This window comes from Anaerosinus sp., assembly GCF_965318445.1.
The window spans coordinates 57,672-169,635 of record NZ_CBDNNH010000023.1; the positions used below are offsets into that span (position 1 = coordinate 57,672).

Here is a 111,964-nt window from a genome sequence, read left to right on the forward strand (position 1 = left end):
TTTGTCATAACATTAATAATACATTAATTTAATTATTTTTTAGTAGGTTATCCGTATTACCAAGACTTTTTTTTAGTATTTATTAACTATAATTTTAAATTTTAAGTTATTAAATATTAAAAAATGATTAAATATCCTACTGTAAATTCGGAATTTATCTGATATTCGTAACAGGTAAAATTTTCCTATAATATTCTTGTAGAACAATGTAACATTTTGTCGAAATTTAAATAGCAAAGTTTATGACACGAGAATAGACATGTCGTAGAAATAATATTCTCTTACTTAAAAGAGAATCTAAAAGGAGCTGTATTTATTAGTCATTTCCTCTAAAAAAATTGCAAAATTCCGCGGATAAATGTATTTATCCGCGGAATTTTGCAATTTTATATCATGTGTTATAACGAAATTCAACTTTAAAATTTATATTTAATTTAATAATAAATAACAAATCAAAATGAAATGCCAATAAAGAATTTAAAATATTACTCATTATAAAAAGAAAAGAAGTGATAAAAAAATTTATACATATATGCCTCTATGCCTCTGAAATTAAATTGAGAATTGCTTATTAAAATAAAATGCATCAGAAATAATTCTTCTAATGCATGTTTTCGCTCTTAAAAGATTCTTATTAGTTTTCTTCAGCTAATATTTTACTTCTAAAACTAAATAATTTTTCTGCTTTACTCTTATTTATTTTTAAAAGCTTCTTTTTAATGAAAAATAGTCCTGCTATAAAATATAGATATTATTCAACTTTTTAATTCTTATATTTTTCTTGATCGTCTATATCTAACATCTAAATCACAAAAACAAAATGATTATATTTCAGATAGCTTTTATGAATAAGAATTTTCTAGGATAACCTCTATAAATAACATTTGAAGCAAAAGCGTATTCTCAATATGATATAAATTTTACAACGGATAAAGAAGGGCTGGTAAATTAAGATGAAAAAAAATAGGAAGTTTAAAAAGTGTTGCAGCTTAGCATTAGCTGGACTAATTGCGCTTGAATTATCTGGAACAGCTTTGGCGGCCGAAAGTATAACAACAGTACCAACATTAGAAGAAGAACTAGCAACCTTAGAACGTCAACTGGCTGAACTAGAAAACTCTTTACAAATGGAACAGGATAAAACGGTTGAGCAAAAAAAAGAGGCTGATAACAAGTTAGACAAATGGAATATCTCTGGAGATATTCGTGTAAAATGGGAAAACAGTGAAGCTGGCGGTAAATGGAAAGAACGTGCCCGCTTATCAGTCAATAATGATATCAATGAAAAAATGAGTTTTTATACGCGATGGTCGATGATGGAAGACAATGAATTTGGCTTATCCGACCATTTTGCTCATAAAATCAATACAAACAATACAAACCACTCTGTCGCAAAAACGGTTTATCCAGATTTAGGTGCAACGGATAGCGGCTGGGTATCTGATGCGTATTTAAAAGTAAAAGATAGTTTTGGCGCTAATGAAATTGTTGTGGGTCGCTTCGGACAAACCTTTGGAGCAACTGGTTTTTGGGCTGACGAAGATGCGTATGGTGGTATTGATGGAATAAAAATGACTTTTGGTAATAAAGCAAAAGTTACAATTGGTTATGCCGATTTCGGTGCTAATCTTGATTACCCCGATTTTACAAGTAAAAATGTACAAACCAACGACTACCTTGGCGATGCTTATCTAGTCAAGCCACTTGAAGAAGCTTATTTTCTAAATGCAACAATTCCAATAGGTAATGCTGTAACGTTACATGGGATGATGCTAAAAGAAAAAGAGGGAGATTCTACACGCCATACCACTGGTGATGCTTATATCCCTTATTACGATGAAATGCCTAGCGATTACGATCTAAGAGGCGTCGGAGTTACAGCTAAACTAGACAAAAACTTCACTTTTGTTGGGGATTATATGGTGAATGCTGCAAACCACAGCATCTATATGGCAAACGGTACTTGGGGAGGAAATAAAGTAGGAAGTGCTGAGGAAGGCCGATATGTACGCCAAGAGTATGATGACCAAAAAGCATTATATCTCAGTCTACGCTATAAAGGCGCAAAATGGGGTGACCAAGGTTCTTTTGGTATGAATCTTGACTATCGTGATATCGATGCTGCAACGCGTTCTAATATGACCGCTGGAGCGTATTATTCTTTAAATTCCATGCTATACAACCCTTATTCATCTAGCGATAATACTTTAGTTAGCGATGGTATTAAAGGACCTGTCATCGGATTCCAATATATGATAACCAAAGATATTATGCTACAAGGTATGCATGCATTTAACAATAAACAAAGCTTCTATGACTACGATTATGGAAAAGTTAACGGAAATTATACCGCACATTCAGATTTAAAAACAGAAGATGCCTCTAATTACACATTTGTCTCATTATCTGCACGTTTCTAATGTACAGCGTTGAGAATAAAGAGACCTTAATTAAAACGATTCTTTTAATTATGTAGTATATACGCGTTAGATTATGGGAGGAAATATAAAATGAAAAAAAGCAATAAATGCTTCATTATGGCTCTAACTGCGGCTATTTCTTTGAATTTTGCAAATTCAGCTTTTGCTGCACCGACACAAGAAGAAATTAACGCATTAAAAACAGAAATTGCCGAATTAAGTAAATTACTTAAAGTAGAGCAAAATAAGGATAAATTCCAAGAGAAAAAAGAAAAAAGAGACAAACTTTGGGAGTTTAAAGGCGATGCGAGATTTAAATACTCTAATTTAGGTTCCAGTTCTAAAACAACGGAACGATTCAGAATCACGATGGATCATCCTGTTGGTGATGATATGAATTTTCATATGCGTTGGAACGTGATGGACGACAATGAATTTGGTTTAACTTCAAATCGTGCAGACAATTTATACAGCGCTAATGGATCTTATCGCTATGCAGATTTCTCCGGCTCGGACAACAACTGGATTTCAGATGCTTACATAGAAATGTATGATGCCTTAGGAGCAAAAGCTATTACTGCTGGTCGTTTTGGACAAACCTTTGGAGCAACTGGGTTCTGGTCAGATGCTGAGGCATCTGGCGGAATTGATGGGATAAAATTTGATTTTACCGATGATAAACGGATCACTGTTGGTTTTGCTAATTTTGGTGCAGCAATGGAATATCCAGAGTATGTTACGGGTGGGACATCCGCGACTTATCCTAATGGAGACTCTGCAACACCATATTATTTCACTAAAGGAATTGAAGATGCTTTCTTCTTAAATGCCAAATTTCCAATCAGTGATAAAACCGACTTCTACACAATGTATTTAAAAGAAGTCGGCAGTGCGAGAGCCAATGCATTGATGACATCAAATTCCACTAAACCTACAGAAGCAGAGTGGAGCGGTGGTCATGAGCTCTGGGGACTTGGTGTTAAAACAGAGATTACTGATAATGTAAACTTACTCGGAGACTTTATGCAAAACCGAGCTTTTGATGATCATCAAAATGCTTACTATTTAAGTTTACGCTATAAAGGTGCTGACATCGAAAAACCTGGCTCCTTTGGAGTAAACTTAGACTATAGACACATTGATGCAGCTTACACAAGAGAAAATAATAAAGGAACAGAGTACTACTCTATCCTTGCAGGAAACAAACTTTCCAGTGATATGACATTAGCCGAAGACGGCATTAAAGGTCCGGTTATTGGATTCCAATGGGCACCTGGATATGATTTATTGGTAGAAGCGAAGAGATCATTTGCAACAAAATATACAGAAACTGGTGAAAAAGCTGATGATTATACTTCAATCTCCCTTTCAACGAAATTTTAATTAAGATAAATATAGTTTTGGAGTGAAATAAATGAAAAAATATCTAGCAGCTACATTGTCAGTAACGTTAAGTTTAGGTTTTGCTGGTACAGTATTTGCAGCAGAACCCGATACGAGCGATGCTGAGTACCAACAGCTAAAAAATCGCGTTGCATATTTACGTGAGGAACTATCCAATTTAAAGCAAGATAAAGAAGAAATTCGCAAAGAAGAAACAAAAGATGATAAAGCTTTAAAAGTCAGCGGTGATATGCGCATAAAGTTAATTGACCAACATATTGGCAAGCATAGTACAATCACTGAAAGTGTTGGCTTCAAAGTCAGATATAATATTAGTGATGATCTGGTAGTACAAGCAAAATATGACGCAATGTCAGATAACGGATTTGGATTAACGAGCCGAAATACAGCTGGACTGCCTGATTTTAGCGCTGGTGATGAACGTTATGATGATTTTAGTGGATCTGATAACCATGCACTATCAAATTTATTCCTAAAAAAGAGAAATTTTTTAGGCGACAATAGCTTGACGGTCGGACGCATGGGGCACAATATAGGTGCTACTAAATATTGGGCCGATAGTAATAGTTCTGGTTACTTTGATGGAGTAAAAGTAAGCTTTGGGAACGAAGAAAATTTAAGCATTGCTTATGGTAATTGGGATGCAGTTGATACTTACGATAAATATTGGAATAACTTAAATGCTTCTTGGTCAGAGAAACATAAAGGCTTGGAAAGATGTTACTTGATTTACGGTAAACAAGCCTTAGGCGATGGTACTACCTTATACGGTTGGATGCTTGATGAGGTTGAAGCCAAAGAGCGCAATGATTTTAAAATGCGCGGTATCGGATTTAAACGAGCCCTAGCAAAAGATCTTTCTATCGCCGCTGACTATTCAAAGAATTTAGCACAAGATGCAGAAGGCATCTTTGTTCGTTTAAAATACAAAGGCGCTGACCGCGCAGTTCCTGGCAGCTATACAATTGGGTTAGATTACGAAAGAATTGAACCAGGAAACATATACGCGACTGCATTAAATGGTGTAAATACAGTAAGCCTAGGACTTCGTGACCAGCTTGGTACGAACACATTTATTCTATGGGGCGAGTATATATTGCGCCGCGATATGAAAATTGCACTATATCAGTCTATAGGTAGAAAGGCAATGAAAGATTATAGTAGTGATGATTATGGCAGTTGGAAAACCGGCGATAGCGCACCTGCCTATTCGAGAATTAATCTTATCTGGTATTTCTAATCTTAAATCACAATTGCTTTAAATGCATTATTAATAGGGGGATTTTCGGATGGATAAAAAAATCTGGCAAAATGATATCAGCCGTCGAAAGTTTTTAGGCATATCAGCTGGCGTAGTGTCCAGTTTTATGTTTAGTAATATTTTTAAACCTACACACGTTGGTGCTGCTGCGGGAGAAGATTATAAAAGAATTGTAGTATTAACAGACGTACATGTTCCAAGTTCAAAAGATAAATTAAAAATTGCCGCTCTTCAAGATATTAATTCTTGGAATGACGTTGACCATGTAGTGGTAACAGGCGATCTTTGTCATGAAGTTGGCGACGAAAAGGAATTAAAAGCAGCCGTTGAGCTGATGAGCCATTGTAAAAAGAAACGCTATGTACTTACTGGCAATCATGATTATCTCTACTCTGACGGAACAAACGAGGGCGGAAAATATCAAGCAGGGCCAAAAGAAAGGGCATTTAAATTAGAACGTTTCCGCAGATATTTTAATATGAACGCTTTGTATTTCTCAAAGGATGTAGGAGATTATCATTTAGTATATCTTTCCCCAGATTCTTTGGATACAATTCATCTGACCGAAATGTCCGTAGAACAGCTAGCATGGTTGGCCGCAGATTTAGAAATGAATCGCGACAAACCAACAATTATATTTTTCCACGGTTCATTAGAGGGTACATGGGATAATAATGGCAAAAACTGGCCTAAAAATCCAAAATTTATGGCGCAGCCAATAGATGATGTCAGAGATATCTTAAAAGCTAATCCGCAAGTTATGATTTGGGTATCTGGACATTTACATCTTGGTGTATATAATCAAAGCTCTTGCAATGAAAAAATCTATACTTACGATGTTAATAAAGTCCAAAATATGCATAATCCCGCACTACTCGGCACAGGATATCAACGTAGTGATAGTGATGATGGTGGTGCATACCCTGCACTTTGGACAAGATCATTATATTTATATTCTGACAGAGTAGAATTTAGGACTTATGATCATACCAATCAAAAATTCTTAACCGACTTAGATAGAGCAATCAAAGTTACAAGAAGATAATCTCTGAATTGCAATTATTACTACTTTTACTTTAACACAAAGCGATAATTGGCAAGATGAATCATCGTTATGAGTAAATATTGATATAAGTTTTTTTATTTATAATATTTTCCATCTCCATTATAAATAAAAAATAATGAAAAGAGACTGTTAAATAACGGTCTCTTTTCTATTTAATAAAAATTTAATCGTAAAGCATTCATAAATAAAAATTTTCTGCATATATCAATAAGATAAACTTTAAGTAACCTCTCCTGCACTACCTCCATATATTGTTTGTAAGAACACCACTATGGAGGTTACTTCTATGGATTTGTCATACCTTATTCTAATTGGTATTACCGTAAGTATTGATGGTTTTTTTGCTGGTATGGCATATGGAATAAAGAAAATTACAATTCCCTATGCATCCTTACTTACTATTGGTTTAGTCAATTTATTTTGTACAACTATTGCAATTTGTTCTTCACTTTACCTCGGTCACTTTATTAACCCTATTTTTGCAGCTTCAATCAGCGCTTTATTGTTAATCCTGCTTGGAACAATTAACCTGCTTAAAGAATATATTTCCGATTTAACTGATAAAACTTCAGATAAATTTAAAATTACAATTCCGATTGGCTGCTTAGTTATCAATATTATGAAAAAACCTGAGCGTGCAGATGTTGACCATTCATTAATTTTAAATACGCGTGAAGCTATACTGCTTGGTTTTGCTCTAGGTATTGATAATATGACAGCTGCTTTTGCAATTGGATTAATGACGGCTTCACCTTGCTATGTTCCTATCACTTTAAGTGTAATTCAAATTAGCCTTGTTTGGTTTGGTATTATTTTCGCTGGCAAAATTGCTAAAGACACTTGGCAAAAAAGGACAGCTTACATTCCAGGAATTGTTTTAATTTTAATGGGCCTTTTACGAATTTTATAGATAAGGCTGATTCAAAGGGGATTTTTACTCCATTTGGATTTTAAACACTTCTCACTACGTCTCTCTTCCAATAAAAAAGAGATAGCATACTAACTTCTTTTGTTAGATGCCATCTCTTTTTTATTTTGCAATTTTAGCATAAATATACCCTTCACGTACACCAGATGAACTTATATATAAATGGTCACTTTCAAAAAAATCTGCTAATGTTATCAAAATAATTACACCTGGCATAATCGTCCGAATACGCTCCGGAACAATTTTTAGAATTAAATCAAGATTATCATTCGTTGGCATTCCAACTTCATTTCTTCCAAAAGTAAGGGATTCAACCATTTCTTTAAGTTTATCAATACTCAACTCGACATTATCAACTTCTAAATCAAAAATTTCATTATACAATTTTACCGTAGCGCGCATCGTTCCGCCTACACCGCAGATATATTCTTGCCTTCCATACACCTGCGCTTTTATTTGTTCCAATTCATCTAATACTGCTTGTCTTATATTACTTTCATCCTCTTCAATTGGAAAAATATTTTGTACATAGTTTTTGTACATATTCAAGGAACCGATAGGCAAGCTTACCATTGATTTAATCTCATCTCCCTGATAAATAACGAGTTCCGTACTTCCTCCACCAATATCAATTAAGATACCATCTTGAATTACCGTCGCTTGCGTTGCTCCAACGAAATCTAGAAAAGCTTCTTCTTCTCCTGAGATTAAATCAACAGTAATTCCTGTTATCCTCTCTATCTCAGCAACAGCTTCTTTGCTATTTTTCACATTTCTTAAGGCGGCAGTAGCAAAAGCAGCTATATTGTCAATATTAAAATTTTTCAATAAACGCTTAAAATCATGAATAGCTTCACATGCTGCAACAATTCCCTCTTCTATCATTACGTCATCTTTAATGTAACCAGCAAGCCCTGTCATAAATTTCTTTTTTAACAGCATCTCAATCTGCTTACCTTTAATATCATAAATAGCCAACCTAATCGTATTAGAGCCAATATCAATAATCCCATACACCACTGCCGCCACCACCTCTTTTATCTTCACTTAATATAAGTAAACAAGTTTACACTCATCATATCATAGGTCGACATAATTAAACAAATATATCTTTTATTTATTATTTATCTATCTTTCTATTATTTTAAAATATCAAACAGTTGTTTTCCAATTAAAATAACCGTCATAAAAATGAATAAAGGGCGGACATAAGATGCCCCTTTTACTATTGCCATTTTTGTTCCTGCAATTGCTCCAAAAATCATTCCTATTCCCATTGGTAAAGCATAAGCATAATTCACTAGACCTAAAGATGTAAACACAACCATTGCCGAAATATTACTGCCAAAATTTAAAGCTCTGGCATTTCCCGCTGCCATAATAAAATCAAAACCAATACACAAAAAAGCAAACAATAAAAAAGAACCTGCGCCCGGGCCAAAAAAACCATCATAAAACCCTAATACAAAAGCTACACCACCACTAAGTATTGCTGTTTTTTTATTCATCCCATGATAAGTAGAGTTTTCCCCCCAGTCCTTTTTCATCAAGCTATAAATTGTAACGATGACTAACATTCCCACGACAATAGGTTTTAAAAAATCTGGTGGAATCATTCGCACTGTAAATACACCTAAAGCTGAACCAATAACAGATAATGGGAATAAGTATTTTATTAATTTCAAATCAACTTTCCCTGATCGCATAAAAGCCACTGTACTCGTAATACTGCCCATAAATGCCGCCATTTTATTCGTCCCTAATACAACGACTGGCGACAGCCCCGTCATCATCAATGATGGTACAGAAATAAGGCCGCCTCCACCAACAACAGAATCAATAAATGATGCGATAAAACCTGCTCCAATTAAAAAGATAAGCATTTCAATACTAAGTTCTTCAAACATAAATTCACCTTCTAACAAAAATAGAGATGTTGCAATATTGCAACACCTCTAAGATTCGGATAGAAATAAAATAGTTGCTAACTAACTAGATGTGCATAGTCGTTAAGCACGCTAGATTTTTTATTCTTCAACTACAGTAACATTTTGCATTACTGCACCTTGACGAATATGATCAACAACATCCATTCCTTTTATCACTTGACCAAATACAGTATGAACACCATCTAAATGTGGTTGTGCTTCATATACGATAAAAAATTGACTTCCGCCTGTGTCTTTTCCACGATGCGCCATAGACAAAGCACCACGATCATGAATATGCGGATTACCCTCTGTTTCACATGGAATTGTGTAGCCTGGACCGCCTGTTCCATTACCATTAGGACATCCACCTTGTGCTACGAATTCAGGAATTACGCGATGGAATGTTAATCCATTGTAAAAACCTTCATTGATTAATTTTACAAAATTTGCAACTGTACCAGGTGCCTCTTTTTCAAATAATTCAATTTCAATATTACCATCTGCCATTTCAATAATCGCTTTTTTCATTCGTAAACCTCTCTTTTTCGTAATTATACAAGGATATTATAACAAGGCTTACTGCTCTTAGGCAATACTCTTCATTAAGACGACACCTGTCACCATACATAAAACACCGGCAATTCCAACAGCATTCAGCCTAACACCATAGAGTGTAATATCAAGCCCTGTTGTTAACAATAATCCCAATGCCCCCCATAGAGCATAAGCAATACTCAAATCCATTGTCTTTACAGCCTGCGCTAGAGCAATAAATGCAATAATAATTAATAGTACTGCACCAGTACCCCACAATTTATACTTAAATCCTTGTGATTTTTTCAAACAAATATTTGCAACAACGTCACACAAAATTGAGCCAATTAAGAATAAGAATCCCTCATTCATTTAAATCACCACATTTCTTTGTGTCTGACATACCATATTTCAGCAATATAATACCAACAAGAATTGCCCCTATTCCAGCAATTTTTTTCATTGACATAACTTCATTAAATAAAAGACAACCAATACCGGTAACCGCGACAAGTCCTAGCCCCTCCCATGTCGCATAAGCAACACTAAGCGGAATTTTAGTAACAGCTTTCGCTAAGAAAAAATAAGAAAGGCCTACCATGAATAATAATACACCGTAATTCAATACGGATACATTTTCCCCAACGAATTTTAACATCGTTGTGCCTGCTACTTCAGTAATGATTGCTATAAAAAGCGCGCACCACTGCAGCATAATATCTAACCCCTTACTATATAAACAGCTATAAAATATAAGCTGTTTTTTATTTGTAAAGCACTAACTTTACGCTATTATTGTAACATTAATCCCCTTGTCTTAGCGAATGTCCCTATCCATGCCAATCCGTGATTAAACCAAATGGCTAATGAGTTCCTTGCATCTCCATCAATCTCCACAGAGTTTCTACCTAGTTTGACTGACAAAAAGCTATCCAGAAATACTTCTGGATAGCTTTTTTTAAAAGTGCGCGCCGCCGCCCTCTTGTGCCGTTTCACCTAAATCGGTAATTTCATGAATAGAAATTTCAATAATATCAAGCATTTTATTAATTTCTTCTATCGTAGAACAAAGCGGTGGCATAAATACAACTACATCCCCAACTGGACGAATGAATAAACCATGTTCACGCGCTTTCATACAAACGACAGCACCCATACAATCTTCCCATGCATAAGGCACTCCATTTTCTTTATCTTTCATCAATTCAATACCAATAATCATTCCCCGTTGCCGTGCTTCACCAACATGTACCATCTCACCGATTTTATCTAATCTTTCACGAATCAGATAAATCTTTTCCTGCATTTTTTCTATCGTCTTTTCTTCTTTAAATATTTCAAGACTGGCAATACCTGCTGCACATGCTAATTGATTTGCCGTATAAGAATGTCCATGATAGAACGTCTTTTTATCTTTCATATCGCCTAAAAATGCGTGATAAATTTCATCCGTCGTTAGCGTCGCCGCAAGTGGCATATATCCCCCGGTAATTCCTTTAGATATACACATTAAATCAGGGCTTACACATTCATTGTCACAAGCAAACATTCGCCCTGTACGACCAAAACCTGTTGCAACTTCATCTGCAATTAAAAGCACATCATATTTTTTTGTCAATTCGCGTACGCGTTTTAAGTATCCCGCTGGTGCCATAAGCATCCCTGCCGCCGCTTGTACAAGCGGCTCAATCACAAGTCCGGCAATTTTATCATGATGCTCTTTTAATACCTTTTCTAAAACTTCCACGCATTGCATATGGCATTCTTCTTTTTGCGTTAATGAACAATGATAACAAGACGGCGATGGAATATGATAAGGCTCAAATAATAAAGGCTTAAACACGCGATGAAATAAATCTATTCCACCCACACTTACCGAACCTACCGTATCCCCATGATACGATTGGTTAAGCGCGATAAATTTATTTTTATTTGGTTTGCCTTTATGCTGCCAATATTGAAATGCCATTTTTAGTGCGACTTCTACCGCCGTTGAACCATCGTCAGAATAGAAAACTTTATTTAACCCTTCCGGCGAAACTTCTACTAGCATTTGGGCAAATTCACTTGCTGGCACATTTGCTAGACCAAGCGCCGTAGAATGCGCAACTTTTCCCAATTGGTCGATGATTGCCTGATCAATTTTGGGATGACGATGACCATGAATATTTACCCAAAGTGAGGATACACCATCATAATATTCTTTTCCTTCCGTATCAATCAGCTTGATACCTTTTGCTTCAGTAATAACCGTTTGATCGCTTTCCAGCCAGCCTTTCATTTGCGTAAACGGATGCCATATGTATGCTTTATCTTTCTTTAAAAATTCATTCATTATAACTCTCTCCAATCGCTATAATCTTATCAATATTGAGCGTCAATTCTGCAAGTCCTGCTAAATCTTCTACATTAAGAGAATTTGCCTGTTTTAACAACGGAAATCTACCTACGACAGGAAGATTCGTTAGCTTCTCTATATAATGAATATTACTTTCTTCTAAAACGCCTGCCTGACTCGCTTCAAAACGATTAATAACGACACCATCTAAACGAATCTTATGCTGCATTGCATATGCATAACTAAGCACCGTATGATTGATTGCCCCAAGACGAGGTTTTGAAACTAATAAAGCCGGAAAATTCAATTCTTTCATCATATCCGCAAGTAAATAATCTTCCCATAACGGTGAAATAAGTCCACCAACCCCTTCAACTAAAACAAACTCATATTTTTTCATTGCTTGTTTTAAATCTGTTAAAATTTTAGGGATATCAATACAAACGTTACTGATCTTAGCAGCTACTGCTGGTGTTAAGGCAGGTTCTAGTGCTACTGCATTCACTTCCTGTCTTAGCTCTTCTCCTATTCCTGCAGCTTTCATCAAAAAAGTAGCATCTTCCGCTAATAAAATTCCAGCTTCATTGCGTATGGCACCAGATGCCAACGGTTTAAACACGCCAACATGAATGCCTCGCACTTTCATTGCAGCTGCAATCGCTCCTGTAATCATTGTCTTACCAATATCTGTATCTGTCGCAGTAATAAATAAACCTCTCATCTTTTTCATCCCTTTATTTCTTTAATTGTCTCAGAAATCATAACGGCTGCCTGTTTTAAATCACTTTGACTATGTTTTGCATTCACGGTAAGTCTAAGCCTACTCTCACCAACTGGTACAGTAGGCGGCCGAATTGCTGATAAAATAATACCTTTTTCTTTAAGATGATTTGCAGCTTTGACGGCAAGGTCTGCCGCGCCGATTGGAATTGGAAGAATGGGCGTAATCTCACCGCCAACTTCAATTCCCTGCATTTTTAACTCTCTACGCATAAAATCTGCATTCGCCAAAACTTTTTCTGGCAAACGAATACTTTGCCTTAAAATTTTTACTGCTGCATTTGCCGCCCCAATATCCGCCGGTGATAAAGCAGTAGAAAAAATGTAACTACGCGCTTTATTAATTAAATAATCAATTAAATCTTTCTTTCCCGCGACATAGGCTCCCTCTGAACCTAAAGCCTTACTTAGCGTCCCCATCTGTATATCTACTTGATCTGTTAAAGCAAAATGCGCGACTGTACCATGTCCATTTCCAAGTATCCCCGTCCCATGAGCATCATCTATCATAAGTAAACAATCATACAGTTTCGCCAATTCTACTAACTGAGACAATGGTGCAATATCACCATCCATGCTAAAGACACCATCGACAACGATTAACCGCTTTCCTGCACACTTTGTCGACTCCAATAAACCCTTCAATACTTGCATATCCGAATGAGGAAAAATTACGCGTTTTGCCCCGGATAACCGACATCCATCAATAATGCTGGCATGATTTAGTGCATCGCTAAAAATCACATCGTTTTTGTTCATTATTGCACTAATTGTCCCTATATTCGCCATATAGCCTGTATTAAAAGTAATTGCCGCTTCCGTTCCTTTAAATTGAGCTAAATTAGCTTCCAACTCTTCATAAAGCGGGTGACTTCCCGTCGTTAATCTCGCGCCCCCCGCTCCCGTTCCATACGCTTCAATTGCTTTTATCGCTGCCTGCCTTACTTCACTTTCATGCGTCATGCCCAAATAATTATTCGAAGCAAGCATTAAGCACTTTTTGCCCGCAGCGAATACATAAGCTCCATCGATCGGTACATAAGTCTGATTTTCACGAAATAAACCTTTTTCTTTTAATACTGCTAACTCCATTTTAAAATTCATTCTATTCCCCTCGGCCTATTGCTAATACCGGCTGATTTTGTAAATAATCTATCACTTCTTCAATAGCTGCATCAGGCTTTACAAAGAAAACTCTACCGCCGATGAAACTTCCATATTCCTTTAGTTTTGTTATCCGATGATAGCCCGTTTTATTTGCAACATAACCTGTTACATATTCAGGATCATCAGACCAACATAGTTCGGCGGTAACATCTTGATGGGAGACTACTTTTGTCGCTAAAACAACAGCTTCACGCACATGAATATCAGTTAATTTTTGACGATTGAGCCACAATAAAAAATCTTCTTCATCCTCAATGTCCATCTTAGACACACGAACTCCGCGCATCGTCAGCTGATCTAATCTTTTTCCACTTACTGCATCAACAATCATTGCGCCCCGCATACTCATCTTTAATTCTTCTAATAAATGCAGCCCAGCCAAAATAGCTTGCGTAGAAACTCCACTTTCTTTTAGTATCTGTATTGCGCTTTTTCGTCCTTCTTGAATCGTATCTACTTCATGTGTAAATATAGGCAGCAATTTTATTCGCTCAATATCCTGATACCTTATCGCTTCAATTTTTAAGTTAATAAAATCTGCTTTACCACGACTATGCAATAACGCACGTTCAATCATTGCTTCAGCGATTTTTTTTAAATTTTCTTCTGCTAAAATTCGTTCTGCACCTGAAATATGTTGCCCACCTAATTTATGATCGCCACCTTGTGCTGCGCGCATTTTTATACTATATAACATGAACAGTCCTCTTTTCCTTACTTGGATATACTCTTTCTAAAAGCTTCACCAGTGGCATTGCAAAAATTGCCGTAAATACCATGCCCGGCACCGCTGCAATGAGTAATGCTGTTGCAGCTTTTCCAATAATCAAGCTCAAACTAAGTCTCGCAATCGTCGTACCAATAGGCCCGGCAATGGCAATCGTCCAAAAATTTCTGCCACCCAAAGATAAAACTGCACCAACAACCAAGCGAAAAACACAAGCAACTGCAACATTGAATACATTTTGTGTACCAAGCATCAAACCGATGAGACTTGATAAAACACCTGCGATAATATATTTTTTAAAACCAAAAACAACGCAAATAGCTACTGCAATTGGCGCAGATAATTGAAATTCTGTCCCGGGAAATAAACTTGGAATCTTAAATGCACCACTAAGTGTAATGAGTCCCGTTAATAGTGCAATTTCAGTCATCTCTCTTGCCCGCATATTATTTAGCTGCCTTTCTCCCCAAGTCTGCAATCATTTTTAAATCATCTTGATACTTTCTTCCCCCCGTTGTTAAATATCCACCGACAAGCATTCCACTAATTCCACTCAGCAATGCGGTCCCTTGCAAATCCCTTAAATTGACTTCACGTCCTCCAGCAGTCCGAATTCCGCATTTAGGTAAAATAAACCGAAAAATCGCAAAAGATTTTAAAATTTCTAATGGCGGTAATGGTGGTTGATGCTCAAAGGCAGTTCCTTTAATTGGGTTTAAAATATTTAACGGTACAGAATGCACACCAGCTTTTCTTAAATCAAAAGCCATAGAAATTCGATCTGATAAAGTTTCATTCATGCCAAGAATTCCACCTGAACATACTTCAAGTCCAGCTTGATGGGCAATTTCAATCGTTTTTAATCGATCTTCATAGGTATGTGTTGTACAAATATTTTTATAATTGTTTTTACTCGTTTCAATATTATGATGATATCTAGATACACCCGCATCTTTTAATGCTCTTGCTGTTTCTATTGTCAACGCCCCTAAAGAACAGCAAACTTTCAAATTGGTTTCTGCTAAAATACGACGAAGTGCTGCAAGTATTTTAGGAAATTCTTTATCTTCTTCCATTCCTTTACCACTTGTCACAATTGCAAAACGATTTGCACCACCCATTTCAGCTTCTTTTGCTTTTGCTAAAATCTCCTCAACCGATAAAAACGGATATACAGCTACATTTGTATCGTGATATTTTGATTGTGCACAATATTTACAATTTTCACTGCACCGTCCTGATCGCCCATTAACAATTGCACATAAATCTACTTCTTCACCAATAAATTTACTGCGTATTTTATCTGCCATTGATAATAAAAAAACAACATCTTCCTCCCCAATTTTCCCTAGAGATTCAGCTTCCTCCCTTGAAATATCTTTACCATTTAAAACTTTTTCGCCTAATTTTACAATTAAACTAATGCCATTCATCTATACAACGCTCCCAAACTTAAACTTTAAAATTATTTGTCAACCGTAAACCAAATATAAATATATAGTTAACAATAGCAGTATAACGCAATTAAATGGCAAAGTCTATATAAAAAAGAAATTATTTAATAAATAAGTACATAAAAATTCCATAGAAGAAAATGCTATACATGAGAAAGCTGATGATTTAAATCTACTATTTTTTATTCGATGACTAAATCGCTTTAAGACTCCCAGCTTCTCTGACTGAAAGCTGTAACCAAAGGGCACAAGAACGCCTAATTTATAAATCATAAGGAGGCAATTCATGCAAAATAAATATATACTTGCTATTGACCAAGGAACAACTAGCTCGAGAGCAATTATTTTTGACCAACAATCTAACATTATTGCTATAGCCCAAAAGGAAATTCCACAAATTTTTCCACGTCCTGGTTGGGTAGAGCAAGATGCTGAAATAATTTGGAGTACACAAATTGGTATCGTTGTTGAAGCAATATTAAAAGCTGGTTTAACCGCGGAGGACATTTCAGCAATTGGTATAACAAATCAACGGGAAACTACAGTTATTTGGGATAAAAATACCGGAAAACCTGTTTATAATGCAATTGTTTGGCAATCTAGACAAACAGAATCTATTTGTGAAGAACTGCGTCAAAAAAAATTAGCCGATACAATTAAACATAAAACAGGACTCGTTATTGATCCTTACTTCTCAGCAACAAAAATTAAATGGATTTTAGATAATATTCCACATGCACGTAGTAGAGCAGAAAATGGTGATCTTTTATTTGGCACAATAGATACATGGCTTATCTGGAATTTGACAGGTGGAAAAGTCCATGTTACCGATTATTCTAATGCATCACGCACTTTACTTTATAATATTCGTACATTAGGTTGGGATGAGGAATTACTTAAAGAATTCAATATTTCACGTTCTATACTTCCGAAAGTGTATCCTTCCAGTCATATTTATGGCTATACTTCATTGCCCGCATTATCAAATGCAAAAATTCCAATTAGTGGGGCGGCAGGAGATCAACAAGCAGCCATGTTCGGACAAGCTTGTTTTAAACCAGCTATGGCAAAGAATACCTATGGCACAGGCTGCTTTCTATTAATGAATACGGGGAGTGAAGTTTATCATTCAAAATGTGGATTACTTACAACAATTGCTTGGGGTCTTAATGGTAAAGTAACCTACGCTCTTGAAGGTAGTGTTTTTTCCGCTGGCGCAGCCATTCAATGGCTTAGGGACAGTATGCATCTTATTGATTCTGCCAGTGATTCAGCATATTTTGCAAAAAAAGTGAAAAATTCTGAAGGCGTTTATATGGTTCCAGCCTTTGTCGGTTTAGGCGCGCCATATTGGAATAGCAAAGCCCGCGGAGCAATTTTGGGCCTAACCAGAGGATCAACAAACGCGCATATCATTCGTGCTACACTTGAATCCATCGCTTACCAAACAAAAGACATATTAAATGCAATGGAGCAAGATTCTGGTATGAAATTAAAATCTTTAAATGTGGATGGTGGAGCATCAGCAAACGATATTTTAATGCAGTTTCAAGCTGATATTCTTGGCGTTCCTATTGATAGGACCAAAATTATTGAGACGACCGCTCTTGGAGCTGCTTATCTTGCAGGTCTTGCTATTGGAATCTGGAACAATACTGATGATTTAGAAAGTAAATGGCTCTTAGATCGTCGTTTTACCCCACAGATGGATCAAGAAATAGTCGAAAAATACTGTGCTGGCTGGCATAAAGCAGTCAAAAGAAGTTTAGATTGGGATGATTAAAAAAAGTATTGACATTATATAATATATTTTATATAATATACTTTGTTGACACAGAAGATAACTTCTGCAAAGGCAACGGGGCATGGCTCAGTTTGGTAGAGCACCTGGCTTGGGACCAGGGGGTCGCAGGTTCGAATCCTGCTGCTCCGACCATTTAAATCTTACATTTCTTTTAGAAATGAATACGATAAAAACTCGTCGAATGACGAGTTTTTTTGTTTTTAAATTTAATCATAAAATACTTGCAAATTAAGCTTAAATGTTGTATTCTAAATTACGGGGAAACTACTACTTTTTGTAGTAGATGGCAAAGGGTATAGAGGCGGCAAAAGCGAGGGCTGATCGGAAAAAGCTCTCGCTTTTGTATTTATCAAAAAATAATCTCAAGATTGCTATTTATCTTGAGATTATTTTCATTTTTTCCGATACTCTATCTCTTAAGAAGTAAATACTCTCTCGGATTGATTTATATTGGAAGGTTGCGATGTACTTGAGGTCTGAGGTACACTTGATAAGAAACTTAATTTTTTAACTAAGATATAATTTACTAATAATTCTCTAACATCTCTAGGAAAATTTAAATCTCGAATATTATCTACAGTCTCTATTGTGATAAAATCTTGAAGTCCTAGAGGAACAACTACGTTTTCTTGAAAATTAGCTATTTTTGAAAAATTTGCTATAATAAATACATCTAAAATATCACGGGTATCCCGCGCAATTGCCATTTGTATCACCTGCCATTTTTCATTATCTTATGAATGTTTTAATTTATTTGTGATTATTTTATTTTAGGAGTTTTTTATGAACGATTATTTAATTATTGCCATTGGTGGAGCAGCTGGAGCTGTTACTCGCTATCTTATTGGAACTTTAGCATTAAATAAATTTGGTCTTCATTTTCCGTATGGAACACTTTTTGCAAATGTTATTGGCTGCCTAATTATCGGTCTTTTTATGACGTTTTTTACAGAGCGCTTTGTAATGAATCCAGCTTGGAAATTTTTTATTACTATTGGATTTTTAGGAAGCCTAACGACATTTTCTTCTTTTAGTTATGAATCTATAAAACTTTTATTATCTGAACAATACCTTTATGGATTTGTAAATATTATGGCGAATATGTTAATTGGATTTGGTGCTACACTTTGTGGTATTATTATTGCCCGTTTATTCTAAATTTTTCTATATTATTACAAAATAATAGTATAGACCTATTGAAAAATTTATTATTTTGTAATACAGTAAAATAGAATATAGCTTTAATTGCGAATGGAGGTATGAGCTATGACGAAAATCTACGCAATACTTGGTCCTCATGCAGCTGGAAAGTCAACGTTATTAAAGATACTTAGAAATCGTGGCTTTTCTTCCATTGTAAGTCATACTACACGAAAAATTACAGATAATGAGACAGACAATATCGGATATAAATTCGTGAGTAAAGAAAATTTTTTGAAACTAGATTTAGTAGAAAAATCCACTTACCAAGGCAATTATTACGGAATTGAAAAAAATGAACTCTTAAATAAAATGCAAGAAAACAAAATAAATTTTGTTCTCGTTGATAAAAATGGTCTTAAACAATTAAAAAAACTTCTAAGCCATAGAGTTGAGTCTATTTATATTATGGTAGATTACGTAACTATGGTAGAAAGAATGTTAAAGCGCGGCGAAACTAATGCAAATATAAAAAAACAATTAGAATATGCAGAAGCCAATGGAGAATTTGATAACTGGAAAATTTGCGATCATATCGTAAAAAATGTACTTGATGTAGATATATCAATTCGACAAATTTTAGCGATTATAAATCGTTACTGATAAATTTTTTTATTGCAAAAATATCTTCAACTATCATTCAAAAATTTTTATTTTATCTTATAGATGAAATAATTAAGGCGAAGTTCGAGTGAATTCACTTGAACTTCGCCTTATATTTTTATTTTAGACTAAAATTTAAAACTATCTTCTTGCCTGCGCTTGTAGTTTTGCAATACGATCAGCTGTAGCAGGATGTGTACTGAATAAATTCATGATACTCTTTCCTGCACCACTAAGCGGATTAATAATAAACATATGAGAAGTAGCTGGTGTCGCCTGCTCCATTGTTCCAAATTTAGCATAATGTTCAATTTTTGTTAATGCACTCGCTAATGCAAGTGGATTTCCACAAATATTACCACCAGATTCATCAGCTTGATATTCGCGAGAACGTGAAATTCCCATTTGAATAATCGTAGCTGCTAAAGGAGCAATAATAATCGTAAAAATCAAACCTCCAATTCCACCGCCTTCTTCTTCGTCACTGCGTCCGCCAAAAATGGCTGCCCATTGTGCCATTGTACCAATCCAGGAAATAACACCGGCAATAGATGCGACTACTGTACTAATTAAAGTATCGCGATTTTTAATATGTGCCAACTCATGTGCAATTACACCTTCAAGTTCTTCATACTTTAGCGCTTGCATAATCCCTGTAGTAACAGCAACTACACCATTTTCAGGATTACGACCCGTAGCAAAAGCATTCGGGACATTTGAATTAATGACATATACTCTTGGCATTGGAATATTTGCATTACGGGATAATTTTCTTACCATTTGATACAAATCAGGGGCATTTGCCTCATCTACGGGACGAGCATCGTACATTTTTAAAACAATTTTATCACTAAACCAAAAACTTCCCAAATTCATTACCAGGGAAATAATCAACATAATCGAAGCTCCTGACTGTCCGCCAACAGCACCACCAACAGCAACTAATACCCCCATTAAAGCTGCCATCAAGACAGTAGTCTTTAAAGTATTCATTTACATTAGACCTCCTAAAATTCACAATTTAAATCTTATATTCGAATAATTTTTCACATGATAGCTTTTTCTTAGATTACTTGTGTTCCCCTTAAAGAAAAAGACCAAGTCTCATTCCATTGATTGAGACAAGGTCTGGCTTGCAAATTTTTTTTGCCAATAGCACCGGAGCAAATGCTCGTAATGACGACACTATTGTACAGCTACTCCCCTTGTAGGAAAGATATTAAATTACTTTTATAATATCATCAAATAAATAAAATGTCAAATTCGCCTCATGATTCCTCATATTTTTTTTATTATAAAATTACTTCTAGGATTTTCCTTGCATAACCTTTTTATTTTTCCACTTTTTATGTAATTTTATTACTATCCGAACTAAAATTTTACAATTATAAATATATTATTCTTATTTTTATAAGAACATTTTTTAATCTGTTCTCATGAAAATTTCATTAAATTTTTGTTAAATATACATAAAAAACCCGATATCCTAAAAATTAGATTTTTAAATTCTAACTTTTTGTGGCTAGTTCAGATGATAGCTGTTTTTCTTATCAATTCATTCTTCAATACCATTTAATAAATTGATAGAACTATCATTTAAATTCTCTTTATTATCCTCTTGCAGCGCATTCTCTTTGGTACCTGTAAAATCATCCGTTTCTTTACCTACAGCTTCGTTATCTTTCTCTTTATCGTCATCCTTTATTGATTCTTCTGCTTTTTCTTTTTCTACTTCTTTTTGTTTTGCAATCAATAAATCCCCCAAATCTTTGCCTTCATTTTTAGCTTCATCAGGTTTTGTCATTAAATCTTCTTTTATTTTAGCCGCAAGTTGATCAGATTCTTCTTGTCTAGCAGCTATACTTAAATTATGGGCTTCATCATATGAATCAGTGATTTGTTGCTCATAGTCAGAAATTTTTTTATCAAGATAGCTCATTTTATTCTTCATATTATTTATTGATCCAAACTCTTGTTCCTGCGAAATTTTCTCTTCTAATTCATTCTTTTGTTTCTTTAAAAGATTAATATTATCTCGCATCTTTTCCTGCGGCGTTTTGGCATCCTCTTTCATTTCCTCAATTTCTTTTTTTAGCGATTCTGCTTCTTTATCAGTAAAATCACCTTTTTTAAATTTATCTTCTAACTCGCTAATTTTATTTAATTTGTCCATTCTATCTTGTGCCGCACGTTGCAAAGAATCTGCTTCTTTTGTCTTCTCGCCCTTATTATTTTCTCTAGTTGTATTTTCATGTAATTTTTTTCCTATATCACTAATTTCAACTTTAGTCACCATTGTTTTATTTATCTTACTTGCAATTTTTTGCATCGTGGGAGAAATATTATTTGGGTTTTGTAAAGAATTTTCTACCAAAAAATTTTTCGTAGAGGATTGAATCATCATATAATCGCTTCCTTTGCTCTTTTTTACATCCTTGTTATTAACCGTATTTAATTATTATATCGTCATTTTATACCAAAATAATAAATATTATTTTCCATATAAAAAGAACTGCTTTCGCTTATAGCACGAAAGCAGTTCTTTTTATATTTTATTAAACATCTAAATTTCTTACGTGTTTTGCATGGTCTTCGATAAATTTACGACGTGGTTCTACTTTATCGCCCATCAATACGGAGAAGATTCCATCTGCTTCTATTGCATCCTCTAAATGCACTTGCAATACAGTTCTGCCTTCTGGATTCATTGTTGTTTCCCATAATTGTTCAGGATTCATTTCCCCAAGACCTTTATAACGTTGTACACTAATACCATCACGACCAATGCGATCTAATAGATTATTCTGCTCTTCGTCACTATAAGTATACCAATGCTCACGACCTTTTTTCACTAAATATAATGGAGGTTGTGCAATATATACACGGCCATTTTCAATTAACGGCTTCATATAACGGTAGAAGAACGTTAATAAGAGCGTTCTAATATGCGCACCATCGACGTCGGCATCGGTCATGATGATAATTTTTCCATAACGACTTTTTTCTATATCAAATTCTTCAGCGATTCCACTACCAAAGGCAGTAATCATCGTTCTGATTTCTTCATTATTTAAAATTCTATCAAGACGTGCTTTTTCTACATTTAAAATTTTACCGCGCAACGGCAAAATTGCTTGAAAACGTCGATCGCGACCTTGTTTTGCTGAGCCACCTGCAGAATCCCCTTCAACTAAATAAATCTCAGTCTGCATTGGATCTTTAATTGAGCAATCAGCTAATTTCCCTGGTAAAGAACTTACTTCCAATGCACTTTTACGACGCGTAAGTTCACGCGCTTTACGAGCAGCTTCTCTTGCTCTCGATGCCATTAAAGATTTTTCAAGAATTTTTTTCGTAATTGCAGGATTTTCTTCAAAGAATTCAGTCAAGCCTTCACTTACGATAGAATCCACAATTCCTCTAACTTCACTATTACCAAGCTTTGTTTTTGTTTGCCCTTCAAATTGAGGTTCACGAATTTTTAAACTAATTACACAAGTAAGACCTTCACGAATATCTTCACCAGTTAAATTTTCTTCAGAAGATTTTAATACATTATTCTTTCGAGCAAAATCATTTGCAGCACGTGTTAATGCAATTTTAAAACCAGCTAAATGCGTTCCGCCTTCTTCGGTATTAATATTATTAACAAAGCTATAAATATTTTCGGAATAACTTGTATTATACTGCATTGCAATTTCTACAATTGTTGTATCTTTTGTACCTGTAAAATAAATCGGTTCTGGATGCAATATTTCTTTATTATCATTTAAGTGAGCGACAAAAGAACTTATTCCACCTTCAAAATGAAATACTTCGGAATGTTCACTGCGTTCATCAGTTAATGTAATCGTAATGCCACGATTTAAAAAAGATAGCTCTCTTAACCGGTGCTTTAATACATCAAAACTATAAACCGTTTCTTCGAAAATTTTAGTGTCTGGCTTAAAATGTACTTTTGTTCCTGTAATATCGCTTGTACCAACAACGGTTAATTCCTTAGCTGTAATTCCACGTTCAAACGCTATACTATGTACTTTTCCATCACGACAAACTTCAACTTCTAAAGAGCTGCTCAATGCATTTACAACCGAAACACCAACACCATGTAAACCACCAGAGACTTTATATCCTTCTCCGCCAAATTTACCACCTGCATGAAGTACGGTAAGTACAACTTCAATTGCAGGTCTTCCACTAGCATGCATATCTACTGGTATTCCACGCCCATTGTCAATTACAGTAATACTATTATCTTGATGAATTGTCACTTCAATATGCGTACAATATCCTGCTAATGCTTCGTCTATACTATTGTCAACAACTTCATATACCAGATGGTGCAGTCCTTTCGATGATGTACTTCCAATATACATTCCAGGACGTTTACGAACGGCTTCCAAACCTTCTAAAACTTGAATTTGGCTGGCACCATAATCACCATTTACCACGGTTTCCTCGTTATTATTCATGTTTACCTCCCTAGAGTGCTATTTTACTGTTAATCTTCATTATAAAATAAATTATCAGCGCGTTTTCTTAACGTCATCGACGAAATCGCTGACAAGTAGACTTTATATTTTGTCACAATAAAACTTTTAGGCTGATTTCCTGAGATATCAATAATCGAATTTGTATCTTTCATTTGCTGGATAAAATCGCGATTAATTACTGAACGAGACAATTTATAATCATTAATGGATATCACGTCTTCGAGTGCAACAACAGTATCAGATCCCAGATGTAGAAACATATTGATTCCCCCTGACCTTCTTCTTCCCATTCCTTTTTTCGCTAAATTTTTTATCCCAACTACGAAATTTATACATAGTTTTCTCAATGATTTTTTCATTGACTTCATCATATTTTGCACCGGTAAATAGCATTACCAATGTCAAAACATCCATTCGATCTCTTACCTCATCTTCTATTCTTTGCGCAATTACGTTAAGTAAAGTAACTTTTGCATCGATATATTCTGCATTACTGCAAGGAACATGTTTATATACTTCACCATACGTCGCCCAAGGAACTTCTAATAATATTGATCGAATAGCTGAATATCTTTGTTTTTTTTCCTGCAAATTACAAACATGACACAGCCTGTCCTTTTCATCACATAAAGAATTACATTTTTCGCATTTATGCCAATTATTTGTAAGTTTCAGCTTTTTGCTTGCAAGATGTCGGCTTACCAACCGTTTTAATTTGGACTTAAGTTCATCATTTTCTACATCACGTACCATAATATCAGCCTGATTTACTTCATTCTCAGTTAAGTAAATCCTTTTCAATGCTCTACCAAAATCAGGTTTATTTTTATCTGCAGATATAGGTCTATTTATTGCAGTATATCGCTGATTAAATCGAATATCACGCACAATTGGCTCTCCAATAAATTCATTAATCTTATGCAGCAGTTCCATTTTCATCATCATTAAATGATGCGCCCATACTGAATTTTTAACAGCAATGCTTAAAATGCCAAAATCCATCATTTGAGGATTAGTTTGCGCAGCTATATCTTTACCAACAATCTCCTCCCAATGAGCAATCGCCATTTGTGCTTTAAATTTTTTATTTATACTAAGATTTTGTATTGTTTTATAAAGTATATCCTTTATTATATCCAAAAAATCACTCCATAACGCTTCCTGCACTTACCTTGTAGTATTTTCCCACATTTTCTTTCGGAAAGTAACTGCGATCCGTCGCTGTAATAAAAGTCTGGATTCTTTCACGAATAAAGAGTAATAATTGATTTCGCCTATTTACATCTAGTTCACTCATCACATCATCTAATAATAAAACAGGGTATTCACCAGTTTCCGACTTTATAAACTCTAACTCAGCCAATTTTAATGCCAATACCCCTGTACGTTGTTGTCCTTGTGAACCAAAAGAGCGTAAATTAATTCCATTTACCTTTAAAATAATATCATCTCGATGAGGTCCAACGCTAGTAAAGCCACGTCTAATATCAATAGCCTGTACCTCTGCTAATTTATTATTATACCATGTATTTAAATCTGACGGTAAAAAATTTTCCTCGCCATTAAAAATATAACCTATTTCTAAATTTTCTTTATTCGTTGAAATCCTTCTATGCATAAGATTTGCCAACATATTAAGTTTTTTTAACGAATAAATTCTCTGCTTTACAATTTTTGTTGCGAGTTCTGATAATTGCTGATTCCACAATTCTAATAAATCAACTTTTGCTTGATTTTCTTTTATCTTTTTTAATAAAACATTTCTTTGAGTAGTAACACGATTATATTGACTAAGTAAAGAATAATAAGATGGATTTGCTTGAGAAATTTCTGTATCAAGAAACTTTCTCCGAGCCGCTGGTGCACCTTTAATCAAATATAAATCTTCTGGCGAAAATAAAACAACATTGATTGTTCCTATCAATTCCTTTGGCTTTATCTTATGTCCATTATAAGAAATTTCCCGTCTTTTACCGACGGGAAAATTAAATTCTAATTCATTTTCTACAGACATTCTTTCAAAACATAGATAAATTTTTGCACTTTCTTTTTCCCAACAGATCAATTCACTATCATTTGATGTCCGATGTGATGAACCTATTGCAGCGTAATAAATCGCTTCGATGATATTCGTTTTTCCTTGTGCATTTTCACCTAAAAAGATATTGAGATTATGTGACAAATCCAGTGATAAGTGCGAATAATTTCTATAGTTATGCAAACTAATTTTTTTTATTCGCATTTTTTATTCACCTTTAATTTTGATCACACTTAACTTACCAACCCCATCAACTTCAACAATGTCTCCTGGTCTAATTTTTCTTCTTCTTTCAGTTACAATGTTTCCGTTTAATTTAATTAGTTCATCAGCAATCATATATTTAACTTGTCCGCCAGATTCTACAATGGAAGCTAACTTTAATAATTGATCTAATTGTATATCATCAGTTTTTATTTGAATATTTTCCATTTTTATTCCTCTTTTCAGAACTAAAAATTAAGCTGTTGTTCTCACCGGAGTAATGATATAAGTATACGTTTCATCATCACAAGGCTTTATACTCGCTGGACTTAGAGGTGTATTAAGTGAAAAATAAATTTTTTCACTATCAATATTTTTTAAAATATCAGTTACGTATTTTGCATTAAAAGATATATCTAAATCATTTCCTTCTATAATTGCAGGAACGGATTCTTCTGCTTTCCCAATATCGGGATTATTAGAGGAAATAACAACTGAATTTTCCTTAAATGTCAAGCGGATGATATTATAATCACTCACTCTTGAAATCAATGAAACACGTTCTACTGCAGCTGAAAATTCATCAGTATTTAAAGTAATATTCGTCGCAAAATCAGGCGGTATAACACGTTCATAGTCAGGGAATTGTCCCTCGATTAATCTTGATATTATGTAAACATTATCAAAGGTAAAGCTAATCTGTCCATATGCGCAATCAATTCTAATATCCGAAGGAACTTCTGCCACCATAATCCTTGCCAATTCATTTAAAATTTTTGAAGGAATAATTATTTTTACATTTCCCGTAAAATCATCAAGATATTCTTTTTTTACCGATAATCTATGCGTATTTGTTGCTGCCATAACTACATCACTATTATTTACATTTAGTAAACAACCTGTAAATATTGGACGGGCTTCATCGGTCGAACAAGCAAATACTGTCTTTTTTATTAATTCACGAAAAATATTATCACGAATTTTAAAGCTTGTCGTTGCATTTAATGGTTTTAATACAGGAAATTCTGAAGCTGGTAAACTTAATAAATTAAATTGTGCCGAATTTGAAGTAATTTTCATTGTATGTTCTTCTTTATTTGATACAATCTCTACTGTTTCGCCAGGTAGTTTTTTTACTACATCTTGAAAATATCTCCCCGAAAGTACTATAGCTCCCGCTTTTTCAACGTTTGCTTCAATTTTACAGATGATTCCTAATTCATAATCTGTAGCTTGTAATTCTATCATATTATTTTCAGCATTTAAATAAATCCCTGATAATATAGGCATTTGTGGTTTATTTGATACAGCTTTTTGGACAATATTTACAGCATGAACAAGTTGTTCCTTTGTACATGAGAATTTCATTGATAGACCTCCTTGGTATTATATGACTGATAAAAGTATTTTTTATAAAAGATAGTCGTAATAGTAGTAGGGAGTGTTGATATGTGTATAACTATGTGGAAGGTATAAAGTTATTAAGATTTGAATGTGAATAATATGTCGATAAATAAATACATAGTTATCCACATAATCACAGAAAAAATTGTGGATTTAGTTACCCACAATTCATCTACAGTTTTTCTATTAGTTATACACAGACTTATACACTACATACTTTCTATTCTCTTAATAAGATCTTTGATCGTATTATTCAGCTTCATATCTTCGTTACGTTCACGCGCAATTTTATCATGTGCGTGGATAACTGTCGTATGATCACGCCCGCCAAACATTTCGCCAATTCTAGGTAGTGAAGTATCCGTAAGCTCACGACAAAGATACATAGCAATTTGACGCGGAAAAGCTAAATTTCGCGTCCTTTTTTTTGCAAATAAATCATCCAATTTAATTTTGAAGTAAGAGGCCACAATTTCTTGAATTAATTCGAGCGTAATTTCTTTAGTTTTTGTCGTTGAAAAGATATCTTTTAATGCTTCAGTTGCCAATTCATTATTAATTGGTTGATTCATTAGGGACGCATAAGCAACAACTCTTGTCAAAGCACCTTCTAATTCACGAATATTATTGTCAATACGACTTGCAATATAAACAATAACATCATTTGGCACATTTAAATTTTCGATCTGTGCTTTTTTTCTTAAAATTGCAATACGTGTTTCTAAATCTGGTGCTTGAATATCTGTAATTAGTCCCCATTCAAAACGGGATCGAAGACGATCTTCAAGTGTCTGAATTTCGCGAGGTGGGCGATCGCTTGAAATAATAATTTGCTTATTTGCATCATGTAATGTATTAAACGTGTGGAAAAATTCTTCTTGAGTTCGTTCTTTATTAGATAAAAATTGTATATCATCGACAAGTAGAACATCTATATTTCGATATTTACGGCGAAAGGATTCTGGATTTGAAGCCATAATAGAATTAATTAATTCATTTGTGAATTTTTCACTTGAAATATATAGGACACGTAGGTTTGGTTGGGTTTTTAAAATTCGGTTGCCAATTGCATGCATTAAATGTGTTTTACCAAGCCCAACACCACCATACATGAAAAATGGGTTGTAAACTTTTGCCGGAGATTCAGCTACAGCTAAAGCAGCTGCATGAGCAAAACGATTTGAGTTTCCAGTAACGAAGTTTTCAAAAACATACTTCGGATTTAAAGTCAAAGATTCATCAAAAGTAGGTGAACCTTGTATTTCTAATTGATCTTGGGGAATAATAACTTGTGCAGTACTATCTAATAATGTAGTTTGAGCAGCTGCAGATGGTGATGTTTTTTTATTTTTTGAAATTGTTACTTCTTCATTTTTAGCAGGAGTTATTTTTTCTTGCATTTGTGGAATTGACTTCGGTTCAAATTCTTTTGCACTTGATTCAAGGCTTACGATTACGATATCTAATTTTTTTCCTGTTACTTCAAGTGCAGCATCTGTAATAAAAGGAATATATCGGCCTTCAATAATTTCTTTCATCAGATCAACTTGCGTACCAAGCGTTAAAGTAGAGTCTTCTAGTGATATTGGAATAATTGGTTTTAGCCAATTATCACAAATAACTTTTGCAAGAGAAAGTTCTAATTTGTTTAAAATTTGCTCCCATATTGCTTGTAATTGTATTGGTTCCATTGAGAAAATCCTTTCTAAATAAAGAAGATATAAACAATATTTATAAACATCTGAATAAGTTATCCACAAAGTTATACACAGCTGTTGATAACTTATTAGGCAAAGTAGGAAAATAGACGAAAAAAAATACAAATGCGGATAATGAAAATTTAATCGCAACTTTGTATTTCGTATATTTTAAAAGATTCTCCAAATTGTTAATAAATATGTGAATAATTTTATTGTTTTGTGGGTAAAATAGTGATTTATTCACACAAAATAATAAAACATGTCTATTTTGTGGATAATTTGATACCAATATATTATCAAAAGGTGAGAGAGTTATCAACATATTTTTGTGAAATAAATAAACAAATAGCAATAAATATCCACAGGCTTATCTTCTAAAAGTGTGTAAAAATCTTGACACTATAGCGTTGCTAGTCTATAATTTTTATAGTTAAAATTGATTTTCGAGTAAACTATATTTTTGACTATTATTTGGACTTAAACGGATTTTAATTTTGACCAAGATAGTTTTTGTATAATAGCAAGGAGGTGTTAAAGTATGAAACGTACCTACCAACCAAATACATTATGGAAAAAAAGAACGCATGGCTTCCGTGAACGCATGAAGACCAAAGGTGGTCGTCTTGTATTAAAAAGAAGACGTGCTAGAGGCAGACATAAATTATCTGCATAATAGTAGGCCGCTTATGTGGCCTATTTTTTCCATATAAAAAGAATGGATATTTATTATGATGTATAAATTATCAAAGCAGAATATTCTGCGAAAAAACAAAGAATTTCAGTGTATTTATCAGCATGGCAAGTCTTATGCGAATCATTTCATTGTACTGTATATTTTTTCTCAAAATAGAACTAAATCGCGTAAAGTAGGTTTTGCTGCAGGTAAAAAACTGGGGAATGCAGTTACGCGAAATCGTGTAAAGCGGCTCTTAAGAGAAGCTTACCGATTAAATCAACATAAAATCGTGAATGATGGATTAAATATTCTTTTAGTAGGACGCAAGCCAATGACAAATGTAAAATACAATGTTGTTGAGAAGGCGTTGATTAATTTGTGCGCGAAAGCAAAATTAATAAAATAAGGCGGTGTTAAATAGATTGAAGCGAATTATTGTTTTACTTATTAAGTTTTATCGTAATTTTCTTTCACCGTTAAAGCCGCCAAGTTGTCGCTTTATACCGACTTGTTCGGAATATGCATTAATAGCTTTTGAAAAATATGGGGTTATACGCGGGGGATATTTAACAATTCGGAGGCTTTTAAAGTGCCATCCATTTCATTCCGGCGGATATGACCCTGTTAAATAAAAAATTATAAATATATCGAGGATGTGAGATTTTGGGAGATATTTTTGATCTTTTGATTGGTTTTTTACAAAGTTTTTTGACGGTTTTTTATCAGTTTAGTTCTTCAATAGGAATTCCAAACTATGGTGTAGCAATTATTTTAATGACGATTGTAATTAAAGTTTTGTTATATCCACTTACGGTGAAACAAGTAAAATCAATGAAGGCTATGCAGGATTTGCAGCCTAAAATGAAAAAAATACAAGACAAATATGGCAAAAAGGATCCACAAAGAATGCAACAAGAAATGGCTGCGTTATATAAAGATGCAGGCGTAAATCCACTTGCTGGATGCTTGCCATTACTTGCCCAAATGCCTCTTTTAATCGGTATATTTTATGCGATTCGGGATTATACTTATCTAGGGACTCCTAGTTTTCTTTGGATTCACAATTTATCTGAAGCAGATCCATTATATATATTGCCAATCATTTCGGCAGTGACGATTTATATCCAACAGAAACAGACGATGACAACAAATAGCGATATGAATCAACAGGCAAAAATTATGTTGTATATGATGCCGTTATTTATTGGTTATATCAGTCTTTCATTCCCAGCCGGACTTGTTCTTTATTGGGCAATGAGTAATGTTATGCAGATCGTCCAACAATGGTGGATGTATCGTTCAGATGAAGGAAAGAAAAAGGAGGCTTAATAAAGAATGCTTACTGTTGTTGAAAAGACGGGAAAAACAGTTGAGGATGCTTTAAGAGCAGCATTAGTAGAGTTAAACACAGCTGAAGATTGTGTGAACTATGAAGTCTTGGAAACTCCTAGCAAAGGATTTTTAGGATTGATTGGTTCAAAACCAGCAAAAATTAGAGTCACCTTGAAAGAAGTAGAAGCTGATAGCGAAGTGATTTCTATAAAACAAACGAGTAAACCACTAGATACAGCAATTCTTTTTTTAGAAGACATTTTTCGCGGCATGAATATGAGAGTCGACATTGAAGTTAAAGAAGCTTTAGATGGAATTGTATTAGATTTGCATGGTGAAGACTTAGGCATCTTGATAGGAAAACATGGCCAAACTTTAGATGCTTTACAATATCTAACCAATTTAGCGGCAAATCGTGATATGAGCGAAGAAAAAGTTCGTATTAGTATTGATGTCGAAAATTATCGTAAAAGACGTGAAGAAACATTATATCGTTTAGCGATGCGTTTAGCTGATAAAGTAAAAAGAACCGGTGATAAAATTACATTAGAGCCAATGAGTCGTCATGAAAGAAAAGTGATTCATATGGCATTGCAAGACGAACGGCGGATACTTACATATAGTGATGGTGAAGAACCATTCCGTAAAGTCGTTATTGCATTAAAACGGTAATATTTTAAAGATATAAAACCCAGTAATGATATTACTGGGTTTTGTTGATCTTCTGGAGGGTTAAAATGACACAAGATGATACGATTAGTGCAATAGCTACTGCTGTTGGCGAAGGTGGTATTGGAATTATCCGATTGAGCGGAGAAAATTCTTTAACAATTGCAAGTCAAATTTTTGAACCGAAAAACGGTAGTAATGTGATAGATATTCCTTCACATCGGGTGACTTATGGACAAATTGTTGATCATGAAAAAGATTGTGTAATTGATGAAGGTCTATTATTAACAATGCATGGGCCGCATTCGTATACTAGAGAAGATGTTGTAGAATTTCATTGTCATGGTGGAGCTATGGCGATGCAAAATGTTTTGGCGCTGACGTTAAAATGTGGAGCACGTTTAGCTGAGCCGGGCGAATTTACGAAACGGGCATTTTTAAATGGGCGACTTGACTTATCTCAAGCACAAGCGGTTATTGACATTATTCGTTCTAAAACGGATGCGTCGCTTCGTATGGCCGTTGGGCATTTATCGGGAGAATTTTCTGATAAAGTTCGTGGTTTTAGGCATGATATTTTACAGATGATTGCGCATTTAGAAGCCGCAATTGATTTTCCTGAAGATGATATTGATGAAGTTGCCACTGATTCTGCAAGGGAACAGGTTGTTCATATAAAAGAGGAAATAGAAGCGCTATTATCTACGGCAAAGACGGGAAAAGTATTGCGTGACGGTCTTGAAACAGCAATTATAGGTAAGCCGAATGTTGGAAAATCAAGTTTACTAAATGCGATGTTAAGAGAGACGAGAGCAATTGTTACAGATATTCCGGGAACGACACGGGATATTATTGAAGAGTTTGCTAATATTGGTGGCGTACCATTAAAAATTATTGATACGGCAGGAATTCGCGCAACTGATGATACGGTTGAAAAGATAGGGGTAGAGAAAGCAAGGTCTTATGTGGATCGTGCAGATTTAATTTTGGCTTTGTTTGATGGTTCGAGTAATTTAGATCATGAGGATGAGGAAATTTTATCATTAATAAAAGGGCGTAAAGCATTAATCGTGATTAATAAAAGTGATTTAAATGCAGGAAGTACAGTAAAAGAATCTATTAATAAAGAATTGCCAAATCATGAGATCATTCACTTGTCAACGGTAAATGGAGCTGGAATGGATGCACTGGAAGAATATATTGTGGATTTAGTTTATAGTGGAACTGTAGAGCAAAAAGAGGGCGTATTTGTAAATAGCGTTCGTCAGGCGGAGCTACTAAGAAAAGCATGTACGCATTTAGACGAAGTTTTAAATACAATTGATCAGGAAATGTCACCGGATTTTATTGTGATCGATTTACGTTCAGCATGGGAAAAACTTGGTGAAATTACTGGCGATACAGTTGGAGAAGATATTATAGATCAAATCTTTAGTCAGTTTTGTATTGGCAAATAGGGGAGTTGACAGTTTTGTTTGTTGCAGAAAATTATGATGTAATAGTAATTGGCGCAGGGCATGCAGGGGTAGAGGCCGGCCTTGCTGCAGCTCGCATGGGTTGTAAAACCATGCTTGCAACGTTAAATATGGATAATATTGCAATGATGCCTTGTAATCCTTCCGTCGGTGGGCCTGCCAAAGGGCATTTAGTACGTGAACTTGATGCACTTGGTGGCGAAATGGGTGTCAATAGTGATAAAACTTGCATTCAGTTTCGTATGTTAAATACGGGCAAAGGCCCAGCAGTTCATGCATTAAGAGCACAAGCAGATAAAAGATTGTATCAAAATACAATGAAAGAAACTTGTGAAAATCAAAAAAATCTTGATGTAAAACAATTGCTTATTGATAAAATCATTGTTGAGAATGGGAAAATTGTTGGGGTAGAAATTGAAACAGGTGAAGTTTATCATTGTAAAGCGGCAGTTTTAGCTTCGGGAACTTATTTAAGTGGAAAAATTATTATTGGTGAAAATACTTATACTGGTGGGCCTAATGGACAACGTGCCGCAATAAAATTATCTGAATCGTTACAAGAAGCCGGCGTAAAATTAATGCGTTTTAAGACAGGAACACCAGCACGCGTGGATTCGAGAACGTTGGATTACTCAAAAATGCAGATTCAACCAGGCGATGAGAAAGTGTATAATTTTTCTTTTATGAGCGATATCAAGACTCGTGAGCAAGTACCGTGTTGGCTAACGTATACAAATGAAAAAACACATAGGATTATTTTAGATAACTTGCATCGTGCCCCTATGTATACAGGATTGATAGAGGGTACGGGCCCTAGATATTGTCCAGCAATTGAAACTAAATTGGTGCGTTTTCCAGATAAGGAATCTCATCAATTATTCGTTGAACCTGAAGGATTGAATACGCAGGAAATGTATGTACAAGGAATGTCAACGAGCTTGCCGATTGATGTACAGTATGCATTTTTAAGAACTATTCCAGGTCTTGAAAATGTAAAAATTATGCGTCCGGGGTATGCGATAGAATATGATTGTGTAGATCCGTTACAATTAAAATCGACACTTGAGATGAAACATATTCATGGCTTCTTTTCCGCAGGACAATCAAATGGAACCTCGGGATATGAGGAAGCGGCAGCGCAAGGTCTAATTGCAGGAATTAACGCAGCTTTGCTCGTACAGGAAAAAGAGCCGCTTATTTTATCACGTTCTGATGCTTATATTGGTGTTTTAATTGATGATCTTGTAACAAAAGGGACGAATGAGCCTTATAGGATAATGACTTCAAGAGCGGAATACCGTTTAATTTTACGCCAGGATAATGCGGATTTAAGGCTTACAGAAAAAGGCTGGCAAATTGGTTTAGTGAGTCAAGAGCGTTATGAAAGATTTTCTAAAAAGCGCGATTGTATTGAAAAAACAATGGAAATCTTAAAAAATACGCTGGTTACGCCTACACCTGAAACTCAAGCAAAGCTTGCAGCTATCGGTTCCAGTGATATTAGAACTGGGACAACTTTATGTGATTTATTAAGGCGGACAGAAATGACTTATGAGTTATTGCGCAGTCAATTTGAAGTGTTGCCTGAAGTTTCGGAAGAAGTATGGAATCAGATTGAAATTCAGGTGAAGTACGAAGGCTATATTAAAAAGCAATTTGAGCAAGTGGAACGGGCTCAAAAATTAGAGGAAAAATTAATTCCCGAAGGTATTGATTATGAAGAAGTGCCAAGTTTACCGGGAGAAGCTAGACAAAAATTAGCAGAAGTAAAACCACGCTCCATTGGACAAGCAAGTCGAATTTCTGGTGTATCACCAGCAGATATTTCTATTTTGATTGTATATATTGAACAGATGCGGCGGAAAGAGGATAGTAAATAATGTTTAGCGATTATTTGATGAAAGCGGCAAAAGAGTATAAAATACCTATTTCAGCTGAGCAAATCGAAGAATATAATATATATTATCATTTACTTGTCGAGTGGAATGAGAAAATGAATCTTACTGCGATTACAGAACCTAATGCAGTTGCAATCAAGCATATGATTGATTCAATTAGTTGCTGGGATAAGGCTATATTTAAGACAGGGGTTAAGCTGATTGATGTAGGTACGGGTGCTGGTTTTCCTGGTTTACCTCTGAAAATTTGGCAAAAAGATTTAAATGTGACATTACTGGATTCATTAAATAAACGGGTAAAATTTTTAGCTACAGTTGTAGAAAATTTGCATTTAAAAAATATAGAGGTTATTCATAGTAGAGCAGAGGAAGGTGCAAGACAGAAAAGGTATCGTGAGTGCTACGATATAGCAGTCTCAAGAGCTGTTGCACGGTTGAGTGTATTAAGTGAATACTGCTTGCCATTTGTAAAAGTCGGAGGTTATTTTGTTGCGCTAAAAGGTGCACAATACTTGGAAGAGATTGAAGAAGCTAAATGTGCAATTCAAACTCTAGGCGGGGAAATAGAAAAGGTTATTCCGATAAAACTACCTGAATTAGAAGATCGTCGTGCTGTAGTATATATTAAAAAAATAAAAACTACTCCCAAGGTTTATCCTCGCAAAGCGGGTACCCCAGAAAAGAATCCCCTATAAATTACCAAAAAAATAGAGGGATTTAAGAAGTAGTGACGAATAATAGAGCTATTAAGTAAGTAGGCGGTGGATTGATGAAAAGTTTCGCCAGATTTTTTGGTATCAGAGCTGGGGAAAAAGAGAACCCCAAGGAAAATATAACAGAGAGTATTAGCGAAAGCAGTATAAGCGAAATTTCAGCAGGAGAGAAAGAAGAGGTTGCAAGTAGTGCGGCTCAATTGGAACCAGTTACTAATACGCGTGATGTGAAACAATTAAATGTTCACGATATTGTGACCAATCCATTTCAACCACGTAAAACTTTTAATGAAGAAGCATTACATGATTTATCGGCATCGATAAAAGAATTTGGTGTAATCCAACCATTATTAGTTAGACAAGTGGATAATAAATATGAATTGGTTGCTGGAGAACGGCGTCTTAGGGCTTCAAAGCTTGCTGGACTGGAAGAAGTACCGGCAATCATCAAACAATTAACAGATAAAGAAATGGCTGAATTGGCCATGATTGAAAATTTGCAGCGCGAGGACCTCCATTTTTTGGAAGAGGCAGAAGGGTTTCAGCAATTATTAATAAATTTTGGCTTTACGCAGGAAGTTTTAGCGAAGCGCATGGGAAAAAGTCAATCGACGATTGCAAATAAATTGAGACTTTTGAAATTAAGTGCAGAAGTTAGACAAGTGATTTGTGATGCGCAATTAACGGAACGTCACGCCAGAGCATTACTTAAACTCACCGAGGAAAACAAACAAACAGAAGCTTTGCAAATTATTGTTGAACGTGGATTAAATGTGCGCGAAAGTGAAATTCTCATCAAAGAGATGGAATCTGAAGATAAAAATAATATAGAAAAGAAAACTCAAAAACAAAATGTAGTACGCGTAATTCGAGATGTAAGAATATTTATGAACACAATTAATAGCGTTGTTAAAGAAATGAAAAAATCTGGATTAAATATTAAAGTGGATCAAGAAGATGCAGAGGAATATATTACAGTGAAAATGATGATTCCCAAACGTAAAGACTGATGGGGGAATAAGATGTGAAAAGAGTTTTTAGTATTTTAATTATTTTGTTTACGTGTTTTTTTTCAGTAGTACATGCTGATGAGTTAGAGGCACATTATAATTTTCTTGAACCGAGTGATCCGATAAATACAGAATCAGAAGAGCGAGTTGGCAATGAGAATTCAGAGCTTGTTATGCCTGTAGTTGTTTATAGTGATTATGACTATGATTATATTATCGACAGTAGACACGTTAAGAAAATTGGACATCCATATAGAGAAAAAGAAAAAATTGTTGATGTATGGGTAAAGCAAGAAGCTAGTGGAAATCAGATTACTTTTTACCCATCAGAATGTGTGATGAATCATTATTATTTACGTTTGGATAAAGCACAGATGCAATTAGTTAGTCAAGTTCAATATGATACTTCTGGTAATCGTTCGGTATTATTGCATAAAAATTATATTGAAGATGGATGGCAAGATGTCATCCCCATGACGAAAGAATATGAGATGTATCAAGCCATCGTAAAATATGCTAAGTAAAAAGATGCCAAGCCTTCATGGGCTTGGCATCTTTTTATCCTTTTTAAAGTTTTTTATTATACCAGTTTTTTTGTACGCCATGCACCGCTTTTCCAACGGTAGATAAAGATGATTGCGCGAATGCATTCATCTAGCATCATCCCAATCCAGATACCTGCTAATCCCATTTCCATAACGATGCCGAAAAAATAAGCACAGCCAACGGCAACTGTCCACATGCAAATAATGCCAACACTGACAGGGGCTTTGATATCTCCAGAAGCCTGTAATGCACGTACTAATACAATGTTAACCGCACGTCCTGTCTCAAGAAAAATTTCAATAAATAAAATCGTTTTACCAAGTGCGAGAACTTCGGGATCGTTTGTAAATATACTAAAAATTGTATTACTACAAAGATAAAAGATAGAGGTGATGCCGACACCAACAATAAGGGCAATGCGGACGGTGTACCATACTTTCTGCGTTACTTCATTAAATTTATCTGCACCAACTAAATACCCAACAACGATTTGCATTGCTGCTGAAATTGCTAGAGAGTACATATAAGCAAACATAACGATAATATAAACGTAAACTTTGGTGTTAATGACCACTAAACCAAAGACATTCACCATTTTCATAATTGTAGTTTGAGATAATTGATAGGATAATGCTTCACCACCGGTTGGAATACTAATTGAGAGCATTCGTTTAATTAAATTCCACGGGAGAGGAAATAGATGTTGTTTTGATATTTTGATGCCAAGATATTTTTTAAATAAAATAAAAATGATGATAAGCCCTAAAATTTTACTGATGTTCGTTGAGATTGCCACTCCAGCTACGCCCATAGGGGGGATTATCCAGAAGCCATAAATAAGTATCCAATTGCCTAAGATATTAAATAAATTCATAACGATAGAAACGCCCATCGTTACTTTCATCAAAGAATATCCTCTAAAACAAGCTACAAAAGAGAAATATAATCCTTGAAATAAGATTCCATAGGAGATGATACGCAGATAAGTACAGGTTTCGGCTAAAATTTCTGTAGGCACCTGCAGCCAGACAAATAATTCTCGATTAAACAGGAGTAATAGTATACTTGCAACGAGACTGAATACTCCATTAATCAATAAAGAGACGGCACAGGTTTCGGAGATTTTTTCTTGATTTTTAGCACCTAGATATTGGGCAATTAAAATGGTTGTTGCTGTACTCATGACCGTTAGTAATATAATAATGATATTCATTACTTGGACTCCATTGCCAATGGCTCCTACAGAATCCTGTGAATATCGGCTGATCATAAATTGGTCAACATTACTGACGAGCATTTGCAAGAAGACTTCAACAAAAATTGGCAAACTCATTTTAATGATAGATTGTTTACTGATATTGTTAGTCATAAAAGTTCCTTTTCATTTTCTAATTTGTTTGATGAATGTAAATTATCTTTCATTATATATTTTTTCTTTTTATCATGATAGTATAAATTATATTCTTAACACTATAATGCAATAAATAATAAATAACCCTAATTTCAGAGCCTCTACTCTGAGATTAGGGTTATTTAATTTGTTCAAATCTTTACTTTTTTACAATTTCTTTTGCTAAATTTACGGCAATGACACCATCTTTTGCATAGCAATCAGCGCCGCAGGCATCTGCATACTCTTGCGTAAGTACTGCCCCGCCAACCATAACTTTTGCTGTACTTCCCGCTTCTTTTAATTGGGTAATGACATGATCAATTTGTGTCATTGTTGTTGTCATTAATGCGCAGAGTCCTACAATGTCTGCATCTTCTTTGATGGCTGTTTCAACAATCATCTGGGAATCAATATCTTTACCTAGATCAACAACTTTAAATCCATTGTTTTCCATTAAAGCACCAACAATATTTTTCCCTAAATCATGAATGTCACCTTTTACTGTTGCGAGAACTATTGTTCCATTATTTGTAATTTCTTGTTCGGGCAACAATTCTTTAATTTTAATAAAGGCAGCGCGCATTGCTTCAGCGGATAAAAGAACTTGAGGTAAGAAGAGTTTGCCGCAGCCAAAGCCTTTACCCACTTCGTTCATCGCTGCAGTTAAACTTTCCTCAGTAATTTTTACTGAGGAATGCCCTTCATTTAAGGCTTGTTCTACTAGCGTGGTAACGGCTTCTTTTTCGCCGTTGATGACAGCAATACGAAGTGCTGTTAATGAATCCATTTCACTTATTGGTGCGATTGCTGCTGTTTTTGGGGCATTGATATTAGCTGTAAGGCAGCTATAATTACGTCCGTTTTTATCATGCCCTAAAAGAGCAAGGGAGGAGAGGAGTACATCTTTCATCGCTTGATCATAAGGGTTCATAATTGGGGCATCTAGTCCCGAAGCTAAGCTCATCGCGAAAAAGGTGCTGTTTATTAATGGTCTATTTGGTAATCCATAGGATATATTACTTAAACCCATTGTGGAAGGATAGCCAAAATGTTTACGGTAGAGTTGAAGTGTATGGAGCGTTTCTTTACACGCATCTTCATCTGCGGCAACCGTCATAACTAAAGCGTCCAGAAGAAAATCATGATCTTTTAAACCAGCCTTTTTTGCATGAGCAATAATTGTTTTCATCACTTCAATGCGCCGGGATGCTGTTTTTGGAACGCCTTTGTCGGAAAGTGGGAGGCATAGAATGGCAGCACCATATTTTTTAGCAAGAGGCAAGAATTCCGCTAACCGTTCAGGTTCAGCGCTTACTGAATTAATTAATGCACGTCCAGGATAAGCTTTTAAACCTGCTTCTAATGCTTTCGTATCACTCGTATCTATTGCAAGTGGCACAGGTACAAGTTGTGAAATTTCTGTGATTGCTTTTTGCATTGCTGCTGCTTGGTCAATCCCACCAACGCCCATATTGACATCAAGAACATCGGCACCTGCTTGTACTTGCTCCAGTGCTTCTTTTTTTACTGACATAAAGTTTCCTTCTTTTATGTCAGCGGCGAGTTTCTTTCTTCCTGTTGGATTAATTCTTTCACCTAAAAGAACTGTTGGAAAATCTTTATCTATAAAAACAGTTTTGCTACGACTGGTTAAAGCAAGTGCAGATTTTCGTTTTAGTCTAACTGCTGGCTTTAAATTTTGAACTGCTTGTTTAATTGCGTCAATATGCTTTGGCGTTGTACCGCAACAACCACCAATATAGGTTGCGCCTGCTTCCACCAGTTTTGGAATCCATACTCCAAATTCTTCTGCGCTCATAGGGAAAACTGTTTTGCCATTTACTAAATGTGGCATACCCGCATTCGGCTGAATACTGATTGGGCAATCACAATTTTCAGCCAAAATTTTAAGAATAGGGAGCAATTGCGCAGGCCCAAGCGAACAATTTACACCAATAATATCAGCACCCATGGCTTCTAGCGTAATTGCCGCTGTCTGAGGATCTGTCCCCGTTACTGTACGACCATCTTCGCTAAAAGACAGCTGGCAGATGACAGGTTTATCTGTTGCAGCTTTGGCTGCGAGTAAGGCAGCGCGCATTTCCTGAATATCAATAATTGTTTCAATTAGAATCATATCGACTCCAGCAGTAGATAATGCTGAAATTTGTTCAAAAAATACGTCATAAGCCTCATCAAAGCTAAGTTCACCAATTGGCTCAATAAATTTTCCCGTAGACCCTACAGAGCCAGCAATTTTTACTGTATTGCCGGCTGCAGCTTTGGCAGCTTTAACAGCAGCAGTATTTAGCGCAACGACTTGATCGGATAATTTATAGTGGGACAATTTAATTCGATTTGCTCCAAAGCTATTTGTTTCAATGATTGTTGAACCATGTGAGATATATTCTTTATGAACATTGGTTACGATTTCAGGTTTTTTAATATTTAATAATTCTGGACATTCCCCAGGTTGTAATCCGGCAGACTGGAGCATTGTCCCCATAGCGCCGTCAAAAATATGAATCATATAAATAAAGACTCCTTTCGTGCTAAACAATCTACTTTATTGCATTGTTCGCAATCAGCTTTTAATCGTTGTATCGTTTTCTCTGCTTTAGAGGTCAATCCAATAATTGCAGTAATAGATTTACGCGGCATTAACATATAGCTATCTGTTAATGAAATATCAATAGCTTTTGCTTCTGCTAAACGAAGCATTTGTGGTTGGAATTTTATATCCCAATCTCCATAGCCAGGGCTAAATCGTGTTTTCATATGGTAGCCTTGGGAAGCAACAATCGTTAGCATTGCTTTTTCCATTTGGTCAGCCGTCATTTCAACTGCTGTTGTGGCTGCTGCATCTAATAATAAGGAAAATGAATACTCTCCTAATTTAAAATAATTAGTAATTTTATGCTCAATTTCTTCGCCAATTGTAGCCGCAAGAACAATGACTTTATCACAATCAGCTAAATGTTTTTGAATAGAATTTCCTTCGATTTGAAATGATTTCTCTGTTTTAATCTCATGTGTACAAGAATTATAATCATAGATTTGCCAAACGCCTTTTGGAACAGATAATAATTGTGCTTCTACACAGGCTTTTTTTATGAGTCGTTCGTCAAATGTAGTCTTATTTAATCCTGCATAACGTTTTGTTTCCATTTCATCAATAAAGGTTAAAGCAGCATTGTAGATTGGCAAAATGAACACCTCACTTTAATAGTCTTCTAGACCATTTTCTTTCCATTAAATAAGTATCGTTAACAAAACTTTAATTTCTATGAAGTAAAAAATAAAATATATATACCAAATAGATTGGATAATTAGCATTCTTATATTCATTTATCCAATGATTAATCTGACCATCTGACGAAATAATCAATTCATACAAAATCAAAAATTTTAATTCATATCTTTAGATACTCTCAACTTCTACACGCGCGAGTTATAGCCATGGAACATAGATGAATAACTAAGCGCCTGAAGGCAGTTAAAATTTAGATGAACTAAAATATTCATCTAATTGGATCTACTTTATTATTGAATGTAATTATTTTAACATAAAAAGAAGATATTTTACTATATATTTTGTAAGTTTGTAAACAATCTAAAGTTTTCAAGAAATAATGTAATGATATCTGTTAATAAATTGCAGGAATATGAATGAACTTGTGGAATGAAATAGTTTAAAAGAAAAAGAGGTGAATCAAGTGGTAAAAGTAATTGCAATTGCAAATCAAAAAGGTGGCGTCGGCAAAACTACTACTTCAGTAAATTTAAGTGCATGTTTATCATCGCTAGAAAAAAAAGTTTTATTAGTAGATATTGATCCACAAGGAAATGCAACGAGTGGGTTTGGGATAGATAAATCTAAAATAAAAAAATCCATGTATGATATTTTAGTAAATGATGTACCTGTAGAAAATGTAATTATGCGCACGGATATAGAAAATTTAAAAATTATTCCAGCGACTATTCAACTCGCAGGGGCGGAAATCGAATTGGTATCTGTGATGTCTAGGGAAACAAAATTGAAACGGATGATTGATAAAATAAAATATGATTATGATTATGTGATTATTGATTGTCCACCATCTTTAGGGTTATTAACAATTAATTCGTTAACGGCAGCTAGTTCTGTGCTTGTGCCAATTCAATGTGAGTTTTATGCTTTAGAAGGATTATCACAATTAATGAATACGGTTGCTTTGGTGCAAAAAAACTTAAATCCAATTCTTGAATTAGAAGGTGTGGTTCTCACTATGTTCGATTCAAGAACAAATTTATCTATTCAAGTTGTAGATGAGGTGAAAAATCACTTTAGTCATAAAGTATATCGAACGATGATTCCGAGAAATGTACGATTAAGTGAAGCTCCGAGTCATGGGCAACCGATTATTTTATATGATCCAAAGTCAAAAGGATCAGAAATGTATTTAGAATTAGCCAAAGAGGTGATTGGTGATGAATAAACAAACACGTGGCTTAGGTAGAGGTTTAGATGCATTACTTAGAACGACTGAAACAGATTATGAAAAAATGGAAAAGGAAGCGGGCGAAAAAATTCGTATTTTAAATGTAGATGAAATTATAGCCAATAAATTTCAACCTAGGGTGGAATTCAATGATGATGCGTTAGAAGATTTAATGGAATCAATTAAACAATTTGGAGTATTACAGCCAATCCTAGTGAGAAGGTTAAATAAAGGATATGAATTAATTGCTGGTGAACGTCGATTAAGGGCTTCCAAATTAGCAGGTTTAGACACAATCCCAGCAATTATCCGTGAATATACTGATACAGAAATAACGGCGATTGCTTTAATTGAAAATTTACAACGTGAAGATTTAACAGCGATAGAAGAGGCCCTTGCTTATAGCAAGCTTTTAACTGAGTTTGGGTTAACTCAAGAAGAATTAGCACAAAAGGTAGGACGAAGTCGCTCACATATTGCAAATTTTATTCGATTATTAAATCTTCCAAGCAAAATTCAACAATATGTTTCACGTGGAACATTAAGTATGGGGCAAGTTAGACCATTGATTAGTATTGAAGATGAAAAACTTCAATTGGATACCGCAGAGTATATTATTTCTGAAGAATTATCTGCAAGAGCAGTAGAGGATTTTGTACGCAAATTATTAGCGACTTCTCAAAGTGAAGAAGCAAGGGAAGATAAAGAACAAATAACTCCTAAAAAAGAATTATTTGTCATGGAAGCAGAAGATAAACTGAAAATGCTTTTAGGTACACAAGTAAAAATAAAACCTGGAAAAGGTAAAAGCAAAATTGAAATTGAATTTTATTCAACGGATGATTTAGATAGAATTATTGAAACTTTAACAGAAACAACGAAACCAAAGGTAGTAAACTCTATCGAAAAGTTATCTGTATGATTATAGCGAAATAAATGTTTCACGTGAAACATTTGTCAAATTATAAATAAGGCTGTTCCAGTAAAAAATTTCACTTTCAATAAATAAGGACTTTTAATTTTTGAGATCATGAGAACTTTACTTTTGTCAAAAGGAGAGAAAAATAGAAAACGGTAATTTTGTATAAATTATTTATTTCGTTAAATAAGCAGATGCGACATCAGATAAAAGGTTAGCATAAGAATGTATATTTTGCATAATTTTTTTGGTAGAGTCTATAGGGTAAGATTTAAAAGAGGTGAGTTTTATGCAGACCGTACCTAAAGCAAATCGAATTCATATTGCGATTTTTGGTAAACGAAATGTAGGAAAGTCTAGTTTGATTAACGCGTTAACAAAACAGTCTGTTGCTTTAGTATCGGATATTGCTGGAACGACGACTGATCCAGTATATAAAGCAATGGAAATATTACCGCTTGGACCAGTGATGATTATTGATACTGCTGGTTTAGATGACGAAGGAAAGTTAGGAAAGTTAAGGATTGAAAAAACACTAGAAGTTTTGAATAAGACAGATTTAGCTATCATTGTTATTGATGGAACAGGTGGACTCAGTATCTTCGATAGAGAAATTGTTAATGAAGTTAGAAAAAGAAAAATACCAGTCGTTGGGGTAATTAATAAGATTGATCACTTAAAAACAAGTGAAAAGCTTGTACAACAATCTGAAGAAACTCTTCAAATTGATGTAGTCGGTGTAAGTACGGTTACTGGCCATGGAATAGAATTATTAAAAGGATTGATGATAAAAAATGCTCCACAAGATTGGGAAGAAAAAGCGATTGTTGGAGACTTAATCAATGCGAAAGATCATATTGTTCTTGTAGTACCAATTGACAATGCTGCGCCTAAAGGACGTTTAATCCTGCCTCAGGTTCAAGTTATACGAGATATTCTTGATTATGAAGGAATGTGCTCCATAGTAAAGGAAACAGAGTTAGAAGAATTTCTAAAAAGGTTGAAACAAAAACCATTTATGGTTATTACTGACTCACAAGCTTTTGCTAAAGTTGCAGCGATTACTCCCTTAGATATTCACCTAACATCTTTTTCAATGTTATTTGCTAGATATAAAGGCGATTTAAATTCTTATCTGAAAGGTGTTAAAGCAATTGGAAGTCTTGTGCCAGGTGATAAAGTGTTAATTGCTGAAGGGTGTACGCATCATCGTCAATCCGATGATATTGGTACGGTAAAAATACCTCGTTGGCTAAATGAAAAAGTCGGTGGAAGTTTAGATTATGAATGGGCTTCTGGTGGTGGTTTTCCTAAAGATTTGACAAAGTATAAATTAATTATTCACTGTGGAGCTTGCATGTTGAATCGTCGTGAGGTATTATATCGTTTGAGTAATGCAGGTGAAGAAAAAATTCCTGTGATTAACTATGGAATTCTAATTGCTTATTTAAATGGAATTTTGTATAGAACATTAGCTCCTTTCCCAGAAGCAAATGCGTTACTTAAAAAACTAAAGAAAGAAAACTGAGATATTCAGTAAAGGCAATTTATATGAATGGAAGTCTTACTAATTTTTTGGCAATTGTTATTGGCTCAGGAATAGGACTATTCATTAAACGAGGAATACCTGAACGTTATAAAGAGACCATTATGCAATCATTGGGAATAGCTGTGGGGATTATTGGGCTAAAAATGGCACTTAGTAGTGAAAATATGATTCTTGTCATTTTAAGCATTGCCATTGGGGCAGTATGTGGTGAGTGTTTAAAAATTCAACAAGCTTTAGATCATTTTGGCGCTGCACTTACCCATAGACTTGGGGATAGATACGGTGATGTTGGAAGAGGCTTTGTAACGGCAACGCTTGTTTTTTGTATAGGCGCGATGGCAATTGTCGGTTCTATTCAAGAGGGAATTAACGGCGATTCTAGCATTTTATATGCAAAGTCAATGCTTGATGGAATTATTGCCATTGTATTTGCAGCAGCTATGGGAATTGGTGTCGCTTTAGCAGCTATCCCGGTACTTTTTTATCAGGGCATGATTACAATTTGTGCAAGTGTCTCTGGCGAAGCTATTTCACAATCAGCAATTACAGAGCTTACAGCAGTTGGAGGAATTTTAATTATTGGCATTAGCTTAAATATGTTGGAATTAAAATTGATTCGGGTTGCTAACTTATTGCCAAGCATACCAATTGTTATTTTATTTGTTATGATGGATCTAATTTAATTGTAGGTTAGGAGTTTGAAAAATGAATATGGATTTGAATTTAGAAGGCGTTTCGGCATTTATCCTTAATAATGTCCATTATGTGTTACTTATTATGACGGTCTTAATTTTTATTGCTTTAATTGTTTTTATTAATATCAATATTAAATTAACAAAAATGAATAAGCGTTATCGAAAATTAATGATGGGTATGGATGGTTGCAATATTGAACGATTACTTATGGGACATATTGATGAAGTGCGTGATACAGTGCAAAAGGTAGAAGCATTAGAAGCTGAATATAAAAGAGTGGATGCAATGAATCGGAAAGCTGTGCAAAAAGTTGGTGTAGTCCGCTTTAGTCCATTTGAGGAAATTGGCAGTGATTTAAGTTTTGCAGTCGCTTTTTTAGATCACCATAATGATGGTGTCGTATTTTCAAGTATATTTGGACGTGATGAATCACGTTGCTATGCAAAACCAATTAAAAATGGCGAATCTACATATGTACTAACGGAAGAAGAAAAACAAGCACTTTCTGAAGCAATGAAAAAATAGAAGTTTTGGCAGGATTTTTAGAATTTATGGCGAATGTGGTTAATCATGAATAAATACAATAAGTTGGGGAGGACTTTTATGCATAAAAAAGTACACAAACCCGACAACAGAGAATATACTCTAAAAATTATTCCGCACCAAGGTGAAACTGTACGAAGTATCCGGCTACCGATTCGTACAATAAAATATGGTGCGGCTGCTATTTGTTTAGGGGTGACTTTGTTTGTGGGAGCTCTTGGGTACTCCACGTACAATGCAAGCCTTGTTGAAAAGGATAAGGCAGAGTTAACGCAATTACGTGAAGTCAATGGTCTTCAGCAAGCACAATTATTGCAGCTTTCAAAGAAGACAGCTGAATTACAAGAGGATATGGAAAAATTAAATCAATTGGAAGTAGAAATACGCCAATTGACATCAATTGAAAGTAATGAAGTATCACGTTCTGGAGTGACTAGACTTGGGGCGGTGCATGAAGGACAAGGTGGCCCGTCAATTACTCCAAATATTGAAAATGTAAATGAAACATTAGATGATTTAATTGGTAGTGCAAAAATTCGTCAACAAAGTTTGGAAGACTTAAAAGGGAAAATTAAGGATAAGAAAGCACAAATGGCAATAACTCCATCTATATGGCCTGCTAGCGGTGATGTTAGTTCGCGCTATGGACTAAGATGGAACGGCAGTGACTTTCATCCTGGTATAGATATTGCGAATGATATTGGTACACCAATCGTAGCTGCTGCGGATGGTGTTGTTGTCGATAGTGGTTGGAATTCTGGCGGATATGGCTATATGGTTGACCTTGATCATGGAAATGGAATTGTAACTAGGTATGCGCATAATTCTCGTAATGCAGTGAGCGTGGGGCAGGTTGTAAAAAAAGGTCAGCTTATTGCGTATATGGGCAGTACTGGCTTTAGCACAGGACCGCATGTTCATTACGAAGTCCGTGTAAATGGCAAGGCGGTAAATCCGGATCGCTTTTTATAAATTTAAATAAGCGTTCTTAGTTAATCAGTATGAATTCCATAAAAGCATGCAGATATTTTAACTGTGTTAAGGCATCGGATAATCGAAGTGAAAGGCTGCGTGAATATATGTTTAAACTAGGCAAAAATAATGATAATAGTTTTTCAAGTGATATAGAGACAGTTATCGGGAAAAATACTCAAATCAAAGGGTCTATTCATGGGTCAGGAAATATGCGTGTGGATGGGATGGTCGAAGGCGAGATTTCTATTACAGGCGAAATTGTAGTTGGCGATGCTGGCCGAGTAATTGGTAATATTAGTGGGCGCAGTGTTCTTATTTCTGGTGAAGTAACTGGAAACATTAGTGCTGAAAGTAAACTTGAAATTATGCCAAACGGTAAGCTATATGGTGATGTAAATGCAAGCGTACTTAGTATAGCTGAAGGTGCGGTATTTAGAGGTCAAAGTAATATGGAGCCTAGACCTATTACAAATGAAGAAGAAATAGTATAGTAAATAAAAAAGGCAATATCAATTCAATTTGATATTGCCTTTTTTATTTCAACTATAATCAATGTTTTACTTCTTCGAATAAATCTTTTGGCACGCCACATAAAGGACAAGTGAAATCATCGGGCATTTCACCCTCATGGATATAGCCACAGATGGTACAACGATACTGTTTAGTGCTCGTTGCTAAATTAGCTGGCTTAGCTTCTACGGAAGTTTTAGTTTTTATTATTCCTAATGGGCCTAAGTCATTACTGCGATCCAGGTAAGTTGTATGTAGTAGTTTTTCTGCTAATACACTAAGTGGGGCATGATAAAAGTCAGTATAAGTTTTTTTTATCTCTGGATTTTCATGACTAAAGCGTAGTGTCATATGATGGTCTTTATGATATAAAGACTTAATTCTCGCATTGCGGATTTCATCTGTTATGGGATTTGCTTTTGGCTGTCCACCGCCACCGATACAACCGCCGCGACATGTCATTACCTCAACAAAATCATATTGTTTCTCCCCAGCTTGCCAAGCCTCAATCAGCTGTCGAACATTTTCCGTTCCATGGACAATTGCGAGTTTTAATGGGATATGATCAATAGTAACGGTTGCTTCGCGAATACCATCCATACCCCGAACGGACTGAAGTGTCATAAAATCGCTAGGGGGATTTTCACCCGTAATTAAATAATAGGCCGTCCGCGCAGCTGCTTCCATAACGCCGCCGGTATTACCGAAAATTACACCGGAACCAGACGCTATCCCCATAAATTCATCATAGTCAGAATCCATTAAAGCATTGAAATCAATACCTTCTTCTCTTAGCCATTGTGCCAATTCACGCGTTGTAATGACATAATCCATATCATGAAGCTCTGGTTCATTTAAGTAATTTGCAGATGCAATCATTTCTGAACGGCGTATTTCAAATTTTTTTGCAGTACAAGGGGTTACTGCAACATTTACAATTTTTTTGCTGTCTAAATGATTTAGCTGAGAAAAAAAGGTTTTAATTGTCGGGCCTTGCATTCCAATTGGACTCTTGGCTGAGGAAATATGGGGAAGAATTTCAGGGTAAAAGGTTTCAGCAAATTTTACCCATGCAGGGCAGCAACTTGTAAATTGAGGGAGTGGCTTATTCTTTTTGGTGATGCGTTCAACGAGTTCGCTAGCTTCCTCCATAATAGTTAAATCGGCAGAAAAATTGGTGTCTAATACAAAATCAGCACCGAGCAGGCGTAAAGCTGTAACCATTTTTCCTTCGACAAAACTGCCAGCGGGTAGATTGAATTCTTCGCCTAATCCGACACGGACAGAAGGTGAGGTACTAAAGATAACAATTTTATCAGGATCTTGAATTTCTTTGCGTACAAAATCAAATTCTTTTCGTTCCGTAATTGCATTTACAGGACAAATATTTGCACATTGACCGCAATGGATGCAGATAGCCATATCATTTGTACTCGTTAAGTCGTATAAACGTCCTACAGCAATTTCATTTTTACATACTTGTAGACATTGTCCGCATTTAATACATAAATCATTATTACGAATGATAGCTGGATTGTCGGCTTCGATAGGAATTCTTAAATTAGCGAATTCATGTTTAGTCATAAAAACCTCCCAAATTTAATTGATAGTAATTATTCCTGGATAATTAATTTATCGCATTAATCATAACGCTAAATTTGGAAAGTTTCAATAGAAAATAAAAAGGTATATTTAGAACATTCTATACTAATTAAATTTTTTCTGGCAATCAAATAAAGCAGGCTGACGGTATCTCAATACTACTGTCAGCCTGCTTTATTTAAGAGTAAATTTGTTGATAAAATAAAGGTGGAAATTTAAAAAGTGAGGGTTATATTCATAGGGAACAAGTGAGCAGTTAGTTTTTCGAATTAATTCTATGTTACTTTAGATAGCAACTTCTTTGTCATAAATAAAAATTCCATGATTTTTAGAGTCCGGTGTCTGGTAAAGTGATTTTATTGAGCATATGTTCCACTGATCCTTTAAACCGTAAAGTTTAAAGGTCATTGGCAGACTCATGCCAGTGATTATTACACTACGGTGCAAAAGTTTTAATTCTTGTAATAAATAAGCAGTTTCATTAAAAGCCGTGCTCCCATATAAATCACAAAGAATTAAAAATTCTTCGGAGGTGCTTAATAAATAATTTTTGATTTTTTTAATAAAGTCATTCGTTGATAAAGAGGCTAAATGAATAAAATCAATTTCAGGATTGGTATAAAAATTTTTCATTGCTTCATACATCTCCTCTGCAAGGGTACTGTTTGAGATTAGTAAAAATTTCATTTTTATCACTCCTATCATAAGGTATTGTACGGTATTACTATGTCTGTATCATAAAATTTTTACCATCTTCTCACAAGATGAAATGTTAAAAAAATAACAAGAAATCCAATAAAAATAACATAAAATGTTATTTTTACATGATATAATATGAAAAAATCACATAAAAATAACATTTGGAGGGGTGAGTTATGAAGGCAATAGAACGGCGCCAAGAAATATTGAAATTATTGGAAACGATGCGTTCGCTTACGATTAAAGAGCTTGCTGAAAAGTTAGAGGTATCGACGATGACAATTCGGAGAGACTTAAATATTTTTTCTCAACAAGGTTTGATTACGTTAACGCATGGAAGCGCAGTTTTAAATAGTGGAGGGGCATTTTTTTATAACCAACGATTTCGCAGAAAGAACTTGCAGCCAGAGAAAAGTCGCATTGGTCAATATTGCGCAAGTTTAGTAAAAGAAGGATCTTCAATATTTATTGATTGTGGGTCGACAACGGAGGAAATTGCAGGGCATTTAATAGATCGAAAAAATATTGTTGTTTTAACTGACTCTTTGCCAGCTGCAAATATTTTAAGTGCAGCTAAAGAGGTAAAGTTATTAATTGCGCCAGGGGAATATGTTGAAAGTATCAATGGATTTATTGGCGAATTAACGAACGAGTTTATTCGGCGTTTTACAGTAGATATATTATTTTTGGCTGGAACCGGAGTGCATAGTAAAAGTGGTGTAACAACTGCTAGTATTGTAGATGCTGAAACAAAACGTGCCTTGGTGAGGCAGGCGCGGAAAGTCGTCTTAGCTATGGATCATACAAAAATGCAAATAAATTCACTTGTTAGTGTTGCCGATCTATCAGAGCTTTCTATGATTGTGACGAATAAAGAGGCAGATCCAAAATTACTTGAACATTTACGTGGGCATGGCGTGGAAATTATTTTAGTGTAAAATTCATTTATTATTGACTCGGTATTATACTTTGAAACAATGAGAAATATTGATTTTAAAAAAGTAGAAAATCAGTTTGTGCAGTTTGCTAAAGAAAAGTATAAATTCCGTTCAATAAAGGGAGCTAAAATAAATGTTGCTATTTTGATGAAAATCAAATAGCAACATTTATTTTTTACTTTAGAAAGATAGAATAAACTCCTATTAAAATGAACATTATTTTGAAATATTTAGGGGCAATTGATCTATCTGTTTTAAATAAAATACAATATTTTACAAAATATAATCTATATATTTTTAAAATGCAATTTTTATATTAATTTTGTAAAAAAATAAAAAAATATACATAAAAGGAAGGAAAATAGAAATATATGCATAATAGTAATAAAATGTAATTTGGTTTACAAGTTTACAAATTTATTATGAGGAGAATGATTTATGATTGGGTTAAAGGGAAATAAATTTACTAAAGATGAGGTATACAGTGCAATGAAAGAAGGGAAGCTTTTAACTTTACATATATTTTTAGAAAATGTATGTAATTTTAAATGCCCTTTTTGTTTAACGCAGACAAGAACTTTCACTAATGAATTAAATACTGAAGAAACGAAGCAGATCATTAGAGATGGAAAGCAATTGGGAGTAAAAACGGTATTAATCGCTGGTGCAGGAGAGCCTCTGATGGCAAAAAATTTTTGGGAGATTGTCAGCTTTATTAAAGAGCAAAATTTGAATGTAATAGTTTTTTCAAATTTAAGTTTAATTACTCATCAAATTGCTGAAAAGTTATATAAAAATGAGGTTGCTATAATAGGAAAGCTTAATAGCTTTAAAAAAGAAACTCAAGAAAAGTATATTGGTAATCTTAAAGGTGCATATGAAAAGATGCAAATGGGGCTTAAAAATTTAATAGATATTGGATATACAAGACTAAATAATAATCATGAAACAATGCTTGCATTAGAGACATCAATACTTCATGATAATGTACATGAACTATATGATTTCTGGGTTTATTGTAGAAATCACAATATGTTTCCTATTGTAGATACAATTTATTATCAAGGCAAGGCGACTGAGTCAGCATATGAAGATTATTTAGTTGATTACCCTGTTGTGAGGGATGCAGTAAAAAGAATTAACGAATTTGATAGGGAAAATGGATACACTTGGAGTTTGAAAATTCTCAACAGAAAGGGGAAAGGTGTTATTATTGGAGAGTTAGGGTTAGATTGTATAAAAATAGGAACAAATTTAAATGTTGACGTAGAGGGAAGGGTATATGATTGCTTTAATATGTCTGGAGAAGGGTATGGAAATATTCGTGAAAATAGTTTAGTTGATATTTGGAGAAAATCTAAACCTTATTGTGACGGAATTGCTTTGCATGGGTTATGTAAATGCAGAAATTATGTTGACCGAGAAGAAATAAGAAAGGAATTGGCATGTCTAATTTAAAAAAGACTTTAAATTTGTACCAAGGAATAGGAATATTAGTATCTACGTTACTTGGATCAAGCATTTTTATTATACCTGCGGTTGCGGCCACAATCGCAGGGGTTTATTCAATTATAGCTTGGGTAGTTACCATTTTATTTATGATTCCAATAGCCTTTACTTTTAGTAATTTGGGAAGTTTCTATCCACATGCGGGCGGAACTGCTTTTTTTGTGAAACAAGCTTTGGGAGATTGCTTTGAAAATTTTACTTCATGGCTGTATTTAGCCGTTATGCCGATTGGTCCTCCTGTTGTAATTATCACAGGGGCAAATTATATAGGTGCAGTGGTACAAGCAAATGATATGGAGGTCTTTTTTATTTGCGTTGGAATGGTTGTAGCAATGTTTCTTATGAATTTAATGGGATTAAAATTCGCTGGAAGTATTCAAAGTATAATATCGATAATAATCGTTGGAATTTTACTTGGAATAATCGTTTTGGCATTAGGAAAACAATCGGAGTTATTTTTTGATTTTGTTAATTTTAATATAACAGCAAATGTTGATACTATGCTAAATATTAGTAGAGCGATTACTATTGTATTTTGGTGTTTTGTAGGTTTAGAAGCTATCGTACATCTTTCTTCCGAATTTAAAGACATAAAAAAAGACTTTCCTAAAACAATTTTTATCAGCATGGCTATAGTTGGTGGATTATGTGTCTTAATTAGTTTGATAGTTCTAAAATATAAGGCATATGGAACTGAGCAAATAGATGCGAATTATATGGTGTTCTTATTAAAGTATTTATTGGGAAATTCCAGTGTTATTTTTATTGGCATTATAGGATTTTTTAGTTGTTTTACAACGGTAAATCTTTATATTTTAAGCTTTTCACGGATGATTTACAGTATGGGGGAAAGTGGAATTATTTCTTCTTTTTTTTCAAAAGTAACGAATCGGGGCATTCCGTTAAATGCATTGGTTCCTTGCTACTTATGTGTCCTTGCAACAATTGTTTTGAAATATTCAGTCGGAATCAAACTGGAAAGTTTAATTTTATATGCAAATGGAATTTTTGTAGCACTTTATTTACTTGCTTCAATTTCAGGAGTATTTTTACTAAGCGGAATAAAACGGTTTTTAGCAATTACTTCAACTATATTTTGTATGTTTATATATTTTTCGTTAGGTTATCAGATTCTGTATTCTTTAGTTATCATCATTTTAGCTTTCTTTTACGATGCAACGCGCAAAAAATATAAAGCTGCCAATTTAGTTGATGACTGAGTTACTCAGCTAGCGAAATAAGCGATTCACAGGAAGGCAAAGATTTTGGTTTGTAGAGAGACCCTAGCTTTTATAAGTGAGTGTTATACCCAAAGGCCACCAAATGCTAATTCTATGAATAAGGGCAATGAGGAAAAATTCCACCTGAAGCAAGTTCACTTTATCTTAAAGTGAAATGACGCTATTTAGATGTTTAATATCATCTAATAGCGTCATTTTTTTATCATGCAAATCGATGAAGCGCAAAAGAAATGGAACGAGCGATAGTATCTGACATTTTCATTACTAAATTTAAACGTGTACTTTGCAATACAAGATGTTCCATAAATCCACCGACATTGACTATGCCGGTAATGTAAGCATCACCAATCGGCGGTAAGTCTTTTTTTACAGCGGCACCAGGTTTTACAGCGCCTTTACCAATAGAAAGATAGCCGACATTGTTTAATTGACCAAGGCATGCATCAACTGCAATGAGAAAAGGGTTTTGATTTGATTCATAAATAATTTTACTATATTCGGCTAAATTGGTTGCATGTACGGGTTCATCTAATGTCCCATATACAGGGGTTTTCAAATTTAGTTGTTTTAGTTTGCTTCCAGTGAGAGGCCCAAGTGCATCGCCGGTAGAGCGATCTGTCCCAATACAAACAAAAACGATATCCCGATTGCTGGTATAGGCTTCTTTTAAAAAAGGTGTAATTCGTTGAGCGAATTCGTATATTGCAGTTGGGGTATGTACGGATAATTTTGGTGAAGCAGTTGGGGATAGCTCTGTCATAAGATTTTGCATAATCTACTCCTATTTATATATTTGCAGCAAATAATTTATCCGCTGACTGTATCATTATTTCCTTAAACGCAATAAATTTATACTGATTTTCATAGGTAAAAATAACCTTATAATAGTTTAGCGAAAAAAATACAAAGTACATAATGATATAGAAGAAAAAGTATTTAGGCTACTGTATCTTGTATACCGAAAAACAATTCAATACAAAAAAGTAAGATTTTAAAATTAGAAAAATAAAAATAAGGTAAAAGGCTTTTAAAATAGGGTTTAATTAACACAAAACAGATATTTACAATGTGAATATAAAATTAACAAAATGAATAATTATTCAAAAGTGTAATAAATAATTTGCTTCAAAGTTCATAAAATCCCCATTTTGATGAAAAAATTTTTTTTAATATACATATTGACAGTATAAGTTTACGTTCTTATAATAAAAGAGCATTACATTTAAAGTTCTCATGCGGAGAACAAAAGTACCTTGCAAATGGAAAGTTCGTCAATGAACTTTGTAGAGGATAATGGCGATTTTATCGTCTTTTTTTCTCGAACAAAGCATAAATAATATTGTCGTTTTTAAATAATTGTGATTGATATCGCTTATTGATGAAGCCATGCGAAAGTTACCAAATAAATGATGGTGCTCAGCAAGGCTTTTTTTAATACTTGTGTGGTAAATCTTAAGAAGAAAAATGTTTAGTTAAGATATGGAGGAGAGAATATGTGCAGAATTGGTTCAATAAAAAGTAAATTCCCAGTTCATCCATCGAAAGCATTACATTTAATGCTGCCTCAGCAGGAAGGTCATGATAACTCTGGTTTTGCGATGGTTATGCAAGACTTATATGGAGTTTTTGAAAATTATAAAGATAAACCTCTATTATCCCTTGCATGTACGCAACGCGGGGCACAACTCGTTGAAGATTATATGGATAGTCATAACTTTGTGCAGGTTGCAGAATGGATTCCTAAAGGAAACAAACAACTGGGATTAGATATTAAAGCAATGCCTTATTATATTTTCCGTAACTATGATTATCCTGAAAAATATCGCGATAAATCGAAAGAGGAGCGCGAAGAATTATTATTAGATACAAGATTGGCACTAAGAAAAATTTTAGAAGACGAAGATGAAGGGTATGTATATTCCTTTTGGCCGGATGTATTAACCCTTAAAGAAATTGGTGATCCAAGAGATATTGCTACGTATTTCCGTCTCTGGGATGACAGCGGGGATTTAATGGCAAAAAGCATTGTTACTCAATGTCGTCAAAATACTAATTATGATATTGTTCGTTATGCTGCACATCCGTTCTTTATTCAAGGTTATACGCTTTGTGCAAATGGAGAAAACACTTTCTATACGAAAAATAAAGAGTATCAAAAATCTTTGCATCGCGGCTATATTGGTTTTGAATCCGATTCGCAAAACTTTATCTATACGCTTCATTATGTTCTGCGCCAATTAAAATGGCCGATTAAATATTTTAAACACGTCATTACACCTTTGCCGTTTAATGAAATAGAGCAAAGGGAAGATCGCGAAGTTTTGGAAGCAATCCGCCAATCGCTTGGACATTTGGAGATTAACGGACCAAATACCATTATTGCGGTACTTCCGGACGGCAATATGATTACTTGTTGCGATTCTAAAAAACTTCGTCCGGTTGTTGTTGGCGGCGATGAAAACACAATTGCAATTTCATCTGAGGTTTGCGGACTCAATGTAATTTTGCCAAATCGTGATACGACGAAGGATATTTATCCGAATGAACGCGAAGTCGTTGTGATTAATAATGATTTGGAGGTGCAGAGATGGAAACAGTAAGAACGCAAGATGTAGGGAAAAATGATTTGAAATGGAAGATAGAATATCACGCAGAACGTTGTACAATGTGCGGAAGCTGTATTTCTGCCTGTACGATGAATGCAATTGAGGCAACGATGGCACGCCGCAGTGTGACGGTATCTAATGCATGTCAGCCGGACCCGGTAAAAGAGCATAAAGCTGTACCGGTAATTAAGCAAAAAGCTTCGATTGCCAATGCTTGTGTCGGTTGTGGAATGTGCGAAAAGGTATGCCCGAACAATGCAATTCGTCCAGTAAGAAACCCTGATCATCGTGTGAATTTATTAGCGCGTGATCATGGTCCGATTAAACGTGGCGGACGTACAAACTTGAATGCACAGCGTACTTTAGATAGCGTGATTGTTGGTCGCATCAGCCAAATGACAGACCCGGCACTTGACTCTGAACGACACACGTTTGATATCTTAGCGCCGTTTGGACGCGTATTAAATCCTAAAGAATTACCGCTTTCGTTAACGGGCGGCGAATTAAAAATGAACAAGAAAACACCACCGGTTAACTGGATTTATCCCTTGATTTTCAGTGATATGTCCATTGGTGCACTTTCAACACGGGCTTGGGAAGCAGTATCTTTAGCGACGGCGTATTTAAATGAAAAACACAATCTTCCGATTCGTATGTGTTCCGGTGAAGGCGGTATGCCGGTGAAATTGCTAGAATCTGAACGGTTAAAATACATGATCCTGCAAATCGCATCCGGTCATTTTGGTTGGAACAGAATTATTCAAGCAATGCCTAGAATGAAGGTGGATCCTGCCGGGATTTTGATTAAAATCGGTCAGGGTGCAAAACCGGGGGATGGAGGACTTCTTCCGGCGGCAAAAGTAGCAGAGCACGTACAGGCAATTCGTGGGGTACCAAAAGCAACATTAAGTTCGCCGCCAAATCACCAAGGGCTATATTCTATTGAAGAATCCGTACAGAAAATGCATTTATCGTTAAATGCTGCCTTTGGCTTTAGAGTTCCGGTAGCGATTAAATGCGCGGCTTCGGCAACGTCTGTTTCCGTTTATAACAACTTATTGCGCGATCCATATAAAATTTGTGGCGGGTTCTTCCTTGATGGGATTCAAGGTGGTACAGGGGCTGCAAATGAAGTATCGCTTGATCATACAGGTCATCCAGTCGTATCTAAATTGCGTGAATGCTATTTAGCGGCAGTAAAACAAGGTCTGCAAGGACAAATTCCGCTTTGGGCAGGCGGTGGAATTGGGATGACAGGCAACGCGGCAGCTGATGCGTTTAAGATGATCTGCCTTGGTGCAAATGGTGTTTTTGTCGGCAAAATTTTAATTCAATTGTTAGGTTGCGTAGGAAACGAACGGGGCAGATGTAATGCTTGTTCGACAGGAAAATGCCCGACGGGTATCTGTACGCAAGATCCGCGACTTGTGAAACGTCTTGATATCGATAAGGGCGCACAAAATATTGTTGATTACGTACTTGCGCTCGATAGTGAAATGCGTAAATTGATGGCGCCAATCGGCAATAGCTCGCTTCCTGTAGGCCGTTCCGATGCATTAGTGACAACAGATAAAGCGGTTGCAGATAAATTGGGAATACAATATGTATGTTAGGAGGGAAGCTAAGTGTTTAAAATTAATACATTAGAAAATCACAATCGTATGTCGACGCAGGATTTGCTCTTGGCAATCAGTGAGGCTTTAGCAAACGGAGAAACAGAATTTGCTGTGGCGGCTTCCGGCCAACATGATATTGGCGGTCCGTTATGGCATCCGGAGGGGAAAAAGTTAACATTCCGTGTGACAAACGCAGGTCAACGCGTTGGGTCCATGTGTCTTGATAATACAGAAGTTATTGTAGAAGGCTCGGCATCTGCCGATGTCGGCTGGCTGAATGCCGGCGGTAGAATTGTTGTAAAAGGTGATGCCGGTGATACGGCTGGACACTGTGCGGCAGGCGGGACGATTTATATCGGCGGTCGCGCTGGGACGCGTTCTGGATCACTCATGAAACATGATCCACTTTATGATGCACCGGAATTATGGGTGCTGAAAAATGTCGGCAGTTTTTCATTTGAATTTATGGGCGGCGGTAAAGCTGTTGTTTGTGGGTACGACAGTGAGCAGTTTGAGTCTGTACTTGGTGATCGTTCTTGTATCGGTATGGTTGGCGGTGTGCTTTATTTTAGAGGCAAAGCAAAAGGAATGTCTCAGGAAGTAAAAATCACAGCTTTGGATGCAGATGATATTGCTTATCTAGAAAGTAGGATGGATGATTTTCTGGGCGCAATAGAAAAGCCTGAACTTCGAGCGGAATTAACAAAATGGAAGGACTGGAAAAAGCTTCGTCCACTTGCTTTTGATGAAAAAAAACCAAAAGCACTGGAGAGCATAAATGAATATCGGACGACCGAATGGGTAAAAGGCGGCATTTTTAGCGATGTATGCATGGATGACTTCATTGTAAATTCTACGGTTGTGACAGGAATCTATCGTCAGCGCGTTCCAGCTTGGGACAATGCAAAATATGCGGCTCCGTGTGAATTTAACTGTCCATCCGGAATTCCGACGCAGCAACGTTACAATTTACTTCGTCAGGGCAAGGTGGAAGAAGCATATAAATTAGTACTTGAATATACACCATTCTCTGGATCAGTATGTGGCAGTGTCTGCCCAAATCCATGTATGGAAGGCTGTAGCCGTGCATCCATTGACCAAGCGATTCAAATTGGTTCACTTGGCAGAGAGTCTATCCATATAAAAGTAGAAAAACCATCCGTGCGCACTGGCAAGAAGATATCTGTTATCGGCGGCGGTGTAGCAGGATTAAGCGCAGCTTGGCAGTTGGCGAAAAAGGGTCATGATGTTACGGTATATGATGAATTTTCCGCAATGGGCGGTAAGCTTGAGCAAGCAATTCCACGCAGTCGGTTAGCGCATGAAATTTTAGAAGCGGAATTAAAACGCATTCAAGATATGGGCGTAACCTTTGTCAATAACTGCAAAGTAGATAGTGATAAATTTAATGAGATTAAAGTAGCTAGTGATGCCGTTATCGTTACCACCGGTGGACATAATCCTCGTGTATTCCCATGGCCTGGAAAAGAAAAAGTCGTAAAAGGGTTAGACTTCCAAAAAGCAGTGAACCGTGGTGAAAATCCGAAAGTCGGCAAACATGTGCTTGTTATCGGTGCAGGAAACTCTGGTATGGATGCTGCACTTGATGCGTATGAAATGGGAGCAGAAAAGGTAACTTGTATTGATGTGCAAAAGCCGGCAGCCTTTAAAAAGGAAATTGAACACTTTGAATCTCTTGGTGGCGATATCATTTGGCCTGTAATGACGAAAGAAATCACAGATAAAGGAATTCTCGCTGAGGATGGAAGATTCATTGAAGGCGACATGGTCATTGTAACGGTTGGGGAAACACCAATCCTAGATTATTTACCTGAAGGGTTAAACAAATTTCGCGATTGGTTAGTGCCAGGTGCAGATACGAGTGTTATGGCTGGTGTATTTGCGGCTGGTGACGTAGTGAAACCTGGCCGTTTAACGGATGCAATTGGGGCTGGTGCGAAGGCTGCAATGGCAGCAGATGCTTACGTAAATGGAGAAGCATATGCACAGGCAGTGAAGAAGGAAGTTATTCCAGCGGGACAAATAAATAAAGCTTACTTTGAAAAATGTCATGGTTGTGAATTGCCAGCGGCAAATCAAGATTTCAATCGTTGTATTAGTTGTGGTACTTGCCGAGATTGTAGTATGTGTCTTGAATCCTGCCCAGAAAAGGCAATTAGTAAAGTCGTTAAAGCAGACGGTACATTTGAATATGTTTCTGATGCAGAACGTTGTATTGGCTGTGGTATTTGCGCGGGCGTTTGCCCATGCGGGATCTGGACAATGAAGGCAAATGCAGAGAAAATCAATATGTATAGAACCTATAATAAGAATTAAATCAAGTAAAATAAGCCGACAAAATCATTGATTTTGTCGGCTTATTTGGGTTAGGGCGATAAAGTTAGAGTAATTATGTGAAAAAGATTAAATGTTTTTAGTGCTATTTTGAACGGATGATGTAACTTGTAAAGGAACGTCGCCATAATCATTTGGAGCGATAGACCCTTTGATAAAAGTGAGACTTAAATAAAAGGTTGATTTAAGAATGCTTAAGATCTCTATTTACTGAAAAAGAACTTTTTCAATAATTTATAATTTTACAGAAATATACAAGAAAAATGTTAAATTAGGTAATTTATTGACAGGCCCGAGGGGCAGTGTTATGATGATAAAGTATTACCATGGAAAATATTTCTTGCGATTTATTGAAATGATGTGAAAACTAAATATTGAAGGGAACAGGTGCCCGTGAGGGCTTAATAGGGAAGTTCGGTTCAATGCCGGCGCGGTCCCGCCACTGTAATAAGGAGTTAGTCCAAGATATGCCACTGGGGTGAAAACTTTGGGAAGGTTTGGATGAGCGATGATTTAAAGCCAGGAGAACTGCCTGTTTATCAATCACCGAATATGGAGATTAGATGCTGCGTTAACTGTTGGATAGAACAATTCAAAGTTTAATGTTGACCATCCATTCAGTCCATACAACCTACGAGTGATAGGGAGGGGATAAAATAACAGCATTTATATTGCTATTTTACCCAGCTTCGTGCTGGGTTTTTATGTTTTTATTTGCTGATAATTGAAATCTGCCTTTTCGAAGAGGTAGATTTTTTTGTTAGTAAGATGGATTGTGTAGTTAAGAAATTTTTAGGAGGATAAATCGGGGATGAAACATTACAGCCAAAAAAAGAAAGCAATCGGGATGGCGATTGTTTGTGGAATGATATTGGGCACGCAATTATCAATCGGTAGAGAGATTGCTTGGGCAAATGAAGAAGTATTGGATGAATTTTATTTAGATGGTGTTGTTGTAACTGCGACAAGGACTGATCAGACAGTAAAAGAAGTTCCTACCACAGTACAAGTAATCACACGTCAAGATATTGAAAAGCGACAATCTAGAACGTTACGGGATGTTTTGCAAAATGCACTAGGGGTGACCTTGTGGAAGGATTTTCAGGGAAGATCACAAGTGAGAATTCGTGGCTCGGAATCAAGACATGTTTTAATTATGGTTGATGGCAAACGGATGAGCGGAGAACTTTCGTATAACTCAGCCAATGCGCATGAAATCGATCGAATCAATATGGATAATGTGGAACGTGTTGAAATTATCCGCGGTTCTGCCGGTTCGCTGTATGGAAGCGATGCAATTGGCGGCGTTGTCAATATTATCACGCGACAACCAATGAAAAAACAAGGCTCGATTAATTATGATTATTCATTTTATGAACATGGTGACAGTGCAGGTCCGACAACTAGTATTTTTTATCAAGATATCAATGAGACAGGAAATATGAGTTGGAAGATATCGGGAAGTTATAACGATAGTAAGCCATTCTATGTAGATAATGAAGGAACAAGTAATAATTATTTTGGCAAAGAGCAAAATATTGATTTTGGCATGACCTATACGGCTGAAAATGGAAATCGCTTAAGTTTTGATTTCGGACAATTGAACGAAGACACACAGCGTTCAGAAGCGGGGCAATCTTATCATCCGATGATGCCAAAATCAGATAAAATTAATAAAAATGAAAATAAACGTACGAATTTATCGCTGAGCTATGAGGGTGAAGATGCTAAACAAAATTGGTCGGTTCGGGCATATCAGTCGAAATATGAAAAGGAATATTTTATTTATAAACAGACACGGCGCAATAATATTGTTACTATACCTTATACATTAAATAGTTTCGATTGGGTGAATCGTACAATTAATGTCCTTGAAGGAAAAGACAGCTGGCAACTGGGTGATAAGCATCTAGCTACAGCTGGTTTTGAATGGAGACAAGATAAATCGGAAGGAACGAGAATAAAAACCGATCTAAATAGTAAAAAAACGAGTGATGAAGCATCTATTGACTATGTTTCCTTGTATTTTCAGGATGAAATTCGTCCAAATGATCAATGGCTATTTATACCATCCATAAGATTTGATCATAGTAATTTATTTGACTCTGCTTGGACAGGAAATTTAGCATCTACTTATCACATTGCTGATGATACTAGGTTAAAGTTTGTTGTGGGACAAGGTTATAAGACACCGACGATTAATGAACTTTATCATGCTTGGGAAATGTTTGCAGGCAGCGCGATGGGCGGACCAGGTCAGTATTTCCAGGGAAATCCTAATATTAAGCCGGAAAAATCATGGAACTATGAATTAGCATTAGAAAAAGATTGGAATGATAAAACAACAGGACATTTTGGTTTATTTAGAAATGATGTTAAAGAATTAATTACATCTACTTGGACTGGTAAATATGTGGATAGTGCTGGAGACTTAGTTTCCAGTATGATACCGACAAAAGACAAATTAATGACGTATAAAAACATTCCCGAAGCGAGAATGCAAGGAATAGAAGCTTCAATCCAGCATCAATTGAGTGATGAAGTAGATTTGAACTTTGGCTATGTTTATTTAGATGCAAAAGATCAAGGAAGCAGTCAAAGACTAGAAGATCGTCCTAGACATCAGCTTAATTTAGGATTGTTTTATCATCCGAAGGATACGAACTGGCAATTTAACTTGGATGTAGTAAGTAATATTGATTATTGGGCGAGCAAAGATGGCAATATTACAACGGGGGATAAAGAAATGGAAAATAGCACATTTACAGTAGTTAATTTCTTAGCACAAAAAGATTTAGATGCGAGGGCAAGCCTATACTTAGGCATAGATAATCTCGGCAATTATCATGATTATAATAAAGATGTATATGGAAGAATGTATCGTGTTGGAATCAACTGCAAATTCTAGTTTGGTTAGGACTGAAAGTGAGTGTTGTATGAATAAAGGATTAATAGTGGTTAGTGCAATTTTATTTATTGCAGCTAGTATATTGTTTTCTGGATGTGGGAATAAAGAATCTTTGACTTTAGGGGAAAATCATAGCCAGAACTTGACAATCATCGACGATAATCATCGCGAAGTGTTATTGGCAAATACACCAGAACGAATTGTGGTGTTATCACCATCCTTTCTAGAAATTTTGGATCAGGTACAGGGGAAAGTTGTCGGACGGGCAACCTCACAGATTGCTCAGATTCCCGAGCGATATAAAGATAGTGCAGAAGTTGGTTTTGTTTATCGAATTAGCAGTGAAGCTGTAGTGAGCTTACAGCCTGATTTAGTCATTGCCTATAAAGGAATGCATGAGAATTTGCTACCAATATTGGAGGAAAACCATATTCCGGTGATTGTACTTAATCTGAAAACTTATCAAGACGTAAAACGAAATTGCGAATTATTAGGGCTGGTTTCCGGTCATGCAGATTTGGGGCAAGACTTGGCAAAAAAATTAGATAACGGTGTCCAAGATGCTATAGCAAATGTTCCATTAGTTAGCAAGAAAACAGTGATTTTACATACGACAATGAATGATATTTCCGTAGAAACGGAGGATAGCATCGCAGGAAGTGTGGCTGCATTACTTCATTTAGATCTGGCAATTAAGTCTGGAGATATGCCAATCGCAAAGATGAATGGTATGGCATCCCCAGATAAAATTGTATATAGCATGGAAGCACTCGTAGAAAAAGATCCTGAAGTATTATTTATTACTTCAATGGGAGCTAACGGAGGCGCACTTGAACGGATTAAGTCAGAAATGGAAAATAATCCGGCATGGTTAGAGTTGCAGGCAGTAAAAAATAAACAAGTTTTCTTTTTATCAGAGAACTTATTTTTACTCAATCCCGGGCTGCGATATCCAGAAGCAGTCCGCTATATGGTAGAACAATTATATCCGAAAAATGAATCGCGATAAGGAAGATGGATTTGGGGGAAAGAGATATCATGATGAATTTGACGAATGGATTAGCTGAGTTTATGCAACTGGAAAATCATAAAGAATTATTCGGGCTAAAAGCAACACGAAAGATGAGTGAGTTATTTAATGATTGCACACTTCAATACTCGCCGCGTCATCTGCTACCAATTATGCCACCTAAACAGCAAATTCGCTTTCGTGAACAGGCGATGATAGCAGCAAAAAAAAATAAAAGCGCAGTATATATACATATCCCATTTTGTAAGCAACGCTGTAGTTACTGTAATTTTTGTGGCTATCCAAGTGATTTAGCAATGCAAGAGGAATATGTTGATTTGCTATGTCAAGAGTTATCACTAATAGAAGATTTTGAGTACTATCAAAGTCAGATGATTTCAGCAGTTTTTATCGGTGGAGGTAGCCCTAGTGCATTAAATGAAGATCAGTTAGAACGGTTATTAAGTAAAATAAGAAAAGTTTTTTTACTGGAATCTGGCTGTGAATTTACATTTGAAAGTAATATCACTGACTTTAATGAGGCTAAATTAGCGATTTGTTTAAAGTATGGTGTAAATCGCTTTAGCTTTGGCGTTCAAACGTTTTCTACGGATTTACGACGTAAATTAGGACGGTTGGCTGAACAAAAAGTTATTGTAGAAAAGCTAAAATCGCTTGCCCAAACAGGGGTAAATGTCATCGTTGATCTTATCTATGGATTGCCGGGACAAACTATGGAAGATTGGCAAAAGGATTTGGAATTCTTACTGCAATGCAATGTTACAGGGGTAGATTTATATAAATTGCAACGTTTTCCTCATTCAATACTGGAAGAGAAGCTTAAAACTAGAGCATATCCACCGTGCCCAGCGGCAGATGAGCGAATGAAATTATATGAACGAGGAGCAAGCTATTTGCAGGAAAATGCTTGGCAGCAGCTGAGTTGTTGCCATTTTACATGCGGCGAAAAAGATAAGAGCCTTTATAATAAACTTGCCAAAAATGGCAGTGATATTTTTGCTTTTGGTGCTGGAGCCGGAGGCAGTATTGGAGAGTTGGAATATATTCAAGTACGCGATTTAAATGCATACAAGAAAAAGGTAGAGAAGCAGGAAAAGCCTTTTGCGATGGTATTTCAACGCGATCACTTTTCTTCGCTATTTGCAAAGATAAGCGGACAATTAGACTGTGGCTATTTAGATCTAGATGGTCTAGAGAAAAGTTATGCGATTGAACTAAAGCCTGGACTTTTACCTTATATGAAATTATGGGAAAATCAAGGACTCTGTATAAGTAAAAATAATGATATCATGTTGACAACGCACGGAAAATATTGGATGAGATGGATCGCAAGATTTATTTTATGTGGTTTGCAATATGCAATTTATGGAGCGGAAAACAGCCAAAATAAGCAGATGTCAATGATGTCAGAAATGATGAATTTGCGATAAGGTGGAGTCGTGAGATGAACAAATATTTGATTGTTTACTCTAGTAAAACAGGAAATACAAAGCAGATTGCAGAAAGTATGTACTCTGCAATTGCCGATTTAGGGGATTTAAAGAGTATTGATGATGAAATTGAGTGGGAAATTTATGATGTAATTTTTCTTGGCTATAGCGTTGAATATGGAATGCCAAATAAAAAAGCACGAGAATTTTTGGCTAAACTACAAGGGAAATCCATTGTATTATTTCAAACATTAGGGGCAGAGGCAATGGGAGAACATGCGATGATTTCTTTAGCAAATGCTGTGCGATACCTTGGCTCAAATTGCAAAATCGTTGGGGCTTTTTCCAGTCAGGGAAAGATTGATCCTAACTTATTAGACCGCTTAGCAAAATTACCAGCCAATCATCCACATGCACCGAGCATCGAATCGCAGAAACGCTGGCAAAAGGCTGCTGTTCATCCCGATGCAACCGATTTACTGGAAGCGCATGAGTTCGCTTTAAAAATAAAGAAGCGGATGAATTTTTTAGCCCAGAAATAAAAAATAAGCCGATAAAAATCATTGATTTTTATCGGTTTATTTTGGTTACTATAACAAAGATGTTTTATCTGTTGTACGGATCTTTACATCAGCGATTGCAGCTAGCTTTCCATTCGTAGAAGCAATTGCGTTTTTCGCAATCAATTGATTCATTACGCTTTCAACTTCACTACGTGTTAAGTTGTCCCTAGGTTCGGCTAAACTGATGCTCAGCTCTTTATCAGCTTCAGTTTTGAAAACCATCTCTAATGTTTTTGCCATAGATCATTCCTCCTTTCTATATTTCATTTAATACCATGCTTATTCCGAAGCTAATGCAAAACTGTCTTGGCGATTGATAGATGTAAGCGGATACTTTTGTAAACTTGCCATCGCTTCACCGATTAAGAATAAATCGTTATCAGCGATTGATGGATTGAATTTACTGAAAGTTCTTGATGTATAAACCAGATTACCGAGTTTATTTGTTCCAGTTTGAACTTTGAGAATTAACTTTGTTGCTTCATTACCTTTATTTACTGCCATTTGCCTCACCTCCTTCTAAGTTTTTACATTCAATATGTGAACAAATTTAAACGTATTTCCAATACTAAAAAATTTAAATTGATTTTCTAGCATAAATATGCAAAATAAAGGCAAAAATCATGTATACAATGCACAATCGATGTATATATTGACAATTTTTACTGTGGAAAGTAATAATATATAAATGTAGGGTATTGAATCTTTAATTGGGGGTAAGGAAAAACATGATGTATGTACAAAAGATTATTGATAAGGTAATTGCTGATAATCCAGGTGAGGAAGAGTTTCATGCAACGGTTAAAGAGGTATTGACTTCTATCGCACCTGTGGTAGAAAAGCATCCAGAATATCAAGAACAAGCTATTTTAGAGCGCATTGTTGAACCCGAACGCGTGATTATGTTCAGAGTTCCTTGGGTGGATGATCAAGGCAAAGTTCAAGTGAATAAAGGCTATCGTGTACAATTTAACAGTGCAATTGGTCCATACAAAGGCGGATTGCGCTTACATCCAAGTGTGAATTTAAGCATTATTAAATTCTTAGGATTTGAACAAATTTTTAAAAATTCTCTAACAGGACTGCCAATCGGTGGTGGTAAAGGCGGTTCTAACTTTGATCCAAAAGGAAAATCTGATAACGAAATCATGCGTTTTTGCCAAAGTTTTATGACGGAATTATCTCGTCATATTGGTCAAGATACAGATGTACCAGCAGGGGATATAGGCGTTGGCGGCAGAGAGATTGGCTATTTATTTGGACAATATAAACGCATCAGAAACGCTTATGAAGCTGGTGTTTTAACTGGTAAGGGTTTAGGGTACTGGGGAAGCTTGGCACGTAAAGAGGCAACTGGATACGGGTTGTTATACTTTGTTCGACATATGCTTGCAGATGCAAATGAATCTTTAGCAGGTAAAACAGTAGTGATTTCTGGGTCTGGAAATGTTGCTACTTATGCAATCGAAAAGGCGCAGGAATTTGGTGCTAAAGTGGTGGCTTGCTCTGATTCTAATGGATATATCTACGATAAAGATGGTATTGATCTTGATGTTGTAAAAGAAATTAAAGAAGTTAAACGTGGTAGAATTTCTGAATATATAAAAGCTCGTCAAAATGCGGAGTATCATGAAGGTTGTAAGGGTATTTGGACGATTAAGTGCGATGTTGCGCTTCCTTGTGCAACACAAGGCGAAATTGATTTAGAATCTGCAAAAGTACTTGTGGAAAATGGTGTATTTGCTGTTGGCGAAGGTGCAAATATGCCATCAACGCTAGATGCAATTGATTATTTTTTAGAAAAAGGCGTTTTATTTGCTCCTGCAAAAGCTGCAAATGCTGGCGGTGTAGCAGTGTCTGCGCTTGAAATGTCGCAAAATTCTATGCGTTATAGCTGGACATTTGAAGAAGTTGATAATAAATTAAAAGATATTATGAAAAATATCTATGAAAACTCCACAAAAGCTGCGGAAGAATATGGATTCAAGGGAAATCTAGTTGTTGGTTCTAACATTGCTGGTTTCAAAAAAGTGGCGGATGCTATGATTGCCCATGGTGTAGTTTGATTTTAGATAACTAAGTTATATTTTTAATAAAGCTAAGGGTCTACGGAAGAATATTCGTAGACCTTTTTTCTTACATTAAATAAAAACAAATGTACATTTACAATATACAAAAATATAAAAATAATACTTGACTATTGTAAATCGTGTAAACTATAATAGTCACATGGTCATACAGACCGGAACGCAAGAGTCTGTATACTAGGGATCTATAATGGGAGGGATTTATAATGAAATTGGGAAAAAAGCTCATGGCACTCACAAGTTTAGCTTTAGGTGTAACGATGATGGGCGCAATATTTACCGGATGTGGTGGTAATCAAGCATCCAATAGCAGTGAAATTAAAATTGGAGCAAACTTTGAATTGACAGGTGGAGTTGCTAACTATGGTTCACAAGGTCTTAATGGGCTTAAGTTAGCAATTAAGCAAGCCAATGAAAAGGGTGGTGTACTTGGTAAACAAATTAATCTTGTAGTTGCGGATAATAAATCAGAAGCTTCTGAAGCAGCAAATGCAACAACAAAATTGATTTCTAATGATAAAGTAAAAGTAGTTGTTGGGCCAGCTACAACTTCAAATGTATTGGCGACTTTGCAAATTGCGGAAGATAATAAAATTCCATTAATTGCACCAATGGGGACAAATCCTAAAATTACAGTTGAAAATGGGAAAGTAAAACCTTATGCTTTCCGCAGTTGCTTTATTGATCCGTTACAAGGGGAAGTAATGGCGAACTTCGCGACGAAAACATTAAATGCAAAAACAGCGGCAATCTATGTAGATGCAAGTTCTGACTATTCTAAGAGTTTGGCGGAAGTATTTACAAAGATTTTCGAAGCGCAAGGTGGCAAAGTTGTAGCACAAGAAGCTTTCTTACAAAAAGATCAAGACTTTAAATCTACATTAACGAAATTAAAAGCAGGAAATCCTGATGTTATTTTTATCCCAGCTTATTATGAAGAAGTTGGCAAGATCGTTAAGCAAGCACGTGAACTTGGTATTAACATTCCATTAATCGGTACAGATGGTTGGGATGATTCCAAGCTTACTGAAATTGCTGGTGCTGACCCATTAAACAATACATATTTCAGCTCTCATTACTCCGTGCAGGATAATGATGCAAGCGTAAAAAGCTTTATTGAAGCATATAAAGCTGAATATGGTCAAGAACCAAGCGTATTCGCCGCTCTTGGCTACGATGGCGGCATGATGTTAATTGATGCAATTAAACGTGCCGGCAGCGATGATCCGGAAAAAATTCGTGTAGCTTTAGAAGAAACAAAAGATTTACAGGTTGGTACAGGGATTATTACAATGAGTGCAACGCATGATCCAATAAAGAGTGCGGTTGTTCTTGAAATGAAAAATGGTGAAAAAGTATTTAAAGAAAAGATTAATCCAAACAAATAATTGATTGAATTAAATGAAAAGTGGCAGAATTTTTCTGCCACTTTTTTTCTTTATAAAAAGTAAATTAATAATTTTTTTTAGTTTACAGAGTGGACTGTTTTCTAGGAATTTCGTAAATTAGATTATGAAATGTGCACTGCAAGGGGACAAATGGTGCGTTTGTGCGTTAATAGAAGTATTGACAATTTATCTTTAGACTTCTACAATTAAAACAATTGAAACGCCACACGATACATTTGTACAGGCTAGGCGTATTTTGTAGGCGACAAAGAGGAGGAGTTTCATGTTTTTGGGAAAAGTGAAAAAAGCAGTGTGTGCAGCTTTAACAGCAAGTGTACTTGCTTTGGCAGTTGCAGGTTGTGGCGGTGGGGCATCAAACAGCGATACAATTAGGATTGGTGCGAACTTAGAAATGACAGGAACGAATGCTACGTTTGGTCAGTCGGCAACAAATGGCGCCAAATTGGCGATTAAAGAAGTCAATGCAAAAGGTGGCTTGCTTGGCAAACAAATTAGTTTAGTTGTAGCGGATAATAAATCAGAAGCGGCAGAGGCAGCAAATGCAATGCAAAAATTAATTACACAAGATAGAGTATTGGCTGTAATTGCTCCAATTGCATCTTCTAGTGTAATTGCAGGTGCACAAGTAAATATGGACGGTAAAGTATTGGCAATCAGCCCTACTGCATCCAATCCAAAAGTAACAGTGGATCCTGAAACGGGTAAGACTCGTGACTATTTATTTAGAGCGGCGTTCATTGATCCGTTCCAAGGTTCTGTAATGGCAAATTTTGCGGCTAAATCTCTAAATGGTAAAAACGCTGCATTATATATTGATAACTCTAGTGATTATGCAAAAGGGTTAGGACAATTTTTCGAAGAAACTTTTATAAAAAATGGCGGTAAAATTGTTTCTAAAGAAGCATATCTCGCAAAAGATACAGACTTTAAGGCAACTTTAACAAAAATTAAAGCTGCAAATCCGGATATTTTATTTGTACCTGGATATTATCAGGAAGTCGGGATGATTATTAAACAAGCGCGTGAACTTGGTATTAATTGTGCCGTTCTTGGTGGTGATGGCTGGGATAGTGCAAAGTTACCTGAAATTGCAGGAAATGAGGCGTTAAACAATACATACTTTGCAAGCCATTACTCTCCAGAGGATAACAGCCCAGCAATTAGAACTTTTGTTGATTCTTATAAAGCTGAATATGGACAAGTTCCAGATTCCTTTGCTGCATTATCTTATGATGCAACGATGATGATTATTGAAGCGATTAAACGTGCTGGCAGTGAAGACACCGTAAAAATTAAAGATGAATTGGCAAAAACAAAAGAATATCAAGCGGTTTCTGGAATAATTACATTAAATGAAACGCATGATGCGGTAAAGAGTGCTGTAGTTATTGAATTTAAAGATGGAAAACAAACATTTAAAGAAAAAGTAAATCCTTAAGAGAATAAAATGCACAGCGATGATACAGAGTACATTGCTGTGTATTTTTAATATGTACAAAATACATAAAAATGTCCTCGTGTAGAAAACTTTTATAAAAATACAAAAATATAATGCAAGATAAAAATTACATTTGTATTGTAGAGAAAGAAAATATTCAAAAATGTGTTATTGACACGTTATAAGTGTGCTACTATAATAGATAACAGCAAAGAAAAACTTGTCAGATTAAAAGTCATAATGTAAATATTTCAAAGACTCAAGGTGGAGTTTACCTAGATGAAAGCAGTAGAAAAAGGTAGCTAGAGACCTTTTAGCCGATATGTCGGTGGCTAAAGGTCTTTTCTTGATTTTATGGTGTTTTCATTAAGTCTAAATCACAGTTTTTCGCGTGAGGATTTTTAAAATGGAGGAAATTGTATGGAAATGTCATCCTTTATGGAACAATTGATTCAACAGTTAATTAATGGTATTTCCCTAGGGAGTATTTATGCTTTAATTGCGCTTGGCTATACGATGGTTTATGGAATTATCAAATTAATTAACTTTGCCCATGGTGATATTTATATGATCGGTGCATATGCAGGTTTTTTTGCTACGGCAATGTTTAAGCTGCCATTCATCCCAGCCCTTTTAGTTGCAATGGTCGTCTCGGGCATTATTGGTATGATTATTGAAAGATTGGCGTATCGTCCACTTCGTCATGCGCCAAAAATTGCAGTTTTAATTACTGCCATTGGTGTATCACTACTATTAGAATATGGTAGTATGTTATTATTTACCCCACAGCCACGTACTTTCCCAGCAGTATTTGAGGCAGTTACATATCACTTTGGCCCGTTCGTTATCAACAGTCAGCAATTAGTGATCATGCTTGTTTCTGTTATTTTAATGGTTGTATTGACTTATGTAGTTCAAAAAACGAAAATTGGTAAAGCTATGCGTGCAGTATCGTTTGATACTGATGCGGCTCGTTTAATGGGGATCGATGTTGACAGAATTATTTCTGCTACATTTGGTATTGGCTCAGCGTTAGCTGCTGCCGCTGGTGTTTTAGTAGGCGTATATTATAACTCTATCGATCCATTAATGGGCATCATGCCTGGTCTTAAAGCCTTTGTTGCGGCAGTTCTTGGCGGTATCGGAATTATACCAGGAGCTATGGCAGGCGGTGTAATACTTGGTGTTATTGAAGCCTTAGTAAGTGGGTTTATTTCTTCCACATTTCGTGATGCAGCGGCGTTTGCCATCTTAATTATTATCCTGTTATTTAAGCCTTCAGGATTATTTGGCAAAAACACGCGTGAGAAAGTGTAGGTGGCACAGATGAAGGCAGTAACAAAGAAAGATTTAAAAATTATTGGTCTTTGCGTACTTGTTTACGCGATTGTCGAAGGTTTACTTCAAGCAAATTTTATTGGTTCGTTTTGGGAGCTTAACTTAATATTAATTGCAATTAATATTATTATGGCGGCTAGCCTTAATCTTATTAATGGATATACAGGGCAGTTTTCACTTGGACATGCGGGTTTTATGGCAGTTGGTGCTTATGTAAGTGCGATTATTACGGTGAAATTTCAATTGCCATTTCTTTTAGCAATTGTTGTTGGTGCACTGGCATCGGGATTACTTGGTTTACTCATCGGGTTGCCAACGCTTCGCTTAAATGGTGACTACTTAGCGATTGCTACGCTTGGATTAGGTGAAATTATCCGTATTACGATTCTAAACATTCCTTATGTTGGCGGTGCATCTGGATTCATGGGAATCCCACGCTATACTAACTTCGCTTGGGCGTTCTTCGTTTGTTTATTTACGTTGTTTTTTATTAAGAATTTAGTCAATTCTTCACATGGTAGAGCATGTATTTCTATTCGTGAAAATGAAATAGCAGCGGAAGCTATGGGAATTGATACGACGAAGTATAAAGTATTGGCATTTACGATTGGCGCTGCTTTTGCGGGAGTTGCTGGAGCATTATTTGCGCATTACTTTTATATTGCCCATCCTGCATCATTTACATTCATGATGTCCTTTAACTATTTAACAATGGTAGTTATGGGGGGGCTTGGTTCCATTACAGGTTCTGTTGCTGGTGCGGTTATTTTAACTTTCGTTTCGGCAGCACTTGCAAGTTGGCCAGAATGGCGTATGATTGTGTATTCATTAGTGTTAATTCTCTTAATGATTTATCGTCCTCAAGGATTATTTGGTAATGTAGAATTAACAAACATAGGAATATTTAAACGTTTCAAAGGAGGAAATAAGCAATGAACTTATTAAAAGCAGAAAAACTGTCTAAAGTCTTTGGCGGTCTAAAAGCTGTATCTAACTTTGAAATGCATATTGAAAAAGGTGAATTGATAGGGCTAATTGGCCCAAATGGCGCGGGTAAAACGACGGCATTTAACCTTTTGACTGGTGTATATCAACCGACGACAGGTGTAATTGAATTTGATGGCGAGAGTGTTATTGGTCTTAAACCATTCCAAATCACGCAAAAAGGAATAGCGCGTACCTTTCAGAATATTCGCTTGTTCTCGGAGTTAAGCGTACTTGATAATGTAAAAATTGCTTATCATTCTCATGTAAAATATTCAGTGGCGGAAGCTGTATTTCGCGTAGGTAGATACTTTAAAGAAGAACAAGAAATTGAAGAAAAAGCAATTGAATTTTTAAAAATCTTTAAATTAGAGCATAAAAAGGATGAAATTGCAAAAAACTTGCCATATGGTGAACAACGCCGTTTAGAAATTGCTAGAGCTCTTGCAGCTAAACCTAAATTGTTACTTTTAGACGAGCCTGCCGCCGGGATGAATCCACAAGAAACACAGCAATTAATGGAAATGATTCATTGGATTCGAGATGAATTTGGTTTAACTATTTTATTGATTGAACATGATATGAGTCTTGTTATGGGTGTATGTGAACGTATTTATGTGCTTGAATACGGTAGCATTATCGCACATGGCACTCCTGACGAAATTAAAAATAACCCTAAGGTTATTGAGGCTTACCTTGGTGAGGAGGTTGTGTCCTAATGCTAAAGATAGAAAATATTAATGTATTTTATGGCGCGATTCATGCGATTAAAGATATCAGCATTGAAGTAAATGAAGGTGAGATTGTTACTTTAATCGGGGCGAATGGTGCAGGAAAGAGTACAACACTTCGTACGATTTCAGGATTATTAAAACCGAAAACAGGCAAGATTACTTTTGAAGGTAAAGATATTGCAGGGATACCAGCGCAAGCTATCGTAAAAACTGGGATATCTCAAGTTCCAGAAGGTCGTCGTGTATTTGCGAACATGACAGTAATGGAGAATCTAGAATTGGGTGCATATATCAGAAGTGATAAGTCAGGTATTGCAGAAGATATGAATTCTGTATTTGAACGGTTTCCACGTCTTTTAGAGCGTAAATCACAATTGGCTGGTACATTGAGTGGTGGTGAACAACAAATGCTTGCTATGGGCAGAGCTTTAATGAGTCGCCCTCGTTTGCTCCTTTTAGATGAGCCATCTATGGGGCTTGCACCTTTACTCGTAAAAGAAATTTTTACAATCGTACAAGAAATTAACCGTACAGGAACGACAGTACTTCTCGTTGAGCAAAATGCAAATATGGCACTTTCTATCGCCAATAAAGCTTATGTTTTAGAAACGGGCAGAATTACGTTATCTGGTGATGCAAAAGAATTGGCAGCAAGTGAAGAAGTACGTAAAGCATATCTTGGAGGTTAATGGAATCACAGCTTATTTTTACTAAAATTTATTAGGCAAAAAAAGGTTTCAGGTATATAATTAAAATATAAGAATGTGCGAGTGAGAGGAGTGTTTTATTGTGTTTGTAAGCGATATTATGACAAAAAACCCTGTTACGGTTTCTCCTGATCTTATGGTGGATGAAGCTGCATTGATTATGAATAAGAATCGTTTTCGCCGCTTGCCTGTGGTCAAAGACGGCAATGTTGTTGGTTTTATTAGTGATCGCGATATTATGCAGGTCGCACCATCCCCAGCGACTACTTTGTCAAAATATGAGGTAAACTCGTTGTTGGCGAAGATTAAAGTGAAAGAAATCATGAGTAAAAAGGTATATACGATTCAAGCAAATGCGCCAATTGAAGAAGCAGCTCTTATGATGTGTAATAATAAAATTGGTGGAATGCCGGTAATTAGCAGTACGGGTGCTATTGTTGGCATTATTACAGAAACCGATGTATTCAAAGCAGTTGTTGATATTATGGGGCTTACAAAGGCAAACACAAGACTAACGATTCAAGGTGATGATAAAGTTGGTGTTGTACAAAACGTTTCAGCGGTATTTGCCAATATGGGGATTAACATTACGAGTTTAGTAAGTACACAGACTGGGAAAAAAGGAAAATTTGAATTGGTTGTACGTGCTGATATTGATAATGTAGATGAGATTAAAGCAAAGCTTGCAGAAAAGGGCTATGAACTTATTCATCTCGCAAAAATTTCTTAATCGTGATAGAGCTAAGCATGATTGCTTCTATAAATATAGGGAAGCAATCATGCTTTTTATTTTTCTTGCCAAAAATAATTTATAGATGTAATATTAGTTATGAAATATATTTCATAACTAATATTACATCTATAAGGGAGGGCTTATGTGGCAAGACCGCAAAAGGAGCGAATGGTAGAAAAGATTCCAAAGGTTATCTACTATAAACCAGCTGGTATTCCGCTAAATGAGATAAAAGAATTGTCATTGACGATTGAGCAAATGGAAGCAATTCGTTTGATTGATATAGAATTACTAGATCAAGCGACGGCTGCGGAAAAAATGAATGTATCAAGACCTACCTTTAATAGAATTTTGAATAAAGCACGCCGGATTATTGCCTTAGCATTATGGCAGGGGGCGGCGATTCGGATTGAGGGCGGAAATTTCCAAATAGCTGAGATGGGAAAGCGACTATATTGTAATAAGTGTGGATATACATGGGAGATAATGATAAAAAAAGAGGTTTGCCAGCATATGAAAAAGTGTCCACATTGCGAGAGCGAAGTAATTTGCGAATAGATGAATTTTACATAATGATATGAATAAAATAGGAGCGATAGATTTGATATTAGATATTGCAACTGAAGCAATGAATCAAGAACAGAAAAAACGTTTGCAGGAAGAAAAATTGCGAACCCTTTTTCAACGAGTGTATGAAAAGAGTGAGTTTTATCGTGAAAAAATGGATAAGCTAAAGATTGATGCGGAAGCTAAAGATGTTTTTGGCAGCTTAGAAAAAATGCCGTTTACGACAGATGAAGATATCAAGCGTTGTTATCCCTTTGGTCTGCTTACAATGCCCGTGAGCGGTGTTGCCTTTTTTGACTATTCGCTAGAAGAAAAAATTGCTGCAGGTTTTACGCTCAATGATAGAATGCGAAGAATTGAAACGATTTGTCGCAGCTTAGTAGCCTGTGATATCACCATGTGTTCAACGCTCTTGATAGATTCTCATGGCATTGGATTGGATGAATTGAATCTTATGCAGCAGGCAGCTGAACGTATTGGGATTACAGTATTGATAAATCATGATAGAGATTTAGTAAATATGATGGCTGTGCTGCGTGATTTCGGGGTGACAACGCTTTACACATCGACTGAAAGAAGTAAAAATTTTGGTGCATATTTAAATGAAAATCGTCAAAAGTGTTTTTTGCAGAGTATTTTATGCAACGCTTCCCATTGTAATGATCAAGAAAAAAGCGATTTAGAAACGCAGTTTAATATCCCTGTATATCGTTTGTATAATGTAGCGGAAAAGCTAGGCTTGTTTATTGGTAGTGAATGTGTTCATCAAGAGGGGATACATATTCATGATGACTATTTTTATGTTGAGGTGATAAATCAAGATGGGATGGCATTGCCGTACGGTGAAAGTGGAGAGCTTGTCGTTACGACATTAAGTCATGAAGCTATGCCTATTCTGCGATATAGAACAGGGAAAAAAGCGGTTATGGAAAACTCAGTATGTAAATGCGGACGTACTTCATTGAAAGTACAGTTCTTTTCATAATGACGATAGTGGAGCTATTGATTCTTATTGCTAATTGCAAATAATAAACGAATATATTTAGGAGATGAACTTTATGGCATGTGGAATGGGGCAAAACAAACAATATGAAGAGCAAAGTAAGAAAATTCAAGATTTGATGAAAAATATAAAGCATAAAATTGCTGTGATGAGTGGTAAAGGCGGTGTAGGGAAAAGTACAGTTTCAGCGAATATTGCAATTGGACTGAGCAAAATGGGGTATAAAGTTGGCTTGCTTGATGTTGATATTCATGGACCTAGTATTGCAGGTATTTTAGGGATAAGAGATGCTGCAATTGAATTTAATGAGGATAGAATGGTGCCTTATCCTTACTCGGAAAATTTAAAAGTATTGTCTATGCAATGTTTATTAAATCAACCAGATGATCCAATTATATGGCGTGGCCCCGCTAAAATTGGGGTAGTAAGACAATTTTTATCGGATACTGAATGGGGAGAACTGGATTACTTAATTATTGATACGCCACCAGGAACAGGGGATGAACCGCTTACTGTGGCACAAACGGTGGATGAATGTAAGGCGCTGCTCGTGACAACTCCACAGGAGATTTCTTTGGCAGATGTGAGAAAATCCATTAACTTTTGTAGACGCGTAAAATTACCTATTTTAGGTTTAGTAGAAAATATGAGCGGATTTGTTTGTCCAACGTGTCATACGCTGCATAATATTTTTCAATCAGAAGGTGGGAAGAAAACGGCAGCAGATTTTGATATAGAATTTTTAGGCAGTTTGCCAATTGATCCTAATGTTGTTGTAAGTGGTGATTCTGGACAAAGCCTTGCCGAAGATAGCCCTGTAAATGCTGGATTAGATGAAGTGTTAAAAAATATAATAAATCAGACGGAGAACAAATAGAAAAAGGCCTTAAGTAGTTATTGACATATGTCTATAATGTGTTATTATATAAATGAAAGCGACATATGTCAATAACTTAAGGGGATGAATGATATGCCAAGAAGAGATGGTACAGGTCCAAATGGAAGAGGCTGTTGTTTAAAAGGGCAGAACAATGGACAAGGAAAAGATAAATTTAGACAAGGCTATTGCCATGGCTTTAGTAGGAAAGAAAATATGTCTAATATCTCTACTAATCATCAAGAAAAATAGTATAATAAAAATAAAACCAGAGGACGCTCTGGTTTTACTTTTATTATACTAGGGGGAATCTTAATGCCAAGACCGCGTAAATGGAGACGGGTTTGTAGGATGCCACAAAACGATTGTTTTGGACCTTTAAATAGTGCATCGAATATGGATATTGTCATGACCGTAGATGAGTATGAGGCGGTACGTCTCATTGACTTAGAAGGATTAAGCCAAGAAGATTGTGCACAAAGGATGAATGTAGCAAGAACTACAATTCAAGGAATTTATAGCGCGGCTAGAAAAAAGTTGGCAGATACATTGGTGAATGGTAGGCGGCTAATTATTCAAGGCGGTGATTATCAATTATGTGAAGGAGATTTTTGCAATAAGGGCTGCCGTAAAAAATAAACTTAATAAGTGTGACTTTATCACCGATAAAAAAAGTGTTTTAATATATAATAAGCGTAATTTAGGGATAAATTTTTAAAGGATAAGTGAGAAAATCTTCTTAACTTTGTGATAAAGGGAGTGCTTATTATGAATAAAAAGCAGAAAGTATTGATTATTGGTGGGGTGGCTGGAGGAGCTTCAACTGCTGCACGATTACGTCGCTTAAATGAGCAGGCCGAGATTATTTTATTCGAGCGAGGCGAGCATATTTCGTTTGCAAATTGTGGACTGCCGTATTATATTGGCGGGGAAATAAAAAACAGGTCATCGCTTTTGGTGCAAACGCCACAGCGCTTTAGAAATAGATTTAATATAGATGTTCGAAATTACCATGAAGTAGTAGAAATTCATCAAGAAGATAAAATGATTACTGTTCGCAATCTCCAAACAGATGAAGTCTATCAAGAAAGTTATGATCAATTGGTTTTATCTATGGGAGCAGAACCGATAAAGCCTAAGATAGCGGGGCTTGATTCAAAAAAGATTTTTACGTTGCGGAATATACCTGATACCTTGAAGATGAAAACGTATATTGAGCAAAAAAAACCAGCGCATGCAGTTGTGATAGGTGGAGGATTTATTGGGCTAGAAATGGTTGAAAACCTTCATAAAGCAGGTGTCCAAGTTGCATTAATTGAAGCGGGAAATCAGGTTCTGGCACCGCTTGATTATGATATGGCGTGTGAAGTTCATGCTCATTTGCGCAGTAAGGGAATAAAACTTTATTTAGGAAACGCTTTACAGGCGATTCATGAAGCGGAGAATCATGTTGTTGTTGATTTAAAGAATGGTGTGATAAAAACCGATATGGTGATTATGGCAATTGGGGTTCGACCTGAGAGTGATATTGCGAGAAAAGCAGGAATTGAATTAAATGAGCGTGGTGCAATTGTTGTCAATGGAAAAATGCAGACATCTATTCCTGATATTTTTGCAATTGGAGATGCGATAGAAGTTATTGATTTTGTTACAAAACAGCCAACATTTGTTCCACTTGCAGGGCCGGCGAATAAACAGGGGAGGATTGTTGCCGATGTAATTTGTGGATTCGATCGTTCTTATCAGGGAACACAAGGATCCTCGATTCTAAAAGTTTTTGATTTAACTGTTGCAACTACAGGTATTAATGAAAAAACAGCCAAAAGATTACAGCTAAATTACGAAAAATCATTTACACATTCAGAAAATCATGCAAGGTATTATCCAAATGCAATGGATATGTCGCTTAAGACTATTTATGAAAAAAGTACGGGGAAAATCTTAGGGGTTCAGATTGTGGGTTATGGTGGTGTAGATAAACGTTGTGATATTTTTGCAACGGCAATTCGTGCGCAAATGACGGCTTATGATTTAACAAGACTAGAGTTATGCTATGCACCACCGTTTGGTTCAGCGAAAGATGCTGTAAATGTGGCTGGATTTGTGATTGAAAATATTTTGACGGATAAAATGCATATTTTTCATTGGCATGATATTGCGGATTTGCAAAAACGTAAAGATGTTACATTATTAGATGTTCGAACTATTGAAGAATATAATAATGGGAATATTTCTGGTTTTATAAATATTCCGCTCGATGAATTGCGCGAAGCCTTGCCCCTATTAGATAGTTCAAAGCCGGTATATGTGGCATGTGCAATTGGGCTTCGAGGTTACCTTGCAGCGAGGATATTGATGCAACACGGTTTTGAAGTCTATAACTTAAGTGGTGGCTATCGGTTATATCAGTTTATTGATGAAGAAAAAATTGAAATTTGATATGATTTTGTCAAATATATTTGTTAATGATGGTCGATAAATATAGATATTTACCATTAATCAATATATAATGAGATAAATAATAGGATAAATGATATTAAATATAAATAGATAGCTTAATTTTTAATAGAAGGGATGGATTTTATGTTTTTTAAGAAACAACAGACATCGTCTTGTCAGGAAATGAGCTGTATCTTGGATTACGTTGATCGATCGATTAAAGGTGAATCGGTCAAATGTCCGACAACGAATCATACAATGCATAATAAGGTGATTGCACAATTTGATCGGTTGGTAGCCAATGAAAAAAGAATGGCAGATGCGGCAAAGGAAATACTAAATATTGCAAGCTTGACAAGCAGTTTTGATGTGGAAATGAGTTTTATGTCGAAACAATTGATGGAGTTTGCTGAGGAACTAGCTTCTCTGAGCGAAAATAATCTTGCAATTGTTGAAGAGACTACAGCGACGATGAATCAGGTAAATGAAACCATTGATTCAACTGCTACTACATTAGATAAGGTAGCTGACGGATCCAAAGTATTGGCAGATAAGAATAATAACAGTAAAAATTTATTGGTGGAAGTGGGCGATTTAAAAGAGGCTGTAGTCAAAGATACGGGAATGATGAATGAAAAAATTGAGCAGTTGGTTAATTTGAGTGCTGAGGTAGGTAAGATTGTTGACAGCGTCCAGGAGATTGCCAACCAAACAAATTTATTGGCTTTGAATGCGGCGATTGAAGCGGCTCGTGTAGGTGAACAAGGAAAAGGTTTCTCTGTAGTTGCGGAAGAAATTCGTAAATTGTCTGATGATACGAAACACAATTTAGATGGAATGAGAAGCTTCGTGGAAAATATTCATATGGCAGCACGTGCCGGTAAAATAAGCATGGACAGAACGCTAGAATCAACAAATCATATGAGTGACAAGATTGATATGGTATCAGAAACTGTTGGCGAGAATATTGATATGCTAAATGGTGTAATCGTCAGTGTAAGGGATGTCAATGAATCTATGCAAGGAATACGCTCAGCAGCGGACGAAATCAATAAAGCAATGGAAACTTCAAGTGTGGATGCGGAACGCTTTAGCGAAATGACGCGTTTGTTCCATAATGATGCAGTGGAAAGTGCGGATTATGCAGAAAATATTAGACAGATTGATGCTCAATTATCTGGGATAACAGAAAACCTGTTTAAAGGATTACGCGAAGGTCGTCATGCGATTACAAATCAAGAATTGCAAGAGGTTATTAAAAAAGCGCGGCAAGCACATATTGGATGGTTAGCTAAAGTGAAAACGATGGTTGATGAAATGAAACTGGCACCAATACAAACGGATTCACATAAATGTGCATTTGGGCATTTTTATCATGCGATTGAAATTGATATCCCAATATTGGCGGACGAATGGAAGCAGATTGATGAAATACACGATCAATTCCACTCTCTCGGTGATCGACTAATTGATGCAATTAAAGAAAAAAATCTTAATGAGGCGAAATCGTTGTATGGACGGGCAGATACCTTGTCTCAATCTATGCTTGGACTTTTACAGCGTATAGATGAAAAAATTACGAAACTTACAGCAGAAGGAACTAGAATTTTCGAATGATTTCCGCCTAATAGACTAGATAATTTGAAATACATATGTTAATATAAAAATAATCAGGTATACATTGTATACTGGGCATTATGCAGCAGGAATAATAACCTGTGGGGCTTTTATAGTTCCACAGGTTTTTTGGTATAGCGAAGTTTTGACACTTTTACGTTGACGGGTTCATTATATACATGAAGAGGGATTTGGGAGGCGAGTTTATCGATGACAGAGGAAAGTAGCAATGCATTGAAAAGACGTACGGCATGGTTGTCTATTATTTCAAATACAACGCTTGTCATTTTGAAATTAATTGTAGGTTTATATACTGGTGCAGTCAGCCTTATCTCGGAAGCAGCACATTCGGGGATTGATTTAGTTGCAGCTATCATAGCATTTTATGCGGTGAAAAAGGCAGTTGAGCCACCAGATAAGGAGCATGCATATGGGCATGGTAAATATGAAAATTTATCCAGTGCAATAGAGGCGCTGTTAATTGTTTTTGCAGCAATTTGGATTGTTTATGAGGCTGCACAGAAAATGAAACATTTAACAGAGCCAGAATATCTCGAATATGGGATTATCATTATGGGAATCTCGATTGTTGTAAACTATTTTGTTTCTAAACGATTGATGCATGTAGCGAGAATTACACATTCTCAAGCTTTAGAAGCAGATGGATTGCATTTGCAAGCGGATATTTGGACTTCGATTGGAGTTCTTTTTGGATTAGTAGCGATAAAAGTTACGGGCTGGTTATGGATTGACCCTGTTATCGCAATTATTGTGGCAACGATTATTTTTAAAGCTGGTTATGACATGACGGTTGCAAGTGCAAAGGAACTTACTGATATGAGCCTGCCGTCAGAGGATGAGAGGATATTATCTGATATTTTTCAAGACCAGCCTGAGATTCGAGGATTTCATCAATTGAGAACGCGTAGGTCGGGTGCGTATAGAATTTTAGATGTGCATATTCTGCTTGATCGCGAGATGCCATTACATGAGGTACATGAAATTTGTGATCAATTGGAGAATAAAATTAAACAATCTTTAGGCACGATGTGTGATGTGACTATTCATGCGGAACCTTATGGAGATGTGCCCAATAGATCGTTAAAGTAAATAGAAAAAGAGCTACTCATTGAAAGTCATTTTCAATGAGTAGCTCTTTTTTTCTGGATATATTAAGCTAAGATTAATTTTTCTAATACTAATGGTTCAACATATTCGCCATTTTTAAATGCACGCATATTCCCGCCGGAGATTTCATCAATTAAAGCGATATGATTGTCCGCGCCAACACGCCCGAATTCAAATTTGATGTCATAAAGTTCGATGCCTTTTTCGGCAAGCGTTTCTTTTACAATATTGCCAATTTTTTTTGTTAAATCTTTTAATATTTCATATTCGGATTCGCTTAAAATGTTAAGCATAGCTAATGCATCTTTAGTAATTGGCGGATCCTCGCGATCGTCGTCTTTTAATGTAACTTCAACAAAAGCGTCTAATTCTTGTCCGTCTTGTGCATATTTTCCATAACGACGTAGAAAACTACCGACTGCACGATAACGGCAGATAACTTCTAATCCTTGACCAAAGACGGTTGCTGGTTTTACTGTCATCGTTGCATTTTCAATATCTGCAGAGAGGTAATGTGTTGGAATCCCTTTGGCATTTATAATTTCAAAAAAATACTTTGTTAAACTCAAACCTGCACGACCAGCGCCTTCGATAGATAAACCTACAGTATTTGCACCTGGATCAAATACACCGTCCGTACCAGTTACGTCGTCTTTAAATTTTAATAAGTAGTTACCATCTTCGAGTTTGTAAACGTTTTTTGTTTTTCCTGTATAAACTAAGTCCATTTTTTCCTCCTAGATGTTATGTAATTTTGTTACCTAATTACATCATACTACAGGTAGAAAAAGACTGTCAAAGAATTTGGTTTTGTAGCAAATTTTTTCTTGATACTTCATACCGTAATAAATATAATTACGGTATGAAAATAAAGGAGAATGATGATGAATAAAATATTGTTATTAATTTCAATGATTGTATTCTTAGCGCTTATATTGGCAGGCTGTGCTAATGCAAATACGCAAAATAACGTAAATAATGAAGAGGGAGGGACTTATGTGCGAATTTCGGGTGATGAAGCAAAAAAAATCATAGATAAAAATAGAAGTGTGATTATTTTGGATGTACGGACCCCTGCGGAATATAAGACAAAGCATATTCCAGGCGCGATCCTTATTTCAAATGAAACAAATACAAATAAAGAAATTGAAGGGATAAAAAAAGCGGATACAGTTTTAGTTTATTGCCGTAGTGGAAATCGTAGTCGAGAAGCATCGGAAAAACTAATTGCTATGGGGTATAAGCATGTATATGATTTTGGGGGCATCGATGCATGGCAATATGAAACGGAGTCTGATTCATACCAAGAAAAATAAAAGGATAGGAAATAATTGAAGAAGATGACGAGTGAATTTACAATTGCCGTTCATGCATTGGTTTTTAAAATCATAAGCAAACGAGTCAATCCAGTGAATCGATTGCTGAGAATGTCTGCACACATCTTGTACGTATTAGAAAAGTGTTGGCTAAGCTTAAAAAGCGTATTTAGTAATAACAAAAGAAGGGGATACCCAACGAAGTCTGCAGATTGGCCAAAGATAAAAGAAAGCAAATTTGTTTATTTTAGTGATACAATGCTTGCTTTAAAAGAATTACCTAGAGCGGTAGGTATTATTGGTGGCGGTTATATCGGCTTAGAAGTTACCTATTTTTATCAAAACTTTGGAGTGCTTGTAAGCTTTGTTTCAGGCAGAACTTTAGATCCATCTAACTACTATTCGCAGTTATTTTGACTACCCTGATCTCAGCTCTTGCTGAAAGATGAGAGTCTAGGGGGGATTATTACATAGATTAAAAAGGCAGATAATGAAGTTATACTTGATTATCTGCCTTTTCATATGATGTTAACCTTTGGGACAATGTTCCTGTATGCAGTTCAAACAGATTATTGTCATAATCATGAAAATAAATTGAATATCCTTCGCCTGACATACGTTGTCTAGGCGGTTTTAACTCCAAGTTAAGATTTTTAATTTTTTTGAGGTAGATATCTACGTCTTGTTCCTCTATTTTGAAAGCAATATGGTGATAGGTCCGGTGAACAATCGCCTCACTTTCCATAATTGCAATCCATTGATTCCCGATAAGAAAAAATTTTTCTTTATATAGCGAATGCTTTTTTTCTTCGCTGGTATAGATTTCTTTTGCATCAAAAACTTTTTTAAAAAGATTAGCAGTCCGGTCGAGATTTTTTACGATAAAAGTAATATGACTAATGCCTGTAATCATTTAAATCACCTTCTATATAAAATATGGAAATGCATTTTTATTTAAAATAAAGGTCAGGACGACGGTCATGAAAAACATTAATGCTAGAACGGATTTCTTGTAATAATTGCAAATTTAACTCGGCGACAATTATTGACTCTGCCTCCGTTGCTTTTTCAAGGATTTTTCCCCACGGATTAATGAGCATAGAATTGCCGCAGAGATGAAATTTATCAAATCTTCCTGAGCCGTTAATTGCAGCAACAAAGCATTGATTTTCAATAGCGCGCGCTTGACTTAAAATTTCCCAATGCATTTTTCGCTCGATAGGCCAAGCTGCGGGAATGAAAAGTAAATCTACATTTTGCACTGTAAGTGAGCGGACTAATTCACAGAAGCGAAGATCGTAACAAATGATAACGGCGCATCTTATACCATCTAGTTCAAAGACAACATATTTATTTCCAGCGGTAAAAAGTTTATCTTCCTTTGCGGGAGAAAAAAGATGGATTTTATCATAAGAAGCCACTAAGTTACCAGAACGGTCAAAGGTATAATTCGTATTGTACAATTGCTTGTCAGTAATTCTAGCAATTGATCCACCGACGATATTTACATTATATTGTTTGGCTAAATTACTTAGAAAAGATTGACATTTCTCTCCGCTTGGGTCAGTATATTCATTTAAAGGACGGGGGAAAAAACCTACATTCCACATTTCCGGTAAGGCGATGATATCAGGCTTATTTTCCATACTCTTTTCTATTAAGCGATGTATAGTGGCTTGATTTGAGGTGAAATCACCGAGCTTTATTTGCATTTGTAGGAGCGATACTTTCATTATTCATCCTCACCTTCTTTGTTTTTATAGATACATTTGAAGAGTTTATCCGAAGGCTAATCTGTGCTAGGACTCCTGACTCCATAGGGGAGAAGCGAGCAGATTAGCCTCTGTATAAGGGCGGTTAGGATTCAGATGAAGTAAAAACTCCATCTGAATCAGTCTACTTTATAATTATCTCATTTATTATGCAGGATTTTGTCAAGATAAAAGAGAAAAATACAGCAAGATTATTCGGCTAAACTATTGTTTATTTGATGCACGCGGGAGAGCATCATTTCTGTTTTTTTAGCTGAAATGACGCAATTTGTAAATCGTGATTATATATCTGCTTATAGATTAAGTGAAATTTAGGATTTTGTAAATGGAGGTGAATTTTAACTTATGGATATAAAGGGAAAGGTAAAATCAAATGCGATCGCCGAATTGATATCGGCTAGGCTTCACGATGCTGTGCATATCCACCAGGTTGCATATGTTAAAAGGTTTTTAGAGCGGTATTTGGCAGATGAAAAATTTCGTAATATATACGGTGAAAAACCACAGGCTTTACTAAATCAATATCGTGTACCGTTTAATGCGGATGAATTGCAATATCTATTTACTCCGGAGTTTTATTTGTTGGATGATATGAGCTTGCCAATGATTATGCGGAGGTATAGAGCTTATTTAATCGAACGTCGCAATTTGCGTATGATTGTGCAAAATGAATTAGGCAGGGTGAAAAATAAGGCATTTGAAGCGTGGCGAAATCGGCAAATAAATCGTTGCAAAGGTGAATTTGGGAATCGAAGCCGTTCAATTATTCACCACCCAATTGCTTTTGAGTTGACGACAGGACGAACGGTGACCGATTCTTTTCGTTTTCGTTCGGAAAATAAGCCGCTAACGCGTGTTTTTCAACTAAATCAAGAAAATATTGCTCTATGGCAAAGTATTTTACATAGTACATATAATTTATTCGGGAAAACGGTAAATCATTGTTATTTTGCAACCGATCCTTTGGATAATATAGAGTATAAAGCATTTGCGGATATCTATCAGAAGATTTATCAATATATTCCGCAAGTTGCGACTTCTTTAGCATTGCAAGACGTTGAACAAACAAAACTATTTCTGAAAAATGCAGCGATGTTGCCGACGATGCATCAATTTTTTGTACACAGTTTAGCAGATTTTCATCGATTAATGGATGCTTTTAGTCCAGAGGAGTTATTATATGTTGATTTAGTCTTAGATTTTCCTCAAGCAAAAAAATTAAAGGATATTGTAATTTATGATGATCAGACGAAAAAAGCTGAATATGTAAAAATGGATTCATTGATGGTCAAATCTGCGATTGAGTGTTCTGGATTTGTCGTTAATATGCCAGAAAAGAGAGTACGATTAACGACGCCTTGTAATATAGACTATCAACATCCAGAAGGAAATATTGTTTTAGCTGAAACTGGATTTAGCGATGCTGCAGATTTTGAAGAAAAAATCCGGCAAATGATTAAAATATATATGCCAGTAGAAGTTGATCGGACGAAAATTATTACTTTTAAGCCTTATTATCGTTATTCTAAGCAAAAAAGCGGTTTTTGTTTAGAAAGTATGGCAAAATATAAATGGACATTTTTAGACGATATTGAATTAAATCAGCCAGTATATCAATTGGTTGGTGAGTTGATTGATGAAGCGATGTATACAAGCCGTGAAATAGCAACGTTACTTATTGATCAAGAAATTAAGCCGGAAATAACATTTGCATGTATTCAATCCTTATATGATGCAGGAGTTCTCCAAGAAAGAAAATAACTGCAAACGAGCAACAGGCATTTTAGCTGTTGCTCGTTTGCAGTACTTTCTGCTATTCGACATCTGTTAAGTCGGTTGGACTTTCAATAGGATTTGGACATGCAAATGCGCAATCTGGATTTAAAGGTTCTGTAGTGTCGAAACAAGAATTTTCCTTACAGAAGCATTTTAAAACACGCCGTAATACTTCAACTTCAACGATTTGCTCAATAGTGTTGTCTTCAATAGGGTTTTGCGCTAAGCTAAAGACATCAATTGGTGCACATGTCGTGCTGAGGAATTCAGCCAAGAATTTAATCTTGCAACATAATAATGCTTGAATGATATCAATCAGTGTACCAGCTTGGTCAAAGCGAATAATGGCGCGTTCGTATACTTCAATTGGCACGCCAGGAATACGGCCAATTTCTTCGGCTGAGCCAACGAGCAGTCTATATGTACTCGCTAGAGACGCTAAATTTGGTACAAGCGCATTTACGTCAGCAATAATGACATCGAGAATAGGCGTTGCCATATAAAATCACCTCAACTGTAATTGCTACAGTATAGTATGTGATGATCAAGAAAAATGTGAGTTTATTTATAAAGTAGACTTGATTTGGATGAAGTTTTGACTTCACCTGAATCTTAGCTGCCAATACTCCCGCTTATAGAAGCTGGGAGTATTAGCGCAGGTTAGCCATCGGATAAACTTTAAGGAGGATAAAATGGAAAGAGTGAAATATGAAATAGGCGATATCGTAAAGATGAAAAAAACACATCCATGTGGTAGTGATTTGTGGGAAATTACCCGCACGGGTATGGACTTTGGAATCAAGTGTCAAGGTTGCGGACGATGGGTCATGATTCCGCGGATAAAGTTTGAAAAGGCAGTGAAAAATATCGTAAGTAAAAAAAGCGAATCATAGCTTTAGTTAAAGGAGGCTTGCGTTTTGGCAAAGGTGATTATTATCGGAGCGACTTCCGGCATTGGCAAAGCGTTAGCAGAGGTTTATGCGAATCAAGGATTTGAAGTCGGAATTACAGGACGTAGAGAAGAAATCTTAGATGAGCTAAAAAATGAATTGCCAACGAAGGTTTATGTAAAGACAATGGATATTCGTAATACAGAGTTAGCCAGTAAAGGGCTAGAAGAGTTAATCGGGGAAATGCAAGAGGTGGATATTATTATTCTCAATGCGGGTGTAGGCAAGGTAAATTGGAGCCTTGACTTAGACCTTGAGTTAAATACGTTAAAAACGAATGTTATGGGATTCACGACGATGTGCAATGTAGCTATGCAGTATTTTTTGTCGCAAGGCAAAGGTCATTTGGCAGGTGTTTCTTCTATTGCAGGGATACGAGGGCTGGGGGGAGCACCAGCTTATTCGGCATCAAAAGCATTTATTATAAATTATCTTGAATCGCTTCGGGCAATTGTTTTTCGTCGTAAGGCGAAAATCATCATAACGAATATACAGCCTGGTTTTGTTGATACCAATATGGGACAGGCAAGTGAATTTTGGCGGATTTCTCCACAAGCTGCAGCAAAGCAGATTTACAGGGCAATAAAAAACAAAGAAAAACAAGTTTATGTGAGTTCGAGATGGCGGTTTATTGCCTATTTACTAAAAGTATTGCCTGGCTGGATAATCAAGAGGATTGGTTAATCGAGGTATTGCTTTTCATTGGTGGATAATCTACAATAGAAATGATTTGTTTTTTTGGAAATAGCAAAAATGGGAAATAGATAAAGTAAGGTGGAATAAAGATTTATGAGTAACTTAGAAGTCGGCATTGTTGGATTGCCGAACGTTGGTAAAAGTACATTATTTAATGCAATTACAAAAGCAGGCGCAGAAGCGGCAAATTATCCGTTCTGTACGATTGAGCCGAATGTGGGAGTTGTTGATGTACCGGATCCTCGTCTACAAGTGTTAAGTGATATGAATCAAGCGAGAAAAATTGTACCAGCATCTATTCGTTTCGTTGATATTGCAGGTCTAGTAAAAGGTGCTGCACAAGGAGAGGGCTTAGGAAATAAATTCTTGTCGCACATTCGCCAAGTAGATGCAGTGGCACAAGTGGTTCGTTGTTTTAAAGATGAAAATATTACACACGTAGAGGGCGGGATTGATCCAATTCGTGATATTGAAATTATCAATACCGAATTATGCCTAGCCGATTTAGAATCTGTAGAAAAGCGTATGGAGCGTTTACAGAAGTTAGCGAAAAGCGGCGATAAAAAAGCGCGTGAAGAATTAGATTTATTAAGCCGCGTAAAGGAAGTGCTAGGAGAAGCATTGCCGGCACGTCGTGTGGAAATGACAGAAGATGAGCTTTTACTCGTTCGTGATTTAAATTTGCTTACATTAAAACCAACTTTATTTGTAGCAAATGTTGCGGAAGATGAAGTTGCAACGGCGGATGCTGAAAATCAATATGTGCAAAAAGTAAAAGAATATGCAGCGCATGAAAAAGCGGAAGTAATTGTAGTATCGGCAAAGGTAGAATCTGAAATTGCTGAACTAGATGAAACGGATGCGAAAGATTTCTTAGCAGAGCTTGGGCTAACTGAATCTGGCTTGGATAAATTAATTAAAGCGTCCTTTAAATTGCTTGGATTAATTACTTTTTTAACAGCAGGTGTACAGGAAGTTCATGCTTGGACAATTACGAACGGAACAAAAGCGCCGGCTGCTGGGGGTAAAATTCATAGTGATATTGAACGCGGCTTCATCCGTGCCGAGATTGTTTCTTATGATGACCTCATTGCGGCAGGAAGTCAAAATGCAGCACGGGAAAAAGGGCAAGTGAGGCTTGAAGGAAAAGAATATATCATGAAAGATGGAGATGTAACATATTTCCGCTTTAACGTATAAAATAACCCACCCAGCTTAAATAATATTTAGGCTGGGTGGGTTTGTTTTTGGGATATCGGGAAGAGCTATATACAAAACAGATAAAAATATCCAGCTAACAAGGTGTAAAGTAAAAGCTTTGTGTGATGGATAGACTTTTAAGTAAAGCTTAAAGGTAGTAAAGTGAAATTTTGAAGAAATCGTCATAGGATATTCTTTTATCGTGGTATAATTATAATAATCAGTTAAAATAAAATTAGTAATCATTTAGCTGAAAATTTTTAGATAAAGTATGGCGATTTGTGTTAAATTTAAAAATAGAATAAAAGGAGTTGATTATTATCTTTCATAAGTTTTTTTCTTGCTTTTCTATGACTCATGAACACAGTCAGAAAGCGCGGGAATTTTTGCGTTATATCGGTCCTGGTATTTTAATTACGGTAGGATTTATTGACCCTGGAAACTGGGCATCTAATATGGCTGCGGGTGCTGATTATGGTTATCAATTGTTGTGGATGGTGACATTATCGACAATTATGTTAATTATATTGCAGCATAATGTTGCGCATCTGGGAATTGTTACTGGGTTATGTTTATCAGAAGCTGCTTCGATTTATTTGCCGGCATGGCTGGCACGTCCAGTTCTTCTATCGGCGGTTATAGCGGCAATAGCAACATCATTGGCCGAAGTGCTCGGCGGCGCGATTGCATTAGCGATGTTATTCGGGATCCCAATTAAAATTGGTGCAGTGTTAACTGCGGCTTTTTGCAGCTGGCTGCTTTGGTCTAATGCATATCAAAAATTAGAAAAATTAATTATTGGATTTGTATCGTTAATTGGATTATCTTTTTTGATTGAACTCAGTTTTGTTCAAATTGATTGGGGACAAGCCGCTGTGGGCTGGGTAGTACCGTCGATTCCTGATGGTGCGATGCTTATTATCATGAGTGTATTAGGGGCGGTTGTTATGCCGCATAATTTATTTCTTCATTCGGAAGTTATACAAAGTCGCCAGTGGAATTTAGAAGATGAGACAGTAATAAAAAGACAGTTAAAATACGAATTCGTTGATACTTTATTGTCGATGGGAATTGGCTGGGCAATTAATAGTGCGATGATTCTCATTGCCGCTGCGGTATTTTTCAGCCATCAAGTTTCAGTTGATGAATTACAGCAAGCTCAGGACATGCTAAAACCTCTACTGGGAGATGGTGCGGCGATTTTATTCGCTATTGCTTTATTTCTCGCGGGGATTGCTTCTACAACGACAGCTGGAATAGCGGGTGGCAGCATTTTTGCCGGAATGTTTAAGGAACCTTATAATATCAAAGACCAGCATTCTTATACTGGAGTTTTTCTCACTTATATTTTGTCTGTATTGGTGATTTTTCTGATTGATAATCCATTTGAAGGATTAATTTATTCGCAAATGGCATTGAGTGTTCAATTACCATGGACGATTGGTATACAGGTTTATCTGACTTCTTCTTATAAGGTGATGGGCAAGTATGTAAATAGCACGTGGACTAAAATTGTGTTGTGCAGTATAGGGGTTATTGTCGCAATCCTTAATATTCTTCTTCTTAAGGAATTACTATTCTAGAACCGGTGAACATGGCGAAGCGCTTATTAATTTAAGCACGCCGGAAGCGATAAAATCTGCTTTAGACATTATTGATAGTGCTATGGAAAATGCGATTTCCGAACAAGCAAAAATCGGTGCAAAACAGCAAGTACTGCAATATAGTGTGAATAACTACACGACAACAGAAGAGAATACTTTGTCAGCTCAATTAGTAATACAGATACTGATTTTGCGAAGAAAATAGTGAACTTAAATCAGACAAACGTATTAAACCAAGTAAATATACTGATGATGGCACAGCGCAATCAAGACAGAAATGTGTTTCGGCATTGCTACAGTAGTGCTACCATTAGAGGAATTTCCAATAGAAAAGACTACATGAGGAAAATGATAAGCCATTTGCATTCATGTAGTCTTTTTTGTTTATATTAATTTCGATATCAATACGACGATAGGTATAGCAATGATTGTTCTCTGCAAAAAAATAATAAATAAATGTTTTATTCCCAACCCGACATTGCTTTTTACGATAATACTGCCTACTTCTGTCATATAGATGATTTGAACAAGTGATAATACACCAACGATAAATTTCCCTTGCTCACTTAGATCACTCGGCATAATAAGAGCAGGAATAAACATATCAATAAATCCTACTAATGTGGCAGGTGCAATGGTAAATGCTTCAGATACGCCGAGCAGTTGAAGGTATAATCCCATTGGATAAGAGAGCCAGTAGAAAATTGGTGTACAGTTTACTAATAAAGACCCAATAGTACCCCAAGCGACGACGATTGGAATGATATCGAGAACAATTCCAATTGTCATTTTTAGTCCATCGCAAAAGGCTTTACTTAAACGAAAGTTTTTTGATCGCTCAATTGCAGCAGAAAGTGCCCAATGAAATAATTTCTTATCTTCAGGGACTTCTTCATTTAACTTTTCACCAGCTCCGTGACAATACGTATCAGCAATATTTTTTAGCGGGTATAAGCGCACGCCAATGATTGCTAGGAAAATACCGATACCTGTAATCGTTAAATAAAGAAGCGGGAAAATATGTGCAAGGTTAAGTGTTTGTGCTACAACTAGGCAAAAGGGTATGGATACGAGAGAAAAGTTTGTCATAATCGTTGCAGCTTCACGTTTTGTATAGTAGTTGCTATTATACTGGGTTGCAGTAATTAAAACAGCTGTATTTGAAGAAGCAAGCCAAGAGGCAATCAAGTCAACTGAAGCTCTGCCAGGAACATGAAACAAAGGGCGAATCAAAGGTTTTAGTAAAACGCCAACAAACTCCATAATTCCGCAATCCGTCAAAAAAGGGAGAATAAAACTCAGCGTAATTGCAATTGCAATTAAAGTTTTTGCAAGCCCGACCATAGTCGCGCCATTATCTTCACTGCGAATAATTTCCGGACCAATATCAAACATTACACATAGGGTAACAATAAGAGCAATTATTTTTGTAATCATAATCCAATTATCGACGAAGAAAAGGTCTTTTAGCCAAAGCTTTTCTGTTAAGATTGTTGGACGAAATAACTTAGCGATAAAAATCCCAAGTACCGCAATCGTTATAATGAGCAGTAAAAGATAGGGGGTAGTTTCTTGTAAATATTGATCAGTTAAATCTGTAATTAAACTAATTGGCGTAGCAAAGGATTCTTGTCCAGGCATAGGGAACATAAACATAAATAGACCAAATCCAGAGAATAAAATAAATTTTATCAGTGCTTTTAAATTGTCTGGATTTCTTAAGGTAGTTAAACTTTTCATGAAAGCCCTCTTTCTCTTTATAATTTTAGGATGAATACTGTATACAATGCAGTAATAATCAATATTTTACTACTATCTGATTTATTTGTCGAATTATAAAGGAAAACTTGATTTAGATAGATTATTTAATCCATATAGATATTAGGTTGACTTTAGCTGTTCTAGGATGTGCTTAATGATATAAGATAGAAGGTTATAACGCCGTGAAGAAAGATCTTTGGTCTTGTGTGAAGCTCTTATTTTTCTGGATAAATAGATTAGTTATTGGATGAATTTTTTGTATGCGATGATTTTAAAGAAATATAGCTGTTTTAGATGAAGTAAATATGGTATATTAAAAGAATTCAAGAGAAATACATAATCTTTCCTGTGGACAGGAGTGGTATGGATGGCAGAAAAAAAATTAGTGTTAATGGCGGTATTAGCGACTTCGTTCGTCGTGCCGTTTATGGGAAGCGCAATCAATCTTGCGGTACCAGCAATGGGGGATACATTTGGGGTAAATCCCGCTTCGCTTAGTTGGGTAGTGTCCTCTTATATACTTGCATCGGTATCTATTTTGCTTCCTATTGGAAGAATTGCTGATATTAAAGGACGTAAACGCATATATACATTAGGCGTTTTTTTCATGGCGATTTTCACCTGCTTATGCAGTTTTTCTTGGTCGGTGGAAAGTTTGATTTTATTTCGTATTGGGCAGGGGTTAGCATCGTCAATGCTATTTAGTACGGGAATGGCGATGATTATTTCAGTACATGAAAAAAATGAACGAGGTAAAGTGATTGGTTTATCTGCGGCATCGACTTATATTGGCTTATCGCTTGGCCCGATGTTAGGGGGGGGCATCACCCATTATTTTGGTTGGCATATGATTTTTCACGTTACAACATTTATTCTGCTTGTGATAAGTTTGCCAGCAATTAAATACGTAAAGATGGAATGGTATGGGGAAAAAGATGCTTATTTTGATAAAAAAGGCAGCCTTTATTATGTGATTGCCAGTCCGGCAGTTTTGTATGGTTTTTCAGCATTGTTTAGCAATCCGGCAGCAATCTATTATTTAATTGTGGGGATTATTTTCTTATTTTTATTTATACGTTATCAAATGCGGTGTGCAGAGCCAATCTTCGATGTAAACTTATTTAAAGGCAATACTATTTTTGCTATGTCTAATTTGGCAGCGATGATAAATTACAGTGCGACATTTGCGATAGGGTTTGTATTATCTTTATATTTACAAGTAATCCGTGGATTGGATTCTTATCATGCTGGCTTAATTTTATTGATTCAGCCAGTACTTATGGCGATGTTTTCTCCGATGGCAGGCTCGCTTTCAGATCGAATTGACCCACGCATTGTTGCATCAATCGGTATGGGATTAAATGCGATTGGATTGGGAATTTTTATTTTTTTAGGGATGGATACACCTTATTGGATACTTTGTATTGTATTTGTCATAATTGGGATAGGTTTTGCGTTATTTTCTTCCCCCAATAATAATGCAATCATGGGGGCTGTTTCACCGCAATACTATGGAGTAGCGGCATCCGCCTTATCATGTATGAGATTGGTAGGGCAGGCAATGAGCATTGCAATCGTAACAGCAGTATTTTCCATTTATACACTTGATGTGCAAGATAGCAGATATTTAGAAGAATTATTGTATGGAACAAAAATTGCATTCGTTATTTTTACTATACTTTGTACGTTAGGTGTGGGTGCATCTCTAGCACGCGGTAAGCAAAATCAATAGAAAAAGTTTTATAAGTTGTCCAATTTCCCTTGCAAAAGGTATATCGAAAGTGATATAATACATGAGTCGTAAGACAGTTAGGTTTCAAAATACTTATTTTTGGACCTTCCCTGCTCCGTTTTAGGAGCCATTAGTCCAGAGAGGGAGGTGATTTCGTGAGAAAGTACGAAGTCATATTCATTGTTAAACCACTTGAAGAAGAAGCAACGAATGCTGTTATCGAAAAATTCGAGAACATAATTGCTACTAATGGTGGTACAGTTGACAAGATTGATCGTTGGGGCAAAAAACGTCTAGCGTATGAAATTAAAGATACAGCAGACGGTTACTATTGCTTATTCTACATTACAGCAGAGCCTGCAGTTGTTGCTGAGGTTGACCGTGTAATGAAGATTACTGATGAAATCTTGAAACATATGATTGTTAAAGAAGAAGAATAATATATACCAGGGGGAAAGAAAACCATGAATAAGGTTATATTAGTTGGACGTCTTGCACGTGATCCTGAAGTGAGATATACACAAAGTGGGAAAGCTACGGCTTCATTTGCTCTTGCGGTAAATCGCTTTGGCGGTGGCGGGCAAAACAATACAGCTGATTTTATTCCTATCGTTGCATGGGAAAAGTTAGCCGAAATTTGTGGCAATAATCTTATCAAAGGTAGTCAAATTCTGGTTGAAGGTCGTATTCAAATTCGTAACTATGAAGACAAAACAGGTCAAAAACGTTACGTTACGGAAGTTATTGCTCAAAACATCGAGTTTTTAGGCAGTAAGCAGGCTAGAACAGAAGATGGCTATGGAGCATCTGCAACGGGCGGTGCTAATTCCTTTGGTAGTGAAGTCTTCCCTGACGAAGAGATACCATTTTAAAAGGAGGTATGTTCGGTGAGACGCGAAAGAGGAAGAAAACCTAAAAAGAAAGTTTGTAGTTTCTGTGTAGATAAAGTAGAAGCTATCGATTATAAAGATGTTCCAAAATTACGCCGTTATGTTACAGAACGTGGTAAAATTTTACCTCGTCGTATTTCTGGTAACTGTGCAAAACATCAACGTCAAGTAACTGTAGCAATTAAACGTGCACGTAACATTGCATTATTGCCATTTACTGCTGAATAAGATTTTTAAAGAGAGCTCTCGTAGGCTCTCTTTTTTATGTCTATATATCCTTTGTGAGAAAAGATAAATAAAAGAGGCTGCATGGATAATTTCCATGCAGCCTCTATGTCGTACTTTACTTATTTTCTGAAACAATACGCTTGATAAACATTATGATTACTGCAATAAATGCAAGTAGTCCAAGTATATCAGCAGTTTTGCCAAAATCGTTACCAACTAATGCAAGTGGTGCATCTCCACCACCGGAGGTTACGGAGAATACAATAATAACAGCAATAATAACACCCATTAAGCTTTCGCCTACAATTAATCCAGAGGCAAAAAGCACGCCGTGGCGGTTACAGTTTTCCACATCTTCCTCTATGTTACTTGGACTGCGGTGCTCAGCGCGTTTGCGTAAATAACGGTGCATGAGATAGCCGAGAACTGATCCAAGGACAAGAGGCATTTCAAGTGTTGGCGGTAAATAAATACCCATCCCTATAGCAAGTGGAGGAAGAGAAAGTGTTGCTGTTGTTTTCTTTAAAATGTAGTTAATGATAATCGCTATAATGCCAACCAATGCCCCAAATAGGATGTAATCCCATTCTAAGTTATGGCTAAAAATACCTTGGGCAATTGTTGTCATTAAGGTTGCTTGTGGAGCAGATAATGCTTGCGCCTCATCCATTCCTACACGTGGCATTGCACCGGCAAAACCATAGGCTTCATAAAGAAGATTTAATACTGGTGCGATTGCGAATGCACCGGCAACGCTACCGATAAGAAGTGCGACTTGTTGTTTCCAAGGTGTTGCACCAACAAGATAGCCCGTTTTTAAATCTTGTAAGTTATCATTGGAAATGGCAGCAATTGCTACGATAACGCTCGTAATAAAAATTGCTAACGCTGTAGCAAATTTTGTACCTGCAACTGTATCAAATAAGTTCGCTGAAGTTCCAATTCCAAGAACGACAAGAGAGGAAACAATAATACCTAAGATTCCAATACCGGAAATCGGGCTGGCAGAAGTTCCGATTAATCCAGCCATATAACCGCAAGTTGCAGCGACAAAGAATCCCATGCCAATTGCAATAATAACGCCTATTATGACATAAGTGAGTGTAAGCTCTGTCGACAAATTAGCATCGGCGATAAAAGAATAGAAGGTCATTAATAATCCGATTAATATAACAATGAATACGATAGCGATAGATTTTGGCGACATATCCGTATCCATACGATGAGTATCAGAGGAGCCTTGATTTTCTTTCATTGCTTTAATAGATAATTTAATTGCATCAATAATTGGTTTTGTGAAAGTAAGTAATGTCCAGATTGCGGCGATACCAATTGTACCAGCGCCGATAAAACGAACTTTCTTTGCCCAAACATAGGAAGCGAAGGAGGAAACACTTTGCCCGTCAGGTATTGGCAATGTAGAAGTAAGATAAGGAACAAATACAAGCCATGCAAGTACTAAGCCAGATAGAATTGCAATACCGCTTGCAATTCCGATTAGATAACCAGCACCAAGTAGTGCAGAAGAAAAGCCTAAAGGAATTTGTGTTGTTGCTGCACCGAAAGAAAGCCAATAGCTTACTTCAGCGGAAAGAACCCGGAATCCATTGGAACATAATGCAATAATTGCAGCGACTATACCACCAGAAAGGATGTCTTTAAGTCCGCCTTTATTTGTGGCCGAACTTTCGCTATTGCTGCCTACTTTTAGGATTTCAGCCGCAGCTAAACCTTCTGGGTATGGTAAGTCGGAGTTTACGACCATGGCTCTGCGTAAAGGGATCGTAAATAATACTCCTAGACATCCACCGCAAGCGCATATGAAAAGCGTTTGAATGAACGGGAATCCTTGCCAGTATCCGAGCATTAAAAGGCCTGGAAGAATAAAAATAATCGCTGAAAGCGTTCCCGCAGCGGATGCTTGCGTTTGTACTAAGTTATTTTCTAATACGTTTGAGTCCTTATACATTCTTAAAATAGCCATTGAAATTACAGCGGCTGGAATTGAGGATGAGAATGTGAGACCCACCTTTAAGCCAAGATAAACATTAGAAGCCGTGAATATAACCGTAATAAGCAAACCGAGTAGCATACCACGGAGGGTCAATTCTGGCAAATGTAGATCATGACTCATAAAATCAGGTTGTTTCATGTTGTCAATCTCCCTTTTTAAATTATATCTATTGGTACATAGGGTATTTTATGACAAGATGAATATTTAGTCAATAAAAATGTCCGTTACAGAAGGATAATGTTCAGAGGAATATTGTATCTTGTATTTTGACAGAAAACTAAGGATCATAGGAGGAAGATAGAGTGATAAATTTGATGTACAAGATAAAGAAAAACTGTATGCAAAATAGAAGGAACAAGATGAATTTGTTAAAATAATAATAGGCGAGGCAAAAAACAAAGTTATCCACAACCTAAACACAGGTTTTTGTGGATAACTTTGTTGATCCCGGGAATTTTATTGTTAGTTGGCATTGTAATTTTGCATAATCGTTATCTGTTACGCAATGATTATCCACCGTGGAGTCCAAAAGAAAAATAAGGTGGGGTGGTTACAAGGGGCAACCACCCCACCTTATAAAAAACTATCCAATGACTAATCTGTGATAAGTCCACGGATAAGTGTGACGAGAATTCAGATGGAGTAAAAACTCCACGTGAATAAAGTCTACTTTATTCTTGTACTAAGATTTTTTCGATTTCAACAATGTACATTGTATGATAATCAGCACCAGGGTACCATTTTTCTTTACTTTCTTGATCGATAAAACATTCTGGTTTAAATTCTTGTGCATAAAGTTTTTTGCAGAGTAAAGCTATTTTTGCTTCATTAAAATATGGAGTGTTGTTTTCATGTGCGACAGTTAGCCCGGATTTTGCGATTTTATCTTCATCTCTTCCTGATACGCTGCCACAGTAGCTGAGCATTTTACGATAATTTTCATCGAAAACGGTAAGGGATAGCGTATCTGCGCCGTCAATAAATTCTTTTGTATAGCGTTGTGGGCGAATGACAACGTAGGCAACATTTTTTCCCCACATTACACCAAGACCACCCCAGGATGCTGTCATCGTATTTGCTTTACCATCTTTTTCGGCTGTTACTAAAAGCCAGTCTTTCCCAATTGTTTTAAATGTACTATAAACGAAGTCTTCCGCTTGAATTTCTTTAAATGCCATATGGATACCCCTTTATACGTAAAATTTTTTCTTTTTATTATAACAAAAAATATGAAGTCTGATAATAAATCATGATGATTATTTTGGTAAAAGTCATACAGAAGCAGGAAGATGACCATTTTGGTTAGAATATTACACAGATAGGTTTCCAAAGGGGGGCTTGGCTTGTTTTCCCAAGAATCAGATATTGTTAGAGTTATGCGGTTAATTGAAGAGCTGAAAAGTGAATTATTGATGACGGTTGGTTCATTATATAAAGCGATGGCAAATCATCGTGAAGCAGCAATTAAGGATTCCCTGGCATCTTTAATTGTCATGGGCTATGTGCTGGGGAGACGTTTAGGTATAAATTTTCTAGAATTAGACGAGGCTGTTAAAGAGAAAGTACAGGATTGCTGTAGAAAAAATGCAGCGATTGAAGAGCGTTTTGGTGATTTTTCGAAGCTGGAAAGACATTTGAAGAGGTGAAGGAATGCAAAATAGATTTAAATTGACGCCTATGGTAGAAGGCGGAATTCTGGCAGGGGTATCTGTGATTATGGCATTAGCATCAATGTTGCCGATTCTCGGTATCGTTGCAAAAATACTTTGTCCACTGCCTATCATTATTTTAGGAATCAGACATGGCACTAGAATTAGTTTGCTTACAGCAGTCGTTGTAAGTATATTAGTCGCTTTATTGATGTCGCCGATTTACTCATTGTTTCTTCTTCCAGGGTTTGTTTTAGTTGGAATGGCGTTAGTCTATGCATTTAGACATAAATTTAGCCCAGTAAAAGCAATTTTATCAGCAAGTATTGCTTCCGTAGTAGCTAAAGTAATTATGATAGCGTCCATGTTTTATTTTATGGATATTAATCCTTTTGGAAACGGTGTTGATGAAGTATTTCGCGATGCAGTTGAATTTTATCGCAGTTCCGGGATGAATGAGCAGCAATTGGCTGAAATGGAAAAGATGATGCAAGATATTATGGCTTTGACAAAAGTTCTTATGCCTGGTGCAATTGTTGCATTTAGTTTTATTGAAGGGTATCTTAATTTCGCGGCGACGGGGATGCTTCTTAGACGGCTTAATATTCAAGACACACCACGACTGTTGCCATTTAAGGATTGGCGCTTTCCAAAGTGGGTGGTTTATTTCTATGCGATTGCACTGATTGGGATGTATTGGAGTACTAAGTACGAACTGACATTATTAAATCAAGTTTCTATGAATTTATGGCTTTTAATGACGATATTAACTTTGCTGCAAGGAATTTCACTACTCTGCTACGCAACTTGTAAATATAATTTGTCAAAAGCTTTAAGGGGTTTTATACTAATATTAATTTTGGTTAATGGGGTTTTTGCACAAATGTTGTCAATTGTAGGATTATTTGATATATTATTTGATTATCGGACGCGTTTTCAAAAACGTGATTCATAAAGAATGGGAATTAGTTATTGGATAAATGAATGTTGGTATAGGAGGTGGAGTTGATGCCTCGGAGATCATCTACTTGGGTAGATATTCGAATCCATTTATTTGTAATTTTTGCATTTTCGCTGGTATTGATGTTATATAATATTTATGTAGGCGCTTTTGGATTCATACTATTGGCGTTACTATTTGTTTATGGACGAGAACGCTGTCAGGATAGGGAAAGAGCATTAGAGGATTACTACAATAATGTAGTAAAAAATATCAATGAGTTATCGAATTATGCGATAGATAATCTGCCATTAGCGATTATGGTATTGAATTATCAAGGCCGATTGCAATGGGTAAATGATGAATTTGCCCGATGGCTCGGGGAAAAGCCGGAAATCGGCATAGATGTAAAAAATTATTGGGAGAACCTTGATATTAATAAGTTTTGGGATATGGAAGGACAATTTTTCTTTTCAGAAGGCAAAAAAACTTATGAGGTAAAACATCGTCCCATTATTAGCTTTGAGGACAGTCATGGGTTAATGGTGCTGTATGTAAATGATATTACAGCTGAAGCAAACATGAAGCATAAGTACGAAATGGGCAAAAAGGTAATCGCCTACGTACAAATTGATAATCATGATGAAGTTTTACAAGGGTTGAATGAAGCTGAACGAACGGAAATTCTTGTAGAATTGAATCAATTGCTGGATGAATGGATTGTTAGTATTGGTGGTTTTATCAAGCGGATTGCACAGGATATGTATGTAGCCGTTCTTGATCGTCGCGCTTTAAATAAAATGATTGATGAGAAATGTGATATTTTAGATAAAGTGCGTGCGATTCATGGTGCAAATAAATTCCCTGTAACACTTAGCATGGGGATTGCAGTTGAGGAAGAAAATGAAGTTAATTTAGCAGAGTTAGGCGATTTGGCACAGGCTGGACTAGACTTAGCATTGGGACGTGGTGGTGACCAAATCGCGGTGAACCTCGAAGGGAAAATGCATTTCTTTGGTGGTAAAGCAAAAGCTGTGGAAAAACATACACGTGTAAAAGCGCGTGTAGTATCGCACGCGATGAATGAAATTATTGGCAGTGCTGATTTAGTTCTCGTTATGGGACATCATAACGAGGATTTTGATAGTTTTGGAGCAGCGCTAGGGGTAGCGCGGATGTCGAAATATTTAGGTAAAAAGACATATGTTGTCCTTAGTGATATTACGACAGGCGTGCAAAAGTTTACGGATATCTTAAAAGAGTATGAAGAATATGATGATTTATTTATTCATGCAGGAGAGGCAGTTGCTTTAATGGCGGCGAATCCGCTGCTCATTGTTGTCGATACACATATTCCACAAATGACAGCAGCACCAGCGTTATTGGATCGCATAGAGAATATTATTGTGATTGACCATCATCGTCGTTCAGAAAGCTTTATTAATAGTCCGTTGCTTATTTATATTGAGCCATCATCGTCATCAACGAGCGAATTGGTGACAGAATTATTGATGTATTTTAGTGACGATTTAGAATTAACGCGTATGGATGCAACAGCACTTTATTCCGGAATTGTCGTTGACACGAAAAACTTTACAGTGCAGGCGGGCGTTCGTACCTTTGATGCGGCAGCACATTTAAGACGATGCGGTGCAGATCCATCAGTAGTTCGACATTTATTTAGAAGTGATTATGAAAGTGTTATCGCTCATGCGAATGCAATTGGGAATGCACAAATGTATAAGGGGGGCTTAATTGTTACTATTTGCCCGTCTACACAAAATGCACAGATTACATCAGCACAGGTTGCTGATGCAATGCTTAGGATTGAAGATGTGCGCATGAGCATTGTTTTATTTCCGCTTGAAGGCGGCGGTGTTGGGGTGAGTGCTCGTTCGACTGGAGAATTCAATGTCCAAGTGATTATGGAACAAATCGGCGGTGGCGGTCATCAAAACGTAGCTGGAGCACAGGTAAAAGATGCTGAGTTAGAAGACTTAAAGGCGAAAGTCGTAGAAATCAGCAGTAAATATATTGAGGAGAGTGAACACAAATGAAAGTAATTTTACAACAAGACGTAAAAAAAGTTGGCAAAAAAGGTGACGTTATTGAAGTCTCAGAAGGATATGGAAGAAACTTTCTATTGCCAAAAAAATATGCAATTGAAGCGACTGTAACAAACTTAAATGCGGTAAATCAACAAAAACGTTCGGAAGAACGCAAGCAACAGCAAGCGACTGATGAAGCAAAGTTAATGGCAGCACAATTAAGTAAAATTGAAGTTTCCATTCCAGTGAAAATTGGTGAAGGTGGAAAATTATTTGGGTCTGTGACTGGTAAAGATATTGCAGATGCATTAAAGAAAAATCATAATATTGATATTGATAAGAGAAAAATTGAAGTGAAAGATACGATTAAGGGATTGGGCGACTATGAAGCTGTAATCAAGGTTCATCCGGAGATTACAAGTAAGATTAAGGTTCATATCATCGCAGGCTAGAAAGAGGCAATTAATGAAAGAGTTTTTTGATAAACTTATTGGCAAAATGAATCCGCCGAAAGAAGAAGAGATTAAAGCAATCAAAGAGGATGATCAATTAAGTAGGCAAGTAGCAGCAATTTATGGATTGCTTGCAGCTATTTTGGGTTCGGATAAGCTAGTGCTTAGAGCCGGTAAGCTTGACGCATTAGAACAAATGCGTTCAGACGATATAAAAGAGCGGATTCTCGCTTTAGAAAAACTAGTATATGAGAATCCGACTTTAGATAAATTACCGGAGGATGAGGAGATTCCAAAAATCCTTGAGGGATTAGAAGAAGAAATTGCAGATATTATGGCGAGACGGACGGTCGAGGAAAAGATTGAGAAAAAGATTTCCGACAAGATGGACGAACGTCATCAAGAGTATGTAAAAGAAATTAAGATGCAAGTCCTTAAAGAGGAAAATGCATCAATAGAAAATGCCCAGACGTTAAAGCGCTATGCAGATTTAGAAGCAATGGATGAAAGAAAACTGACAAAATCAGTAATGGAGTTACTTCGTCCGAGTAGCTTAGCTGAAGTTGTTGGACAAGAGCGGGCGATAGAATCACTTCGGGCAAAACTTAGTTCGCCATATCCACAGCATCTCATTTTGTATGGTCCACCTGGTGTAGGGAAGACGACAGCTGCGAGATTAGTATTAGAGGAAGCTATTCAAACGAAGTTTACGCCTTTCGAGAAGGAGGCACCGTTTGTTGAAACAGATGGCACAACACTTCGCTGGGATCCTCGGGATATGACAAATCCGCTTATGGGTTCAGTCCATGACCCGATTTATCAGGGGGCAAAACGTGATTTGGCTGAAACAGGTGTTCCTGAACCAAAACCGGGATTAGTTACTGAGGCCCATGGTGGTATCCTATTCATTGATGAAATTGGCGAAATGGATGCAATGCTGCAAAACAAATTATTAAAAGTGCTTGAAGATAAAAGGGCATATTTTGATTCGGCTTATTATGATCCAAGTGATGAAAATGTGCCGAAGTATATCAGAAAATTGTTTGAGGAGGGTGCACCGGCGGACTTTGTTTTGATTGGTGCAACTACGCGCGAAGCTGGATATATAAATCCGGCGCTTCGTTCAAGATGTGCTGAAATTTACTTTGAGCCGCTAACACCACAGCATATTCAAAAGATTGTGCTCAATGCTGCTGAAAAGTTAGAAGTAAATATTTCCTCGGAAATAGCTGCTTTGATTAGTGAATATACGATTGAAGGTCGTAAAGCGATTAACATCTTGGCAGATGCATATAGTCTTGCACTTCAGCGGGGCAATCATACTGCAATGAGCAATGTGACGATTATAAAGGACGATATTTATAAAGTGGTTCAAGTAAGCCGCCTATCACCATTTGTAAACAATAAATCCTCAAAACAAGCTGAAGTAGGAAAGGTATTTGGATTAGGTGTATCTGGATTTTTAGGTTCAGTGATTGAGATTGAAGCTGTAGCTTTTCCGGCGCATGAAAAAGGAAAAGGCACAATTCGTTTTAATCAGACTGCTGGAAGTATGGCAAAAGATTCTGTTTTTAACGCAGCTGCGGTAGTACGAAAGACTACGGGAAGAGATTTAAACGATTATGACGTGCATGTTAATGTTATTGGCGGAGGTAATATTGACGGCCCTTCTGCTGGAACGGCAATTTTAGCGGCATTGATTTCAGCTTTGGAAGAAAAACCAATTCGCCAAGAGGTGGCTGTTACAGGTGAAATATCTATTCAGGGCAGAGTTCGCCCCGTAGGCGGAGTTTTTGAAAAAGCTTATGGCGCAAAGCAGGCGGGAATTACTACGCTTGTTATCCCAAAAGAAAATGAAAAAGACATTCCTAAAGGACATCTTGGTCTTGAGATTCACGGTGTTGAAACTGCTGAGGAAGCATTAAATATACTTTTTGAGAAATAGTGAAATGATATGCAGAAAATCATGGATTGATTTTCTTGCATATCATTTTCTTGCCATTGGGTGTAGAAAGGGGGATTTTGGATGATTGAACGCGTTCCACCACAAAATATTGAAGCGGAGCAGGCCGTCTTAGGCGCAATGTTGATTGAAAAAGAAGCAATTTCAAAAGTTGCTGAATTTGTAAAAGGGGCAGACTTTTATCGCGAAGCACATCGAATTATTTTTGATGTAATGCTTGAGTTATTTAATAAAAATGAAGCTGTTGATTTAGTTACAGTAATCGAACTTTTGCGAAAAAATGACCAGCTGGAAAAGGTTGGAGGCATAGCCTATGTTACCTCACTTGCCAATAGCGTACCGACGGCGGCAAATGTAACCTATCATGGAAAGATTGTTGAGGAAAAAGCACTGCTTCGGCAACTAATTAATTCGGCAACTGAAATTGCGGGGATGGGTTATGAGGATAGTGAAGAGGTCGCCGATATTCTCGATAAAGCGGAGAAAAAAATCCTTGAAGTATCGGAAAGAAAAATTAATGGGGATTTTACGCCAATCAAAAAAATTGTCTTAGATACCTTTAGTAAGATTGAGCAGCTGTATGATTCTAAAGGGGGAATCACAGGTCTTTCTACGGGCTTTAAAGATTTAGACAAATTAACATCAGGGCTTCAACCTTCTGATTTAATCTTAATTGCGGCACGTCCGAGTATGGGGAAAACGGCATTTACATTAAATATTGCTTCGCATGTTGGGATCCGGGAGAAGAAGGCTGTTGCCTTTTTCTCGCTTGAAATGTCGAAAGAGCAGCTTGTTCAACGTATGATTTGTTCTGAAGCGCCGATTGATTCACAACGGCTTAGAGTTGGGGATTTAGAAGACCGCGATTGGACGAAACTGATTGGTGCGGCAGATAAATTGGCATCTTCACCAATTTTTATTGATGATACGCCAGGAATTACTGTTATGGAGATGCGTTCGAAAGCTCGAAGATTAAAAATTGAGCATGATTTACAGTTGATTATCATTGACTATTTACAATTGATGCAGGGCAGTGGCAGTAAAGGTTCGGATAACAGACAACAAGAAATTTCCGAAATTTCACGTTCTCTTAAAGCGTTGGCGCGTGAGCTTAATGTTCCAGTGATTGCGCTTTCACAGCTTAGTCGTAGCGTTGAATCCCGACAAGTAAAAAAACCGATGCTCAGTGACTTGCGTGAATCAGGATCTCTAGAGCAAGATGCGGATATTGTGGCATTTTTATATCGGGAGGATTACTATGATCCCGATACGGAAAATAAAAATATTACTGATATTATCATAGCGAAACATCGTAATGGGCCTGTAGATACGGTGCAATTATTCTTCCATAAACACTTTACAAAATTCTGTGATTTGTCTCGTTTGCAAAATTAAATCTAGGCTAAAGAGACCCTATTTCAAAGAAAATCCAATGAATGTGGATATTTGTTCTAGAAATAGGGCTTTTGTCATTACAGACTAATAAGTATTTGACACTACTTGCAAATAAATGCTATGATAATCAAGGATAAGAAGAGAATAAATTTAGAGACACAAATGCAGGCGTAAATTTTATGCCTATTTGCGTTGTTTTTTTGTGTTTGGGCAATACTATTTGTTGATACATTTTGCATTCACGTGGCATAGAAATGTCAGTGATATATTGAGGAGGATATTGAGGAATGATTGAACGTTATACCAACCCTGAGATGGGTGCTATCTGGACTCTACAACATGAATTTGAAGTAATGCTTGATATTGAAATTGCTGCTTGTGAAGCTATGGCCGAACTTGGTCAAATTCCTAAAGAAGCAGTAAAAAATATTAGAGAGAAAGCGACTTTCGATCTTGATAGAGTGAAAGAAATTGAAAAAGTAACAAATCATGATATTATTGCATTTTTAACAAATGTGGCTGAATATGTAGGCGACGATTCAAAATACATACACAAAGGGTTGACTTCAAGTGATGTTAAAGATACAGCACTTGGGGTAATGATGAAACGCTCTGCTGATATCATTATTGAAGATTTAGAAAAATTCCGTGATGTATTAAAACGTCGTGCGGCAGAACACAAATATACAGTTTGCATTGGTAGAACACATGGGATTCATGCTGAGCCAATGACATTAGGATTAAAATTTGCACTTTGGTTAGATGAAGTGGAACGTAATATTGTACGTGTAAAAGCAGCAAGAGAAAGCGTTGCAGTAGGCAAAATTTCTGGTGCTGTTGGAACGTATGCAAACATTGATCCATTCATCGAAAAATACGTTTGTGAAAAAATGGGTATTAAAGCAGCTAATCTAGCTACACAAGTTATTCAAAGAGATCGCCATGCCGAATATATGACATCTCTTGCTATCGTGGCAAGTTCACTTGAAAAATTTGCGACAGAAGTTCGTAACTTGCAAAGAACAGACATCCGTGAAGTTGAAGAATACTTCAGCCCAGGACAAAAGGGTTCTTCAGCAATGCCGCATAAACGTAACCCAATTACTTGCGAACGCGTAGCAGGGCTTGCTCGTATCGTTCGTGGTAACGCACTTGCATCTTTAGAGAACGTATCTTTATGGCATGAACGTGATATTACGCATTCTTCCGTAGAACGTGTAATTTTACCAGACAGCACAATTACTGTGGATTATTGCTTACGCAAATTCACAAATATTGTGGATAAATTATTGGTATATCCAGATGCAATGAAAGCAAATATTGAAAAAACTGGCGGACTTATTTTCAGTCAACGCTTATTGCTTGCGATTGTAAGTAAAGGTGTACTTCGTGAAGATGCATATAAATGGGTACAAAGAAATGCAATGGCGAAATGGATGGAAGGCCAAGATTTCAAAACAAATGTATTTAACGATGAAGATATTAAAAAATACTTGTCTCACGAAGAAATTGAGGCTTGCTTTGAGTATTCTTACTACTTACGCTATGTAGATACTATCATGGCTCGTTTCGGTCTATAATAAAAGCTGCTTTTGTGGGCTTAATAAAGAGGTGTATATTATGTCATCAGTTGTCGTAATGGGAACCCAATGGGGCGATGAAGGTAAAGGTAAAATCGTTGACTATTTAGCTGAAAAAGCTGATGTTGTCGTTCGTTATCAAGGTGGCAGCAATGCAGGTCATACTGTTGTTGTAAAAGGAAAAGAATTTAAATTACGTTTATTGCCATCGGGTATTCTATATAAAGGGAAAAAATGCGTAATCGCCAATGGCGTAGTTATTGATCCTGGGGTATTGCTTGAAGAAATGGACGGAATGGTAGCAAAAGGTGTATCCATTGATGATATCCGAATTTCAAACCGTGCCCATGTCATTATGCCATATCATAAAGCGATTGATGAGCTATTCGAGGAAGCTCGTGGCGATAAAAAGATTGGTACGACAAAACGCGGGATTGGTCCGTGTTATATCGATAAAGATGATCGCATAGGAATTCGTATTGTTGATTTAATGGATGAAGAAGAATTCAGTGCAAAACTAAAAACAAATCTTGCGATTAAAAATAAATTATTAAAAGCTGTTTATAACCATGAAGGTTTTGACTTTGAAACAGTGAAAAAAGAGTATCTTGGCTATGCAGATCGTTTACGTAAACATGTAGTCGATACGTCTTCTTTACTAAATAAAGAATTAAATGCGGGCAAAAAAGTACTATTTGAGGGCGCGCAAGCAACTATGCTTGATCTTGACCATGGTACTTACCCTTATGTTACATCTTCGCATCCGATTTCAGGTGGTGTATCTGTAGGGGCAGGCATTGGTCCTAATAAAATTAATACAGTAGTTGGCGTAGTGAAAGCTTACACGACGCGTGTTGGTGAAGGCCCATTCCCAACTGAACAATTAAATGAATATGGTGAAAAAATTCGTGAATGTGGTCGTGAATTTGGCACAGTTACTGGGCGTTCCCGTCGTTGTGGATGGTTTGATGCATGTGTAGTTCGCTACGCAGGTCAATTAAGTGGCATTGACTATATGGCAATCACGCGTTTAGATATCTTAGATACATTTGATAAAATCGAAATGTGTGTAGGATATAAATATAAAGGCGAAATTCTAGATGAAATGCCTGCAAGCTTAAAAGTATTAGGGGATGTTGAGCCTATATATGAAACATTTGAAGGTTGGATGACAGATATTTCTGGCGTTCGATCCTATGATGAATTACCTGAAAAAGCTCGTAAATATATTGAGCGCATGGCAGAGGTAACAGGAATTAAGATTGGTATTGTTTCTGTTGGTCCAGGTCGTGAGCAAACAATTGTATTAAAAGAAGTGTTTTAAGTTTAGTTCAGATAGATCTAAATGTGCATGAAATAGGGAATGGTAAGGTAATCTTATCCATTCCTTATTTTAAAAAAAATGTTGACAAGCATATTTATCTGCATTATAATATTGTCTTGTGAGTAATACGATCCACTAGCTCAGTCGGTAGAGCACCTGACTTTTAATCAGGGTGTCCCGCGTTCGAGTCGCGGGTGGATCACCATTGTGGCCCGTTGGTCAAGCGGTTAAGACACCGCCCTTTCACGGCGGCTTCACGAGTTCGAATCTCGTAC

The 111,964-nt window shown here is 36.1% G+C and carries 107 protein-coding genes, 2 tRNA genes, 1 pseudogene and 1 riboswitch; of the genes and pseudogenes, 74 read left to right on the plus strand and 36 right to left on the minus strand.

Annotation, left to right across the window (positions count from 1 at the left end):
* Positions 1–953 precede the first annotated feature (953 nt).
* The 5 genes from ACWZFG_RS11295 (at position 954) to ACWZFG_RS11315 (ending at position 7,061) form a co-directional block, all read left to right on the plus strand.
* Positions 954–2,420, plus strand: a complete 1,467-nt coding sequence (locus tag ACWZFG_RS11295) for a hypothetical protein (RefSeq protein WP_455577660.1) — start codon at positions 954–956, stop codon at positions 2,418–2,420.
* A 90-nt stretch (positions 2,421–2,510) separates the two neighbouring features.
* Positions 2,511–3,803: a hypothetical protein gene (locus tag ACWZFG_RS11300; protein WP_147669325.1), complete on the plus strand. Its 1,293-nt coding sequence runs from the start codon at positions 2,511–2,513 to the stop codon at positions 3,801–3,803.
* A gap of 31 nt (positions 3,804–3,834) precedes the next feature.
* The gene (locus tag ACWZFG_RS11305; protein WP_177505975.1) at positions 3,835–5,064 is read left to right on the plus strand and encodes a hypothetical protein; all 1,230 of its coding nucleotides are present in this window, start codon (positions 3,835–3,837) and stop codon (positions 5,062–5,064) included.
* Positions 5,065–5,113: 49 nt separating this feature from the next.
* Positions 5,114–6,130, plus strand: coding sequence for a metallophosphoesterase family protein (locus ACWZFG_RS11310; RefSeq protein WP_418627151.1), 1,017 nt, complete (start codon positions 5,114–5,116; stop codon positions 6,128–6,130).
* A 292-nt stretch (positions 6,131–6,422) separates the two neighbouring features.
* Positions 6,423–7,061 (plus strand): manganese efflux pump, encoded by a 639-nt coding sequence (locus tag ACWZFG_RS11315; protein WP_455577661.1) that lies wholly within the window; start codon positions 6,423–6,425, stop codon positions 7,059–7,061.
* A 120-nt stretch (positions 7,062–7,181) separates the two neighbouring features.
* On the opposite strand, the gene ACWZFG_RS11320 is transcribed toward ACWZFG_RS11315, so the two are convergent.
* The 11 genes from ACWZFG_RS11320 to bioB all read right to left on the minus strand — a co-directional run bounded on the left by ACWZFG_RS11320 (position 7,182) and on the right by bioB (position 15,989).
* Positions 7,182–8,099, minus strand: a complete 918-nt coding sequence (locus ACWZFG_RS11320) for a Ppx/GppA phosphatase family protein (RefSeq protein ID WP_455577662.1) — start codon at positions 8,097–8,099, stop codon at positions 7,182–7,184.
* 119 nt (positions 8,100–8,218) lie between these two features.
* The gene (locus tag ACWZFG_RS11325) at positions 8,219–8,986 is read right to left on the minus strand and encodes a sulfite exporter TauE/SafE family protein (RefSeq protein ID WP_418627154.1); all 768 of its coding nucleotides are present in this window, start codon (positions 8,984–8,986) and stop codon (positions 8,219–8,221) included.
* Positions 8,987–9,106: 120 nt separating this feature from the next.
* Positions 9,107–9,538, minus strand: a complete 432-nt coding sequence (locus tag ACWZFG_RS11330) for a peptidylprolyl isomerase (protein WP_147669337.1) — start codon at positions 9,536–9,538, stop codon at positions 9,107–9,109.
* Positions 9,539–9,595: 57 nt separating this feature from the next.
* Positions 9,596–9,916: a DMT family transporter gene (locus tag ACWZFG_RS11335; protein ID WP_177505980.1), complete on the minus strand. Its 321-nt coding sequence runs from the start codon at positions 9,914–9,916 to the stop codon at positions 9,596–9,598.
* Positions 9,909–10,259, minus strand: coding sequence for a DMT family transporter (locus ACWZFG_RS11340; RefSeq protein WP_147669341.1), 351 nt, complete (start codon positions 10,257–10,259; stop codon positions 9,909–9,911). Before ACWZFG_RS11340 ends, ACWZFG_RS11335 begins: the two co-directional genes overlap by 8 nt.
* 243 nt (positions 10,260–10,502) lie before the next feature.
* Complete coding sequence (gene bioA / locus ACWZFG_RS11345; protein WP_455577663.1) at positions 10,503–11,879, minus strand: adenosylmethionine--8-amino-7-oxononanoate transaminase; 1,377 nt, start codon at positions 11,877–11,879, stop codon at positions 10,503–10,505.
* On the minus strand, positions 11,872–12,603 hold the full coding sequence (gene bioD, locus ACWZFG_RS11350) for a dethiobiotin synthase (RefSeq protein ID WP_177505982.1): 732 nt from the start codon (positions 12,601–12,603) through the stop codon (positions 11,872–11,874). Before bioD ends, bioA begins: the two co-directional genes overlap by 8 nt.
* 5 nt (positions 12,604–12,608) lie before the next feature.
* The gene (bioF, locus tag ACWZFG_RS11355) at positions 12,609–13,766 is read right to left on the minus strand and encodes an 8-amino-7-oxononanoate synthase (protein ID WP_177505983.1); all 1,158 of its coding nucleotides are present in this window, start codon (positions 13,764–13,766) and stop codon (positions 12,609–12,611) included.
* 1 nt (position 13,767) lies between these two features.
* Positions 13,768–14,526, minus strand: coding sequence for a 6-carboxyhexanoate--CoA ligase (locus ACWZFG_RS11360; RefSeq protein ID WP_177505984.1), 759 nt, complete (start codon positions 14,524–14,526; stop codon positions 13,768–13,770).
* Positions 14,516–14,986, minus strand: a complete 471-nt coding sequence (locus tag ACWZFG_RS11365; RefSeq protein WP_418627159.1) for a hypothetical protein — start codon at positions 14,984–14,986, stop codon at positions 14,516–14,518. The genes ACWZFG_RS11360 and ACWZFG_RS11365 overlap by 11 nt, the downstream gene beginning before the upstream one ends.
* A gap of 16 nt (positions 14,987–15,002) precedes the next feature.
* Entirely contained in the window at positions 15,003–15,989 is a 987-nt protein-coding gene (gene bioB / locus ACWZFG_RS11370; RefSeq protein WP_455577664.1) for a biotin synthase BioB, read from the minus strand.
* A gap of 307 nt (positions 15,990–16,296) precedes the next feature.
* On the opposite strand from bioB, the gene glpK reads away from it, so the two are divergent.
* Both glpK and ACWZFG_RS11380 read left to right on the plus strand, forming a co-directional pair.
* Entirely contained in the window at positions 16,297–17,793 is a 1,497-nt protein-coding gene (glpK, locus tag ACWZFG_RS11375; RefSeq protein ID WP_177505987.1) for a glycerol kinase GlpK, read from the plus strand.
* Positions 17,794–17,869: 76 nt separating this feature from the next.
* Positions 17,870–17,946: transfer RNA gene (locus ACWZFG_RS11380), tRNA-Pro, on the plus strand.
* Between the two features lie 284 nt (positions 17,947–18,230).
* Here the strand turns inward: ACWZFG_RS11380 and ACWZFG_RS11385 are convergent.
* Complete coding sequence (locus ACWZFG_RS11385) at positions 18,231–18,521, minus strand: hypothetical protein (protein ID WP_177505988.1); 291 nt, start codon at positions 18,519–18,521, stop codon at positions 18,231–18,233.
* A gap of 76 nt (positions 18,522–18,597) precedes the next feature.
* Between ACWZFG_RS11385 and crcB the strand changes: the two genes are divergently transcribed.
* Both crcB and ACWZFG_RS11395 read left to right on the plus strand, forming a co-directional pair.
* Positions 18,598–18,972, plus strand: a complete 375-nt coding sequence (gene crcB / locus ACWZFG_RS11390) for a fluoride efflux transporter CrcB (protein ID WP_177505989.1) — start codon at positions 18,598–18,600, stop codon at positions 18,970–18,972.
* Positions 18,973–19,080: 108 nt separating this feature from the next.
* On the plus strand, positions 19,081–19,617 hold the full coding sequence (locus ACWZFG_RS11395; RefSeq protein WP_177505990.1) for an AAA family ATPase: 537 nt from the start codon (positions 19,081–19,083) through the stop codon (positions 19,615–19,617).
* A gap of 141 nt (positions 19,618–19,758) precedes the next feature.
* Here the strand turns inward: ACWZFG_RS11395 and htpX are convergent, their stop codons facing one another.
* From htpX to dnaA, 9 genes are all read right to left on the minus strand, one after another.
* Entirely contained in the window at positions 19,759–20,610 is an 852-nt protein-coding gene (gene htpX / locus ACWZFG_RS11400; protein WP_177505991.1) for a zinc metalloprotease HtpX, read from the minus strand.
* Between the two features lie 562 nt (positions 20,611–21,172).
* Complete coding sequence (locus ACWZFG_RS11405; protein WP_455577665.1) at positions 21,173–21,946, minus strand: hypothetical protein; 774 nt, start codon at positions 21,944–21,946, stop codon at positions 21,173–21,175.
* Between the two features lie 226 nt (positions 21,947–22,172).
* Positions 22,173–24,089, minus strand: coding sequence for a DNA topoisomerase (ATP-hydrolyzing) subunit B (gene gyrB / locus ACWZFG_RS11410; protein WP_177505993.1), 1,917 nt, complete (start codon positions 24,087–24,089; stop codon positions 22,173–22,175).
* Positions 24,090–24,118: 29 nt separating this feature from the next.
* Positions 24,119–24,370, minus strand: a complete 252-nt coding sequence (gene remB / locus ACWZFG_RS11415; protein ID WP_177505994.1) for an extracellular matrix regulator RemB — start codon at positions 24,368–24,370, stop codon at positions 24,119–24,121.
* A complete protein-coding gene (locus ACWZFG_RS11420) occupies positions 24,348–25,250 on the minus strand; it encodes a DUF721 domain-containing protein (protein ID WP_177505995.1) in 903 nt (300 codons plus the stop codon). Before ACWZFG_RS11420 ends, remB begins: the two co-directional genes overlap by 23 nt.
* Positions 25,251–25,254: 4 nt before the next feature.
* Positions 25,255–26,352 (minus strand): DNA replication/repair protein RecF, encoded by a 1,098-nt coding sequence (gene recF, locus ACWZFG_RS11425; protein WP_177505996.1) that lies wholly within the window; start codon positions 26,350–26,352, stop codon positions 25,255–25,257.
* A 3-nt stretch (positions 26,353–26,355) separates the two neighbouring features.
* Complete coding sequence (locus ACWZFG_RS11430) at positions 26,356–26,580, minus strand: RNA-binding S4 domain-containing protein (protein ID WP_177505997.1); 225 nt, start codon at positions 26,578–26,580, stop codon at positions 26,356–26,358.
* Positions 26,581–26,607: 27 nt separating this feature from the next.
* On the minus strand, positions 26,608–27,720 hold the full coding sequence (dnaN, locus tag ACWZFG_RS11435; protein WP_455577666.1) for a DNA polymerase III subunit beta: 1,113 nt from the start codon (positions 27,718–27,720) through the stop codon (positions 26,608–26,610).
* Positions 27,721–27,965: 245 nt separating this feature from the next.
* Positions 27,966–29,447 carry a chromosomal replication initiator protein DnaA gene (gene dnaA / locus ACWZFG_RS11440; RefSeq protein ID WP_177505999.1) on the minus strand — a complete coding sequence of 494 codons (1,482 nt, stop codon included), beginning with the start codon at positions 29,445–29,447 and terminating at the stop codon, positions 27,966–27,968.
* 547 nt (positions 29,448–29,994) lie between these two features.
* On the opposite strand from dnaA, the gene rpmH reads away from it, so the two are divergent.
* The 10 genes from rpmH (at position 29,995) to ACWZFG_RS11490 (ending at position 37,753) form a co-directional block, all read left to right on the plus strand.
* Positions 29,995–30,129, plus strand: coding sequence for a 50S ribosomal protein L34 (rpmH, locus tag ACWZFG_RS11445; protein ID WP_147669380.1), 135 nt, complete (start codon positions 29,995–29,997; stop codon positions 30,127–30,129).
* Positions 30,130–30,184: 55 nt separating this feature from the next.
* Complete coding sequence (gene rnpA / locus ACWZFG_RS11450; RefSeq protein WP_177506000.1) at positions 30,185–30,538, plus strand: ribonuclease P protein component; 354 nt, start codon at positions 30,185–30,187, stop codon at positions 30,536–30,538.
* Positions 30,539–30,554: 16 nt separating this feature from the next.
* The gene (gene yidD, locus ACWZFG_RS11455) at positions 30,555–30,764 is read left to right on the plus strand and encodes a membrane protein insertion efficiency factor YidD (protein ID WP_147669384.1); all 210 of its coding nucleotides are present in this window, start codon (positions 30,555–30,557) and stop codon (positions 30,762–30,764) included.
* Positions 30,765–30,795: 31 nt separating this feature from the next.
* On the plus strand, positions 30,796–31,461 hold the full coding sequence (locus ACWZFG_RS11460) for a YidC/Oxa1 family membrane protein insertase (RefSeq protein ID WP_177506001.1): 666 nt from the start codon (positions 30,796–30,798) through the stop codon (positions 31,459–31,461).
* A gap of 6 nt (positions 31,462–31,467) precedes the next feature.
* Positions 31,468–32,136, plus strand: a complete 669-nt coding sequence (jag, locus tag ACWZFG_RS11465) for an RNA-binding cell elongation regulator Jag/EloR (RefSeq protein WP_455577667.1) — start codon at positions 31,468–31,470, stop codon at positions 32,134–32,136.
* Between the two features lie 65 nt (positions 32,137–32,201).
* Positions 32,202–33,590, plus strand: coding sequence for a tRNA uridine-5-carboxymethylaminomethyl(34) synthesis GTPase MnmE (gene mnmE / locus ACWZFG_RS11470; protein WP_177506002.1), 1,389 nt, complete (start codon positions 32,202–32,204; stop codon positions 33,588–33,590).
* Positions 33,591–33,604: 14 nt separating this feature from the next.
* A complete protein-coding gene (gene mnmG, locus ACWZFG_RS11475; RefSeq protein WP_177506003.1) occupies positions 33,605–35,488 on the plus strand; it encodes a tRNA uridine-5-carboxymethylaminomethyl(34) synthesis enzyme MnmG in 1,884 nt (627 codons plus the stop codon).
* Positions 35,485–36,201 carry a 16S rRNA (guanine(527)-N(7))-methyltransferase RsmG gene (gene rsmG, locus ACWZFG_RS11480; RefSeq protein ID WP_177506015.1) on the plus strand — a complete coding sequence of 239 codons (717 nt, stop codon included), beginning with the start codon at positions 35,485–35,487 and terminating at the stop codon, positions 36,199–36,201. The genes mnmG and rsmG overlap by 4 nt, the downstream gene beginning before the upstream one ends.
* A gap of 74 nt (positions 36,202–36,275) precedes the next feature.
* Positions 36,276–37,229, plus strand: a complete 954-nt coding sequence (gene noc / locus ACWZFG_RS11485) for a nucleoid occlusion protein (RefSeq protein ID WP_177506004.1) — start codon at positions 36,276–36,278, stop codon at positions 37,227–37,229.
* Between the two features lie 14 nt (positions 37,230–37,243).
* Entirely contained in the window at positions 37,244–37,753 is a 510-nt protein-coding gene (locus ACWZFG_RS11490) for a hypothetical protein (protein WP_177506005.1), read from the plus strand.
* A gap of 56 nt (positions 37,754–37,809) precedes the next feature.
* Here the strand turns inward: ACWZFG_RS11490 and ACWZFG_RS11495 are convergent, their stop codons facing one another.
* The 3 genes from ACWZFG_RS11495 to ACWZFG_RS11505 form a co-directional block, all read right to left on the minus strand.
* Positions 37,810–39,144, minus strand: coding sequence for an MATE family efflux transporter (locus ACWZFG_RS11495; RefSeq protein ID WP_455577668.1), 1,335 nt, complete (start codon positions 39,142–39,144; stop codon positions 37,810–37,812).
* Between the two features lie 181 nt (positions 39,145–39,325).
* Positions 39,326–41,698, minus strand: coding sequence for a homocysteine S-methyltransferase family protein (locus tag ACWZFG_RS11500; RefSeq protein WP_177506007.1), 2,373 nt, complete (start codon positions 41,696–41,698; stop codon positions 39,326–39,328).
* Positions 41,695–42,375 carry a vitamin B12 dependent-methionine synthase activation domain-containing protein gene (locus ACWZFG_RS11505; protein WP_177506008.1) on the minus strand — a complete coding sequence of 227 codons (681 nt, stop codon included), beginning with the start codon at positions 42,373–42,375 and terminating at the stop codon, positions 41,695–41,697. Before ACWZFG_RS11505 ends, ACWZFG_RS11500 begins: the two co-directional genes overlap by 4 nt.
* Before the next feature lie 500 nt (positions 42,376–42,875).
* Between ACWZFG_RS11505 and ACWZFG_RS11510 the strand changes: the two genes are divergently transcribed.
* From ACWZFG_RS11510 to ACWZFG_RS11540, 7 genes are all read left to right on the plus strand, one after another.
* Positions 42,876–43,646, plus strand: coding sequence for a ParA family protein (locus tag ACWZFG_RS11510; RefSeq protein ID WP_147669407.1), 771 nt, complete (start codon positions 42,876–42,878; stop codon positions 43,644–43,646).
* Complete coding sequence (locus ACWZFG_RS11515) at positions 43,639–44,571, plus strand: ParB/RepB/Spo0J family partition protein (RefSeq protein ID WP_177506010.1); 933 nt, start codon at positions 43,639–43,641, stop codon at positions 44,569–44,571. The genes ACWZFG_RS11510 and ACWZFG_RS11515 overlap by 8 nt, the downstream gene beginning before the upstream one ends.
* A 286-nt stretch (positions 44,572–44,857) precedes the next feature.
* On the plus strand, positions 44,858–46,096 hold the full coding sequence (gene hydF / locus ACWZFG_RS11520; protein WP_177506011.1) for a [FeFe] hydrogenase H-cluster maturation GTPase HydF: 1,239 nt from the start codon (positions 44,858–44,860) through the stop codon (positions 46,094–46,096).
* A 23-nt stretch (positions 46,097–46,119) separates the two neighbouring features.
* A complete protein-coding gene (locus ACWZFG_RS11525) occupies positions 46,120–46,800 on the plus strand; it encodes a DUF554 domain-containing protein (protein ID WP_177506012.1) in 681 nt (226 codons plus the stop codon).
* Positions 46,801–46,822: 22 nt separating this feature from the next.
* Complete coding sequence (locus tag ACWZFG_RS11530) at positions 46,823–47,338, plus strand: DUF4446 family protein (RefSeq protein ID WP_418626867.1); 516 nt, start codon at positions 46,823–46,825, stop codon at positions 47,336–47,338.
* A gap of 78 nt (positions 47,339–47,416) precedes the next feature.
* Entirely contained in the window at positions 47,417–48,328 is a 912-nt protein-coding gene (locus ACWZFG_RS11535; RefSeq protein ID WP_455577669.1) for a M23 family metallopeptidase, read from the plus strand.
* A 107-nt stretch (positions 48,329–48,435) separates the two neighbouring features.
* Entirely contained in the window at positions 48,436–48,822 is a 387-nt protein-coding gene (locus ACWZFG_RS11540; RefSeq protein ID WP_177506014.1) for a bactofilin family protein, read from the plus strand.
* A gap of 58 nt (positions 48,823–48,880) precedes the next feature.
* Here ACWZFG_RS11540 and ACWZFG_RS11545 read toward each other — a convergent pair whose 3' ends face one another.
* Positions 48,881–50,425 (minus strand): [FeFe] hydrogenase, group A, encoded by a 1,545-nt coding sequence (locus ACWZFG_RS11545; RefSeq protein WP_177504644.1) that lies wholly within the window; start codon positions 50,423–50,425, stop codon positions 48,881–48,883.
* 303 nt (positions 50,426–50,728) lie between these two features.
* On the minus strand, positions 50,729–51,130 hold the full coding sequence (locus ACWZFG_RS11550; RefSeq protein WP_177504643.1) for a PTS sugar transporter subunit IIA: 402 nt from the start codon (positions 51,128–51,130) through the stop codon (positions 50,729–50,731).
* A 188-nt stretch (positions 51,131–51,318) separates the two neighbouring features.
* Between ACWZFG_RS11550 and ACWZFG_RS11555 the strand changes: the two genes are divergently transcribed.
* The 4 genes from ACWZFG_RS11555 (at position 51,319) to yjeH (ending at position 54,809) form a co-directional block, all read left to right on the plus strand.
* A complete protein-coding gene (locus ACWZFG_RS11555; RefSeq protein ID WP_177504642.1) occupies positions 51,319–52,080 on the plus strand; it encodes a DeoR family transcriptional regulator in 762 nt (253 codons plus the stop codon).
* Positions 52,081–52,119: 39 nt separating this feature from the next.
* Positions 52,120–52,242 carry a hypothetical protein gene (locus tag ACWZFG_RS11560; RefSeq protein ID WP_455577670.1) on the plus strand — a complete coding sequence of 41 codons (123 nt, stop codon included), beginning with the start codon at positions 52,120–52,122 and terminating at the stop codon, positions 52,240–52,242.
* Positions 52,243–52,518: 276 nt separating this feature from the next.
* Positions 52,519–53,538 carry a radical SAM protein gene (locus ACWZFG_RS11565; protein ID WP_177504641.1) on the plus strand — a complete coding sequence of 340 codons (1,020 nt, stop codon included), beginning with the start codon at positions 52,519–52,521 and terminating at the stop codon, positions 53,536–53,538.
* Positions 53,526–54,809, plus strand: coding sequence for an L-methionine/branched-chain amino acid transporter (gene yjeH / locus ACWZFG_RS11570; RefSeq protein WP_455577671.1), 1,284 nt, complete (start codon positions 53,526–53,528; stop codon positions 54,807–54,809). The genes ACWZFG_RS11565 and yjeH overlap by 13 nt, the downstream gene beginning before the upstream one ends.
* A gap of 223 nt (positions 54,810–55,032) precedes the next feature.
* Here the strand turns inward: yjeH and yyaC are convergent, their stop codons facing one another.
* On the minus strand, positions 55,033–55,602 hold the full coding sequence (gene yyaC, locus ACWZFG_RS11575; protein ID WP_309320494.1) for a spore protease YyaC: 570 nt from the start codon (positions 55,600–55,602) through the stop codon (positions 55,033–55,035).
* 721 nt (positions 55,603–56,323) lie between these two features.
* Here yyaC and ACWZFG_RS11580 point away from each other — a divergent pair.
* From ACWZFG_RS11580 to ACWZFG_RS11610, 7 genes are all read left to right on the plus strand, one after another.
* Positions 56,324–57,430 carry a class II glutamine amidotransferase domain-containing protein gene (locus ACWZFG_RS11580; protein WP_177504639.1) on the plus strand — a complete coding sequence of 369 codons (1,107 nt, stop codon included), beginning with the start codon at positions 56,324–56,326 and terminating at the stop codon, positions 57,428–57,430.
* Positions 57,418–59,049 (plus strand): glutamate synthase-related protein, encoded by a 1,632-nt coding sequence (locus tag ACWZFG_RS11585; protein WP_177504638.1) that lies wholly within the window; start codon positions 57,418–57,420, stop codon positions 59,047–59,049. The genes ACWZFG_RS11580 and ACWZFG_RS11585 overlap by 13 nt, the downstream gene beginning before the upstream one ends.
* A 12-nt stretch (positions 59,050–59,061) precedes the next feature.
* Positions 59,062–61,389, plus strand: a complete 2,328-nt coding sequence (locus ACWZFG_RS11590) for an FAD-dependent oxidoreductase (protein WP_177504637.1) — start codon at positions 59,062–59,064, stop codon at positions 61,387–61,389.
* Between the two features lie 386 nt (positions 61,390–61,775).
* Positions 61,776–61,957: riboswitch (cobalamin riboswitch) on the plus strand.
* A gap of 261 nt (positions 61,958–62,218) precedes the next feature.
* Positions 62,219–64,315: a TonB-dependent receptor plug domain-containing protein gene (locus ACWZFG_RS11595; protein WP_455577672.1), complete on the plus strand. Its 2,097-nt coding sequence runs from the start codon at positions 62,219–62,221 to the stop codon at positions 64,313–64,315.
* A 28-nt stretch (positions 64,316–64,343) separates the two neighbouring features.
* A complete protein-coding gene (locus ACWZFG_RS11600) occupies positions 64,344–65,324 on the plus strand; it encodes an ABC transporter substrate-binding protein (RefSeq protein WP_455577673.1) in 981 nt (326 codons plus the stop codon).
* 11 nt (positions 65,325–65,335) lie between these two features.
* Positions 65,336–66,775, plus strand: a complete 1,440-nt coding sequence (gene hutW, locus ACWZFG_RS11605; RefSeq protein WP_455577674.1) for a heme anaerobic degradation radical SAM methyltransferase ChuW/HutW — start codon at positions 65,336–65,338, stop codon at positions 66,773–66,775.
* Positions 66,776–66,789: 14 nt separating this feature from the next.
* Positions 66,790–67,317, plus strand: coding sequence for a flavodoxin family protein (locus ACWZFG_RS11610; RefSeq protein WP_177504633.1), 528 nt, complete (start codon positions 66,790–66,792; stop codon positions 67,315–67,317).
* Between the two features lie 48 nt (positions 67,318–67,365).
* On the opposite strand, the gene ACWZFG_RS11615 is transcribed toward ACWZFG_RS11610, so the two are convergent.
* The gene (locus tag ACWZFG_RS11615; protein ID WP_177504632.1) at positions 67,366–67,578 is read right to left on the minus strand and encodes a DUF2922 domain-containing protein; all 213 of its coding nucleotides are present in this window, start codon (positions 67,576–67,578) and stop codon (positions 67,366–67,368) included.
* Between the two features lie 39 nt (positions 67,579–67,617).
* Positions 67,618–67,842: a DUF1659 domain-containing protein gene (locus ACWZFG_RS11620; RefSeq protein ID WP_177504631.1), complete on the minus strand. Its 225-nt coding sequence runs from the start codon at positions 67,840–67,842 to the stop codon at positions 67,618–67,620.
* 224 nt (positions 67,843–68,066) lie between these two features.
* On the opposite strand from ACWZFG_RS11620, the gene gdhA reads away from it, so the two are divergent.
* The 16 genes from gdhA to ACWZFG_RS11700 all read left to right on the plus strand — a co-directional run bounded on the left by gdhA (position 68,067) and on the right by ACWZFG_RS11700 (position 84,381).
* Complete coding sequence (gene gdhA, locus ACWZFG_RS11625) at positions 68,067–69,404, plus strand: NADP-specific glutamate dehydrogenase (protein WP_455577675.1); 1,338 nt, start codon at positions 68,067–68,069, stop codon at positions 69,402–69,404.
* A gap of 227 nt (positions 69,405–69,631) precedes the next feature.
* Positions 69,632–70,813 (plus strand): ABC transporter substrate-binding protein, encoded by a 1,182-nt coding sequence (locus tag ACWZFG_RS11630; RefSeq protein ID WP_147669448.1) that lies wholly within the window; start codon positions 69,632–69,634, stop codon positions 70,811–70,813.
* Between the two features lie 283 nt (positions 70,814–71,096).
* Entirely contained in the window at positions 71,097–72,272 is a 1,176-nt protein-coding gene (locus tag ACWZFG_RS11635; protein ID WP_418626924.1) for an ABC transporter substrate-binding protein, read from the plus strand.
* Positions 72,273–72,692: 420 nt separating this feature from the next.
* A complete protein-coding gene (locus ACWZFG_RS11640) occupies positions 72,693–73,589 on the plus strand; it encodes a branched-chain amino acid ABC transporter permease (protein ID WP_147669452.1) in 897 nt (298 codons plus the stop codon).
* A 9-nt stretch (positions 73,590–73,598) separates the two neighbouring features.
* Complete coding sequence (locus ACWZFG_RS11645) at positions 73,599–74,546, plus strand: branched-chain amino acid ABC transporter permease (protein WP_177504629.1); 948 nt, start codon at positions 73,599–73,601, stop codon at positions 74,544–74,546.
* Positions 74,543–75,313 (plus strand): ABC transporter ATP-binding protein, encoded by a 771-nt coding sequence (locus ACWZFG_RS11650; RefSeq protein ID WP_147669456.1) that lies wholly within the window; start codon positions 74,543–74,545, stop codon positions 75,311–75,313. The genes ACWZFG_RS11645 and ACWZFG_RS11650 overlap by 4 nt, the downstream gene beginning before the upstream one ends.
* Positions 75,313–76,017 (plus strand): ABC transporter ATP-binding protein, encoded by a 705-nt coding sequence (locus ACWZFG_RS11655; RefSeq protein ID WP_177504628.1) that lies wholly within the window; start codon positions 75,313–75,315, stop codon positions 76,015–76,017. The genes ACWZFG_RS11650 and ACWZFG_RS11655 overlap by 1 nt, the downstream gene beginning before the upstream one ends.
* A gap of 100 nt (positions 76,018–76,117) precedes the next feature.
* Entirely contained in the window at positions 76,118–76,765 is a 648-nt protein-coding gene (locus ACWZFG_RS11660) for a CBS domain-containing protein (protein WP_147669460.1), read from the plus strand.
* Positions 76,766–76,912: 147 nt separating this feature from the next.
* Entirely contained in the window at positions 76,913–77,326 is a 414-nt protein-coding gene (locus tag ACWZFG_RS11665; RefSeq protein ID WP_177504627.1) for a DUF134 domain-containing protein, read from the plus strand.
* Positions 77,327–77,345: 19 nt separating this feature from the next.
* Complete coding sequence (locus ACWZFG_RS11670; RefSeq protein WP_455577676.1) at positions 77,346–78,320, plus strand: phenylacetate--CoA ligase family protein; 975 nt, start codon at positions 77,346–77,348, stop codon at positions 78,318–78,320.
* A gap of 73 nt (positions 78,321–78,393) precedes the next feature.
* Positions 78,394–79,215, plus strand: a complete 822-nt coding sequence (locus ACWZFG_RS11675; protein WP_177504625.1) for a P-loop NTPase — start codon at positions 78,394–78,396, stop codon at positions 79,213–79,215.
* 93 nt (positions 79,216–79,308) lie between these two features.
* On the plus strand, positions 79,309–79,467 hold the full coding sequence (locus ACWZFG_RS11680) for a hypothetical protein (protein WP_309320489.1): 159 nt from the start codon (positions 79,309–79,311) through the stop codon (positions 79,465–79,467).
* A gap of 63 nt (positions 79,468–79,530) precedes the next feature.
* Positions 79,531–79,854 carry a DUF134 domain-containing protein gene (locus ACWZFG_RS11685; protein ID WP_147669468.1) on the plus strand — a complete coding sequence of 108 codons (324 nt, stop codon included), beginning with the start codon at positions 79,531–79,533 and terminating at the stop codon, positions 79,852–79,854.
* 129 nt (positions 79,855–79,983) lie between these two features.
* Positions 79,984–81,654: an FAD-dependent oxidoreductase gene (locus tag ACWZFG_RS11690; RefSeq protein WP_455577677.1), complete on the plus strand. Its 1,671-nt coding sequence runs from the start codon at positions 79,984–79,986 to the stop codon at positions 81,652–81,654.
* A 144-nt stretch (positions 81,655–81,798) separates the two neighbouring features.
* Positions 81,799–83,271 carry a methyl-accepting chemotaxis protein gene (locus ACWZFG_RS11695; RefSeq protein WP_177504622.1) on the plus strand — a complete coding sequence of 491 codons (1,473 nt, stop codon included), beginning with the start codon at positions 81,799–81,801 and terminating at the stop codon, positions 83,269–83,271.
* A 210-nt stretch (positions 83,272–83,481) separates the two neighbouring features.
* On the plus strand, positions 83,482–84,381 hold the full coding sequence (locus ACWZFG_RS11700; RefSeq protein ID WP_177504621.1) for a cation diffusion facilitator family transporter: 900 nt from the start codon (positions 83,482–83,484) through the stop codon (positions 84,379–84,381).
* Positions 84,382–84,443: 62 nt separating this feature from the next.
* Here the strand turns inward: ACWZFG_RS11700 and ACWZFG_RS11705 are convergent, their stop codons facing one another.
* On the minus strand, positions 84,444–85,127 hold the full coding sequence (locus ACWZFG_RS11705) for a phosphoribosylaminoimidazolesuccinocarboxamide synthase (protein ID WP_177504618.1): 684 nt from the start codon (positions 85,125–85,127) through the stop codon (positions 84,444–84,446).
* Between the two features lie 156 nt (positions 85,128–85,283).
* On the opposite strand from ACWZFG_RS11705, the gene ACWZFG_RS11710 reads away from it, so the two are divergent.
* Together ACWZFG_RS11710 and ACWZFG_RS11715 are read left to right on the plus strand one after the other, a co-directional pair.
* Entirely contained in the window at positions 85,284–85,715 is a 432-nt protein-coding gene (locus tag ACWZFG_RS11710; RefSeq protein WP_455577678.1) for a rhodanese-like domain-containing protein, read from the plus strand.
* A gap of 15 nt (positions 85,716–85,730) precedes the next feature.
* On the plus strand, positions 85,731–86,132 hold the full coding sequence (locus tag ACWZFG_RS11715; protein WP_418626921.1) for a hypothetical protein: 402 nt from the start codon (positions 85,731–85,733) through the stop codon (positions 86,130–86,132).
* 79 nt (positions 86,133–86,211) lie between these two features.
* Here the strand turns inward: ACWZFG_RS11715 and fosX are convergent, their stop codons facing one another.
* Both fosX and ACWZFG_RS11725 read right to left on the minus strand, forming a co-directional pair.
* Positions 86,212–86,628 (minus strand): FosX/FosE/FosI family fosfomycin resistance hydrolase, encoded by a 417-nt coding sequence (gene fosX, locus ACWZFG_RS11720; protein ID WP_455577679.1) that lies wholly within the window; start codon positions 86,626–86,628, stop codon positions 86,212–86,214.
* 37 nt (positions 86,629–86,665) lie between these two features.
* Positions 86,666–87,448, minus strand: coding sequence for a carbon-nitrogen family hydrolase (locus tag ACWZFG_RS11725; protein ID WP_455577680.1), 783 nt, complete (start codon positions 87,446–87,448; stop codon positions 86,666–86,668).
* Positions 87,449–87,832: 384 nt separating this feature from the next.
* On the opposite strand from ACWZFG_RS11725, the gene ACWZFG_RS11730 reads away from it, so the two are divergent.
* On the plus strand, positions 87,833–89,248 hold the full coding sequence (locus tag ACWZFG_RS11730; protein ID WP_418626919.1) for a hypothetical protein: 1,416 nt from the start codon (positions 87,833–87,835) through the stop codon (positions 89,246–89,248).
* A 52-nt stretch (positions 89,249–89,300) separates the two neighbouring features.
* Here the strand turns inward: ACWZFG_RS11730 and ACWZFG_RS11735 are convergent, their stop codons facing one another.
* A complete protein-coding gene (locus tag ACWZFG_RS11735; protein ID WP_177504606.1) occupies positions 89,301–89,762 on the minus strand; it encodes a hypothetical protein in 462 nt (153 codons plus the stop codon).
* Positions 89,763–89,955: 193 nt separating this feature from the next.
* On the opposite strand from ACWZFG_RS11735, the gene ACWZFG_RS11740 reads away from it, so the two are divergent.
* The 5 genes from ACWZFG_RS11740 (at position 89,956) to ACWZFG_RS11760 (ending at position 93,918) form a co-directional block, all read left to right on the plus strand.
* The gene (locus ACWZFG_RS11740; protein WP_177504605.1) at positions 89,956–90,156 is read left to right on the plus strand and encodes a DUF951 domain-containing protein; all 201 of its coding nucleotides are present in this window, start codon (positions 89,956–89,958) and stop codon (positions 90,154–90,156) included.
* A gap of 33 nt (positions 90,157–90,189) precedes the next feature.
* Positions 90,190–90,897 (plus strand): SDR family NAD(P)-dependent oxidoreductase, encoded by a 708-nt coding sequence (locus ACWZFG_RS11745; RefSeq protein WP_418626933.1) that lies wholly within the window; start codon positions 90,190–90,192, stop codon positions 90,895–90,897.
* Between the two features lie 105 nt (positions 90,898–91,002).
* Positions 91,003–92,109: a redox-regulated ATPase YchF gene (gene ychF / locus ACWZFG_RS11750; RefSeq protein WP_177504603.1), complete on the plus strand. Its 1,107-nt coding sequence runs from the start codon at positions 91,003–91,005 to the stop codon at positions 92,107–92,109.
* A gap of 350 nt (positions 92,110–92,459) precedes the next feature.
* The gene (locus ACWZFG_RS11755; protein WP_177504646.1) at positions 92,460–93,692 is read left to right on the plus strand and encodes an Nramp family divalent metal transporter; all 1,233 of its coding nucleotides are present in this window, start codon (positions 92,460–92,462) and stop codon (positions 93,690–93,692) included.
* Positions 93,646–93,918 carry a hypothetical protein gene (locus tag ACWZFG_RS11760; RefSeq protein WP_455577681.1) on the plus strand — a complete coding sequence of 91 codons (273 nt, stop codon included), beginning with the start codon at positions 93,646–93,648 and terminating at the stop codon, positions 93,916–93,918. The genes ACWZFG_RS11755 and ACWZFG_RS11760 overlap by 47 nt, the downstream gene beginning before the upstream one ends.
* A 179-nt stretch (positions 93,919–94,097) precedes the next feature.
* Here the strand turns inward: ACWZFG_RS11760 and ACWZFG_RS11765 are convergent, their stop codons facing one another.
* A complete protein-coding gene (locus ACWZFG_RS11765) occupies positions 94,098–95,453 on the minus strand; it encodes a YjiH family protein (RefSeq protein WP_418626779.1) in 1,356 nt (451 codons plus the stop codon).
* Between the two features lie 388 nt (positions 95,454–95,841).
* On the opposite strand from ACWZFG_RS11765, the gene ACWZFG_RS11770 reads away from it, so the two are divergent.
* The 4 genes from ACWZFG_RS11770 (at position 95,842) to rpsR (ending at position 98,324) form a co-directional block, all read left to right on the plus strand.
* Positions 95,842–97,206, plus strand: coding sequence for an MFS transporter (locus tag ACWZFG_RS11770; protein ID WP_418626780.1), 1,365 nt, complete (start codon positions 95,842–95,844; stop codon positions 97,204–97,206).
* 155 nt (positions 97,207–97,361) lie between these two features.
* Entirely contained in the window at positions 97,362–97,646 is a 285-nt protein-coding gene (gene rpsF / locus ACWZFG_RS11775; RefSeq protein ID WP_147669489.1) for a 30S ribosomal protein S6, read from the plus strand.
* A 24-nt stretch (positions 97,647–97,670) separates the two neighbouring features.
* Positions 97,671–98,078, plus strand: coding sequence for a single-stranded DNA-binding protein (locus ACWZFG_RS11780; protein ID WP_147669490.1), 408 nt, complete (start codon positions 97,671–97,673; stop codon positions 98,076–98,078).
* 15 nt (positions 98,079–98,093) lie between these two features.
* Entirely contained in the window at positions 98,094–98,324 is a 231-nt protein-coding gene (rpsR, locus tag ACWZFG_RS11785) for a 30S ribosomal protein S18 (RefSeq protein ID WP_147669491.1), read from the plus strand.
* Positions 98,325–98,439: 115 nt separating this feature from the next.
* On the opposite strand, the gene ACWZFG_RS11790 is transcribed toward rpsR, so the two are convergent.
* Together ACWZFG_RS11790 and ACWZFG_RS11795 are read right to left on the minus strand one after the other, a co-directional pair.
* A complete protein-coding gene (locus tag ACWZFG_RS11790) occupies positions 98,440–100,476 on the minus strand; it encodes an OPT family oligopeptide transporter (RefSeq protein ID WP_177504599.1) in 2,037 nt (678 codons plus the stop codon).
* 533 nt (positions 100,477–101,009) lie between these two features.
* Positions 101,010–101,516 (minus strand): flavin reductase family protein, encoded by a 507-nt coding sequence (locus ACWZFG_RS11795; RefSeq protein ID WP_177504598.1) that lies wholly within the window; start codon positions 101,514–101,516, stop codon positions 101,010–101,012.
* A gap of 165 nt (positions 101,517–101,681) precedes the next feature.
* On the opposite strand from ACWZFG_RS11795, the gene ACWZFG_RS11800 reads away from it, so the two are divergent.
* The 9 genes and pseudogenes from ACWZFG_RS11800 to ACWZFG_RS11840 all read left to right on the plus strand — a co-directional run bounded on the left by ACWZFG_RS11800 (position 101,682) and on the right by ACWZFG_RS11840 (position 111,894).
* Positions 101,682–101,984, plus strand: a complete 303-nt coding sequence (locus ACWZFG_RS11800; protein ID WP_177504596.1) for a MazG-like family protein — start codon at positions 101,682–101,684, stop codon at positions 101,982–101,984.
* Between the two features lie 4 nt (positions 101,985–101,988).
* Positions 101,989–102,942 (plus strand): YybS family protein, encoded by a 954-nt coding sequence (locus ACWZFG_RS11805; protein WP_177504594.1) that lies wholly within the window; start codon positions 101,989–101,991, stop codon positions 102,940–102,942.
* 53 nt (positions 102,943–102,995) lie between these two features.
* A pseudogene (locus ACWZFG_RS11810) lies at positions 102,996–105,030 on the plus strand (DHH family phosphoesterase).
* Positions 104,981–105,427 carry a 50S ribosomal protein L9 gene (gene rplI / locus ACWZFG_RS11815; RefSeq protein ID WP_147669497.1) on the plus strand — a complete coding sequence of 149 codons (447 nt, stop codon included), beginning with the start codon at positions 104,981–104,983 and terminating at the stop codon, positions 105,425–105,427. The pseudogene ACWZFG_RS11810 and the gene rplI overlap by 50 nt, the downstream one beginning before the upstream one ends.
* A gap of 13 nt (positions 105,428–105,440) precedes the next feature.
* The gene (gene lonC, locus ACWZFG_RS11820) at positions 105,441–107,372 is read left to right on the plus strand and encodes a Lon family ATP-dependent protease (RefSeq protein WP_177504591.1); all 1,932 of its coding nucleotides are present in this window, start codon (positions 105,441–105,443) and stop codon (positions 107,370–107,372) included.
* An 81-nt stretch (positions 107,373–107,453) separates the two neighbouring features.
* On the plus strand, positions 107,454–108,785 hold the full coding sequence (gene dnaB / locus ACWZFG_RS11825; protein ID WP_147669499.1) for a replicative DNA helicase: 1,332 nt from the start codon (positions 107,454–107,456) through the stop codon (positions 108,783–108,785).
* Between the two features lie 287 nt (positions 108,786–109,072).
* Positions 109,073–110,365 carry an adenylosuccinate lyase gene (gene purB / locus ACWZFG_RS11830; RefSeq protein ID WP_147669500.1) on the plus strand — a complete coding sequence of 431 codons (1,293 nt, stop codon included), beginning with the start codon at positions 109,073–109,075 and terminating at the stop codon, positions 110,363–110,365.
* A gap of 40 nt (positions 110,366–110,405) precedes the next feature.
* Positions 110,406–111,689: an adenylosuccinate synthase gene (locus tag ACWZFG_RS11835; RefSeq protein ID WP_418626781.1), complete on the plus strand. Its 1,284-nt coding sequence runs from the start codon at positions 110,406–110,408 to the stop codon at positions 111,687–111,689.
* A gap of 129 nt (positions 111,690–111,818) precedes the next feature.
* Positions 111,819–111,894 (plus strand) — tRNA-Lys (locus ACWZFG_RS11840).
* The last annotated feature ends 70 nt before the right edge of the window (positions 111,895–111,964 follow it).

Excerpts from the sequence above, each read along its gene's own strand:
- purB (WP_147669500.1), top strand. The coding sequence starts at position 109,073 with ATGATTGAACGTTATACCAACCCTGAGATGGGTGCTATCTGGACTCTA.
- ACWZFG_RS11730 (WP_418626919.1), top strand. The coding sequence starts at position 87,833 with ATGGATATAAAGGGAAAGGTAAAATCAAATGCGATCGCCGAATTGATA.
- ACWZFG_RS11585 (WP_177504638.1), top strand. The coding sequence starts at position 57,418 with ATGGAAACAGTAAGAACGCAAGATGTAGGGAAAAATGATTTGAAATGG.
- ACWZFG_RS11560 (WP_455577670.1), top strand. The coding sequence starts at position 52,120 with ATGAGAAATATTGATTTTAAAAAAGTAGAAAATCAGTTTGTGCAGTTT.
- bioA (WP_455577663.1), bottom strand. The coding sequence starts at position 11,879 with ATGAATGAATTTTTAAAGAAAGATAAAGCATACATATGGCATCCGTTT.
- ACWZFG_RS11655 (WP_177504628.1), top strand. The coding sequence starts at position 75,313 with ATGCTAAAGATAGAAAATATTAATGTATTTTATGGCGCGATTCATGCG.
- ACWZFG_RS11295 (WP_455577660.1), top strand. The coding sequence starts at position 954 with ATGAAAAAAAATAGGAAGTTTAAAAAGTGTTGCAGCTTAGCATTAGCT.
- ACWZFG_RS11340 (WP_147669341.1), bottom strand. The coding sequence starts at position 10,259 with ATGCTGCAGTGGTGCGCGCTTTTTATAGCAATCATTACTGAAGTAGCA.
- ACWZFG_RS11645 (WP_177504629.1), top strand. The coding sequence starts at position 73,599 with ATGAAGGCAGTAACAAAGAAAGATTTAAAAATTATTGGTCTTTGCGTA.
- ACWZFG_RS11755 (WP_177504646.1), top strand. The coding sequence starts at position 92,460 with ATGACTCATGAACACAGTCAGAAAGCGCGGGAATTTTTGCGTTATATC.
- ACWZFG_RS11735 (WP_177504606.1), bottom strand. The coding sequence starts at position 89,762 with ATGGCAACGCCTATTCTCGATGTCATTATTGCTGACGTAAATGCGCTT.
- ACWZFG_RS11540 (WP_177506014.1), top strand. The coding sequence starts at position 48,436 with ATGTTTAAACTAGGCAAAAATAATGATAATAGTTTTTCAAGTGATATA.
- ACWZFG_RS11580 (WP_177504639.1), top strand. The coding sequence starts at position 56,324 with ATGTGCAGAATTGGTTCAATAAAAAGTAAATTCCCAGTTCATCCATCG.
- yjeH (WP_455577671.1), top strand. The coding sequence starts at position 53,526 with ATGTCTAATTTAAAAAAGACTTTAAATTTGTACCAAGGAATAGGAATA.
- ACWZFG_RS11535 (WP_455577669.1), top strand. The coding sequence starts at position 47,417 with ATGCATAAAAAAGTACACAAACCCGACAACAGAGAATATACTCTAAAA.
- ACWZFG_RS11555 (WP_177504642.1), top strand. The coding sequence starts at position 51,319 with ATGAAGGCAATAGAACGGCGCCAAGAAATATTGAAATTATTGGAAACG.
- glpK (WP_177505987.1), top strand. The coding sequence starts at position 16,297 with ATGCAAAATAAATATATACTTGCTATTGACCAAGGAACAACTAGCTCG.
- mnmE (WP_177506002.1), top strand. The coding sequence starts at position 32,202 with ATGACACAAGATGATACGATTAGTGCAATAGCTACTGCTGTTGGCGAA.
- ACWZFG_RS11610 (WP_177504633.1), top strand. The coding sequence starts at position 66,790 with ATGAACAAATATTTGATTGTTTACTCTAGTAAAACAGGAAATACAAAG.
- ACWZFG_RS11565 (WP_177504641.1), top strand. The coding sequence starts at position 52,519 with ATGATTGGGTTAAAGGGAAATAAATTTACTAAAGATGAGGTATACAGT.
- ACWZFG_RS11725 (WP_455577680.1), bottom strand. The coding sequence starts at position 87,448 with ATGAAAGTATCGCTCCTACAAATGCAAATAAAGCTCGGTGATTTCACC.
- ACWZFG_RS11640 (WP_147669452.1), top strand. The coding sequence starts at position 72,693 with ATGGAAATGTCATCCTTTATGGAACAATTGATTCAACAGTTAATTAAT.
- ACWZFG_RS11500 (WP_177506007.1), bottom strand. The coding sequence starts at position 41,698 with ATGATTCATATTTTTGACGGCGCTATGGGGACAATGCTCCAGTCTGCC.
- ACWZFG_RS11620 (WP_177504631.1), bottom strand. The coding sequence starts at position 67,842 with ATGGCAGTAAATAAAGGTAATGAAGCAACAAAGTTAATTCTCAAAGTT.
- fosX (WP_455577679.1), bottom strand. The coding sequence starts at position 86,628 with ATGATTACAGGCATTAGTCATATTACTTTTATCGTAAAAAATCTCGAC.
- ACWZFG_RS11670 (WP_455577676.1), top strand. The coding sequence starts at position 77,346 with ATGAATAAAATAGGAGCGATAGATTTGATATTAGATATTGCAACTGAA.
- ACWZFG_RS11630 (WP_147669448.1), top strand. The coding sequence starts at position 69,632 with ATGAAATTGGGAAAAAAGCTCATGGCACTCACAAGTTTAGCTTTAGGT.
- ACWZFG_RS11330 (WP_147669337.1), bottom strand. The coding sequence starts at position 9,538 with ATGAAAAAAGCGATTATTGAAATGGCAGATGGTAATATTGAAATTGAA.
- ACWZFG_RS11835 (WP_418626781.1), top strand. The coding sequence starts at position 110,406 with ATGTCATCAGTTGTCGTAATGGGAACCCAATGGGGCGATGAAGGTAAA.
- bioD (WP_177505982.1), bottom strand. The coding sequence starts at position 12,603 with ATGAGAGGTTTATTTATTACTGCGACAGATACAGATATTGGTAAGACA.
- ACWZFG_RS11790 (WP_177504599.1), bottom strand. The coding sequence starts at position 100,476 with ATGAAACAACCTGATTTTATGAGTCATGATCTACATTTGCCAGAATTG.
- ACWZFG_RS11805 (WP_177504594.1), top strand. The coding sequence starts at position 101,989 with ATGCAAAATAGATTTAAATTGACGCCTATGGTAGAAGGCGGAATTCTG.
- gdhA (WP_455577675.1), top strand. The coding sequence starts at position 68,067 with ATGATGTATGTACAAAAGATTATTGATAAGGTAATTGCTGATAATCCA.
- remB (WP_177505994.1), bottom strand. The coding sequence starts at position 24,370 with ATGTTTCTACATCTGGGATCTGATACTGTTGTTGCACTCGAAGACGTG.
- ACWZFG_RS11430 (WP_177505997.1), bottom strand. The coding sequence starts at position 26,580 with ATGGAAAATATTCAAATAAAAACTGATGATATACAATTAGATCAATTA.
- ACWZFG_RS11530 (WP_418626867.1), top strand. The coding sequence starts at position 46,823 with ATGAATATGGATTTGAATTTAGAAGGCGTTTCGGCATTTATCCTTAAT.
- ACWZFG_RS11395 (WP_177505990.1), top strand. The coding sequence starts at position 19,081 with ATGACGAAAATCTACGCAATACTTGGTCCTCATGCAGCTGGAAAGTCA.
- dnaB (WP_147669499.1), top strand. The coding sequence starts at position 107,454 with ATGATTGAACGCGTTCCACCACAAAATATTGAAGCGGAGCAGGCCGTC.
- ACWZFG_RS11600 (WP_455577673.1), top strand. The coding sequence starts at position 64,344 with ATGAATAAAGGATTAATAGTGGTTAGTGCAATTTTATTTATTGCAGCT.
- noc (WP_177506004.1), top strand. The coding sequence starts at position 36,276 with ATGAAAAGTTTCGCCAGATTTTTTGGTATCAGAGCTGGGGAAAAAGAG.
- ACWZFG_RS11650 (WP_147669456.1), top strand. The coding sequence starts at position 74,543 with ATGAACTTATTAAAAGCAGAAAAACTGTCTAAAGTCTTTGGCGGTCTA.
- rnpA (WP_177506000.1), top strand. The coding sequence starts at position 30,185 with ATGATGTATAAATTATCAAAGCAGAATATTCTGCGAAAAAACAAAGAA.
- yyaC (WP_309320494.1), bottom strand. The coding sequence starts at position 55,602 with ATGCAAAATCTTATGACAGAGCTATCCCCAACTGCTTCACCAAAATTA.
- ACWZFG_RS11315 (WP_455577661.1), top strand. The coding sequence starts at position 6,423 with ATGGAGGTTACTTCTATGGATTTGTCATACCTTATTCTAATTGGTATT.
- ychF (WP_177504603.1), top strand. The coding sequence starts at position 91,003 with ATGAGTAACTTAGAAGTCGGCATTGTTGGATTGCCGAACGTTGGTAAA.
- ACWZFG_RS11545 (WP_177504644.1), bottom strand. The coding sequence starts at position 50,425 with ATGACTAAACATGAATTCGCTAATTTAAGAATTCCTATCGAAGCCGAC.
- ACWZFG_RS11310 (WP_418627151.1), top strand. The coding sequence starts at position 5,114 with ATGGATAAAAAAATCTGGCAAAATGATATCAGCCGTCGAAAGTTTTTA.
- ACWZFG_RS11385 (WP_177505988.1), bottom strand. The coding sequence starts at position 18,521 with ATGGCAATTGCGCGGGATACCCGTGATATTTTAGATGTATTTATTATA.
- ACWZFG_RS11710 (WP_455577678.1), top strand. The coding sequence starts at position 85,284 with ATGAATAAAATATTGTTATTAATTTCAATGATTGTATTCTTAGCGCTT.
- ACWZFG_RS11680 (WP_309320489.1), top strand. The coding sequence starts at position 79,309 with ATGCCAAGAAGAGATGGTACAGGTCCAAATGGAAGAGGCTGTTGTTTA.
- ACWZFG_RS11675 (WP_177504625.1), top strand. The coding sequence starts at position 78,394 with ATGGCATGTGGAATGGGGCAAAACAAACAATATGAAGAGCAAAGTAAG.
- ACWZFG_RS11550 (WP_177504643.1), bottom strand. The coding sequence starts at position 51,130 with ATGAAATTTTTACTAATCTCAAACAGTACCCTTGCAGAGGAGATGTAT.
- ACWZFG_RS11795 (WP_177504598.1), bottom strand. The coding sequence starts at position 101,516 with ATGGCATTTAAAGAAATTCAAGCGGAAGACTTCGTTTATAGTACATTT.
- bioF (WP_177505983.1), bottom strand. The coding sequence starts at position 13,766 with ATGAATTTTAAAATGGAGTTAGCAGTATTAAAAGAAAAAGGTTTATTT.
- ACWZFG_RS11615 (WP_177504632.1), bottom strand. The coding sequence starts at position 67,578 with ATGGCAAAAACATTAGAGATGGTTTTCAAAACTGAAGCTGATAAAGAG.
- ACWZFG_RS11305 (WP_177505975.1), top strand. The coding sequence starts at position 3,835 with ATGAAAAAATATCTAGCAGCTACATTGTCAGTAACGTTAAGTTTAGGT.
- dnaN (WP_455577666.1), bottom strand. The coding sequence starts at position 27,720 with ATGAAATTCTCATGTACAAAGGAACAACTTGTTCATGCTGTAAATATT.
- ACWZFG_RS11300 (WP_147669325.1), top strand. The coding sequence starts at position 2,511 with ATGAAAAAAAGCAATAAATGCTTCATTATGGCTCTAACTGCGGCTATT.
- jag (WP_455577667.1), top strand. The coding sequence starts at position 31,468 with ATGCTTACTGTTGTTGAAAAGACGGGAAAAACAGTTGAGGATGCTTTA.
- ACWZFG_RS11405 (WP_455577665.1), bottom strand. The coding sequence starts at position 21,946 with ATGCAAAAAATTGCAAGTAAGATAAATAAAACAATGGTGACTAAAGTT.
- ACWZFG_RS11690 (WP_455577677.1), top strand. The coding sequence starts at position 79,984 with ATGAATAAAAAGCAGAAAGTATTGATTATTGGTGGGGTGGCTGGAGGA.
- rplI (WP_147669497.1), top strand. The coding sequence starts at position 104,981 with ATGAAAGTAATTTTACAACAAGACGTAAAAAAAGTTGGCAAAAAAGGT.
- ACWZFG_RS11515 (WP_177506010.1), top strand. The coding sequence starts at position 43,639 with ATGAATAAACAAACACGTGGCTTAGGTAGAGGTTTAGATGCATTACTT.
- ACWZFG_RS11705 (WP_177504618.1), bottom strand. The coding sequence starts at position 85,127 with ATGGACTTAGTTTATACAGGAAAAACAAAAAACGTTTACAAACTCGAA.
- ACWZFG_RS11525 (WP_177506012.1), top strand. The coding sequence starts at position 46,120 with ATGAATGGAAGTCTTACTAATTTTTTGGCAATTGTTATTGGCTCAGGA.
- htpX (WP_177505991.1), bottom strand. The coding sequence starts at position 20,610 with ATGAATACTTTAAAGACTACTGTCTTGATGGCAGCTTTAATGGGGGTA.
- ACWZFG_RS11700 (WP_177504621.1), top strand. The coding sequence starts at position 83,482 with ATGACAGAGGAAAGTAGCAATGCATTGAAAAGACGTACGGCATGGTTG.
- crcB (WP_177505989.1), top strand. The coding sequence starts at position 18,598 with ATGAACGATTATTTAATTATTGCCATTGGTGGAGCAGCTGGAGCTGTT.
- ACWZFG_RS11335 (WP_177505980.1), bottom strand. The coding sequence starts at position 9,916 with ATGAATGAGGGATTCTTATTCTTAATTGGCTCAATTTTGTGTGACGTT.
- ACWZFG_RS11360 (WP_177505984.1), bottom strand. The coding sequence starts at position 14,526 with ATGTTATATAGTATAAAAATGCGCGCAGCACAAGGTGGCGATCATAAA.
- hydF (WP_177506011.1), top strand. The coding sequence starts at position 44,858 with ATGCAGACCGTACCTAAAGCAAATCGAATTCATATTGCGATTTTTGGT.
- ACWZFG_RS11685 (WP_147669468.1), top strand. The coding sequence starts at position 79,531 with ATGCCAAGACCGCGTAAATGGAGACGGGTTTGTAGGATGCCACAAAAC.
- recF (WP_177505996.1), bottom strand. The coding sequence starts at position 26,352 with ATGCGAATAAAAAAAATTAGTTTGCATAACTATAGAAATTATTCGCAC.
- lonC (WP_177504591.1), top strand. The coding sequence starts at position 105,441 with ATGAAAGAGTTTTTTGATAAACTTATTGGCAAAATGAATCCGCCGAAA.
- ACWZFG_RS11365 (WP_418627159.1), bottom strand. The coding sequence starts at position 14,986 with ATGACTGAAATTGCACTATTAACGGGACTCATTACACTTAGTGGTGCA.
- ACWZFG_RS11595 (WP_455577672.1), top strand. The coding sequence starts at position 62,219 with ATGAAACATTACAGCCAAAAAAAGAAAGCAATCGGGATGGCGATTGTT.
- ACWZFG_RS11635 (WP_418626924.1), top strand. The coding sequence starts at position 71,097 with ATGTTTTTGGGAAAAGTGAAAAAAGCAGTGTGTGCAGCTTTAACAGCA.
- ACWZFG_RS11695 (WP_177504622.1), top strand. The coding sequence starts at position 81,799 with ATGTTTTTTAAGAAACAACAGACATCGTCTTGTCAGGAAATGAGCTGT.
- ACWZFG_RS11325 (WP_418627154.1), bottom strand. The coding sequence starts at position 8,986 with ATGTTTGAAGAACTTAGTATTGAAATGCTTATCTTTTTAATTGGAGCA.
- ACWZFG_RS11765 (WP_418626779.1), bottom strand. The coding sequence starts at position 95,453 with ATGAAAAGTTTAACTACCTTAAGAAATCCAGACAATTTAAAAGCACTG.
- ACWZFG_RS11780 (WP_147669490.1), top strand. The coding sequence starts at position 97,671 with ATGAATAAGGTTATATTAGTTGGACGTCTTGCACGTGATCCTGAAGTG.
- dnaA (WP_177505999.1), bottom strand. The coding sequence starts at position 29,447 with ATGGAACCAATACAATTACAAGCAATATGGGAGCAAATTTTAAACAAA.
- rpmH (WP_147669380.1), top strand. The coding sequence starts at position 29,995 with ATGAAACGTACCTACCAACCAAATACATTATGGAAAAAAAGAACGCAT.
- bioB (WP_455577664.1), bottom strand. The coding sequence starts at position 15,989 with ATGAATGGCATTAGTTTAATTGTAAAATTAGGCGAAAAAGTTTTAAAT.
- ACWZFG_RS11770 (WP_418626780.1), top strand. The coding sequence starts at position 95,842 with ATGGCAGAAAAAAAATTAGTGTTAATGGCGGTATTAGCGACTTCGTTC.
- ACWZFG_RS11740 (WP_177504605.1), top strand. The coding sequence starts at position 89,956 with ATGGAAAGAGTGAAATATGAAATAGGCGATATCGTAAAGATGAAAAAA.
- gyrB (WP_177505993.1), bottom strand. The coding sequence starts at position 24,089 with ATGAATAATAACGAGGAAACCGTGGTAAATGGTGATTATGGTGCCAGC.
- ACWZFG_RS11495 (WP_455577668.1), bottom strand. The coding sequence starts at position 39,144 with ATGACTAACAATATCAGTAAACAATCTATCATTAAAATGAGTTTGCCA.